Source organism: Mesorhizobium sp. WSM4898 (assembly GCF_029625845.1).
GTDB lineage: Bacteria > Pseudomonadota > Alphaproteobacteria > Rhizobiales > Rhizobiaceae > Mesorhizobium.
In genome coordinates this window covers 1,357,228-1,469,607 of sequence record NZ_JARTVQ010000002.1, presented here as the reverse complement: position 1 = coordinate 1,469,607, position 112,380 = coordinate 1,357,228, and the positions used below count along the sequence as shown (strand labels likewise).

The window sequence follows — 112,380 nt, the reverse complement described above, 5'->3', positions numbered from 1 at the left end:
CTGATGACCTTCGTCGAGGCCTGCCGCGCCTGGAGGCAGGTGCACGGCAATCTGCCCTGCCGCGTCACGATCCTGTTCGAGGGCGAGGAAGAGTCCGGCTCGCCGTCGCTCAAGCCTTTCCTCGAGGCCAACGCCGCCGAGCTGAAAGCGGATTTCGCGCTGGTCTGCGACACCAGCATGTGGAACCGTGAGACGCCGTCGATCTGCGTGTCGTTACGCGGCATGGTCGGCGAGGAAGTCACCGTCAAGGCAGCCAGCCGCGACCTGCATTCAGGCCTCTATGGCGGCCCGGCCGCCAATCCGATCCGGATCCTGACCAAAATTCTCGCCGACATCCATGATCAAGACGGCCGTGTCATCATCCCGGGCTTCTATGACGGCGTCGAGGAGACGCCCTCGCAGGTGCTGAAATCCTGGGAGGGGCTCGGCGAGACCGCCGAGACCTTCCTCGGACCGGTCGGGCTTTCCATTCCCGCCGGCGAAAAGGGCCGCTCCGTGCTCGAACTCACCTGGGCGCGGCCGACGGCCGAGTTCAACGGCATCATCGGCGGCTATACCGGCAAGGGCTTCAAGACGGTGATCGCGGCGGAAGCATCGGCGAAAGTGTCGTTCCGGCTCGTCCACAAGCAGGATCCGAAAAAAATCCGCGCCGCCTTCCAGGCTTTCGTGCGCGATCGGATTCCCGGCGACTGCTCCGTCGAATTCCATCCGCATGGCGGCTCGCCGGCGATCCAGCTTTCCTACGACTCGCCGTTCCTGGCCAAGGCCAAGGATGCGCTCTCCGACGAATGGGAAAAGCAGGCCGTCACCACCGGCGGCGGCGGCTCCATCCCCGTAGTCGGCGATTTTAAGACCTATCTCGGCATGGAATCGCTGCTGGTCGGCTTCGGCCTCGATGACGACCGCATCCATTCGCCCAACGAGAAGTACGAGCTCACCTCCTTCCACAAGGGGCAGCGTTCCTGGGCGCGCATTCTCGATGCTCTGACACGCTGAGGTGAACCCGCGGCGGACCGCGAAAATCAACTTTCTGTTGATTTTTTTCCGGATCGCGGCAAGGACGGGCGTGATAGCGCAATGCGCGGCGCCTTCGCGTCCAAAAACGGGTGCGCCGCTGGCCGCGATCCGGAGAAGAGAATGATCGACATCCGTTTCCACAAGAACGATCTGCCGGACCTTTCCCGCTACAATGTCGGTGCGGTCGCGATCGACACGGAAACGCTGGGCTTGAACCCGCATCGTGACCGGCTCTGCGTGGTTCAGATCTCGCCCGGCGACGGCAGCGCCGACGTCATCCAGATCGCGCCGGGCCAGAAGGAGGCGCCCAACCTTGTCAGCCTTCTCAGGAACGACGCCGTGGTGAAGCTGTTTCACTATGGCCGTTTCGACATTGCCGTCCTTTATCACGCTTTCGGCGTCATGGCCGAACCGGTTTTCTGCACAAAGATCGCCTCGCGGCTGACCCGTACCTACACCGACCGCCACGGGCTGAAGGATATATGCAACGAACTGCTCGGTATCGGCCTCTCCAAGGCGCAGCAATCGTCGGACTGGGCGGCGGAAACACTGTCGCCCGAGCAGCTCGAATATGCCGCCTCCGACGTGCTTTACCTGCACCGGCTGCGCGAGGTGCTGGCCGCGCGGCTTGCGCGCGAGGGTCGCACTAAGGAGGCCGAAGCCTGCTTCCGCTTCCTGCCGACGCGCGCCAAGCTCGATCTGATGGGCTGGGCGGAAGAGGATATCTTCGCGCATAGCTGACGACCCGGCGCGTCGAGCGACGTTCCTGCCGGTCCATTGTCGGCGTGAGATGGGAGGGAATGAATGGCAGAGCGCAAACCGATAGCGAGCGCGCCGAAGGACGGCTCGAAGGTAACGATCCTGTGGAACGACGAGCACGGCGTGGTCAACGAATCCGTCGGGCAATATCGCGACGGCGGCTGGTGGGTCTACACCGACAGCAACACCCAGAAAAAAGTCGAGCCGACCAGTTGGCGGCCTGCATCGGCCGACGATGACAGCGACCAGTGAGCGATCGCCGCAGGGCCTCGAAGCAGGCGCGAGACTCGGCTGCAAGAAGGGGGCGAGATGAGACAGAATATGCTCTACCTCATCATCGGCGCGTTGGCCGTCGTGGTCATCGCGCTTGGCATCTACATCTACCGCGAGCAGACCAGGCCGAAGGGCGTGGAGCTCAAGATCGACGACAAGGGCATTTCGATCCAGCAGAATTGATCTCACCACGTCCGCATCTCGCGAACTTGACCGGTCGGCTCCTGATAGCACCTATTGCATTCGGGTCCGCTCGCTGGGGCGGTGGTGTTTTTTGATATGATTCCCCGGATCGATTTCGTGGCCACCGGTGCCGTGAACGATGCGCTCGCCGCGATCGGGCGGACCGAGGACCTGCGCTTTTCGCCCGACAACCGCTTGCTTGCCGTCGCCGGATATGGACGCAGGCGATGCCTGATGCTGCGCATCGACATAGAGCCGACGGCCGGTGCAGCGAGGATCGTTATCCGCGATTTCGTGGAGCTCAGATCGGAAAGCATGGGCGAGGTGCATGGCCTCGATTTCATCGACAACAGGACTTTTGTGGTCGCCAATCGCGATGGGCTGCTTGCGGTCTTCGCCCTGCCGCAAGGCGATCCGGCCGGACAAGGGCACGAAATCTCGCCACTTCGCGTGATCAAAGGCAGCCGATTTTGCAGATTGAGAACGCCCGGCTCAGTCGCCGTCAGGCGTGAGTCGCATGGCCGGCTCAGCCTGCTGGTCTGTAACAACTACACGCATCGGGTGACCCGCCATGTGGTTCACCGGCGATGGGGATACCGCGCCCTGTGGAATCAGGTTCTCCTGGAGCAGGGCCTCGACATCCCGGACGGCATCGCGCTCAGCCATAACGGGCGGTGGGTCGCCGTCAGCAGCCACGGCACCAACGACGTGAAGATCTACGACATGTCGGCGCCGCTTGGCCCTGAAACCCGACCCGCCGGTGTCCTGGAAAATGCCAACTACCCGCATGGCCTGCGCTTCACGCAGGACGGCAGCCACATTCTTGTTGCCGACGCCGGCAGCCCGATGGTTCACGTCTATGCAAGCGACGAAGGCTGGAAGGGGCGCCGCACGCCGTCGCGTTCGGTCGCCGTGCTCGACGACGAAAGCTTTCTGCGCGGCAGGGCCAGCGTCGAGGAGGGTGGGCCGAAGGGCCTGGACATAGACAAGTCGAACAGCGTCGTGGCGGTGACTTGTCAGGAACAGCCGCTGGCTTTCTACGGCCTGTCGTCGATCGTCGGTCGAAAGGCGGCGGAGCCCGAGTTCCGCGTTCTTGGACGTCCAGGATAAGCCTGTGATTTCGGCTCCATATTCTGGCGACGGCATGAAGAATGACGGGGGCCGCGCGCAGCTCCATCAAATCCTGCCGGCGTGGGCGGCAAACGGATGACGTCCGCGCGGTTCGGCGATATCATGCCGCGTATAGGGAGTTTTGGGGCCGACCAACCTAGCCTCTAGGAGGTTGCCATGAAGCACCAAACACTGGACCAGCTGCACGCCGTTGCCGAGGTCCGCACCGCCAAACCCGTCATGAGCCGAACCCAGCGCCTCGCACGTTGGGCGGAGCTTCTCGAACGTGAGCCAAACCGGCTCCTGACCGCGCTGATCGGCACTGAATATCGTGCCCCGCGGGAACGCAATGTCATGCGGGGCGCCGGCTCGCCCATATCCGTCGCCCTGGAAGACCCCGTTCTGCACGACGAGGGTTTGAAGAACGACACCTACGGCGAAGCAAAACGCTTCTTCGAGCTGACCGACTATCAGCTGCACGAGATCGTCTGCTACTGCCATGTCGGCGATGTCATGCGGGCATCGAGAGCTGCGCTCTCGGTCCGTGCCGTGCTCGACTAGTCCGAGCCGACTCGCCCGCCTATGCAAACGCTGGAGCGCGGCCGGAATCCCACGCCGATCGCGCTCCGTCAGGTGGCCGCTTACCAAACATTTGATTTTCAATCACTTCGATTTTTCCCCACTTAACGCGCCTTTAAACCGCCGCATCTACTCTGCAACCCGAGCGCCATCGGCATCGGGGACAGCAAGCACAGCGCAATGGCGAACCGCAGAGACAGTCGCATCGAACCGAGCTTCGAGGGCTCGCCGCGGGCGAAATCCTCCGACGGCTTTTCGGTCAGCGAGGAGGATCGCGTCGTGCCGGCAAATCGCAAATCCGCAGCGAAACGCAAATCCGCCAAGGCGAAATCGCGCGGCCGGGGGCGCGATCGCAGCCAGCGCGGGCTGTTTTCCGTCTTCGGCCGCCTGCTCTACTGGTGCTTCGTTTTCTGCATCTGGGGCGGCATCGCGGTGGCCGGCGTCGTCGTCTACTACGGCGCCAAGATGCCGGCGGCGACCACATGGTCGATCCCCGACCGCGCGCCCAACATCAAGATCGTCTCGGTCGACGGGCAACTCATCGCAAATCGCGGCATGAGCGGCGGCGAGGCCGTCGGCCTCAATGAAATGTCGCCCTATATTCCCGAGGCTGTCGTCGCCATCGAGGACCGGCGGTTCTATTCGCATTTCGGCATCGACCCGATCGGGCTGACGCGCGCCATGGTCACCAACGTCCTTGGCGGTCATTTCTCGCAGGGCGGCTCGACGCTGACGCAGCAGCTGGCCAAGAACCTGTTCCTGACGCCGGATCGCACGCTGGAGCGCAAGGTGCAGGAAGTGCTGCTGGCGCTGTGGCTGGAGCACAAGCACAGCAAGGACCAGATCCTCGAAATGTATCTCAACCGGGTCTATTTCGGGTCCGGCGCCTATGGCGTGGAGGCCGCCTCGCGGCGGTACTTCGGCAAGAGCGCGCGCGATGTCACGCTTTCCGAGGCAGCGCTTCTGGCCGGTTTGCTCAAGGCGCCGTCGCGGCTTTCGCCGGCGCGCGATCCCAAGGCGGCGGAAGAACGCGCACAGCTCGTGCTCGCCGCCATGCGCGAGGAAGGCAAGATCGGCGACAAGGAATACAAAACGGCGCTGAGCGCGCCGGCGACGCGCTCGCCCTCCTACTGGACCGGCTCGGAGAATTATGTCGCCGACACGGTCATGGAGGAACTTCCCGACCTGATCGGCGACGTGCGCGGCGACATCGTCATCGACACCACCGTGGATCTGACGCTGCAGAAGCTCGCCGAGCAGTCGATCCGCCGGCTGATCGACGAGAGCGGCAGAAAGCTCAACGTCACCCAGGGCGCGTTGGTGTCGATCGATGATTCCGGCGCCGTTCGCGCCATGGTCGGCGGTTACGACTATTCGACCAGCCAGTTCGATCGCGCCTCGGAAGCGCGGCGCCAGCCAGGATCGGCCTTCAAGCCTTTCGTCTACATGGCGGCGCTGGAAGCAGGCCGCACACCGGACAGCGTGCGCAACGACGCCCCGATCAGAATAGGCAAATGGACGCCGGAGAACTATGGCGGCAAATATTATGGCAAGGTGACGCTGGCCACCGCACTGGCGAAGTCGCTGAACTCGGTGGCGGCGCAACTCACCATGGAGGTCGGCCCCGACGCCGTGGTTGAGGCCGCGCACCGCATGGGCATCCAATCCGACCTGCAGTCGAACACCTCGATCGCGCTCGGCACCTCGGAAGTGACGCCGCTGGAACTGACCGCCGCCTATGTGCCTTTCGCCAATGGCGGCTACAAGCCGGATATCCATTTCATCCAGCGCGTCACCACGGCTAGCGGCAAGGTGCTCTACGAAAACAATGGCGGCAGCGCGCCGCGCGTCCTCAAGGCCGACATCGTCGGCATGATGAACTCGATGATGACGGGCACGGTCGAAGTCGGCACCGCCAAGAAGGCGGCCTTCAACTGGCCCTCAGCCGGCAAGACCGGCACCAGCCAGAATTCACGCGACGCCTGGTTCGTCGGCTATACCGCCAACCTCACGACGGGTGTGTGGTTCGGCAATGACGACGGCAGCCCGATGAAGAAGGTGACCGGCGGCGCCTTGCCGGCGCAGGCCTGGCACGAATTCATGGTCGCCGCGCATGAAGGCTTGCCGGTCAGGCCGTTGCCCGGCACCTGGAAATCGACGCCGCCCGATACGGTTGTGCCGGACGAGATACCCTCGGCGGACAACTCGCAGCCGGCGCCGCCCGCGCCCGTCGGCCAGTCGAGCCCTGTCGCCCAGGCGCCCGCACGGCAGGCGCGTCCAGCCCAGACGGTCGATGCCGATGGCTTCGATATGCCGAGCGACGGCGGTACCACCGCCTCGGTCGGGCATCCGGTGCCGCCCGGCGATGTCGGCGGCCCGAAGAAAAGGCGGCAGACGTCGATTCTCGACATCCTCAGCGGCGGTTGAGCGGCAACTCGCCTCTCGCAATGGCTGGCGCCTTCGGCTACATGTCCGGCCGGAGATCAAGCCATGGCCGAAATCGACAGCAGAAAAACCATCGTGCTCACCGGCGCCAGCCGCGGCATCGGCCATGCGACGGTGAAACGCTTTTCACGCGAGGGCTGGCGCGTCATCACCTGCTCGCGACAGGCCTTTGCCGAGGACTGCCCATGGCCGGCCGGTCCCGAGGACCACATCAAGGTCGACCTTGCCGACCAGGAGGATGTCGGCATTGCCGTCTCGGAAATCCGCCACCGGCTGGAGGCGCATGGCGGGCAGTTGCACGCGCTGGTCAACAATGCCGGCATCTCGCCGAAGCTCAAGGACGGCGGCCGGATGAACTCGATCGAGACGCCGATGCATGTCTGGCGCGACGTGTTCCAGGTCAATTTCTTCGCGCCGATCATGCTGGCGAGAGGGCTGTTCAAGGAACTCGCCGCCGCCAAGGGCTCAATCGTCAACGTCACCTCGATCGCCGGCACGCGCGTGCATCCATTTGCCGGCACGGCCTATGCGACGTCGAAGGCGGCGCTGGGTTCTCTGACGCGCGAGATGGCGCATGACTTCGGGCCGCACGGCATCCGCGTCAATGCGATCGCGCCGGGCGAGATCGACACGGCGATCCTGTCGCCCGGCACCGACAAGATCGTCGAGACGATCCCGCTGAGAAGGCTGGGCGCCACGTCGGAAGTGGCCGACATCATCTTTTTCCTGTGTTCGGGCCAGGCGTCCTACGTGACCGGCTCGGAAATCCACATCAATGGCGGCCAGCACGTGTGACTTCCATCTCAGCGACATCGCTTCCGTTATTCGTTTCCTGATCCGCTTGGTTTGTGCAGGCGAGCGTCAGGCAGGCTGCGGCCTGATCTCGGCAGCGGCGTCGTCCAACCGAGCGGGTGACATGCCGGTAACCGCCTCGACGATGCCGCGTGCTATTTCGCGCTCGCCCATGATCACGGTGTCGGCGCCGAGAGCCTTGAGATGCTCGACCTCGGCATCGGAATGGGCGCGCGCAATGACGCTGATGCCGGGATTGGCCGCGCGCGCCCGCAGCACCACCTGTCCCGCCTCGAAGGCGTTGGGGATGGCGAGGATCAGCCGTTTGGCGCCTTCCGGATTGGCGGCCGCGAAGACGTCCGCATTGGCGGCGTTGCCGGCCACCGTTTCGACGCCCTCGGCCCTCAGCTTCGCCAGCGTCTTGTCGGCATCCTCGACAACCAGGAAGGGCAGGGCGGCTTGTTTCAGCGCGGCACCCACGAGGCTGCCGACACGTCCATAGCCGATCAGGATGGAATGGTCGGTGAGTCCCGTTCGCGGCGGCAGACCGTTCTCGCTTTCAGACACTGCCGCCGCCGAGGCCACCTGGCCGGGCTCGGTCGCCGGGCCGATCGGCCTTGATTCCTCGGGCTCTGCCGTGTTGCCGGCGCGCTTTTCCAGCCACGGCTTCATCCTATCGACGATCAGGAACATCAGCGGGTTGAGCAGGATCGACAGGATGGCGCCGGCCAGAATGAGGTCGCGGCCCTGTTCGGGCAGAAGCTTCAGCCCGACGCCGAGCTCGGCCAGTATGAAGGAGAATTCGCCGATCTGGGCAAGGCTGGCCGAGATAATCAGCGCGGTCGCGACCGGATAGCGGAAGGCGATGACGATGACGAAAGCGGCGAGCGATTTGCCGATGAGGATGATGGCTAAGGTCGCCAGGATCGGCAGGCCGTTGCTGACCAGGCTGAACGGATCGAACAGCATGCCGACGGAAACGAAGAACAGCACGGAAAAAGCGTCGCGCAGCGGCAGCGATTCTTCCGCCGCCCGGTGGCTGAGCTCGGACTCGCTCATGACCATGCCGGCGAAGAAGGCGCCGAGCGCCAGCGAGACGCCGAACAGCTTCGCCGCGCCGAAGGCGACGCCGAGCGCGATGGCAAGCACCGAGAGCCGGAACAGCTCGCGTGAGCCGGTATGGGCGACATAGTGCAGGATCCAGGGGATGACCCTGCGGCCTACGACCAGCATGACGACGACGAAGGCGACGACCTTGGCCAGCGTTATGCCGACCACGCCCCATATGCCGTGGCTGGCGGGCAGCGAAAGCAGGCTCGCATGGTCGTCGGCCTGCGGCTGGCCGCCAAGCACGCCGGCGAGCGCCGGCAAAAGCACCAGCGCCAGCACCATGGCCAAATCCTCGACGATCAGCCAGCCGACGGCGATGCGGCCGCGCTCGGTCTCGATCAGCCGCCGCTCCTGCATGGCGCGCAGCAGGACGACGGTCGAGGCGACGGAGAGCGCGAGGCCGAAGACAAGGCCGGCGCCGAGCGACCAGCCAAGCAGCCAGGCGAGGCCGACGCCGAGCAGCGTGGCAAAGCCGATCTGCACGACGGCGCCGGGCACGGCGATTGCGCGGACCGACAAAAGATCCTTCAGCGAGAAATGCAGGCCGACGCCGAACATCAGCAGGATGACGCCGATCTCGGCGAGTTCGTTGGCAAGGCTGGCGTCGGCGACGAAGCCCGGCGTGTTCGGACCGACCAGCACGCCGGCCACCAGATAGCCGACCAGCGGCGGGATGCGGAATCGGTTGGCCAATGCTCCGAAAACGAAGGCAAGCCCCAAACCGGCGACGATGGTGGCGATCAGGGGCGTGTCATGCGGCATTGTCTATGGAGCGCCTTTCGAGAATTCACGATGTCGATAAGCGCCGCCCGAGGGCCGTCGCCCCTTCGCAATATGGTCGGGGGAGGGGCGGTGACGCAACCACCGCTACACGGAAATCGGCGCCGCGATCGGGCGCCGGATGAGAAAATCAGAGCGAGCCGCCATGAGGGGGCCACGGCATCAATCCCCTGCTGTGCGTTCCTGCGTGCCGCTCAGGCCGCTTTGAGCAGATTCTCGATGTCGAAGACGGTATGATTGGTCAGCGTCTTGGGGATTTCGGCCTGCACTTTTTCACTGACTTCCTTGTGCAGCTTCTGACGCATCTCGCCGAGCACCTGCGGCGGCGCGATCAGCACGAGCTGGTCGAACTCACCCCGATGTGCAAGCTTGTAGAGCCGATCGGCAATATCGCTTGCGAAACGTTCCTTGCCGAGGCGATGCCAGTCGGTTTCTTCGATCGCGCTGCGTGGCCCTTCGGCATACCGGCCCGGTTTATCGGTGCCTTGCTCCCTGGTGGCGGGATTTTCCTGCTCCATCTCCTGAACCACCTCGAGGTTCGGAAACTTGCTGTCGCCTTCATTGCGGAGGAAAAGCGCCTTCTCGCCGTCGGCCACGACCACCCAGAGACCGCGTTTAAGCTTGATGTTCATGATTTTCCTCCTTGCCTTGAGCACAAATCGAGCCCCGCGAGAGCGGCTCGACCGACGGGATGGATCGTTAGCGAAACGTGCCGCCGAGCATGATAGTTCCGGATCAACTAACGACTGCAGGATGTGCTGCAAGCGGCAGCGATCTCACCCACCAGCAAGACGCGTCTTAATCTACTTAATTGGTAGAATTTAGAAAAAACCGTTTTGCCGTGTCGGCTGCACGGCGCTAAAAACTCTGCCGGATCAGTAGCTCTCGGAGAGGTGCCCGACCACCTCAAGCTCCGACGTAGAATTTTTTTCTCCTGCCTTTCGCGGCTGCGAAAAAGCGATTGCCTGCCATCAAGGGATGCGCGAGTGCTTGCCTTCTGGTTTTTCCCAGGCCCGCATAAAACTGCCAGACTGTTCTCGTACTGTTTATCGCCATGTCGCCAGCCAATGCCAAGCTCAACGCCTTCCCCGTCTTCCTGCGGGTCGACGGCGAAGCCGTGGCCATCGTCGGCAACGGCGAGGAGGCACTGGCCAAGGCCAGGCTGCTTGCTCAGTCAAACGCGACGCTGCGCATCATTGCGGACAATGCCGATCCCGAGCTTCTGAATTTCATTGCAACCGCCGGCGCTGTCCACGTCGATGTCGCCTACGATGCCGCGCACCTCGAGGACGCGGCCATGGTGTTTGCCGCCAGCGGCGACGAGGCGCTCGACCGCCGCGTGGTCGAAGACGCCCGCCGGCTGGGCATTCCGGTCAACGCCGTCGACCGGCCTGAGCTCTGCGATTTCTTCACACCGGCGCTGGTCAACCGCGCGCCGGTCGCCATCGCCATCGGCACCGAGGGCGCCGGCCCTGTGCTGGCGCAGCTGCTGCGGGTGCGCATCGATCGCATGCTGTCGCCGTCGCTTGGCCGGCTGGCAGCCTTGGCGTCGTCGTTTCGCACTGCTGCCGAGCGGCTGCCGAAGGGCAATCGCCGCCGCCAGTTCTGGAGCGATTTCTTCGCCGGCCTCCCGGCCAAGGCGGTTGAAGCCGGAGAGTTCGCCAGGGCGCATAGTGCTGCGCTCGAACTTCTGACTTCGGACGCGCCGACCGCAGGTCACATCGCTCTGGTCGGCGCCGGCCCGGGCGCGGAGGATCTTTTGACGCTGCGCGCCCACCGCCTGCTGATGGAGGCCGACGCGATCGTCTATGACGCGCTGGTGCCGGAAGCGATCGTCGCCATGGGGCGCCGCGATGCCGAGCGCTTGCCTGTCGGCAAGCGCAAGGGCTGCCATTCCAAGAGCCAGGAAGAAATCAACGCTCTGCTCATCGAGCTTGGCCGCGCCGGCAAGCGCGTGGTGCGGCTGAAATCAGGCGATCCGCTTGTGTTCGGGCGGGCGGGCGAGGAAATGGCAGCACTTCGCGAGGCCGGCATCGCCTATGAGGTGGTTCCGGGCGTGACCGCCGCCTTCGCCGCGGCCGCCGATTTCGAATTGCCGCTGACGCTGCGCGGCGTGACGTCCTCGATGGTGTTCACCACCGGGCATGACCTCAAGGGCAACTCACTGCCCGATTGGGCAAAGCTTGCCATTTCCGGCGCCACCGTCGCCGTCTATATGGGCCGCTCGGTTGCAGCCGAAGTCGCCGGCCGGCTGATCGAAGCCGGGCTGTCGCCCGATACCGCCGTCGCCGTGGTGGAGAATGCCAGCCTTGGCAATCGCCGCCGCTTCCACGGCACGCTCGCCGACCTGCCGTCGCTGGAAGCGCGCGCCGATCTTACCGGTCCGGTCATGACCATCATCGGCGACGCGGTCGCCGGCGCCAATTTCGAACAATCCGAGCCGCTTGCGGCGCACACGCGTGAAGATACGGCCGGCGTAGCGGCCGAAGGAGTTGAGCAATGAAGGTTCTGACCGCGAACAGGCTCTCGGACGGTATCGCCGTCTGGTACGCCGATGGCGGCTGGGCGGAGACCGTCACTCGTGCCGACATCGCCCATGACAAGGCGGCGGAGGATCGGCTCGAGGCCATCGGCGCCGCGGCCGCTGCCAACAACGAAGTCGTCGACGTCAACCTGATCGATGTGACCGTGATCAACGGCGCGGTCGAGCCGGTGCGGCTGCGCGAGAAGATCCGCGCCGCGGGCCCCACCATCCGCACCGACCTCGGCAAGCAGGCGAGCCCGGCTCCGGCACGGGCGGCATAGACACAAGAAAGCGGGCGGACGCGCCCTGAAAGACGAAGCATGTACCGTTACGACGAGTTCGACCAGGATTTCGTAAAGGCCCGCGTCGCCGAGTTCAGCGACCAGGTGCAGCGCCGGCTTGCCGGCGAGATCACCGAGGACCAGTTCCGGCCGCTCCGGCTGATGAACGGCGTCTATTTGCAGCTGCACGCCTATATGCTGCGTATCGCCGTGCCCTACGGCACGCTGAACAGCAGGCAATTGCGCATGCTCGGCCACATCGCCCGCAAATACGACAAGGGCTACGGCCACTTCACCACGCGCCAGAACATCCAGTTCAACTGGCCGGCGCTGTCCGACATCCCGGCGATCCTTGCTGATCTGGCGAGCGTCGAGATGCATGCCATCCAGACCAGCGGTAACTGCATCCGCAACGTCACCGCGGACCATTTCGCCGGCGCGGCCGCCGACGAGGTTGCCGATCCGCGTCCCTATGCGGAGATCCTGCGCCAGTGGTCGTCGGTGCATCCGGAGTTCTCGTACCTGCCGCGCAAGTTCAAGATCGCGGTGACCGGCGCCGAGCGTGATCGCGCCGCCATCCAGACGCACGACATCGGGCTGCATCTGAAGAAGAACGCGGCCGGCGAACTGGGCTTTGCCGTCTATGTCGGTGGCGGCCAGGGCCGCACGCCGATGGTCGCCAAGAAGATCCGCGACTTCCTGCCGGAAGCCGAGCTGTTGTCCTACTGCACGGCGATCCTGCGCGTTTACAACCTCTATGGCCGCCGCGACAACAAGTACAAGGCGCGTATCAAGATCCTCGTCCACGAGACCGGGGTCGAGGAGATAACCCGCCAGATCGAGGCCGAATGGCAGGAGTTGAAGGACGCGGAGCTGAAGCTGCCGGACGCCGACATCCAGGCGATCAATGCTTATTTCGCGCCGCCGGCATTGCCTGACCGGCCGGAAGGCGACGCGCAGGTGAACGAGGCGCGGCTCGATTCCAAGAGTTTTTCGGAGTGGCTCGACCAGAATGTCATAACGCATCGCCACCCCGACTATGCGGCGGTGACGATCTCGCTTAAGGGCATCGGCGAGGTGCCCGGTGACGCCTCCGACAGCCAGATGGAGGCGGTTGCCGACATCGCCGAGAAATACGCCTTCGACGAGCTGCGCGTCAGTCACGAGCAGAACCTGATCCTGCCGCATGTGGCGCGCGCCGACCTCAAGGCCGTCTATGACGCGCTGGTCGAGATCGGCTTGGCGACGGCCAATTCCAACCTGATCAGCGACATCATCTCTTGCCCCGGCCTCGACTATTGCGCGCTTGCCACGGCGCGTTCGATTCCGGTCGCGCAGGAAATCTCGCGCCGCTTCGCCTCGCTGGAGCGGCAGCGCGAGATCGGTGAGCTGAAGCTGAAGATCTCCGGCTGCATCAACGCCTGCGGCCACCACCATGTCGGCCATATCGGCATTCTCGGCGTGGAGAAGAAGGGCTCCGAGCTCTACCAGGTCACGCTCGGCGGCTCGGCCGACGAGAACACGTCGGTCGGCGAGATCATCGGCCGCGGTTTCTCTTCGGAAGAAATCACCGATGCCATCGAGCAGATCGTCGACACCTATCTCGGCCTTCGGCTCAATCCCAGTGAACGTTTTATCGACGCCTACCGCCGTGTCGGTCCCGCGCCGTTCAAGGAGGCGCTCTATGCTGGCGAAACCAAGGCCGCTTGACCGGATCGGCGGCGTCGAGGCCGGCGTTGCCGCGGAAGCGGCGGGGCTCGACGCGCTGCTCGGCCATCTGAAGCCGATCGAGATCATCGAGCGCTCGGCGCGTGAATTTTTCCGCGGCGAGGTTGCCGCCGTGTCGTCCTTCGGCGCCGATTCGGCAGTCCTCCTGCACATGATTGCCGAGATCGACCGCTCGCTGCCGGTGATCTTTCTCGACACCGGCAAGCATTTCGAGGAGACGCTGGGCTACCGCGACGCGCTGGTCGCCGATTTCGGCCTGACCGATGTGAGAGTGATCAAGCCGGACGAAGCGGCGCTCGAACGCGTCGATCCGACCGGCAGGCTGCATGAGACCGATACCGACGCCTGTTGCAACCTGCGCAAGGTCGAGCCGCTGGCGCGTGGCGTCGAGCCGTTCCGCGCCTGGTTCACCGGGCGCAAGCGCTTCCAGGCTTCGACGCGCGCGGCACTCCCGGTCTTCGAGGCCGTCGGCTCGCGCATCCGCATCAATCCGCTCGCGCATTGGACGACATCCGACCAGGCCGACTACATGCGCGCGCATGCGCTGCGCGAAAACCCGCTGGTCGCCTATGGCTATCTGTCGATCGGCTGCTTCCCCTGCACGCAGCCGGTACAGCCAGGCGAGGATGCGCGCAGCGGCCGCTGGGCGGGGCACGCCAAGACCGAGTGCGGCATCCATCTGTCGGGGCTGGAGAAGTCGCTGACCGACGCATCACTTTAAGGACAGCCGCTACTCAGGTGAGGCCGGCCTGCAAATGGCGGGTTCCTGCGCTTTCGGAGCTCGCGTAGTTGAAGTACGCTCCGCTCCCGTTCTCGAAAGCCACCATTTTCGACTCCGGGCCGACCTGAACAGCGACATATCCTTTCATTCTTAGGGCATTAGGATCTTAGGGCATTAGGAATTTTGATGACTGAGCCGACCAAATCGGAAACCCGCCTCTGGACCCCGAACGGTTTCCGCGAGGACGAATGGACCCATGCCGAGAGCGCCGAAGCGCTTGCCAGCAATGGCCGCTTCATCCTCCCGTTGCAGGCCTTTCTCGGGCTCGATGACGATATCCGCAGGTCGGCCAAGGAGCGCCTCGGCGTGCTCCTGCTCCCCGGCGACGAGCTCGACAAGATCGTCGGCCTGCTCGACCAGCTGTCGCTGGTGGCGCTTGCCTTCCCGGCCTTCAACGACGGCCGCTCCTTCTCCAAGGGCGAATTGCTGCGCACCCGGCATAACTTCAAAGGCGCGGTGCGCGCCACGGGCCAGGTCCTGGTCGATCAATTGCCGCATATGCTGCGGCTCGGCTTCGACGAGTTCGAGGTCTCCAATCCGGTGCTGTTGAAGCGGCTGGAGGAAGGGCGCACAGGAGGCTTGCCAGTCTATTACCAGCCGGCGGTAGAGCCGGAAGCCAAGGGCCCGAAATATTCCTGGCGGCGCAAACGCCCGGGCTGAGCCGTCCCCGCGCTGACCGCCGAAGGCAGCCATCCGGTAAACCAAGGGAGCCTGCAGCTTTGGTCTGACCAAGCACCTTGCTTTTGACGTCTTGGCGCGGTCGGTTCAGTTCTACGCGCCTCTTTGCAACAATCTGGTCAGACCACTTCTGCGAATTTCACTTTCTCTTTTGCCGTCTTGCCCTTAGGATACGGTGATTATTTCGCGCTCCGAAATAAACAGCCGGCAAAGGAGGAAACGGCATGGCAGGCAAGAAGATACTGATGCTCGTTGGCGAGTTCAGCGAAGAATACGAGATTTTCGTTTTTGAGCAGGCGATGCATGCGGTCGGCCACACAGTCCATGTCGTCTGCCCGGACAAGAAGGCCGGCGACGTGCTCAAGACCTCGCTGCACGACTTCGAGGGCCATCAGACCTATACGGAAAAGCTCGGCCACGACTATATCCTCAACAAGACATTCGCCGAGGTGAATCCCGCCGATTACGACGCGGTCTACGCTGCGGGCGGACGCGGGCCGGAATATATTCGCATCGACAAGCGCGTGCAGGCGCTGGTCAGGCATTTCCACGAGGCCGGCAAGCCGATCTTCACCATCTGCCACGGTGTGCAAATCCTGATCGCGGTCGACGGCGTGGTGCGCGGCAGGGAGGTGGCGGCGCTGCAGTATTGCGAGCCCGAAGTGACGCTTGCCGGGGGCACCTATATCGACGTGTCGCCGACCGGCGCGCATGTCGACGGCAATCTGGTTTCGGCAAAGGGATGGCCCGGCCTTGCGTCGTTCATGCGGGAGTGCCTCAAGGTGCTTGGCACCGAGATCCGTCATGGCGAGGCTCTGATGCGCGACGAGCGCAGAGCCGCATAGCTCCTCAGCGCCTTACGCTGTGGAACTGGGGAAGGGCGGTCTAGTGCTGCCGCTGGCCGTCCGCCTTGTCCGTCTCGGCGCCGTCCAGGCGGTCAAGCAGATCCGTGAACTGCTTGGGCACTTCTTTTTCCAGGCGAAATGCCGGAAGCGTGCGCAGAAGGCGCTTGGTCGCTTCGGTGCCAACCTGTCGCCTGATATCGTCGGCGAGCTTGGCGCGCCTTTCGCCGATGTTGCCCTTCATGGTCCCAAAATCCTGTGTCGGCTTCGAAACTCTCGCAGCCCGGCAATGGTTCCCGCATAGGCCCCTTAGTGGCAAGCAAAGCCGTCCGGTACGGTAAAATTTGAATTAATTTGGAACGATCGCGGAAGGGCCGTCATCGGTGCTTGCCCCTTGATTTTTGGCCCCTAAACCTCGATATCGGGCGCAAATCCAAACCAATCCGAATGACGGGAAACGGCGATGAGCGACCAGGCAAAAGACGAACGCGCGCCCGAGGAAATCGAAGCCAACCAGGCTTCCGAGGCCCGGGCTTCCGGCGAACGTGCGGAAGGCGGCGTCGACGGCGACTATGAGGCGCTTGTGCGGTTGCTGAAGGAAAACGAGGAACTGAAGGACCGGGCGCTTCGCGTAGCTGCCGAAATGGAGAATCTGCGGCGCCGTACCGCGCGTGATGTACATGACGCACGCACCTACGCTGTGGCCAATTTCGCGCGGGACATGCTGTCGGTGTCGGACAATTTGCGCCGCGCGCTGGAAGCCATTCCGACCGAGGCCAAGGCCTCCGGCGATGCCGGCTTCAAGGCGCTGATCGAGGGCGTCGACCTCACCGAGCGCGCCATGCTGGCGGCGCTGGAGCGGCACGGGGTGAAGAAGCTTGCGCCCGAAGGCGAGAAGTTCGACCCGAACTTCCATCAGGCGATGTTCGAAGTGCCCAACCCCGACGTTCCGGCCGGGACCGTGGTCCAGGTCGTGCAACCCGGCTATTCGATCGGCGAGCGCGTGTTGAGGCCGGCGATGGTCGGCGTCTCCAAGGGCGGCCCAAAGGCCGCCGCCGCCGAAGCGCCAGTCGAGCCGGGTCCGGTGAACGAGCAGGCCGAGAAGGATGCGTGAAGGGAGCCAATAGCGAATAGGGAATAGCGAACAGGGAAGGCGGTTCCAACCGCACCGCTTCGTGATATTCACTGTGCACTGACTATTCGCCAATCACTATTCGCTCGCCCATGAATCCCATCGAGCTGCTCGACTATGCCGGCGTCGCCGTCTTCGCGGCGACCGGCGCGCTTGCCGCGTCACGCAAAGAGCTCGATATCATCGGCTTCCTGTTTCTGGCCAGCATCACCGGCATCGGTGGCGGAACGCTACGCGACTTCATTCTCAACCTGCCGGTGTTCTGGGTCGCCAACAGCGGCTATGTGCTGATCTGCGCCGTGATGGCGGTGCTTGTCTTCTTCAGCGCCCATCGTGTGGAATCCCGCTACAAGCTGCTGCTCTGGCTCGATGCGATCGGGCTTGCCGCCTTTGCGGTGATGGGGGCTGCAAAGGGCCTGGCGATCACCGGCTCGCCGGTCGTGTCGGTCATCACCGGGGTGCTCACCGCGACCTTCGGCGGCATATTGCGCGACCTGATCGCAGGCGAGCCTTCCGTGCTGCTCAGGCCCGAAATCTATGTCACGGCGGCGCTTGCGGGCGCAGCGCTCTTCACGTTTGGCGATCTCGTTGGCATGTCGGCCCTGCCATCCAGCCTGCTCGGCTTTGCGGCGGCCTTCCTGGTGCGGGGCGGGGCGCTCAAGTTCGGCTGGTCGTTCCCGGCCTATAAGAGCCGGCCGGGGCGAAGGCCGGAGGATATTCCGTGATAGCAAACAACGAATAGCGAATAGAGAGTAGCGAATGGGCTGTTGTAATCAGCCTACTATCGCTACTTCCTCCGCTATTCGCTATTCGCTATTCGCTATTCGCCAGACTCACGCCGCGAAACGCTGGCCTTCGCCGCCATAGTAGTTGACGTAGCGGGCGCCGATCTCCTTGACCGGCATGACAACGAAAATGTCGACGGTGGAGAATTCGTGGTCGATGACGCAGCCGTCGCCGATGCGGGCGCCGACACGCAGATAGCCTTTGACGAGCGGCGGCATGGCGGCGATCGCGGCCTTGGCATTGACCGCCTCGATCGGCATCAAGTCCATCGAGCAGTAGCGGCCGGCCACCGCCCGGACATCCCAGGCCTGGTCGGTGCGGCAGTGATGGGCGAGATAGGTAAGCGCCTCCGCATGCGCCGCCGGCACGGTGCCGTGGAAGGAGGCGCAGCCGGTCATCACGCCGATGCCATAGTGGTTGATATAGGCCCAGATGCCTTGCCAGAGCGCCTCGATGGTGCGCTTGGAGCGGTATTCCGGCAGCACGCAGGAGCGCCCGAGTTCCAGGAAGCGTTGGCCCGGATGGCGCGCCACCAGCTTCGTCAGCTCGAACTCGCCCTCGGAGTAGAAGCCGCCCGCCGCGGTGGCGATCTCCTGCCGCAGCAGGCGATAGGTGCCGACGATACGGCGGTGCTCTGGGCCGGGAAGCGAGGTGTCGAAAACCAGGAGATGATCGCAGAGCGGGTCGAAGCGGTCGGCATCGCGCCGATCCTGCGCCTGGAACAAATCCTTCCTCGCGCCGAGCTCGTCATAGAATACCCGATAACGCACTTCCTGGGCGGCGGCGATCTCGGCCCCGTTGCGGGCGAGCCGCACTTCCAGGTTGCCGATGCGGCCCAGCGGTGCGCCGCTTGCGAAAGCGTCGGCGGCACGCGCGCCGAGAAGGGCGCTGGCGTTCGGCCGAGTATCGCATTCAGGCATGACTGTATGCACGAGTGATTCTCCTTCGAGCCATCCCTCTTGGCACGGGGATACGGTGTAGGTGCAACAGGATTGTGACAGTACCGTGATACGGTGATCCCGGCAATACTTCGTCGGCTGGGCAATACCCTCAACCGGCTATCTTATGGCTGCGAAAGCCAAGCAATCCAAGGCGTTCCGGAAAGTCTAAAAAATTCGTTACGCCGCTGCCTGGCTCTCGACGGCCTGGACGAGCGCATCGGGGTCGAGAGGCTTGGTGACGAAGCCGCTGGCGCCGTGGGCCAAAACCGTGTGGCGCGTCTTTTCCTGGCTGTCGGCGGAAAGCACCATGATCGGGATCGGCGGCACGGCAAGCGCTTCCTCATGGCGGCGGATGGCGGCGATCGCGTCCAGCCCGTCCATCACCGGCATGTGGAGATCCATCAGCACGACATCGAAACGATGCTTGAGGCCGGCGTCGGTGACGGCTTCGACCGCGGCCTTGCCGTTGCTGACGATCTTGACGCGATGTCCAGCCTTGAGCAGCGTGGCGCGGGCAAGCATCGCGTTGATGTCATTGTCCTCCGCGATCAGCACGGACAGGCCCTTGTCGCGGCGGCGGACGGACGCGGTGCCGCGCGGTTCCGACCGCGGCTCGGCGGGTGCCGGCACATGGCTGGTCAACAGCACGCGCAGCAGCGTTTCGCCGCGCACCGGCCGGGCGAGGAACGTCGCGTAGCCGTTGGCGCGGAATTCGCCAAGCATGCCGCGATCGGCGGGTGCGATCAGGGTGATGGCCTGGCAGTCGACAAAACCGCTCTGACGCAGCCGCTTGAGCAGGCGGCCGTCGCTGTTCTCGAGCGCGGCGTCGACCAGAAGCACGTTGCAGCCGGCGGCGAAGGCAATGGCCTGGTCCGGCGTGGCCGCGATCTCGACGGCACCGCCATGCGCGTGGATGGTGCGAGCGATGGCATCGGCCTCGACGGCATTCTTGGACACGATCACCGCGCGTCGGCCCGAGAGGATGTCCCGGCGATACTGTGGCGGTTGGGTTGCCGCGGTCGCCGGAATGTCGAAGACGAATTCGGATCCCTCGCCTAGCCGGCTCGAAACCGAGATCGTGCCGCCCATGGCGATCACCAGGCGCTTGGAGATGGCGAGGCCGAGACCGGCGCCGCCGTGCACCCTGGTCGAAGTACCGTCGGATTGCTCGAATTCCTCGAAGATGCGCTCCATATCCTCTTCGCGCAGCCCCGGACCGGTGTCGGCGATGGTGAAGCGGATGCGGTCGGTGCTCTCGGTGCTGGCGCGCGCGACGGTAAGCAGCACGCCGCCTGTGTCGGTGAACTTGACGGCATTGCCGATGAGGTTGAGCAGCACCTGGCGCACGCGACCGGGGTCGGCGGTGATCATCTGCGGCACGTCGGGTTCGACGTGACAGCCGAGGCCGATGGTCTTGAAGAAGGCCTTCGCGGCCAGCAGCTCGATGATGTTGTCGGCGATCTCACGCAGTGATGTCGGCTGCGGCTCGGGATCGAAGCGGCCGGCCTCGATCTTGGAGTAGTCGAGCAGATCCTCGATCAGCGCCAGCAGCGAGCTTGCGGAAGTCGAGACGGCGCCGACATAGGTACGCTGCTCGGGCGACAGGTCGGTGTCGGCAAGCAGCTTCGCCATGCCCATGATGCCATTCATCGGCGTGCGGATCTCGTGGCTGACGGTGGCAAGGAAGCGCGACTTGGCCTGGCTGGCGTATTCGGCCCGCTCGCGGGCGGTGATCAGCGACGATTCGGCGCGCTTGCGGGCGGTGATGTCACGGGCGATCGCCCGGTGCGAAACAGCACCGGTGTCCCTGTCCCGCACCGAGAGCTCGATCCAGGAGAACCAGCGCGGCCCGTTCGGCGTGCGGATGGCGACATCGGTGGAGCTCAGGCATTCATGATCCGAAAAGGCGGCCTCGGGCACGACGCCGACGTCGATGCCGAGCTCGGAAAGCGTCTTGCCTGCGAGGTCGCGCTGATCGATCTCGACGAGCGAGGCGAACACCTTGTTGGCGTAGACGATGTGGCCGTCGCGGTCGCGATGGACAACGAGGTCGCCGAGCGCATCGATCAGACCGCGAAAACGCTCTTCGCTCTCCTGCATCTCCCACATGCGATCGGCGAGGGTCTCGATCTCGGCGCGGCTACGGGCGGCCGTCTCGTCGAGAAGTGCGGCGGTGCGCCGCTCGGCGCGCTGGTTGCGCAGATGCATCATCAGGCCGCCCAGACCCGTCGCCAGGAGGCCTATGGTGATGAAGATCGGCGCTCCGGTGAGATGCGCCAGCCCGGCCAGGACGACTATGGCGACGATCGTCAGGAACGGCAGGCCTTCATGACTGTCCGCTTGCAATGCGGGGACCAGCGGCGGCGCGACAAGCACCTGCCGCTTCGGCGCGTCAGGACCCAGTCCGTCGTCGCCTGCGGCTTTGCTGTCCTGTCTGAAGTCGGAGTCCGCGAGCATGCGGAAAACCTTGCCAGACAGAGATTATGGAAGATTGCGGCGGATCGTTCGAATTTTAGTCGTCCGTGCCGATAACCGGCAGTTTTTGCCTGATTTTGGGCAGTTCGGACGGGAAATCGCCGAACGCTATTCCTGGGATCGCCCTACAGATCGACGACCACGCGGCCTCTGATCCTGCCCTCCACAATATCGCGCGCAGCGCCGATGATGCCGTCGAAGCCGATCGAGCGCGACAGGGTCGACAGTTTCTGGAGGTCGAGGTCGGCGCCGATGCGGCGCCACGCCTCGAGGCGGACCGCTTTCGGCGCCATGACGGAATCGATGCCGAGCAGCGATACGCCGCGCAGGATGAAGGGGGCGACGCTCGTCGGAAGGTCCATGCCGCCGGCCAGGCCGCACGCGGCGATCGCGCCGCCATAGGACGTCATCGACAGCACGTTGGCCAGTGTATGGGTGCCGACCGAGTCGACGCCGCCGGCCCAGCGTTCCTTGGCCAGCGGCTTGGCCGGCTGGCTGAGGTCGTCCCGTGAGATCACCTCAGCCGCGCCGAGGTCGATCAGATAGGGGCTTTCAGCATTGCGCCCGGTCGAGGCGATCACATGGTAGCCGAGGGTGGAAAGGATCGAGATGGCGACCGAGCCGACGCCGCCGGCGGCCCCCGTCACCACCACCGGTCCGCGATCCGGCACGATGCCATGCCGCTCCAGCGCCATGACGGCGAGCATTGCCGTATAGCCGGCGGTGCCGACTGCCATCGCATCATGCGGGCTCATCCCGTCGGGCAGCGGCACCAGCCAGTCGCCCTTGACGCGGGCGCGGGCGGCAAAGGCGCCGTAATGCGTCTCGCCGACGCCCCAGCCATTGAGGATGACCTTGTCGCCCTTGCGCCAGTCGGGGTGCGAAGATTCGATGACAGTGCCGGCGAAATCGATGCCGGGCACCAGCGGCCAGCGGCGCACGACCGGGGCCTTGCCGGTGATGGCCAGCCCATCCTTGTAATTCACCGTCGTCGCCTCGACGGCGACGGTGACATCGCCTTCCATCAGGTCAGCTTCGGTGAGGTCGACGATCTCGACCGACTGCTTCTTCTCGGCGTCGCGCGAAACGAGGATGGCTTTGAAGGTATCGGACACTTTGGTCTCCTCGTTTTGTTTGAAACAAATTTGCGGCGGTGGCCGCGCTTGGTCAATTGCCTGGATCCTGGGACCTGGTTTCCCGCCGCCAGCCGATCAGCTCGTCGAACACGACCAGCGCGGCGCCGACCGAAATGAAGGCGTCGGCAAAGTTGAACACCGCGAAGGACCAGACCGGCGTGTGGAAAAGAATATAGTCGATCACGTGGCCGTAGACCGCGCGGTCGATCAGATTGCCGAGCGCGCCGCCGACGATCAGGGCGAAGCCGATCCGGGCAAGGACGTGGCCGGCGGGCGTGCGCACCGCCAGATACAGCACGAAGGCGACGACAAGCGCGGCGATGGCCACCAGGCCGGTGTCGCCGAAGGACGAGAACATCGAGAAGGCGATGCCGGTGTTGTAGGTGCGAAACAGCGCCAGGAAAGGCAGAAGATCCACCTTTTCCTGGAAGGCGAGGCCGTTTTCCACCAGCTGTTTTATCCACTGGTCGAGTGCGATAGCGAGCACGACCAGCAGGGCGTAAGGGGACCAGGATTTCACGTTTTCGCAGCCCTCATCGCGAGTCGGCAGTGGGGTCGAGCTTCAACGCGCCACGCCGGATTTCGAACAGCATGACGCCGGTGGCAACCGCCAGATTGAGAGAATCGGCGCGTCCGGCCTGCGGGATCCTGAGCAGCCGGTCGCAACTGTCGGCAAGGCTGTCGGGCAGGCCCTGCTGCTCATTGCCCATCAACAGCAGCACCGGGCCTCTCGAAAAGTCGACCGACCGGTAGTCGACCGCGCCCTTCAGATGCGTTCCGGCGACGAGGCCCGGAAAGTCGCGCCGCCAGGCCAGAAAAGCCTGCTCCGTCGCCTTCGCGACCGGCACGGCAAAGATCGAGCCCATGCTGGCGCGCACGGTTTCCAGCGAAAACGGATCGGTGGTGTCGCCGACCAGGATGACGCCCCTCGCGCCGACGGCGTCGACGGTACGGATGACGGTGCCGAGATTGCCGGGATCGCGAACGCGGTCGAGCGCGACCCAGACGTCGCCGTCCGTGGCGCGGATATCCTTCAGCGGCAACGTCTGCTGGACGAAGACGCCTACGACCATTTGCGGATTTTCCCGGCGGGTGATTGCCGCCAGCACCTTTTCCGAGACTTCGAGCACAGTGCCGCCGGCGGCGACAGTGCGCGCCGCGACCTTTTCTATCGCCGCGTTGCCGCGCCCGGCCTTGGCGAAGACGAGCGTCCTGATCGACCAGCCGAGGTCGAGTGCGTCGATGACCAGCTTCAGGCCTTCCGCCATGAAGGCGTTTTGCTGGTCGCGAAACTTCTTCAGCGCCAGCGCCTTGATGTCCTTGACCAGCGGATTGGCGAGGCTGGTGACTTCCTTGACCTGCCCGACGGGCCGGGCGCCATCATGCGGGACCATTCAAGCCACCCAGCGCGAGAACAACGAGGTCGACAGCGCGCGGCCGGCGGATTTCTCGCGGATGATCAGCTCGCCGGATTCGACCGTGCCGCCCATGCCGGCGAAGGCGTCCCGCATCAAGGCATGAATGGCGAAGAAGGAGGCGCGGATCGAATATGAGGTCAGCACCACGGCGATCGGCTTCGGCGTCAGGATCGAGCGGCAGAGATCGGTGAGGCCCGGCAGATCCTCGAACAATTGCCAGACTTCGCCCTTGGGACCGCGGCCATAGGCGGGCGGGTCGAAGAGCACGATGTCGTAGTGGCTGCCACGGCGCTCCTCACGCTCGGCGAACTTAACCGCGTCCTCGACGATCCAGCGGATCGGCTTGTCGGAGAGGCCGGCTCTCTCCTGGTTCTCGCGCGCCCATCCGATCGCCTTTTTCGAGGCGTCGACATGAGTGACCTCTGCGCCGGCGCGCGCCGCCACCAGCGAGGCAAGGCCTGTGTAACCGAAGAGGTTCAGCACCTTGATCGGTCGCTTTGCCGCGGCGATCAGGCCGGCCATGTGGTCCCAATGCGAGGCTTGTTCGGGAAAGACGCCGACATGGCGGAATGAGGTGAAGCGGCCGAGATAGTCGATGCCGTCATGCTTCATCGGCCAGGTCTCGCCGAGCGGCGTTTTTGGAAAACGCCAGCGGCCGATGCCTTCCTCGTCGGTGTCGCCGGTGAAGATGGCGTCGGCGCGCTGCCATTCCTTGGCGGGAAGCGCCCGCTGCCAGATAGCCTGGCCTTCGGGGCGCACGATGCGGTAGGGCCCATACTGCTCCAGTTTTTCGCCGGCGCCGCTGTCCAGCAGAGCATAGTCGGCATTCGGCGCGACCTCGAGGATCAGCGGCAGGCGCTCGGCGGGCAACGGGCCTTCGCGGCGGGCGAGGGGGCGCTGCGCTGGTTCTGCTTCCTGACGACGATGCGGCTCCGGCCTCTCCGGCGAAGCCGCCTCCCGCAGCCGCGACTGGCTGGAGGGATTCGCCGGCTGGCGCGGACGGTTGTCGCGGTTTCGGTCGCGAAAGGACTTCAAGAACAATCTCCGGAACGGCACGCCGCTTTTGGCATAGGCCCTTGACCTTCGCAACCGCATGGTCCGGCGCTGTTCTGTCGCGATGCGATGGACCTCGCCCGAAGAAACGGGCAAGTCTCCGGTCATGTCCCGTTCCGAACGCCTGCTCGACCTGATCCAGATTCTGCGCCGCCACCGCCGGCCGGTCAGCGGCCGCGCGCTTGCGGAGGAAATGGCCGTGTCGATCCGCACGCTCTATCGCGACATCGCGACGCTGCAGGGGCAGGGCGCGCCGATCGAAGGCGAAGCGGGGCTGGGCTATGTGCTGAAGCCCGGCTTCATGCTGCCGCCGCTGATGTTCACCGACGAGGAGATCGAGGCGATCGTGCTCGGCTCGCGCTGGGTGGCGAAACAGCCGGACAAGCGGCTGGCCGCGGCGGCGGCGGATGCATTGTCCAAGATCGCGGCGGTGTTGCCGGACGATCTGCGTGAGGATCTCGACACCACGACGCTGCTGGTCGGGCCAAATTCAGCGAGCGGCGAGGCGATCGATCTCGGCATCGTCAGGCAGGCGATCCGCAGCGAGCGCAAGCTAGGCTTCCTCTATCGCGACGCCGGCGGCGCGTCGTCTGAGCGCATGGTATGGCCGTTCGCGCTCGGCTTCTTCGACAAGGTGCGGGTGATGGTGGCGTGGTGCGAGATGCGCCAGGATTTCCGGCATTTCCGCGCCGACCGCATGGCCAATCTCGCAGCCACCGAGATCCGCTATCCGCGCCGCCGCCAGGCGATGCTCAAGGAATGGCGAGCGACGCACGATGAATCGGCCCGGAAAACGGCGCAGGAGCCTGCTGGCTGATCGCTGCTGCCAGAATCTGACAGTGGGATGATCTAGCTTGGCCAAGGTTCAAACACCTTGGAGATCGACATGACCACGCCCATTTTCGTCATCCTCTATGTCGACAGCCCCGAGAAGAGCGGCGCGTTCTACGCCTCGCTGCTCGGGCGCCAGCCGGTAGAGGCCTCGCCCACCTTCGCCATGTTCGTCCTCGACAACGGCTTCAAGCTCGGCTTGTGGTCGCGCCACACGGTTGAACCGGCGGCCGCCGCCGCGGGCGGGGGCGGCGAGCTCGTGCTTGCGATGGAGAATGCGGCCGCGGTCGACGCCACGCATGCGGACTGGGCGGAACGGGGTTTGAAAATCCCACAGGCGCCGGTCGATCTCGACTTCGGGCGCACCTTCGTCGCGCTCGATCCCGACGGTCATCGGCTGCGTGTCTATTGGCCGAACGAGGCAGCAGGGCAGTAGGAGGGTAGGTGTGAGCTTCTCACTACCCTATCCTCTTACTTGCTTGTGCTGAGCGCCTTGTAGACGGCGATGCCGGCGGCGAGATCTTCAAGCGCTGCGCCGACGGACTTGAACAGCGTGATCTCGCTATCGCTTTGCCGGCCCTGTTTCTCGCCACGCGCCAGTTCGTGCAGGTCGGCGATGACCGCTTCCGGCTTCAGGACACCGGAAGCCAATGGCTGCACGATGTCGCCGGCCTCCTTGGTGGCGCCGGCGCGGGTATCGACATAGACGCGGGCGCGGGAAATGGCATCGTCGTCGCTCTCGCGCATCTGCGGCGTGAAGCCGCCGACCAGGTCGACATGGGCGCCCGGCTTCAGCAGCGCGCCCTTGATCAGCGGCGCGGTCGTGATCGTCGCCGACGAGACGATGTCGGCCTCGCCAAGCTCGGTTTCGAGGTCGCCTGCCACGCTTGCTGGAAAGCCTTCGGCATGCAGCGCTGCCGCGACCTTTTCGGCATTGGCCGGCGTGCGGTTCCAGATGCGGATCGACTTAACGGGCCTCACCGCCGAATGCGCCTTGGCGAGGAAGGGTGACAGCGCGCCGGCGCCGATCACCAAGAGCCGCGAGGCGTCCTCGCGGGCGAGATAGGATGCGGCGAGCGCCGAGGCGCAGGCGGTCCGCCATTGCGTCAGCCGCTGGCCGTCGATCAGAGCCTGGGGTTCGCCGGTCACGCCGTCGAGCAGCAGATAGAGGCCCATCACCGCCGGCTTGCCGATCGCGTTATTGTCCGGCGAGACGGTGACGATCTTGACGCCGATATGGCCGCCGGCCGAGGTGCCGGCGGCGTCGAAGTCGGTCCAGGCCGGCATCAACAAAAGCGTCGAGGCGGCGCCGTCCGGCCGCTCGATCGCGTGATGGTGGCGCACCGGCTGCACGGCGCCTTCGCGGAAGGCGGTGCGCAGTGTCTCGACCAGACCTGAAAAGGTCAGCGCGCGGTCGACCTCGGCGGCCGAAATAGTCAGCATGGAAAGCTCCGTAAGGCGCTGTTTAGTTCGTCGGCTTGGGCAGCGCCGGTCCTTTCGGCGCAGCGGGTGCGCGGCTCACTGCCTGGCGCAAGTTCTCGGACTCCAGCCCGCGCTGGCGCGCGAGCTTGCGGTAGCGGCCCTGCTTCACCCAGGTCGCCATGCTACCGACGATCATGCCGATGGCCAAAGCCAGGAACAGCAAGATGAAGAGCGGCAAATTCAGCGTCAGCGCCGGATTGCCAGGGTGGAACGGGTCGAGCGTGAAGGCGACGAGGCCGCGATTGGCGACGGCAAGCGCGATCAGGATGACGGCCAGCGGCACGAAGACCACGACGAGCATGACGCGATTGAACATCAAATCTCCTGGAGGTGGCTTAAACGCCGAAACGTCGTTTCCGACCTGCCGGCGCGGCGCCTATTTGCCGCCGTTCAGCCTTTCGCGCAACTCCTTGCCGGTCTTGAAGAACGGCACCCACTTCTCCTCGACCTCGACGGATTCGCCGGTGCGGGGGTTGCGGCCGGTGCGGGCAGGACGGTTTTTCACCGAAAAGGCACCGAAACCGCGCAACTCGACCCTGTTGCCTTCGGCGAGCGCGTCGGTGATCTCGTCAAAGATCGCGCCGACGATGTTTTCAACGTCGCGGAGGAAAAGATGGGGGTTGCGCGCGGCAATGATCTGCACAAGCTCGGACTTGATCATGAACGTTCCCCGTAAACCACTGCGGTCAAATATCAGGATGATTTTATTGCTTTATTTGGCTCGTCCCAATGGTTGTCAAGGGTGCCAGACCGAAACGAGACCGTCAAGGAACAAGCGGTCGGCGCCAAGCTCGTGAATGATGTCGCCGCCGGCATCCGGCAGGCCGAGCGCGTTGGCGACGGCTTTGGTCATGCTTCTCGAAAACAGGAGGCCGTGCCCCTCCGTATCCTTCCATTCGACGACCTTGAGCTTGCTGTCGACGCCTTTGGTCGCCAGCCAGTTGATCGCCTCGGGTTCGCCGCCAACGGCATCAACCAAGTGATTGGCGAGCGCCTGGCGGCCGGTGAAGATCGAACCGTCGGCCAGCGCCTGCGCCTGCTCGCGGGTCATCTTGCGCCGTTCGGCGACAATGCCGACGAACCAGTCATAGCTGTCGAGGATGAGCTTGCGCACCATGGTGCGCTCGTCGTCATTGGTCGGCTTGAACGGCGAGGGCGCAGCCTTGAGCGGCGAGGACTTCACTTCCTCGAGCTTGATGCCGAGCTTGTCCATCAGGCCGCTCACGTCGGGATACTGGATCAGCACGCCGATCGATCCGACGATCGAGGTCTTGCGGGCGACGATGTGGTCGGCCGCGCTTGCGATCATATAGCCGGCGGACGCGGCCAGCGTGCCGACCTCGGCCACCACCGGCTTGTCGGCGGCGAGCTTGCGCACTTCCTCATAGATCGACTCGCCGCCAACCGTGGTGCCTCCGGGCGAATCGATCGACAGGATGACGCCCTTCACCGTTGCGGATTTGCGGATCGTCTCCAGTCTTTTGATCAGCTCCTCGTCCTCGGTGATGGTGCCTTCAATCTTGACCTTCGCGATGTGGTCGATCGCCTGACCGGTGAAATCGTCACCATAGATCCATGCCGAAAACGCGATCAGAGCCGCCGCCACAATCACAAACGCGGTCACGCGCCAGAACGTCAGCTTGCGGCGCAAGCGGCGGCGGTCGATCAGGTCGTCGGCTCTCATTGCCATGGTCAGCCTCACATTCGGTGGGAAAGGACGCTTTTAAAGCAACCATCCGCGCGGGGCTACCGTTTCCTGACGCCCTGGCCCTGACAGGTCTTGGCGCAACGCGGCGGTCACGACGACCTCACGAAAAATTAACGCAGCCCGTTCCTATCTGCTATGAAGAGCTGGCAGTGCAGCCGGATTCGTCCTAGTCGTACGGTAGTAGCCGTCACATTTTTGCAGTTTTCCTCCGCTTGTGCTTGCTTGCGGGGACCGGCATACCACCTATAGGCGGTGTTTGGCGGGGCAAGGGCTCATTAGAAAATAGTCATGTTGGCGCGATCTGACGAAACGAGCGATGCCGAAACGGTATCGGCTGCCGCTGGCGAAAGCGGCACGCGCGGCGATGCGTTCGATCGTGCGCAGCGGCATTCGCGCCGCGTGCGCGTGTTGAAATTCGCCGTGCCGCTGCTGGCGGCGGCAATTGCGATCGCCTTTCCGGTCTATTCTTATCTCGCCGCGCCGGTGTCGATCTCGGTGCAGGCCGACGGCACGGCGTTTTCGGACGGCAAGCTGGTGATGGCCAACCCCAAGCTCAACGGCTTCACCAAGCAGAAACTGCCTTATTCGCTGACGGCGACCAGGGCGACACAGGATGTCGGCAAGCAGGGTATCATCGACCTCGAAGGCATCAATGCCAAGCTGCCCGTCGCGAGCGACAATGTGGTGGCGGTCAACGCCGCGCATGGCATCTACGACCGCGACGCCAACACGATGGACCTCACAAGCGATGTCCTGGTGACGACGAGCGACGGCATGGAAGCCAAGTTCAAATCGGTCTTCCTAGACATGGGCAAAGGCTCTATGAAGACCGACAATCCGGTCGATGTCAGCCGCGGCGGATCGCGCATCACCGCCGACTCGATGTCGGTGGAAGAAAACGGCAAGGTCGTGGTCTTCGAGAACCGGGTGCGCGTCAACATCGACGCGGCAAGTCTGAAGGCGGCAGAGGCAAAGGGCGGAGAGCAGAATGCGTCGCAGTAGTTCGGCAAGGCTTGCAGCGGCGGCCTCTCTCTTCATGTTGCTCGGGGCGGCGCCGGCGCTTGCCCAATCCGGCGGCACCAGCCAGATGTCCGGCCTGAAATTGTCAGGCGACCAGCCGATCCAGATCGAAAGCGACAAGCTCGAGGTCCGCCAGGCCGACAGCGCGGCTATCTTCAGCGGCAACGTCACCGTCAATCAGGGGCCGACGCTGCTCAAGGCCGGCAAGATGACGGTCTATTACGTCAAGGATCCAAACGCTCCCAAGGGCGCGGCGGCGGGCGCATCGGCGATGACCGGGGCAGCCAATATCGACCACCTCGTGGTCGAGAACAAAGTCTATATTAAATCGAACGACCAGATCGCCACCGGCGACAAGGGCACGTTCGACATGAAGACCCAGGTGCTCGTTCTTTCCGGCAGCGAAGTCGTGCTCTCGCAGGGCGACAACGTGCTCAAGGGCTGCAAGCTCACCGTTCAGATGAAAAGCGGCCTTGCCAATGTCGACGGCTGCGGCACCGGCGGTCGGGTCATTATGTCGATTACGCCGCAGAAGCAGGGCTCGCCCCAAAAGGGCACGGCCCAGCAGGGAGCGTCGAGCAACTAATGGTCGGCGTATCGTCGCTGCTGGCCCGCCTCCCGGGGCGGACGGCCGCAAAAGCGTCTGCGCCGGCGACGATCGGCGCCGACAAGGCAAAGTTCAAGGGCACCCTGATCGCCAAGGGCCTGACCAAGAGCTATAAGGGCCGCAAGGTGGTGAGCGGCGTGACGCTCGGCGTGCGGGCCGGCGAGGCCGTCGGACTGCTTGGGCCCAACGGCGCCGGCAAGACCACCTGTTTCTACATGGTCACCGGTCTCGTGCCGGTGGACGAAGGCACGATCGAGATCGACGGCTTCGACGTCACCTCGATGCCGATGTACCGGCGCGCCCGCCTCGGCATCGGCTATCTGCCGCAGGAAGCGTCGATCTTCCGGGGCCTCAACGTCGAGCAGAACATTCGCGCCGTTCTGGAAGTGGTGGAAAAGAGCCGCAAGGAACGCGAGCGCACGCTCGACGAGCTGCTCGAGGAATTCCACATCAGCCATCTGCGCAAGGCGCCGTCGATGTCGCTGTCCGGCGGCGAAAGACGCCGCCTCGAGATCGCGCGGGCGCTGGCCACACGGCCGGCCTATATGCTGCTCGACGAGCCCTTCGCCGGTATCGATCCGATCGCGGTCGCCGACATCCAGCAGCTCGTCCGCCATCTGACCGCGCGCGGCATCGGCGTGCTGATCACCGACCACAATGTGCGCGAGACGCTCGGCCTGATCGACCGCGCCTATATCATCCATGCCGGCCAGGTGCTGACGCATGGCCGCGCCGACGAGATCGTCGCCAACGCCGATGTGCGGCGGCTCTATCTCGGCGAGGGTTTTACGCTCTAAACGCGAAATTCCGGTTCCGCGGCAATTTCTCGCTGAATTTTCCGGCTTTACGCCTGCTCTGCCCGCGAATAAAGGCTCCGGTAAGCCGTCTCTGCTAGCGTTTGCCTTGACAAGCAAAAGCCGGGCCAGTTTCTATTCCCGACCGAAAAACGGCAGCTCGATGCGTAGACGAGGCGTTTGAATCCAACCATGGCGCTGGCGGCCAAACTGCAGCTCAGACAGTCCCAGTCGCTGGTGATGACGCCCCAGCTGATGCAGTCGATCCGGCTGCTGCAGCTCACCCATGTCGAGCTCGAGCGCTTCATCGACGAGGAAATCGAGCGCAATCCGCTCTTGGAGCGGGCCGAGCCGCAGGACGATGCGGGCGGCGACCAGCCGCAGAAGAGCGAGACCGCTCCAGAACCCGCCGCCGGGGACGACTGGTTCGAAAGCGAGACGGAATGGAGCGCCGAGGCGATCTCGGAAAAGCTCGACTCTTCGCTGGAGAACCTGTTTCCCGACGATCCCGGCACGAGCGAAAAGCTCGGACCGGATCTCACCGCCCAATGGAAGTCGGCATCCGCGGGCAGCGCCGGCGGCGCTTCGTCGGAAGGCTTCGACGTCGGCGAGATGGCCGCGACCATCGTGACGCTGCGCGAGCATGTCGGCGAACAGATCGCGCTTGCCTTCTCCAAACCCGCCGAGCGCCTGATTGCCGGCGAGCTTGCCGACAGCCTCGACGAAGCGGGCTATCTGCGCGCCGATCTGGAAGAGATTGCCGCGCGGCTGGGGGCGGACATGGGAGCGGTCGCGCGAGCGCTCGCGGTCTGCCAGACCTTCGAGCCGGCCGGACTGTTTGCCCGCGACCTCGCCGAATGCCTGTCGCTGCAGCTTGCCGCACGCGACCGGCTCGATCCGGCGATGAAGGCCCTGGTGGCTAATCTCGAACTCCTGGCGCGGCGGGATTTCCAGACGCTGAAACGCATCTGCGGCGTCGACGAGGAAGACCTTCTCGACATGCTGGCCGAGATACGGGCTCTCGATCCGCGTCCCGGCACCGCGTTTTCGGGCGGCGCGAGCGACGCCATCGTTGCCGACGTCGAGGTGCGGGCCGCTGCCGACGGCAGCTGGGCGGTGGAGCTCAACGCCGACACGCTGCCGCGAGTTTTGGTCGATCATGTCTATTTCGCCCGGGTTTCCGGCCATGCCAAGGACCAGGCGGAAAAGGAGTTTCTGGCCGAATGCCTGCAGAACGCCAACTGGCTGACGCGCAGCCTCGACCAGCGGGCGAAGACGATCCTGAAAGTGGCTTCGGAAATCGTGCGCCAGCAGGACGCGTTCCTCGTCCATGGCGTGCGGCATCTCAAGCCGCTCAACCTGCGCACGGTGGCCGACGCGATCGGCATGCATGAATCGACGGTGAGCCGCGTCACTGCCAACAAATACATGCTGACGCCTCGCGGCGTGTTCGAGCTGCGCTATTTCTTCACCGCTTCGATCGCCTCGGCGGAAGGCGGCGAAGCGCATTCGTCGGAAGCCGTGCGTGACCGCATCAAGCAGCTGATCGACGAGGAAAAGCCCGCCGATGTGCTTTCCGACGACGCTATCGTCGACATGCTGCGGGAAAGCGGCGTCGACATCGCCCGCCGCACGGTCGCCAAATACCGGGAAGGCATGAACATTCCTTCATCGGTGCAGCGGCGCCGGGAGAAGCGGGCGCTGGCCAACGCCGGGCGATAGGGCAGTTGATATTTATCGGGCCTGACCTAGTTTGGTCCGAGCTGAGGAATGGCGATTTTTCACAGTTTTCGTGTTTCATTGACAAGCTGCAATGAAGTGTCTAGAAGCCCGCCCGCATGAGCCGGGCCGTGATGCCCGCCTCGCGAATGGCTCCGTCAAAGCGAAGGCCTCGGACGGCCAGAAGGCGACTTGTGATCAACCGGAAAGTTCGGGTCTAAAATCGGCGCGCGTGCCGCCGCAAAGCTTGTGCGCGCGCACCACGGGTATAAACTTGGGACAGTTTGAAGCCTGAGCAGGGAAGGTCAGTTTTCAGATGAATCTGCGCATTTCGGGAAAACACATGGACATCGGCGATGCGTTCCGTACGCGCATCAACGATCGTGTCAACGAAGCGATTGAAAAATATTTCGATCGGGGTTTTTCAGGACATGTAACGGTCATCAAAGCAGGGTCGCGCTTCTCGGCCGATTGCATGATCCGCCTCGATTCCGGCGCCTCGCTGCAGGCGACCGGGGACGCCCAGGATCCCACGCTTGCCTTCGAGGCGGCCGCCGATCGCCTCGAAACGCGGCTCAGGCGCTACAAGCGCCGGCTGAAGTCGCACAATTCCAGCAACGGCAACGGCGAATCCACCGACATCGCCTACGCCGTGATGGAGCCGCTCGCCGACGACGAAGAGGAAATCCCGGAGAACTTCGCTCCGGCCATCGTCGCCGAATCGACCGTGACGCTTCGCACCATGTCGGTGGCGTCTGCCGTCATCGAACTCGATACCAAGGACAGCCCGGTTTTCGTCTTCCGCAACGCCGGAAACGACCACGTCAATATTGTCTACCGCCGGCCGGATGGAAACATCGGCTGGATCGATCCGTCGACCACCAAAGTCGCGCAGGGATAAGAAAGCCGGCCGCGCGAGGGGGACGACCGGCGCGGTAGGCGAGCAAGGGATTTTTCAGGCATGGATCTTAGCGATCTCATCAGCGTCCCGGCTATCATGCCGGCGTTGAAGGCGAATTCCAAAAAACAGCTTCTGCAATTGCTGTCGGAGAGGGCGGCGGCGATTTCAGGCATTCCGGAGCGGGAAGTGTTCGACACCATCCTGCAGCGTGAGCGGCTGGGCTCCACCGGCGTCGGCAACGGCATCGCCATTCCGCATGGCAAGCTCGCAGGGGTCAAGCGGATCGCAGGCGTGTTTGCCCGGCTGGAGGCGCCGGTCGATTTCGAGGCGCTCGACGACCAGCCGGTCGACCTGGTGTTTCTGCTGCTTGCGCCCGAAGGCGCCGGCGCCGACCATCTTAAGGCGCTGTCGCGTATCGCGCGCGTGCTGCGCGATGGCGATACGGTGGCCAAGATCAGGGGGACGCGCGACGCAGTGGCGATCCACGCGCTGCTGTCGGACACTCAAGCCTCGCACGCGGCCTGAAGTTTGGGTGAAGCTGGTCTTTGGATAAACCCGGTTTTTGGGATATAACCTTGAGGGGCCGCCGGGAGCGGCCCTTTCCAATTCAGGCAACGACCCCAAATTCAAATAGTGGTTGGGGTCAGTGGATGGCGACCGTGGTCAGATCATTCTCCAGCGCACCCGCCAGGGCCCGGTCACGGGCATCGGAAAGCAGGATCGGCTGACCGTTGGCGGCAAACAGCGCCCACAGTTCCAGCCCGGGCGCGATTTCGCCGAGGCCGGGGAAGCGGCCGCGCAAATCGTCGCTCGATATTTTCCTCAGATATGCGACCGAACCTTCGCCGAGATGGGCGAATTCGCCGCTGGTCATGGTCAGGGTTTCGTCAATTCTGGTCATTACAAGCCTCCTTGGCGCAAGGACGCCACTTCTGGCCGTCCCGCATTAGAGCCATCGGCAAAGATCAGTCTTTCACCGATATGTTTATTTTCCGTACCAGCCGCTCGGCCTCCGGACGGTCGAGATCGATCGACAACAGGCCGTTCTTCAATTCCGCGCCGACCACCCGCATGCCGTCGGCCAGCACGAAGCAGCGCTGGAACTGGCGAGCGGCGATGCCGCGGTGGAGGAACTCGCGCTCGGTGTCGTCGGTCTGACGGCCGCGCACGATTAACTGGTTTTCCTCGGTGGTGACATCGAGGTCGTTCTCTGCGAAACCCGCCACGGCAAGTGTGATGCGCAGCCTTTCCGCCTTGCCGTCCGAGGCGCCCAGACGCTCGATGTTATACGGAGGGTAGCTGTCGCCCGACTTCGCCAGACGTTCGAGCGTCTTTTCCATGGCGTCGAAGCCCAGAAGAAGCGGGCTGGAGAAGGGCGTCATTCGACTCATTGTTACACTGTCCTCTTAAGAGCGACACAAACCGGAAAAACCCGGATGGCATTTTTCCCGATGGTCTTGATATGGTCCGCCGCGCGATCAAGTTCAAGCCGTCAAAACCCCGCCCAAAAAGACTCCCCAAAGGAATTGAAATGCCCCAGTCACGAAAGATCATCATCGACACGGATCCCGGCCAGGACGATGCCGTCGCCATATTGCTGGCGCTCGGCAGCGCCGAGCTGGAGGTCGTCGGCATTACCGCCGTTGCCGGCAACGTGCCGCTGAAGCTCACGGAGAAGAATGCGCGCAAGATCTGCGAGCTCGGCGGCCGGCCCGACGTCAAGGTCTATGCCGGCGCCATCCGCCCGCTGGCGCGCGAGCTGGTCACCGCCGAGGACGTGCATGGCAAGACCGGCCTCAATGGACCCCAGCTGTCCGAGCCGACCATGCCGCTGCAGGAGCAATACGCGGTCGATTTCATTGTCGAGACGCTGATGCGCGAGGAAGCGGGCACGATCACGTTGTGCCCACTCGGGCCGCTCACCAACATCGCGCTGGCGCTGATCCGCGAGCCGCGGATCGCGCCGCGTATCAAGGAGATCGTGCTGATGGGCGGCGGCTTTTTCGAGGGCGGCAACGTCACGCCTGCCGCCGAATTCAACATCTACGTCGACCCGCAGGCGGCGGATTTGGTGTTCAAGTCGGGCGTTCCGATCGTGATGATGCCGCTCGACGTCACCCACAAGGCACTTACCTCGGCCAAGCGCATCCAGGCCTTCCGCCAGCTCGGCACCAAGGTCGGCACCGCAACCGCCGAGATGCTGGAGTTCTTCGAGCGCTTCGACGAGGAGAAATACGGCACCGACGGCGGGCCGCTGCACGATCCGTGCGTGATCGCCTATCTCATCAAGCCGGAGCTGTTCAAGGGTCGCCGCTGCAATGTCAGCGTGGAGACCAGCTCCGAGCTGACCATGGGCATGACGGTCATCGACTGGTGGGGCGTCACCAAGCGCGAGAAGAACGCCGTGGTGATGCGCGAGATCGACCACGATGCGTTCTTCGCGCTGCTGGTGGAGCGGCTGGGGCGGCTCAACTGACCGTCAAAGCGGCCAACCAAGCACACGTCGTCATCCGTTGAGCAACCGATAGATGTCGGCGCCGTGCTTGTGGTGCTGTCGCTCGATGGGAAGGACGGAGCCGAGAAGATGGGGTCGCCTCACATCGTCGTCGACAGATATCCGTGTGTTGTCGGCATCAAGGCGCAGATCGTAGGTGTAGTATAGATTGTGGCCGATCGTGCCGTACGGATTGATGGGCTTCACCCTGACGTATTCGACCACGCCCATCACGCGTTGAGTGGCGATGACCGGATTGGCCTGAAGCTCAACGATGGCGATGGATTTCATAGCCGCAAATGCGCAGAGAAAGCGACGCCGATCACGGCGTCGCTGTACTCATATTGCCAAATAAGCAAGCGATTCCGGAAGGAAACGTTTGACTTGTTCATCCTGAAGTGTGCTGCCAAGCACAATAATTCAATACGCGTCAAAAATAATTGCGACCAGAGTATTCGCTCTCATTTCGCCTTGGAGAACGCCAGCCAGAGCCCGCCGCCGACCAGGAAGCTGCCGCTGATCCGCGACATCAGCTTAACGCGGCTGGCCGAGAGCATGCGCCCGGCGCGGCCGGCGGCAAGCGCGTAGGTCGAATCCGACATGGCGGCGAAGACCATCGCGGTCAGGCCCATGACCACGATCTGCAGCGTGTAATTGCCCTGTGGCGCGATGAACTGCGGGAAGAAGGCGCCGAAGAAGACAAGCGTCTTCGGATTGGAAATCGCCACCAGGAAACCCTGCAGGAAGAAGCCGCCGCGCGGTTTCTTGGCCGATCCATCGGGGTTCAGGGCTCCCTTGGCGCGGAGCATCTGCACACCCATCCAGATGAGGTAAGCCGCACCGATCAGCCGCACCCATTCGAACCAGTGACCCATGCCGGCGATCAGCGTGTTGAGGCCGATGCCGACGATGGCGATCATGATGGCGAGCCCGGCCTGGGTGCCGGCGACATTGGCAAGCCCGGCGCGCGAGCCATGGCGGATGCTGTTGGCGATGATCAGCGTGACCGTCGGCCCGGGTACCAGGACGATGACGATGCAGGCGACGACATAGGCGGCGTAGAGTTCCAGCGACATGTTTTCCCCCGAACAGGATCGCGACGACAGGCGCGGAGCGCGATCAATGCACGGAGTTGACGCGGGCGCAAGCGCGCCAGCCGGTTGAGCCCGTCAGGCAGCCCCCGCCGGCCAGGGCAGCGTCGCCTCATAGGCGGCGCCGGCCTGGAGGACCGCCAGGTCGCCGCGCGGCTGGCCGATCAGCTGCATTCCCATCGGCCGGCCCTTGCCGTCGAAGCCGACCGGCACATTGAGCGCCGGACAACCGCCGAGCGTGGCAAAGGCGGAGACCTGCATCCAGCGGTGATAGCTGTCCATCGGCCGCCCGGCGATCTCGCGCGGCCAATGCGTCGAGACCTCGAAGGGGAAGACCTGGGCGGTCGGCAGCACGATAAGGTCGAAGCGCTCGAACAGCGACAGCAGCGTGCGGTGCCATGAGGTGCGCCGGACCGAGGCGGCATGGATCTGGGGCGCGGTAAGGCGCATCGCCTGCTCAACTTCCCAAACGGCCTCCGGCTTCAGCAGCCTGCGCTTTTCCGGATCGTCATAATGCGCCTTCAGTCCGCAGCCGCTGCTCGCCTGGCGCAACGTCACAAAGGCCTGCCAGAGCGCTTCGAAGTCGGCATCCGGCACCAGCGTTTCGCTGTGGAACGCGGCGTCCGCGAAGCGGGCGAGGGCAGTCTCGCACAGGTCGAGAATGCCTGGCTCCATCGGCAGATGGCCGCCGAAATCGCCGAGCCAGGCGATGCGGCCGCCGGTGGCTTTCTCCCGCAGGCCTTCGAGAAACGAGCCCTGCTTGTCATGCGACAATGGCGCCCGCGGATGATAGCCGGCCTGCTCATCGAGCAGCAGCGCGATGTCGCGCACATTCCGGCCCATCGGCCCTTCGACGCCCATCTGGGCGTGGAAGACATCGATGTCGGGGCCGGCCGGCACCAGCCCTTGCGAGGGGCGGAAGCCATAGACGTTGTTGTAGGCCGCCGGATTGCGCAGCGAGCCGCCGAAATCGCTGCCGTCGGCGACCGGCACCATGTCGAGCGCCAGCGCCACCGCAGCGCCGCCGCTCGAGCCGCCGGCGGTGAGCGTCGGATCGAAGGCATTGAGCGTCGGACCGAAGACCGGATTGTAGGTGTTGGAGCCCAGCCCGAATTCCGGAACATTGGTCTTGCCGATGATGATGGCGCCGGCCTTGCGCAGGCGCTCGACGAAGAAATCGTCCTCTTGCGGGACGAAATCGGCGAAGATCGGCGAGCCGAAGGTTGTTCTTAAGCCCTTGGTCAGGGCCAGGTCCTTGATGGCGATCGGCAGGCCGAACAGCGATCCGGCCGCGGCGCCCCGTGCCACATGGGCGTCCGCCCCGTCGGCTTCCGCCAGGATATCGGCGCGCTCGCGCAGCGACACGATGGCGTTGACCAGCGGGTTCACAGCATCGATGCGGTCGAGAAAGGCGCTGACGACCCCGCGCGCCGACAGACGGCGCTGCCTGATCGTGTCGGTAAGTTCTACGGCGGACAAGCGACAGATGTCGCTTGCCGGCGGCACGGCGTGTTTCGTCGACGGGCGCATCGCCGTCACCGCGCGGCCAAGGCCGCGTCGACATCCTTCGCCAGCGGAATCGCCGGCTGCGCACCCGGCTTCAAGCATGCGAGCGAGCCTGCCGCCGCGGCGCGCGTGAGCGCCTGTTCGAGCGAGAGGCCGGACGACAGGCCGGCGCCCAAATAGCCGCAAAAGGTGTCGCCCGCGCCGACCGTGTCGACCGGAGTTATCTTCAGTGCCGGGACGGTGATGAAATGGTCGGGAGTGGCAGCCAGCACGCCGTCGCCGCCGAGCGTCACGACGATGGCGCGGCCTGTCTTTTCGGCATAGTCGCGCATCCGCGCCTCCCGGTCGCGGCCGGTGAGCACCAGCGCCTCGCCATAGAGGTCGAACTCGGTCTCGTTGGCGACGGCGTAGTCGGCCTTGCCGAGAAAGCCGGCCGCCTCGGGGCGGAAAGGCGCGGTGTTGAGCACGCTGACGGCACCCGCCGCGCGGGTTGCATCAAGCGCCGCTTCGACCGTGGGCAGCGGGATCTCGTGCTGCAAAAGCACGACATCGCCCTTCTTCAGATACGCCTTGGCGATGTCGCCGGGCAGTACAGAATCGTTAGCGCCCGGCACGACGGCGATCACATTCTCGCCGTCGGCACCGACCAGGATGAGCGCTGTGCCGGTGGAGGCGAAGCTCTCGCCGACGCCGGAAAGATCGACACCGCCGGCCTTCAGCAGCGCCAGCGCTTCGGCGGCAAAGCTGTCCTTGCCGACGGCGCCGACCATGCGCACCTCAGCGCCTGCGCGGGCCGCGGCCAGCGCCTGGTTGGCGCCTTTGCCGCCGGGAGCGGTGGCAAAGCCGGAGCCGCGGACCGTCTCGCCGGGTTCAGGCAAACGGTCGACATTGGCGATCAGGTCGAGGTTGATCGAGCCGACGATGATGATCAAGAAAGGCCTCCTGCACGAGCGGGCGAGCCTTCGATCGAAGGCCGATGCCGCAAGTCCTTGCATTTACGCAGTTGCTTGCGCGGGAGGCTAGCCGCAAAGACCGTCTATTGCCAGATCAAGCCGGTTGTGCGCCGCACCGGCCCACAGGCATCATTCGCAGCGCACCGTCACCGTGCCCTGGTAGTTGCCGGCCGGGAAGATGCCCGGCGATTTCGTGGCCGTGAGATCGACCTGGATGGTGTGAGTGCCGTTGGTCACCCGCTGCGGCGAACTGCCCGGGATGTCCGAGCCTGAGCCATCGAGGCGGAAGACGGTGGCGAAGGTGACGTCGGTGTCGCCGCCGCTCGGCGCGGACGTGAAGGCAATCGGCGCCGGTGCCGAGACGGAATAGCAGTCGAGCAGGTTGAGGATCGTGCTGATGCTCCAGCCTTCGTTAGCCCATCCAGTCGATGCGGCAGCGGAGGTGGTCGCGGGATTGGGAGCAGCCACGCTTCCCGTCTGGCCGTCGGCGCCGAGACCCATCTTGAGCAGCTTCAATTCAAGCTGCAGGCGCTCGACCTCGAGTTCGTAGAGGCAGCCGCAATCGACGCGCTTCGGCGTCCGCCCGATCGGGACCACCACGCGGCCGTAAGTGGCGAGGTCGCTGTTCGACTGGCTGTTGCTGTTGCCGCGGATGACGCCGACGTCCAGATAGGCGCCGCTGCCGGAAACGGCCGAGCGGCAGGTCGTGCCGTCGGAAGCATGAACCTCGTCCTGGCCCTGGGGCAGGGTGACACCGGGCAAGGTGAGGCCCGTCTGCAAGCGTCAGAACCTGCGATGCCCGAAGAACTTTCCGCATATCTGTGCCCTTAGCAAATGCGGCTCAATACAGAGGTATCATCAGTTTATCGCGGTTAATTTAGCGTTAAACAAGATAACGACTGCAAACAATTCAAAATACAACCGGCGAAACCTGAGGTTGTCTCCGGTTGCATTTCCCTATATTTCGGATGTATTGTTTCGTTATACTTACCTATATTCAGATCCACGGTTTTTCGCAATGGCGCGCGGAAAAAACGAAGTTTCAGGACGCCATTTGTCCCGCCTCCCAGCCGAGGATGGCGCGCTTGCGCGTCAGTCCCCAGTGGTAGCCGGTGAGGGCGCCGGACTTGCCGAGCGCACGATGGCAAGGAACCACGAAGGACATCGGATTGGCGCCCACCGCCGCACCGACCGCCCGGCTGGCGCTCGGCGCGCCGATGCTTGCCGCGATCGAGGAATAGGTGCAGGCCCTGCCCATCGGAATGCGCAGCAGCGCCTCCCAGACGCGCAGCTGGAAATCGGTGCCGATCATCACCACACGCAGCGGCTGGTCGGCGCGCCATCTTGTCGGATCGAAGACGCGCGCGGCATAGGGCTGGGTGGCCGACATGTCCTCGACGTAAGCTGCGTTCGGCCAGCGGCCGGACATATCGGCGAAGGCAGCCCGCTCGCCGCCGGCGTCGCAGAAGGCCAGGCCGGCCAGCCCGCGATCGGTGACCATGATCAACGCAATGCCGAAGGGCGAGATATGATAGCCGTAGCGGATGGTCAGGCCGGCGCCACGGGTCTTGTAGTCGCCGGGTGACATCGCTTCGTGCGTGACGAAGAGGTCGTGCAGCCGGCCGGGGCCCGACATGCCGAGCTCGAACGAGGTTTCGAGCAGCGGCATGCCGGAATCAAGCAGCCTGCGCGCATGGTCGAGCGTCACCGCCTGCAGAAAGGCCTTGGGCGACAGGCCGGCCCAGCGCGTGAACAGTTTCTGCAGGCCCGTCGGCGTCTCGCCGACCGCCTCGGCCAGAACCTCCAGCGAGGGCTGGTCGCGATAGTCGAGGCTGATCTTCTCGATGGCGCGGCGCACGATTTCGTAGTCGCTGCCCACGGGCGTGATGTCGTTCTGCAGGATCGCTGACGGTTCCATCCGGGTATTCATGGTCATCTGGGCGTTCATGGCAATATCTCCCATGGCTGTCTGCTCGGCCGCGAATATCGGTCTTCCCGCGCATTGCCACCACCCGAAACTTGCCTTCCTCCGGCCCCTACCCAGATCGAGCAGGCTTCGAGCCGAAGGGCGATGACAGCCGGCGAAAAGATAGATTTGACCGGGGTAAGGCAGACCTTGCTGATGACGCTCTACGGCGAGGCGCCGGAGCGCCGTGCCAGTTCAACGCGCCCTGGCGGTCGCCAGTGCGCGCGAAAAGGCAGCAGCAAAGCTTTCGCGGGAACCGGGATCCAGGAAAGACCCGATCGAAACGCTTTCGCCTTGCGCCTCGACGGCCATGTTGGTGATGCCGATCTCGGCATGGCGGGCGATCGAAAAGCGGGCCCAGAACGGGTTGAAGCGATGATCCTCGAAGCGGCCCGACGGCGCCGTTTTGCGGATGTCGAGGCTGGTGCGCGAGACCGAGATTTCCTCACGGGCGCGGGCCGCCCGGTAATTGACGCGAAAGGCGATGTAGACGGCGACCACGTCCAGCCCCAAGAAGCCGAAGACCGGCCATGCGCCATGTGCCAGGAAGATCGCGCCGGTGATCGCCCAGCCGAACATCAGCGCGCCCATCAATATGAGAAAGCCGGTCCGACCGAGGGAGCGATGCGGCGTCAGCAGGGCCTGGAAGAATGGCTTGTCGGCTTCGAACGAGGCGTTTGTGTCGCTCATAGGGAAATATTATAGGAAGGGAATGGCGCCGCCCAAGTCCAAAAACTCCTTCCCCGTCAAAAAGCCGTCAGCCTTCGCCTCAGGCGGCAGTGCGAAAGCAAAGACGCCGTCCCGGAAGGGCGGGCTGCGCTCGCTCTACACGCCCGCCGAGGTGCATGAGATCTTCCGGCGTTTTTCCGTGCAGCGGCCCGAGCCGAAGGGCGAGCTCGACTATGTCAATCCCTTCACGCTGCTGATCGCGGTGGTGCTGTCGGCGCAGGCGACCGATGCCGGCGTCAACAAGGCGACGAAGCCGCTGTTTTCGGTCGCCGATACGCCGCAGAAGATGCTGGCGCTCGGTGAGGCCAAGGTCGGCGACTACATCCGCACCATCGGCCTGTGGCGCAACAAGGCCAAGAACGTGATCGCGCTCTCGAAGGCACTGATCGATGACCATGCCGGCAGCGTGCCCGAAGATCGGGACGAGCTGGTCAAGCTTCCGGGCGTGGGACGCAAGACCGCCAATGTCGTGCTCAACGTAGCCTTCGGCCAGCACACGATGGCGGTGGACACGCATATCTTTCGCATCGGCAATCGTATTGGATTGGCGCCCGGCAAAACGCCGGAACAGGTTGAGCAGGGGCTGATCAAAGTCATCCCCGCCGAATACATGCGGCACGCCCATCACTGGCTGATCCTGCATGGCCGCTATGTCTGCAAGGCGCGCAAGCCCGACTGCCCGGTCTGTGTCATCGCCGATATCTGCAAGTCCAAGGAAAAGACCACCGACCTGCCGGCGCCGCTGATCGAGCTCGCGCCGCTCGACGAAACTGAGGACCGAGCGATTGGTGTCAGCTAGTCAGAGTGTAGCGGATAGCGCCAGCCGACGGCGCCTGCGGTCAAAACGCCGAATTCAAAAATCGCAACGAAAATTCAATGACTTAATTTTCCTCCACAAACACCTCTTCACGCTTCTTCTTGACCGCGGGCAGGAAGACGATGACGAGCACGGCGAGCGCGATGAAGAGCAGGCTGGCGCTGATCGGTCTCGTCACGAAGGTGCTCGGGTCGCCGCGCGACAGAATCATGGCGCGACGCAAGTTTTCCTCAAGCAACGGGCCGAGCACGAAGCCGAGCAGCAGTGGCGCGGGTTCGCAGCGCAGCTTGGTCAGGAGGTAGCCGAGCAAGCCAAAGAAGGCGACGGCGTAGAGGTCGTAAACATTGGTGTTGACGCTGTAGACGCCGATCGAGCAGAACGCCATGATGATCGGAAACAGCACGTAATAGGGGATCGTAAGGAGCTTCACCCAAAGCCCTATCAGCGGCAGGTTGAGGATGATCAGCATCAGGTTGCCGATCCACATTGAGGCGATGATGCCCCAAAACAGCTCCGGCTGTTCGGTCGCGACATTGGGGCCGGGCACGATGCCCTGGATGATCATCGCGCCGATCATCAGCGCCATTACCGGATTGGCCGGAATGCCAAGCGTCAGCATGGGGATGAAAGAGGTCTGCGCGCCGGCATTGTTGGCCGATTCCGGCCCGGCGACGCCTTCGATGGCGCCCTTGCCGAATTCCCCCGGTTTTTTCGATACGCGCTTTTCGACCGTGTAGGAGGCGAAGGCTGCAAGGATCGCGCCGCCTCCCGGCAGGATGCCGAGCGCCGAACCAATGATCGTTCCGCGCATGATGGGCGCGGCCATGCGCCGAAAATCCTCGCCGGTGGGCATGAGGCCGGAGACTCTTCGGATCAGCACGGAGCGCTCATGCTCGTTCTCGAGGTTGCGCAGGATCTCGGCGACGCCGAAGACGCCGACCGCTACCGCGACGAAATTCAGCCCGTCGGCATATTGCGTGATGCCGAGCGTGAAGCGCGGCGTGCCGGTATAGATGTCGGTTCCGACGATGCCGAGCAGCAGGCCGAGCACAACCATGGCTAGCGCCTTGACTATCGAGCCGTGGGCGAGCGCGACGGACGAGACGAGGCCGACGACCATCAGCGAAAAGTACTCGGCCGCGCCGAATTCCAGCGCCATCGCCGTCAGCGGCGGAGCAAAGATGGCGACCAGGAAGGTCGACACCGTGCCGGCAAAGAACGAGCCTATCGCCGCGATCGCGAGTGCCGCCCCGGCGCGGCCGTTCTTGGCCATCTGGTAGCCGTCGATTGCGGTTACGGCTGACGAGGATTCGCCGGGCATATTGATGAGAATGGCGGTGGTGGAGCCGCCATATTGCGCGCCGTAATAGATGCCGGCGAGCATGATGAGAGAGGAAACCGGGTCGCCTATCTGGAACGTAATCGGCAAGAGCATGGCGATGGTTGCGGTGGCGCCGATGCCGGGCAGGACGCCGATCAGCGTGCCGAGAAGGACGCCGATCAGACAGAAACCGAGATTTGTCAGCGATGTCGCCGTCGAAAAGCCGAGCACCAAGTTGGCGAGGAGCTCCATGGTCGTCTCCTCACAATGGCAGCCACGGGCCAAAGCGTCGGAACGGCAGGCCGAGTGCGTAGCTGAAGACGAGTGAGGCAAACAGCGTCAGGCCGGCCGATAACACGAGCGCGGTCAGCGGTTTCATGCGGGCGCTGGCAAAGGATGCGATCAGCGCCGTCAGGAAGATCGACGGGATGAAGCCGAGGCCGCGCACCGTCAGGCCGAAGAAGATCGGAGCGGGGAGGATGAGCAGCATGCCGCGCCACGCAATGTGGCCGATCGCCTCGCTCTCGAAGCGCACTGCCTGGACGAGGATGATAACGCCGAGCAGGAGCAGCACAATCGCCAGGACCAGCGGGAAATAGCCCGGTCCCATGCGGAAGGCGGTGCCGATTTCGAGGCCGAGCGACTGCAGCGCGAAAAATGCGCCGAAGGCGATGAACAGCGCGGCGCATATGCCGTTGGTCGTGTCGATTGCGAAGGGCTTCATCACGTTCCTCTCAGGTGCGCACCCCGGGCGCGCCGTTGCAACGCAAAACGGGGCCGAAGCAAAAACGGGGCGCCGATCGCGCCCCGTCCAAAACCTCAGTCGGCGTACTGGCCGGCGGCTTCGATGATCGGCTTCCAGCGCCCGATCTCGCTTTCAAGCTTGGCCTTCAGCGCCGCCGGTGTCGCGTCGGCTTCGGGCGACGGCTTGGTGCCGAGTTCGGCGAAGCGGGCGGCGACGTTCTGATCCATCAGCGCGACCTGCAGCGATTTCGACAGGCGTCCGGTGATCGCGGCCGGCGTACCCTTTGGTGCGTAGAGGCCGTGCCAGATGCTGACCTGCACCTCGGGAAGGCCGCCTTCCGTCGTCGTCGGTACGTCCGGCAGCACATCGAGGCGTTCCGGCGAGGTGACGGCATAGGCCTTGATCGTGCCGCCCTGGATCTGCTTGGTGGTGTTGGTCGTCTGGTCGCACATCATGTCGACCTGGCCGCCAAGAAGATCGGTCATGGCCGGGCCGGTGCCCTTGTAGGGCACGGTGACCAGCGGCGTACCGATAGCGCTCATGAACAGCATGCCGCACAAATGCGAGGCCGCACCGATCCCGGCATTGGCGACGGTGACAGTATCCTTGTTGGCCTTGGCGTACTCGACCAGTCCCTTCAGATCGGTCGGCTCAAGGTCCTTGCGGCCGACGACGGTCATTGGCACCTCGGTGACGAGGCCGACATATTCGAAGGCGTTGAGCGTGTCGTATGCGAGCTTTCTGTACAGCGTCGCGCTGGTCGCCATGCCGATGTGGTGGAGGAGCAGCGTATAACCGTCCGGGTCAGCCTTCGCGACGCGCCCCGCGCCCAGCGTGCCGCCGGCACCGCCGACATTTTCGACGATGACCTGCTGGCCGAGATCCTTCGACATGGCTTCGGCGATGAGGCGTGTGACCGTGTCGGTCGGGCCGCCGGCCGCAAACGGCACCACAACGGTGATGGTGCGTTCCGGATAGGTCTGCGCGCCCGCGGCGAACGGATAAAGCGTGACGGCCGCTGCGGCAGCCAGAGCGGCAACAAATTTTCTCATTGTGACTTCCTCCCAGAGTATGAACCTCCAGCCACCGCGCGAAATTCCTCTCGGCGACGGCTGTGGATGCAATAGCAACTAGTGCAGGCTAGCAGATTGCAATCGGACTCAAACGGCAAACCGCGATTATCTACAAATCACCCGCAAGATGGATGGAAAAGATCTGGGTCGGATGATGGATCGCGGGATGTCGACATCTGACGACGGTACGTTGGCGGATGCCGGTTGCTGCCCGATCCCTGCTCTTCCTCGGTTCTATTCTAATAACCGTAGCCGCGCGCCATCGCCGCCGCAAAGACCGGGATGAGCAGGAAGATGAAGCCCTCGGCGCGGACATAGTTCTTCACCGAGGCGAGCTCCGCCGCCGGAACCGAGAAGGATGGATTGCCGCTCGCCTGCCTGCTCCAGGAGATGAAGCGCACGGTCGGGATGATCGACAGCAGGCCGACGATGATGAAGGCCATCATCTTTGCCCAGAACACCCAGTTGAAGACGTAGAACTCCCAGCCTTTCAGGCCGAAGAACACCCGGCAGATGCCGATGATGACGATCAGCGCGGCGATGATGCCGTAGTGGCGGTCGATGCCGACAACGCGCTTGAGCGTCGTCGCCCCCAACTCGCCGCGCACCAGCACGAACTCGGCGCCAATGATGCCGGCCAGCGAGAACACCAGAAGATGATGGGCGATCGCCAGCAGAAGGTCGGTGGTGTCCATTATCTTTCCTCGTTTTCAGACGGCGCCGCGATATCGCTGAATCAGCTTCGTCCCAAGACTAGCATCGCCTGTCGAGAATCCCACACGCCGAAATGTCAGCCGGTCAATGACCGCGCTCATCTACTTGCGTCGCTGGAGGATGCCCCGGGCGATCCTGGCCCTTGTTCGAACGTGCAGGTTTGCTAAGCGCTGCCGCTCAAAGGAGAGGACTGCGATGAGCGTTGCAAGGGAAGCCGGGGTGCCGATCCTCGAGACGGCGCGGACCGTCCTGCGGCCGCACCGGCTCGACGATTTCGAGACCTATGTCGCGATGTGGGCGGACCCGGGGGTCACCCGCTTCATCGGCGGCAAGCCGCGCACCCGCGAGGAAAGCTGGATGCGTTTCCTGCGCCATGCCGGGCTGTGGTCGCTGCTTGGCTATGGGTTCTGGGCGATCGAGGACAAGGCGACTGGCCGCTTCCTCGGCGAGGCCGGCTTCCATGATCTGAAGCGCGAGATCGAGCCCTCGATCGAAGGCGTGCCGGAAGCCGGCTGGGCTTTAGCTTCGGGTGCGCATGGCCAGGGGCTTGCAAGCGAAGTCGTCGGGCGCATCGTCGCCTGGGGTGACGAGGCGTTCGGGCGAGCCAGAACCGTCTGCATCATCGATCCCGAAAATGGCGCCTCGCTCAAGGTCGCAGATAAGAACGGCTATCGCGAAATCCTGCGGACCACCTATCACGACAAGCCGACGATCCTGCTGGAGCGGTGGGCCGGAGAGGCAACAGCCTAGAGGGCAATGCCGGGTTCGTCCGCCTCCGGTGCTGACGCGCTTCTGGGATCAGCGTTTGGCCTTGGACCTGTTCAGGGCCACCGCTGCTCGCACGAGAGCCTTGAACGCTTCCTGGTCGATCTCCTCGCCTTCGCGAAAATCGATGGCGCGCCTTGTGTTGCCTTCGAGGCTGGAGTTGAAGAGACGTGAGGGATCCGGCAGCGCCGCGCCCTTGGCGAAGGTCAGCTTGACGACGGCCTTGTAGGTCTCGCCGGTGCAGATCATTCCGGCGTCCTCCCAGACCGGCACGCCGCGCCACTTCCATTCCTCGGTGACGTCCGGATCGGCATCCTTAATCAGGGCGCGCAGCCGGCCGAGCATCTCGCCCCGCCAATCGCCCAATTCCGCGATACGGCCATCGATCAGCTCGGAAGGAGACTTGCTTTCCTGCACGCCGATTTTCTCCATATGTGTCCTCCTTCAACACCCGCTAGACGGATCGCCATGATGCCTCGTCGGGCGGACGTGAGTGACCGATAATGCGCTTACATTCGTTCGCCAGGCAATTGACTTGCCTGTTTCACCCAGGAGACGAATTGCGCTTCGTCGAGCTGGTCGTCCTCATGGATGTGAAAATAGCGCGTGTCCTTGCTCTTGGATTCGCCGGGCGGCACCGGCTTCAGCGACATGCCGCGAAAGAAGGCCACTTTGACGTATCTGGTGAAACAGTGAATGCCGAGAAACCAGCCTTCGCCGTCCATGCCGTAAAACGGCGAGTTCCATTTGACGGCCTTCTGCACGTCGGGGACGGCATGCATGATAAGTTGGTCGAGCCGGCGGCCTACCTCGCTCTTCCAGCCCGGCATCGCCGCGATATAGGCCTGCACGGGAGCGTCACCATACCCCTTGGCGATCTGCGGGTTGCCGCCCGAAAGCAGGACGGGTTTTTCCCCCGACGGCCTGGCTGCAACCTTTGCCGATTTCGCTTTTGCCATCAGGCCGGTCCGGCGCGCTCGCGCGCCGGCCCACCGCGCCACCTTGCGGCATAGGGCAGCACGAACATGTAGAGGCCGCTGAACAACAGCAGGAAAAGCGGCAGGAGCGGCGAATAGACCACCCAGGCCGGCGCCTCGCCCAATGCCATGGCGACGAAGTTGGCGATGACGGTCACGGTAAAGATGATCGACAGCCAGCGATGCAACTGCCTGATCCACTTGCTCCAGTCCAATGCTTCCTCCTCTGAAAGATCCAATGAACGCTGGGCTTACCAGCGCGCCAGGCTGCGTCATCTGGATGAGATTGCCGCCCTCACTCGATCCGCGAAAGCACCTGCTCCAAGGCCGAAAAGAACCTCGGCCAGCCAACAGTGGCACCTCGGAAATACGGCTCCTGGTCAGTCCGGAAGCCCGTCTGCTCCATGCGCAGGCGAGTGCCGGCGCCGGTCGGGGTGAGCGTCCATGTGACGACGCTCTCTAGATCCTTGGTGTCCCATGTGTAGGAAAGCGTTTTGTTTGGCTCGACTGTCTGGACCTGGCACTCGACACCGCCCCAGTCCGCGCTCAGTTCGAAACGGTGGTCTACGACCGGCTTGAAGTTGTTCTTCATCAGCCACTCCTCGATGAGATGCGGCTGGGTCAGTGCCCGCCAGATCTTTTCCGGCGGATAGGGAATCTCGCGCTCGACGACAACGGAGCGCGTTCCGGCCGGCATATCGTTCATTGATCCATCCTCTGCAGCAGATCCTCGAGATCGTCGAACCGGCTCTCCCAGAACCCGGCCATATCGCGAGTCCAATCCATTAGCGGCGCCAGCGCGCCAAGCTGTGCGCTGTAATGGGTCTGGCGACCCTCGTGGCGGTCGCGCACCAGTCCGGCTTGCTTGAGCAGGCCGAGATGTTTCGACACCGCCGGCTGCGAGACACCGGCCTCAGCCGTCAGCGCGCCGACCGTCTGCTCGCCTTGCCGGCACAGACGCTCGAAGATGGCGCGCCTTGTCGGATCGGCAAGCGTCCGGAACAGCATATCGTGTGCGTTCGTCATCTGGATCGATAACTCAATGGCTATTGATTGACGTATAACCAGTGAGATATGTGTGAGTCAAGCAGAGCCTAGAGGGCGGAAGCTTAGGGCGGACTGGGTCACCCTATCCTTGCGGACCCGTCCCCAACATCCGCTTCCGCGTCAGCGCTTCCAGAACTCGCGGTGTGGTGCGAGTAGCTCGTCCGCGACTTCGGGAAAGGGGCCAAACACCTTGATCTTTTTCTGCCCGGAGTCGAGGACGGCGCGCGAAGAAAGGCTCATAGTCGGATTCGCCGCGTGATCGCCGGTGAGCGCGAGAAGCTTGGTCTCCTCGAAGCCGTAAACCAGCCGGCCGATATTGGCCCAGTAGACCGTTCCGGTGCACATCGCGCAGGGCTCGCCGGTTGAGACCAGGGTGCAGGTCCAGAGAAACTCCGGCGAATAGGCAGCCGCCGCGCGTCGCGCAAGTTCGGTTTCGGCGTGATGGACGGTGTCGATATTGCCTTGGCGCATGAGGATGGCGTCGTCGGGGCCGACCAGCACCGCACCGAATGGATGATGACCGTGCGCCGCCGCCTCGCGCGCCACGGCGTCGGCGGATCGGAGGTGGGCGAGCATCTGATCGCGGGTCATGGCAAAAACCCTATCGCGCCGCCATCCACCCGATGGGCGGCCCTTTGAGCCGAGATTGGTGCCAAGGGACGCGATTGGCAAGTGCTAACCGTCGCGTGAGCGTCCACCTGCCCGAAGCTCGGCGACATTGGCCTGTTGCGTGCCGGAAACTCGAATTTGATGCTCGCCAAAACCCGGATCCGTTGTGCGCTCCGGCGGCGTGTCGAGGCTTGCCGCATCCAGCATGGATGCATCTTCGCCAAAAGCGCGGGTGGCGCGGGCGGCAGCTTCGAGGAGCGGCCGCTTCATACGGGTGAGGAAGGCCGCGTCGACCCGCGTGTTCGGACCGGCGAGCGTGAGCACGCCGAGCAGTGTCCGTCCCGGCCCGAAGACAGGGGCGGAGATGCCGGCAGTCTGCGGGTCGCGGTCACCGATTGAAATGTAGCTATAGGTTTTCCGGATCGTCTCGTAAGGCTCGCCCTGCTCTCCCGAGAACGCGGCCAGCACCCGGCCGCCGGAACCAACCAGCAAGGGCAGCACGTCACCTTCCCGTATCGTGTAGCGGATCGGGTGCTTCGACTCGACCCGGTAGAGACAGGTGCGCACGTCGCCCGAGCGGACATAGAAGGCGACGCTTTCCCAACTCCGCTCGGAGAGATCGCGCATGATCGGCAAAAGGATATCCATCGCCACGAGCGAGCGCTGGTAAAGCGCGCCAAGCCTGAAGGTCGCCGGTCCGATGCGATAGCGTCCGTCCTCCAGGCGCTCCAGCAATTGCCCGCGCATCAGCGAGGTGGCCAATCTGAGGATCGTGCTCTTGTAGAGACCGGTTCGGGCCGCGATTTCGGCGAGGCCGAGCGACCGGTCGGCAATGGTGAACGCGTCGAGGATGGCGATTGCCCGGTCGAGCGCGGCAACGCCGTCGGCCGGAGCCTGGCTTGGACGGAGCTCTGTCATTGCGGTGACGATTTCATCGTGGTCGCCCATCCGGGAATGACCCTGGACATGCGGATTTAGTCCGATCCTATGCGTTCTGTCCAGCAGAATGGCATTCCCGTTGACAGAACGCGGTAACAAATGCTTGAACTCGAATGCGGGTCTTAATTCAGGCCACGTCTTGGCAGGCACCGGAGGAGGTGTCGTGATTTGGAGGAATCCCATGCTGAACAGACGCAGATTCTTGTCGACCACCGCCGCCGGCTTCGCGGCTTTGCATTTCGGACCCGCCTTTGCGCAGGACGCCCCGCAAATCCAAATTTTCGTGCCGGCGGCCCCCGGCGGCGGCTGGGACCAGACCGCGCGCACGATCGATCAGGTGCTGCGCTCCGAAAAGCTGATCTCCGGCTCGCAGATCACCAATGTCGGCGGCGCCGGCGGCACGGTCGGCCTGCCGCAATTCGTCAACCAGTGGAAGGGCAAGGGCAACGCGCTGATGGTTGCCGGCATGGTCATGGTTGGCGCCATCATCGCCAACAAGGCCGCCAACAATCTCACCGAAGTGACGCCGATCGCGCGCCTCACCGGCGAGTTCGAGGCGCTGGTGGTGCCGGCAGCCTCGCCGTTCAAGACGGCTAATGATTTCGTCGCGGCGCTGAAGGCGGATCCGACGAAGGTTCCGGTGGCCGGCGGTTCGGCCGGCGGTTCCGACCACATCCTTTTCGGCCTGATCGCCAAGACGGCCGGCGTGCCTGCCGCCAACCTGTCCTATGTGCCGTTCGCCGGCGGCGGCGAGGCGCTGTCGGCGCTGCTCGGCAACCAGGTCGCGGCCGGCATTTCCGGCTATGGCGAATTCTCCGAGCAGGTCAAGGCGGGCGCGCTCCGGCTGCTGGCGATCTCGTCGGACAAGCGCCAGGAAGGCATCGACGCGCCGACATTGAAAGAGGCCGGCATCGACGTCGAATTGTTCAACTGGCGCGGCGTCTTTGCACCCCCCGGCGTTTCCGACGAAGACAAGGCGGCGATGATCAAGATGGTCGAGACCATGGCGAAGAGCGAGGCCTGGGCGACCGAGTGCAAGAACCGCAACTGGACGCCGATTCTGCTGACCGGCGACGATTATGCCAAGTTCGTCGCCGAGGACACGACACGCATCGGCGCGATCCTCAAGGATCTCGGCCTCGCCTGATCGCCTCCTGCCTGATCTCGAAGGAGGCTGCATCGCCTTGTTCGAGACAGCGGACATGCGACGGTTCAATGAAACTGCGGCGAAGCCGGCAGTGGGAGGCCGGCTTCCGGGGAGGAGATCATGAGCACCAGCGACCAGCAGGCGTCACCGCCGCGCCTTGCCATACCCGAATTGCTGATCGGCGTCGGGCTTCTTGCCTGCGCCGGGGCCGTTGCCTGGCAGACCCTGGCGATCCCGGTTTCGCCGCTCTATTCCAAGGTCGGCCCGAAGGTCTTCCCCTACATGACCATGGCCGGCATGGTGATCCTGTCGCTGCTGCTCATCGTTGCCGCCCTGCGTGGCGGCTGGCAGCCGGACGAGGAAAAGGAGACGCCGACCGATTGGAAGGCGATGGGTTTCGTGGTCGCGGGGCTCGTTGCCAATCTCGTGCTGATCCAGCCGCTCGGCTTCACAGCCGCTTCGGTGATCATGTTCGTGCTGGTCTGCTTCGGCTTCGGCAGCCGGCATCCGCTGCGCGATGCGCTGCTCGGCCTGATCTTGGCGCTGGCTGCCTATTTCGGATTCGCCAGAGCGCTCGGCGTCAACATCGGGGCCGGCCTGATCGAGAACCAGCTCAACGCGTTGATCAGCGCCCTCGTCGGCATGGGAAGGGGCTGAGGACGATGGACACGCTCGGTTATCTCGCGCACGGATTTGCGGTCGCCTTCACGCCGACCAATCTCTTGTGGTGCCTGCTCGGCACGACGCTCGGAACCGCGATCGGCGTGCTGCCCGGCCTCGGGCCGGCGCTGACCATCGCGCTGCTTTTGCCGATCACCTACCAGGTGGCGCCGGAAGCTTCCTTCATCCTGTTTGCCGGCATCTATTACGGCGCCATGTATGGCGGCTCGACGACGTCGATCCTGCTCAATACACCGGGCGAAAGCGCCACCATCGTCACCGCGCTCGAGGGCAACCGGATGGCGCGTTCGGGCCGCGGCGGCGCGGCGCTTGCGACTTCCGCGATCGGCTCGTTCGTCGCCGGGACCCTCGGCACGCTGGGCGTCGCCTTCCTGGCGCCGATCGTGGTCAAGTTGGCGCTGGCTTTCGGGCCGGCGGAATATTTCTCGCTGATGGTGCTCGCCTTCATCACCGTTTCGGCGGTGCTCGGCTCGTCCTCTGTGCGGGGGCTTACCAGCCTGTTCGTCGGCTTCGTCATCGGCATGATCGGCGTCGACCTGCAGACCGGGCAGCCGCGCTTCACCTTCGGCATGGGCGAGTTGCTCGACGGCGTCGACGTCATCATCGTCGCGGTCGGCCTCTTTGCGGTCGGCGAGACGCTCTACGTGGCTTCGCGCCGCTATGCCGGGAAGGACGAGATCGTGCCGCTGAGGGGCTCGCTCTACATGACTGCTTCCGAATGGGCGCGCTCGTGGAAGCCGTGGCTCAGGGGCGCGGCAATCGGCTTCCCGATCGGCGCCCTGCCCGCCGGCGGGGCCGAGATCCCGACCTTCCTCTCCTATGCCATCGAAAAGAAGCTTTCCAAGCACAAGGAGGAGTTCGGCACGGTCGGCGCCATCGAAGGCGTCGCCGGGCCGGAGGCTGCCAACAATGCGTCGGCTGCCGGCGTGCTGGTGCCGATGCTGACGCTTGGCCTGCCGACCTCGGCAACGGCGGCGATCATGCTGTCGGCCTTCCAGAGCTACGGCATCAATCCCGGACCGCTGCTGTTGACGACGCAGGCCAATCTCGTCTGGGGCCTCATCGCCAGCCTGTTCATCGCCAACGTCATCCTCGTCATCCTCAACCTGCCGTTGATCGGCCTTTGGGTACGATTGCTCAAGATCCCGGCGCCGCAGCTCTATGCCGGCATTCTGGTGTTCGCCACCGTCGGCACCTACGGCATCTCGCAGTCGCCGATCGATCTCATGATCCTCTATCTGCTGGGCGCGGCGGGTTTCCTTATGCGCCGCTTCGATTTTCCGACGGCGCCGGTCATCATCGGCATGATCCTCGGGCCGCTCGCCGAGACGCAGTTCCGCCGGGCGATGACGATCGCCAATGGCGACTGGACGGTGTTCTACCGGCACCCGCTCTCGCTGACGCTATTAACGCTCGCCTTCATCGGTCTGGTCGGCCCGCATATCTGGGCCTGGATCGAACGCCGGCGCACGCGCGGACCAGAGCATGTGCCGGGCGATGCCTGACCGATCTGGAGCATCATGACAGACCTGCTTTCCGGCATACGCGTCCTCGACCTCACCAATGTGCTGGCAGGTCCTTACTGCGCCTACCAGCTGGCGCTGCTCGGCGCCGACGTCATCAAGGTCGAGGCGCCGCCGAGCGGCGATCTCGCGCGCCAGCTTGGCGCCTCGCCGGAGCTCAACAAAGCCGGCATGGGTGCATCCTTCCTGGCGCAGAACGCCGGCAAACGATCGGTGGTGCTCGACCTGAAGCAGGAGGCCGACCGCGAGCGGTTCCTCGACCTGGTCGCCACGGCGGACGCACTGGTCGAGAATTTCCGGCCGGGCGTGATGGATCGGCTCGGCCTCGGCCACGAGAAGCTGAAGGAGGTTAGGCCAAGCCTCGTCTATTGCGCGATATCGGGTTTCGGCCAGACCGGCCCGATGCGCGGCAACCCGGCCTATGATCAGATCATCCAGGGGCTGTCCGGGATCATGAGCATCACCGGCACGCCGGAAACGGCGCCGCTGCGCGTCGGCTATCCGGTCGCCGACACGCTGGGCGGGCTGGTGGGGGCCTTCGCTATCGCTGCGGCGCTGGTGCGGCAGAAGACCAGCGGCGAAGGCGCCTTCCTCGACGTGTCGATGCTCGAATGCACGCTATCGGCCTTGGGATGGCCGGTGTCGAACTATCTGACGGCGGGCGTTGAGCCTCAAGCCATGGGCAACGAGAACATGACGGCCGCGCCCTCCGGCGCGTTCCGCACCGGCGAGGGCCTGCTCAACATCGCCGCCAACAAGCAGGAGCAGTTCGTGACCCTTTGCGGCTTGATCGGCCGCCCAGAGTTGGCTTCGGATCCGCGCTTTGCAGAACGCGAGACGCGCAAAGAGAACCGGGCAGCGCTGAAGCCGCTTATCGAAGACGCGCTTGCCGGCGCTCCTGCGGCGGTCTGGGAAGAAAAGCTCAACCGCGCCGGCGTGCCGGCCGGGCGGGTGCTGACGATCCCGCAAGTGCTGCAGGAACGCCAGGTCACCGAGCGCCGCATGACGACCCGCTTCCAGGAGATACCCGGAATGGAGAAGCCGCTCACGGTGGTGCGCGGCGGCTTTATGGTCGACGGTGCGGCTCCCGTGCCAGCCGGCCCTCCGCCACGTCTTGGCGCGCATATGGACGACGTGTTCGCCAGCTTGCCGGCGCGCGGCAAAGGGAGGGCGCGGGCATGAGCGCGGACAAAAGGACCGGCCGCGAGCGCGGCGAAGAGTGGTGGCAGACCGGCATCATCGAGATGCGGCCCGGCGTGATCCGGCTGCGCGGCTACGAGATCCAGGATCTGATCGGCCGCGTCAGCTTTCCGGCGATGATCTGGCTGATGCTGCGCGGCGATTTGCCGGGCGAAGATGAGGCGGCGCTGCTCGGCATCGCGCTCGGGGCCGCCGTCGACCATGGCCCGCAGGCGCCGTCGATCGCGATCGCGCGCATGGCGGCGACCTGCGGCGTCGGCATCAACAACGCCATGGCCTCCGCCATTAATGTGCTGGGCGACGTGCATGGTGGGGCCGGCGAGCAGGCGCTTTCCTTCTATGGCGACATCGCCGCCGCAATGGATGGTGGCGCGAGCCTCGCCGAAGCGGTGAGTGCGCGGCTCGACCGGTTCTTCGCCGAGGAAAAGGACTACGTGCCTGGCCTCGGGCATCGCTTCCACCCGATCGATCCGCGGGCGCCGCGCCTCATCGAACTGACGCGCGACTTCGCCTGGCGCGGGGTCGTCAGCGGGCGCTTTGCCGACATTGCCGAGGCGATCGAGGCGGAGGTGGCGACACGCAAGGGCAAGACGATCCCGCTCAACATCGATGGCGCCACAGCCGTCATCTATGGCGAGCTTGGCTTCCCGCCGCCGCTGACGCGCGGCCTCTTCGTGCTGTCGCGTTCGGTAGGCATACTGGCGCATGCCTGGGAGCAATCACAGGAGAGCGACCGCAACAAGGGACCTCTGCCCAAAGAATGGCTGTGGGCCTATAGCGGCACACCGGCACGGCCGTTTCCTGGCGACTCCGATTAGAGCGTTTCACCGTTCGACGGGAACGGCGAACCAATCCGTCCCTTTGTTTTGACGGAATTCCTGACGGATGCCGTATCACACTTTCGTGGAATTGCGCCAGGCCATCGTCTTACGCTGTATCGGTCGCCAAGGCCGTCAAATCCCTTAGAAGGGTCGAAAGCTCGGGCTCGTCGATCAGCAGGGCCGCATCGGCCGCCGGCAGCCAAGCCCGCTGACGGTTCACGGCCTCCCGCCAGTCGGCCATCTCCTCGCTGACCTCGAGCAGATAGACGACCACGTCGACACGGACGAAACGGCTGGCCATGCGCTTCCAATAGGAGTAGCCGCCGGCAGGCTGCTTCAGCGCCTTGCCCAGCACGCCCGCCTCTTCCTGGGCCTCGATCGCGGCCGCCTTGCGCCCGCTCTTGCCTTTCATCGGCCAGCCCTTGGGCACAATGAAACGTTTGGTCGTGCGCGAGGTGACCAGCAAGACTTCAAGCTGGCCGTCGCCGCGTAGGCGAAAGGGGATGGCCGCCACCTGGCGGATCCGCTCTCCCTTCCTTGCCCTGCGTACTGCTTTCTTCTTGGCTGCTGCCATCCCAAAATCCGATCAAAGCGGCATTCCTGCCGTACGCTATCCGCACGGCAAAACCTCGCTCCTGCAAATCCCAAAACCGCCGCTCATTCAAGCCGGACGCCGCCGACAGTAAGTCGGCTAAGTAAACCGAAAAAAGAAAAATGTCAGCGGCAGACGCGCGAAATCGTGGTGCCGATCACCTGAGACTGGCAATTCTGCTTGACGATCGGCACTTCAGGGCGAGCCTTCGGAACGATCTGCCGGTCCTGCTCGCGGTAAAGCTGCTGCTGTTGCTGGAACTGTCGTCGCTGCAGCTGGTTCCGGAGCGCCTGCAGCTCGTTATGTTGGATCAGGGCGTTGCGGTCTGTGGGGATGACGACCTGCGCGGAGGCATATGAAGCCGCGCCCAAAAGGGCGGCAGTCGACAAAGCCGCGGCAATCAAAGCCGCCGATAGCCGAGGATGCGACATCGCTTCCTTCCCGCACGAAAAACAGAAACCTTGCCGTAATATAGGATGTTTGTGCGGATCTACCATGGTTCAAGCGACCGATCTCGGCACAGCCTCGATCGGTTTGATGATGCCCGCCGGTTCCTTCAATCGACCTCGCGCAAACGGTAGCCGACGCCGGTCTCGGTGATGATGTAGCGCGGCTGGTCCGGTGTCTTCTCGATCTTCTGCCTCAATTGGCGGACATAGACCCTGAGATATTGCACGTCCGTCGACTCGTTCCAGATCTGCTTCAGCAGGAACTGATGGGTCAGAACCTTGCCGGCATACTGCACGAGCATGCGCAGGATATCGTATTCCTTCGGCGACAGTTTTACTTCCTTACCCTCTACCTTGACGATGCGCTTCACCAGGTCGACTGAAAGGTCTCCGGCCTGGAACACCGGCTTCTCGCCCTGCTGCTGGAACTTGTGGCGCAGCGCCACGCGGATGCGGGCGACGAGCTCGTTCATGCCGAAGGGTTTCGTCACATAGTCGTCGGCGCCCATCTCGAGCGCCTGGACGATGCCGGCCTCGTCGGTGCGGCTCGATAGGATGACGACCGGAATGTCGAGGCCGTCGTCACGCCATTTGCCGAGCAGTTCGAGGCCCGTCATCCCCGGGAGGCCGAGATCGAGCAGGATCAGGTCGGGCCGCTGCGCCTGCATGAGCTCGATCGCTGCCTTGGCGTTCGGTGCCTCCGATACGGCATAGCCCTGGCTGCCGAGGCCGACCCGAAGCAGCCTGCGGATCGGCGGTTCGTCGTCGACGACCAGGATGCTGACGTTCTGACCGGTCATGCGGCGTCATCCGTTTTGGCCACGGCAAGGTCCGGAATTTCCTGCGGCACCGGCATGCGGATGGTGAAGATCGCGCCGGGCCGGTCGGTACGGTTCGTCGCCGAGATCCTGCCGCCCATGGCCTCGACGAAACCGCGACTGATCGACAGGCCGAGACCCGTGCCGGCGCGGACCTGGTCGCGCTTGCGCACCCGATAGAAGGTGTCGAAGATCCGTTCGAGGTCGTTGGGCGGGATGCCTGGTCCCTCGTCCATGGCCTGCAGGATGACGGAGCCGTTGTCGACCCAGCCTTGCAGGCGGATGGTCGAGCCGGGCGCGGAATACTTGGCGGCATTGTCGAGGAGGTTGAACAGCGCCTGCTCGAACAGCACCGGGTCGAGGCGCAGCATCGGCAGGTCCGGCGGAATGTCGGTGTTAATGCGGTGCTCGCCGGTGATCTTGCGAGCGCGATCGAGCGCCGAGCCGACGATATCGCCGACATAATGGAGGGCGTAGTTCGGCTCCATGGCGCCGGACTCGATCTTGGTCATGTCGAGCAGATTGGCGATGAAGCGGTTGAGCCGCTCCGATTCGTCGACCACCGTCGACAGGAGTTCCGCGCGGTCCTCTTCGGGAAGGGCGGCCGCGTATTCCCGCAGCGTGCCGGCGGCACCCATGATGGCGGCCAGCGGCGTCTTCAGGTCATGCGAGATCGAGGTAAGCAGCGCCGTGCGCAGCCGGTCCGCTTCCGCCGCCAGCCTGGCGCGGTCGACATCGGCGACAAGCTGGATGCGTTCGATGGCGACTGCCGCCTGATCGGCAAGCGCGTCGAGAAGGCGCTGCTGCTCGGGCGTCAGCAACGGGCCCTGCTTGTCGTTGTCGAGGCCGACGACGCCGACCGCTGTCCGGCCTGTTCGCAAGGGCAGATAGAGGCGCTTGGCGCCGGGCAGCGTATCGGCGCCGCGGCCGGCGGGGCGATCATGTTCCCAGGCCCAGCGGGCCGCCGCGATGTCGGCCTCGGCGAGCGTATCGTCCGGCGGATAGCCGGCCTTGACGGTGATCGTTCCATTCTCGGGCAGAAGCAGCACCACGCGCACTTTCAGCATCGAGGCGATCTGGAAGGCGGTGGCCCACAGCACGTCGTCAAGCGTGCCGGCGCCAGCGAGCTTCTTCGAGAACGAGTAGATGTCCTGCGTGGCTCGCGCGCGTGAGCGGGCAGCGACCGCCTGGCGCTGGACGCGCGCCGTCAGATTGCTGGCGATGACTGCGACAACGAGAAAGACCACGAAGGCAACGATGCTCTCCGGATCCCTGATCGTGAACGTATAGCGCGGCTCGAGAAAGAAATAGTTGAAGGCAAGCGCGCTCAGGAAACAAGCGTAGAGCGCCGGCCAGAGTCCGAACGTCACCGCAGAAGTCAGCACCGCCAGCAGCAGGACGCTGGCCAGATTGCGGACATCGAGGAACTGATCGAGAATCGAGCTGACGGCCACCGCGCCGGCGACATAGGCCGTCGAGAACAGATAGGGCCAGATCTGGAAGGGCTTCTGCTCGGACGCGGCCTTCACCCGTGCCGACGGCATGTCGGCATCGCGCTCCTTGCCCGAAATGACATGGACGCTGATGTCGCCGGCATTGCGGATCAGGTCATAGGTGAGCGAGCCCTCGATCAGTTCCCGCCAGCGCGAGCGGGTCGGCCTGCCGATGACGATATGGGTGAAGTTGTTCGCCGTCGCATGGCGCACGATATCCTGGGCGACGTTCTGGCCCGGGATGGTCACCACCTCGGCGCCGAGCTGTTCGGCAAGGCGCAGATTTGTTGCCAGCCGGTCCTTGTCCTCTTCGGACATGCCGGCCAGGCGAGGCGTGTCGACATGCAGCGCCGTCCATGGCGCCCGCAGGCGATCGGCGAGCCGGCGCGCGTAGCGGATACGAGCGCTCCCGTCCGGACGCGAGTCGACGCAGACAAGGACCCGCTCGCCGGCCGCCCACGGTCCCGGAATGGCGTGGGACTGCATATGGCTGAGGAGCTGTTCATCGACGCGCTGCGCGGTGCGTCGCAGCGCCAACTCGCGAAGCGCCGTCAGATTGCCAGGCGAAAAATAGTTCTCGATCGCGCGCTGAGCGGTTTGCGGGAAATAGACCTTGCCTTCATGCAGCCGCTTGATCAGGTCGTCCGGGGTGAGGTCGATGACCTCGATGTCGTCGGCCTCGTCGATGATGGAATCCGGAACGGTTTCACGCACCCTGACGCGGGTGATCTGCGCCACGACGTCATTCAGGCTTTCGACATGCTGGATGTTGAGCGTGGTGTAGACGTCGATGCCCTGCGACAGGATTTCCTGAACATCGAGATAGCGCTTGGGATGACGGCTGCCGGGCCCGTTGGTGTGCGCGAGCTCGTCGATCAGAACCAGCTCCGGCCGCCGTTTCAGGATGGCGTCGATGTCCATCTCGTCAAGGACCCGGCCCCTGTATTCGACCTCGCGGCGCGGGATCACCTCATAGCCTTCGACCAGCGCCTGGGTTTCCTTGCGGCCATGCGTTTCAACGACGCCGATCGCGACGTCGATGCCGTCGGCGCGCCGGGCGCGGCCTGCCAACAGCATCTCGTAGGTCTTGCCGACGCCGGGCGCCGCGCCAAGGAAGATGCGCAGACGGCCGCGGCCCTCCCGCTCCGCGTGCTCGAGCAGCGCGTCGGGAGAAGGTCTGTTCTCGAAGTTGGTCCTGTCGTCCGGCATCAAGTCCAATCATGGATTGCACCGGGGATCGTGTCGATCCCCGCTGCGAGTGCTGATTATTTGAGATCGTCGAGCCCCATGTTGAGGGCCAGCACATTGACCACCGGCTCACCCATGAAGCCCAGCTCGCGATCCTCGACATGGCCGTCGACAAGCGATTTCACCTTGGCTTCATCGATGCCCCTGGCCTTGGCAATCCGCGGCACCTGGAAATGGGCCGCCTCCGGGCTGATGTCGGGATCGAGGCCGCTGCCAGACGTGGTGACGAGATCCATCGGAACCGGTGCGTTCGGGTTCTCAGCCTTCAGCCTGTCGGCGTCGGCCTTGATACGTTCGATCAGCTTCGCATTGGTCGGCCCGAGATTCGAGCCGCCGGAGGAGGCGGCGTTGTAGCCGTCGCCGGCTGCCGAGGGCCGCCCGTGGAAATAGCGGTCGCTGGCGAAGGCCTGGCCGATCAGTTCGGAGCCGATAACCTTACCATCCTTTTCGATCAGGCTGCCATTGGCCTGCCTGGGAAACAGCGTCTGCGCGATGCCGGTCATGCCGATCGGATAGATAAGGCCGGTCAGCACCGTGAAGAACACGATCATGACGATCGCGGGTCTGAGTTGCTTGAACATCGGAATGGGTCCCTATGCCAGGCCAAGAGCCGTGACGATCAGGTCGATCGCCTTGATGCCGGCGAACGGCACGATGATGCCGCCAAGGCCGTAGACGAGAAGATTGCGGGTGAGCAGCGCGCCGGCGCCGATGGCGCGGTATTTCACCCCCTTCAGCGACAGCGGGATCAGCGCGACGATGATCAGCGCGTTGAAGATGATCGCCGACAGAATGGCGCTCTGCGGCTTCGCCAGATGCATAATGTTGAGCGCCTGCAGCGGGCCTGCCGACTGGCCGGGCGCGACGTAGAACACGGCGAACATGGCCGGGATGATGGCGAAATACTTGGCGACGTCGTTGGCGATCGAGAAGGTGGTCAGCGAACCGCGCGTCATCAGCAGCGCCTTGCCGATCTCGACGATCTCGATCAGCTTGGTCGGATCGCTGTCGAGGTCGACCATGTTGCCGGCCTCGCGCGCGGCGACCGTGCCGGTGTTCATGGCGACGCCGACATCGGCCTGGGCGAGCGCCGGCGCATCGTTGGTGCCGTCGCCGCACATCGCGACAAGCTTGCCCTTGGCCTGTTCCTCGCGGATCAGCGACAGCTTGTTTTCAGGCGTCGCCTGGGCGAGGAAGTCGTCGACGCCGGCTTCGGCCGCGATGGCCGCTGCGGTCAGCGGATTGTCGCCGGTGATCATCACCGTGCGGATGCCCATCTTGCGCAGCTCGGCGAAACGCTCGCGAATGCCGCCCTTGACGATGTCCTTGAGGTGGACGACGCCGAGCAGGCGCCCGTCGCGCTCGACCGCCAGCGGCGTGCCGCCGGCCTTGGCGATCTCGTCGGCCCTGGCCTGCAGGTCGCGCATGGTGTCGCTTGTCGGACGCGTGCCATGGCTTGCCACCGTTGCTTGATTGACATGGGCTAGCACGGCATCGACCGCGCCTTTGCGCACCGACGAGCCGTCGATGTCGACGCCGCTCATCCGGGTCTGCGCGGTGAAGGGCACGAAAGTGGCATGCAAGGTCGCCATATCACGGGCGCGGATGCCGTATTTTTCCTTCGCCAGCACCACGATCGAGCGGCCTTCCGGCGTCTCGTCAGCCAGCGAGGCCAATTGAGCAGCATCGGCCAGCTCCTGTTCGGTCACCCCCTTCACCGGATGGAACTCGGTCGCCTGGCGATTGCCGAGCGTAATGGTGCCGGTCTTGTCGAGGAGCAAGGTGTCCACGTCGCCGGCAGCCTCGACGGCGCGCCCGGACATGGCAAGCACGTTGAAACGCACCAGGCGATCCATGCCGGCAATGCCGATGGCCGAAAGCAGCGCGCCGATCGTGGTCGGGATCAGCGTCACGAACAAAGCGACGAGGATCGTCACCGGGATATAGCCGCCGGAATAAGAGGCGAAGCTCGGGATGGTCGCGGTGGCCAGGACAAAGATCAGCGTCATGCCTACAAGCAAGATGTTAAGCGCGATCTCGTTCGGGGTCTTCTGGCGCTCCGCACCTTCGACCAGCGAGATCATGCGGTCGAGGAAGGTCTGGCCGGAGGCGGCGGAAATGCGCACGCGGATCCAATCGGACAGCACCTGCGTGCCGCCGGTGACGGCCGAGCGGTCGCCGCCGGATTCGCGGATGACAGGCGCGGATTCGCCGGTGATTGCCGCCTCGTTGACGGAAGCCACGCCTTCGATCACCTCGCCGTCGGAAGGGATGATGTCGCCCGCTTCGACCAGCACGATGTCGCCGACCTTCAGGCTGGTGCCAGGCACCAACTTGAACTTGCCGCGATCCTCGCCGTTGACGAGCAGCTTGGCCTGGGTCTCGGTGCGCGCCTTGCGCAGCGAGTCGGCCTGCGCCTTGCCGCGACCCTCGGCCACGGCCTCGGCAAAGTTGGCGAACAGCACGGTGAACCACAGCCAGATGATGATCTGCAAGGTGAAGCCGAGATCGCCGCCGCCGGTGATGACATCCTTGACGAACAGCACGGTGGTGAGTGCTGAGACCATGGCAACGACGAACATCACCGGGTTCTTGATCAGCGTGCGCGGATCGAGCTTGCGGAAAGCGCCGCCAATGGCGGGCATCAGGATGCTGGCATCCAGAATGCTCGCGGATTTGGACTGGCTCATTTCAGGACTCCGGTATCGGTGATGTTGGATGGCGCCGGGTGTTCGGTCTTCGGCAACAGATGCGGAAGGCCCGAGGCCAGCAGCCACAGCACGAACAGCACGGCCGCCATGCCGAGGAAGGTGGAGAGCGTCGGGAAAGGACGAGGCTTCTCGTCCCCTCCGTCATCGGGCGTTCCGTCACCGGATTGGTGACGATCGTGCCGACGTATGTTGTTGAACCAGGGCATGGTCATCTCAGAAAGTCTGTCCGAGGATCATCGCCAGATGCTCGACGATCGGACCGACGGCGAGCGACGGGAAGAAGGTGAGGCCGCCGACGATGACGATCACGCCGAACAGGAGGCCGACGAACAGCATGCCGTCGGTCGGGAAGGTGCCGGCGGAAGCAGGCACGGTCTTCTTCGTGGCCAGCGAGCCGGCGATGGCCAAAGCCGGGATGATGACCAGGAAGCGGCCCATCAGCATGCCGATCGCGATGGTGATGTTGTACCAGGGCGTGTTGCCGGTCAGTCCGCCGTAGGCCGAACCGTTGTTCGCGGCCGCCGATGTGTAGGCATAGAGCACCTCGGTGAAGCCGTGCGGACCGCCATTGGCCATCGATGCCACCGCGCTAGGCAGGACCACGGCGATAGCCGTGAAGATCAGCATCGCCAGCGGCAGGCAGAGGATGGCAAGCATCGCCATCTTGACCTCCTTGGCCTCGATCTTCTTGCCGAGATATTCCGGTGTGCGGCCGACCATCAGGCCGGCGACGAAGACGGCGATGACGACAAACATCAGGATGCCGTAGAAGCCGGCGCCGACGCCGCCGACGATGACCTCGCCAAGCTGCATGTTGATCAGCGGGATCATGCCGCCAAGCGCGGTGAACGAATCGTGCATGGCATTCACGGCGCCGCACGAGGCGGCCGAGGTGATGACCGCGAACAGCGCCGACAACGCAATTCCGAAGCGCGTCTCCTTGCCTTCCATGTTGCCGCCGTCGATGCCGAGCGCATGCACCAGCGGACTGCCGGCGGCCTCGGCCCAGTAGCAGACGATGACGCCGACGAGAAACAGCACGCCCATCGAGGCAAGGATGGCCCAACCCTGGCGCTCACTGCCGACCATCCGCCCGAAGACGTTGGTGAGACCGGCGCCGAGCGCGAAGATCGACAGCATCTGGATCAGGTTCGAGATGGCGTCCGGATTCTCAAAAGGATGCGCGGCATTGGCGTTGAAGAAGCCGCCGCCATTGGTGCCAAGCATCTTGATGGCGACCTGAGAGGCGACTGGGCCGAGCGCGATCGTCTGCTTGGCGCCTTCCAGCGTGGTGGCGTCGACATAGGGTCCAAGCGTCTGCGGGATGCCGAGCCACACATAGACGAGCGTCAGCACGATGCAGGCCGGCAGGAGCACGTAAAGCGTGCAGCGGGTCAGGTCGACCCAGAAACTGCCGATCGACTTGCCCGAGGCGCGGGCAAAGCCGCGGATCAGCGCGATCGCAATGGCAATGCCGGTGGCGGCCGAAACAAAGTTCTGGACGGTGAGGCCGGCCATCTGCACGAGGTAGGACATCGTGCTTTCGCCGCCGTAGTTCTGCCAGTTGGTATTGGTGACGAAGCTCGCCGCGGTGTTAAAGGCGAGCTCCGGTTCGACCGCAGCCATCCCGGCGGGATTGTAGGGCAGCGCGCCCTGCAGCCGCTGCAAGGCATAAAGCACGAGGAAACCGGCGAGGTTGAAAAGCAGCATGCCGGTGGCGTAGGCGGCCCAGTGCTGTTCTTCCTTCTCGCTTGTCCCGGCGAGGCGATAGAGGCCGCGCTCGATCGGGACAAGCACGGGCGACAGCAACGTACGATCGCCTTTGAAGACGCGGTGCATGTAGCCGCCGAGCGGCTTCACGAGCAAAAGCAGGATCCCGCAATAGACGAGGATCTGTATCCAGCCGTTGAGTGTCATGAACTGACTTTCCGTATGCCGATCAGAAGCGCTCTGGGCGGATGAGGGCGTAGGTGAGGTAGGCAAGCAAGAACAAGGTCACCGCGCCGCCGAGGACGTAGTCGAAAAGCATTGTAAGACCCTTCGATCAGATTCTGTCGCAGGCTTTGACGTAAGCTAAGGACAGGACGAAGAACAAAATCCCCATCCCGAGAACAACGAGGTCCATTGCAGGCATTCCTTGTTTCGGCTTGTTTTTGCACCCCGACACGGTCGAGTTCAAAATTGCACAGGACCGCCCGTCACCTTGGCGGCGATGGCGATGAAAGTGTTTTTCGAGGGGAATATGGACCCGACCGCCATAAAGGTTCGAGACGAGGCGGGGAGCAAAGAAATAGGAATCTTATAGGAAATTGACGCCACGCGATGAAGGCGGCGGCAACGTGCTGTTCCAAAGATCCGGAAGCTGGTTGGCCGGCCGCCGGTCCCTGCACGGCATCTCCTCTTCCAACTGCGTGGAGAGCGCTACATAGCGGCCCGACTGGCTGCATGCCGATCGGCACGCCGCCGGCGGACTGCCCAGCCGCGAAGCGGCTAGATGTGGGGTTGCGCGGCAGGCTGACCGGAAGCTTCAGGTCAGCTCGACGGTCCGCTTCTCCGCGATGCTCTGCTCGGCGGCTAAAACGATGCGCAGGCTGTTGACGGCGGCATCCATTTGCTCGGTCAGATCGAGGTCCTCACGGATGGCGCGCAGGAAGAAGGCCTGCTCGCGGTCGCAAAGCTCCTGATGGCCGGGCTCGTCCTCCATGCTGACGATCTCGTCGGGCTTCGAGAAGTTCTTGTCGCCATCGACCTGCGCGTAGTGGATCTTCAGCGCGTCGGTCTTGGTGTGGCGGTCGATGTCGGCGGAATCCGATACCTCCTCGGCTTCCTTGACGCTGCTTGCGGACTGGCCGGCGACGATCGAAACGGCGCCTTTCGGGCCGACCACATCCTTCACGAAATAGGCGGTCTCGCTCATCATCGGGCCCCAGCCGGCTTCATACCAGCCGACCGAGCCATCATCGAAAGTGACGTGCAGATGGCCATAGTTCTGCTTGTCGGCCTCGGCCCAGAGTTTGGCGCCGATGCCGTGCACGCGCACCGGCTTGGCGCCGGTCAGCTGGCACATCACGTCGACATAGTGCACGCCACAGTCGACGATCGGGATCAGCGAGTCGATCAGGTTCTTGTGCCAGTGCCAGGCGCTGCCGCTGCTCTGCTGGTTGAGGTTGAGGCGCATCACCAGGGGCTTGCCGAGCGTCTTGCCGACCTCGATGAATTTAATCCAGGACGGGTGGACGCGCAGGATGTAGCCCAGAACCAGCTTCCGGTTCTTGGCCCGCGCGGCGGCCACCACCTTCTCGGCGTCGGCGATGTTGGTGGCGAGGGGCTTTTCCATGAACACATGGCAGTTGGCGGCGATCGCCTTCAGCGCGTATTCGGCATGCGTGTTCGGCCAACTGTTGATCGAGACCGCGTCCGGCTTGGTCTCCTTCAGCGCCAATTCGAAATCCTCATAGAGCGGATAGCCGGCGAGCTCCTTCGGGATCTTCTTGTTGCTCTTGATGGTGCGGCTCATGATGCCGACGATCTCGAAGCCGTCGGAGCGGTGATAGGCGCTCGCATGCGAAGCGCCCATATTGCCCAGACCAACCACCAGGATTTTTACTTTGTCGGCCATGTCAGCCTCCCCAATGCTCTTTGAACAGTAGCTCGGGCGGCATCAGGCGCCGCCCGATGGTCAATGCGCCCGCCTTACTTGACGGCGGAATCGAACAGGTGCGCCTTGATCTTCTCGACGTCGAGCGCGGCAAAGCCTTCCGACAGTTTCACGCCGTCGGCATCGGCCTTGACCTTCGCCTTGTCGAAGTCGTTGGCGGTCGGAATCAGGTCGTTGGTGCAGACGTCTTCGGCCTTCACCGGCGCGGTGATCTGGCCGATCTTCAGGATCTCGTCGAAAAAGCCCTGCCAGCTCGCCATGTCGTGCGAGCCCCAGCCACTGCGCTTGTCCATGTCACCGCGGAAGACGTTGATCTGCTGCAGGATCGAGGTGGTGCCGAGCTCAGGGCCAAGGTTCTTGGCCAAGGTCGGGAATTGCTCGAACACGGCTTCGACGGCCGCGCGCGGGTTCTGGTAGCCGAATTCGAGGCCCATCGCCCAGCCGCGCAGATATTTTTCGAGGAAGGCCTTCTTGTCGGGATCCTCGAGATCGGCGGCGCGCACGACGAAGGTGTTGGCCGGAAGCTTGGAATTCTGGACGCCGAGCCAATATTCGAAGTCGAGGTCCTTGGCGATCCATTCGGCGCGCAGACCTTCCCAGGAGAGTGCGGCATCGCCTTGGCCGCCGGCGAGCGCGGTGCCCCAGGTCGGCCACCCGGCCTCGACATATTTCACCTTCTTGATGTCGACACCCTGCGCGGCAAGCAGCGGATCGACGATCGCCTGCCAAGCGGCGGAGCCGAGCAGGATCGTCTTGCCTTCGAGGTCCTTCAGGTTCTTGGTGCCCTGGCCCTTGCGGAAGGCGATGCTGAAGGTGTCGCGCGCGCCCATGTGGAACACCGACTTCAGCTTCATGCCGTTCTGGATGGCGAAGGAGAAGACGCCGGGCGAGGGGAAGCCCATGTCGGCCTGGCCGACATCGACGAACTTGACCGTCGCGGTGCCGTCAGACGGACCCGGCTGCATGTCGGTGGCGAGGTCGCCGAAATAGCCGGCCTTCTTGGCCGACCAGTAGGGATAGTCGTCCAGCACTTCGAGCGTGCCGCGCGGCGAAATCCAGGTGAATTTTTCATAAGCCGCCGCGCTGGCTTTCAGACCCGATGCGCCGAGCGCGGTGGCGGTCACGACGCCGGCGGCCGTCACTTGCAGGAAGTAGCGGCGGCTGATGCCCGCTCTTGTCGCCGTACTGAATAAGCTTTCGTTGGTCATGGCATTCCCCTTTTGTTGATTGCCCTTATCGATCGCTTGCCCTTGCCTTCGCCCGTCTCCCGGGCGATCTCACCCGTCCGCGCTCATGCCTCCCAGCTCGCCCATTTCTTGCCGATCAGGAAGAAGAGCACGTAGATCAGGATGCCGAGCGTCGACAGGATCAGCACCACCGCGAAGAATTGCGGCATCTGGATCATCGACGAATACGAGGTAAGCCGGTTGCCGAGGCCGAAGCCGCCGCCGACCATCTCGGCACCTACCGCAGTGAGGAGCCCGAAGATCGCGCCGATCATCAGCCCGACCAGGATCATCGGCAGCGCCATCGGCGCGCGGATCTTCCAAAAGATCTGCAAGGTGCTCGCGCCATAGGAGCGAGCGAGCGCGATCTTGGCGCTGTCCACGCGCCGGAACCCGGTCGCGGCATTGATCATCACCATCGGTCCGGCGGCTAAAGCTACCGCGATAATGCGCGGCGTGTAGCCGAAGCCGAAGCGCAGGATGAGAAGCGGCACCAGCGCCAGCATCGGCGTGGTGACGAGGATCAAGATGTAAGGCGCGACGATCTTCTCGGCGAAGGGAAACTGCGTGATCACCGCCGCCATCACCAGCCCGACGACGGCGCCGATGGCAAAGCCGGAGAAGAGCTCGACCAGCGTGTAGCCGAGATGCGGCGCGATCAGCGGGAACTCGTCGAATAAAGCGTAAACGATCGCACTCGGCGGCGGCATGATGTATTGCGGCACGTGGAAGATGCGCAGCGCCAGCTCGATGCCGCCGATGATCACCACCGCGACGACGAGAATCGCGGCCACCTCGGCGCCGGACTTGATGCCTGGGCCGCCGGCGAAGGCGGAGAGGTTGGTGAGGCTGACATCCTGGCCGTCACCGGACTTGGCTTTGGAGAATTCCGGAATGGCGTCGCCCCCGCTCACGGTCTGATCCTCACGATTTCAGCGCTCTTGTGTTGCAGCTGCTCCTGCGCCTTCGGCCGGCGCTCGCCGACGATGTCCATCTTGATGCGGTTGGTGAGGTCGAAGACCTCCTTTGTGGCCATGATCTCCAGCGAGCGCGGGCGCGGGAACGGCACGTCGTAGACCTTGGCGACGCGTCCCGGCCGCGCGGTCAGCACCACGACCCGGTCGGAGAGGAAGATCGCTTCCTCGATGCTGTGGGTGATGAAAACGATGGTCGTCTTGGTATCGAGCCAGATCTCCTCGACGAGGCGGTTCATCTCCTCGCGGGTGAAGCTGTCCAACGCACCGAAAGGCTCATCCATCAAGAGCACGGAAGGCTTCAGCGCCAGCGCGCGGACGATCGCCGCGCGCTGCTGCATGCCGCCGGAAAGCTCGCGCGGGAACTTGCCGCCGAAGCCGTCGAGCCCGACGCGATGAAGCAGATGCGCGATCCAGGCGCGATCGGGCTTCTCGCCCTTGATCTCGAACGGGAAGTTTATGTTGGCGTCGAGATTGCGCCAGGGCAGAAGGTTCGCTTCCTGGAAGACGATACCGATCTCGGGACGCGGGCCGGTGACCTCCTTGCCGTCAAGCAGTATCGCGCCGCTGGTCAGACGATGCAGACCCGACATCGACCACAACAGCGTGGTCTTGCCGCAGCCGGAGGGGCCGACGATGGAGACGATCTCGTTGGCGTGCACGTCGAGGCTGCAGCGGTCTAGGGCGAGAAGATCGCCGGAGGCCGTGGTATAAACCTTGCTCGCTGCCTGCACGCCGAGCTTCGGCGTTCTTGCGCTGCCGGTATTCATGCTCCCCTCGGAGACTGCGTGATTGGGTTGCCGGAGCCCCCTCTGTCCGCGAAATCAGTCTGTAACTATCCTACTTTACTGTCAAGCGGTGGCAAAGATCTGGCGCCATCAGATTCAACTAAAGCTTATCTAAGCGTCTGATTTCGCCTGTGTTTAGACGCGCTTGCAGTGTGTGTTACTTTCCTACATACTCACTTCGGCTGATTGCCCATGGCCAGCCGGCGGATAATCGCAAATATGGTGGTCCAGAAACGGCAGAGAAGGACGGCCAATGACCGAAGCTGACAGCCAGGCGCTGCGGATTTCCGACGGGGATGACGGCCGGCATGATCATGTCAGGCGCTTCCCCGACATCATTTCGCAGGTGAAGGACAGCTACACGGACTTGCGGCCGGCGGAGCGTCGCGTCGCCGACGTCGTGCTCGACGACGTCAAATATGCCGTCGATGCATCGAATGCCGCGCTGGCGCAGCGCGCCCAGGTCAGCGAGCCGACGGTCACCCGTTTCTGCCGCGCCATCGGATGCGACGGCGTGCGCGACTTCAAGCTGAAGCTGGCGCAGAGCCTCGTCGTCGGCGCGCTCTATCTTAGCACCAAGCCGCAACCCACGAACGGCGACAGCGGCATGCCGTTCTGGAACGCCGTCTTCGGCGAAGCGCGCCGCGCGCTGCAGGAGGCCGAACGGCAGATCGATCCAGGGCAGTTGCAGAAAGCGGCGGAGCTGATCGCCAAGGCCAGGCAAGTGACGGTATTCGGACTTGGCGGCAGCTCATCGGCGCTGGCGCAAGAGACGCAGTATCGCCTGTTTCGCTATGGCATCACCATCAGCGCGCAATGCGATCCGTATCTGATGCGCATGACGGCTTCGACGCTGAAGCCGGGCGATGTGGTGATCGCGATATCGGCGACCGGCCGTACCCGAGAGGTGATCGAGGCGGTGGAGCTTGCCAAGCACTATCGCGCCGACGCGATCTGCGTGACCGCGCCGGACACGGAGCTGACACGCGTCTGCGATGTCCAGCTGACGATGGCGGTTCCCGAATATCCCGACACGCTGAAGCCGACAGCTTCGCGCTACGCCTTCCTTGCGGCCATCGACCTGCTCGCGGTCGCGTCCGCCTACAAGCTCGACGGCCCGGCGCGCGAGACGGTGCGCCGCATCAAATATAACGCCCAGATCCATCGGACGGGGAAGGAGATGGAGCCGCTCGGCGACTGAGAACAGCCGCAACGCGGCTATGATCTGCGTATTCAGGGGAACGAACATCAATGCTCGACATCGCACCATCGCAACAGGCGGCAACCTGGCTCGGCACATTCGGCCGCGCGCTCGAGGCGGGTGACATCGAGGCGGCGACGCACCTTTTCGTGGACGATTGCTACTGGCGCGATCTGCTGACCTTCACATGGAACATCAAGACCGTGGACGGCCAACCGGCGGTCCGCGAGATGCTCAAGGCGACGCTTTCCTCGACGCAACCATCGCACTGGCGCCTGTCCGGGGAGTCAAGCGTCGCCGACGGCGTCATCGAGGCCTGGTTCAGCTTCGAGACGGCCGTGGCGCGAGGCGAGGGCATCCTGCGGCTCAAGGATGGCCGCTGCCGGACGCTGTTCACGGCGATGAGCGAGCTCAAGGGTTTCGAGGAGCAGAAGGGGCCTGCCCGGCCGCTCGGCATCCGCCACAAGGCCGATCCCGAACGCGAGACCTGGGCGGAAGCAAGAGCGCGCGAGGCGCGTGAGCTCGGCGTGCACGAGCAGCCCTATTGCCTGGTGATCGGCGGCGGCCAGGGCGGCATCATGCTCGGCGCCCGTCTGCGGCAGCTCGGTGTTCCCACCCTCATCGTCGAGAAGAACGCGCGCGCCGGCGATTCCTGGCGCAACCGCTACCGCTCGCTCGTGCTGCACGACCCGGTCTGGTACGACCATCTGCCCTACATTCCGTTCCCGGAAAACTGGCCGGTGTTCACGCCCAAGGACAAGATGGGCGATTGGCTCGAAATGTATGCCCGCGTCATGGAGCTGAACTACTGGGTCGCCACCAAATGCATCAGTGCGGCCTATGACGAGCCCGAAAAGCTCTGGACGGTGGTGGTCGATCGCGCCGGCGAGCGCATCACGCTGAAGCCGAAGCACATCGTGTTCGCCACCGGCGCCTACGGGCCGCCGCGGCAGATCGATCTGCCTGGCGCGGACAGCTTCAAAGGCGAGCTTTTGCATTCCAGCCAGTACTCGACCGGCGAGAAATTCCGCGGCAAGCACGTCGCGGTGATCGGCGCGGCGAGCTCCGGCCACGATGTCAGCGTCGACCTCTGGGAAGCCGGCGCCAAGGTCACCATGGTGCAGCGCTCGCCGACGACGGTGGTGAAGTCGGACACGCTGATGGAGGTCGGCTTCGAGATCTTTTCGGAAAAGGCGCTGGCGCGGGGCATCACCACCGACAAGGCCGACATGATCGTGGCTTCGACACCCTTCGCGCTGGTCCCAAAAGGCCAGCGGGCGCTCTATGACGTCATCCGCGAGCGCGACGCGGATTTCTACAAGCGCCTCAGCGACAGCGGCTTTGCCATCGACTTCGGCGAGGACGAGACCGGACTGCTTATGAAAGCCTATCGCACCGGCTCCGGCTACTACATCGATGTCGGCGCCTGCGAGCTGATCCTGAACGGCGAGATCGCGGTGAAGAGCGGCGTCGGCATCAAATCGCTGACGCCGACCGGCATCCTGTTTGAGGACGGCAGCGAGCTGGCGGTCGACGCGATCGTCTCCTGCACCGGCTACCAGTCGATGAACGAGACCGTGGCAGGGATCGTTTCCCGGGAGGTCGCCGACAAGGTCGGGCCGTGCTGGGGCCTCGGCTCCGGCGTCAAGGGCGATCCCGGCCCGTGGCAGGGCGAGTTGCGCAACATGTGGAAGCCGACCGCCCAGGAGGCGCTATGGTTCCACGGCGGCAATCTCGCGCTGTCGCGCTTCTATTCGAAGTTCGTGGCGCTGCAGCTCAAGGCGCGGATGGAGGGGATTGCGACGCCGGTCTATGGCGAGCCGAGCAATTCGCGACGGTGAGCCAATCAGCGCCCGAAGTGCCTGGCCGCAACCTCGACATGCGTGTGGTGCGCATGGGCCTCGAAGCGCTCGGTCTCATTGTGGTCGGGCGCCTCGTTCCGCCACCATTTGCCGCCTATCACGATGCCATTCGAGACCAGCCGCTGGTCCGCGATGAGTGACGCACCGACCGCGTCGACAAAGGTGAAGCGGCCGGGCTGCAGCCTCAGCACCGCGACATCGCCGATGCCGCCGACTTTAAGCGCCCCGAGCTCGGGCCTGGCGATCGCATCGGCCGGGCGCTGCGTTGCCGCGCGCACGACCTCGACCAGCGGCATGCCGAGCGCCATGAGCTTCGACATGCAGACGAGAATATCGAAGGCAGGGCCGTCGACGCAGTAGAGATGCACATCGCTCGAGATGACGTCCGGCGCCAGCCCCTCCGCCAGCATCGCCTTCGCCACCTCGAAGTCGAAGGAGCCCATGCCGTGGCCGATGTCGAAGATGACGCCGCGCTGGCGCGCCTGCCGCATATCCGGCCGCACCGCGCCCGAAGCGAAGACCGGCGCGTTGGGGAACGGCCGGAAGCAGTGAGTGAGGATGTCGCCGCGGCGCAGCCTGGGCAGCACTTCCGAGCGGCCGGGCGGCGGCTCGTCGATGTGCGCCATCAGCGGCAGGCCGGCTCGGTCTGCGGCTTCGAGCGCGAGGTCGACCGGCGCGATGCCGCTGGTGCCGCCGGCGTGCTTCCCGGAACGGACTTTTACGCCGACGACGACGGCGGCGTGCTCGCGCACCGCGGCCACCGTCTCGCGCGGCTCGCAAAGCCTGAGATCGCTGCATTCGCCGACGGATACCGTCTCGGCGAAGCCGAATATGCCGGCAAACGAGATGTTGACGTAGGCAAGGATGCGGACCTTCGAACGCTCGATGACATGGCGGCGAAACCCCAGGAAATTGCCGGCGCCGGCGCTGCCGGCATCGATGAAGGTGGTGGTGCCGCTCTTGGCGGCGAGACGGTCAGCGTCAACGCCGAGCGAGGTGCCGCCCCAGTAGACGTGGCTGTGCAGATCGACGAGGCCCGGAGTGACGATGCAGCCGCTGGCGTCGACGACATCACCGGCGGTCTCGCTATCGATGGCCGCTTCGATCGCGGCGATTCGACCATCGGCGACGGCGATGTCGCGCGGCGCATCCAACCCGGAAGCCGGGTCGATCACACGGCCGCCCTTGATCAACAGATCGAACTGCATTCCGCGCCTCCGTTGTTGTCTGGCCCCGATCAGACCGGCCGGTAGGCGACGGCCTCGATCTCGATCTTGATGTCGATCATCAGGCGCGACTCGACGGTGGTACGCGCCGGCGGGTCGTTCGGGAAGTGCCTGGCATAGACCGTATTGAAGGCGCCGAAATCGCGGGCGTCCTCGAGCCAGACGGTGGTCTTCACCACGTCGTCCATGGTGCATCCGGCCAGCGCCAGCGCAGCCTTGACGTTTTGCAGCACCTGCTCGGCTTGGTCAGTTATGCCGCCCTTGACTACCAGGCCGTCGCTGCCCACCGGCACCTGGCCGGAGACATAGACGAAATCGCCGGCGCGGACGGCAGGCGAGAGCGGGACATGCGACTTTCCGAAGCACTGCTTGGGCAAATGAATCTCCTGTTGTCGAGCGTAAGGACCGTTCTTGCAGCCGTCTACGCTTGTGGAGGTGATCCTCCAAGAGGCAATGTCGGAAAGCAACATTTTTTCCGAAAATCATGTTGCTTTATTACAAATCGTGAGCATCCTGCACTCCGAATCCTGAGATGCGACCGGTGGGTTGCTGATCGAACGCAAGGGGAAGAACCAACATGACCTTTGACAAGAATCCGTTTCCGGAAGGCGATGCCGATCGCCATGCGCTGTGGGAAATGCTGGTGCGGCGCGACATCGACGCCTTCCTCGGCCAGCATTGGTCGATGGTCGAGGACGACTTCATCGCCGAGAGCTTTTTCGGCATGCATGCGCATTTCCTGCCCAATGCCGATGCCTGGCGGCTGCAGTTTCCCAGGCTGGAAGTCTATCGCGACGAATGGCTGCGGCAGGCCAAGGAGACAGCCGCGACGGAATTCGCCGAGCCGCTGCGCGAGGCGATTTTCCGCGTCACCAATCTGCGCGACATCGACGTCGATGGCGATCGTGCTGTGCTGCACAAGAAGTTCGACGGCTCGGTCGCCAAGGCCGACGGCAGCGTCGACCGCCTGAAATGGCAAACGCTCTACTTCTGCCGCAAGGTCGGCGGGCGCTGGAAGATCGCCGGTTTCGTCGGCTATATGCCGCATCCGCTCGGAAGCTAATGCATGTCGCCCGGATGTGTGCGCGTTTGGGACACCGACATCCGCCAAACAAGGATTTGCAGCGCCTCGCCTAATCCTTTTCAGTGCAACGAGGTTTAGGACAGGCGCGGCAACCGCTCGTCGGGCGAGCGGTGATCGAAGACGACGCCCATGGTCTTACCAACGGCGGCCATGACGATCAGTTCGACCAGATGGTCGTCGCTGTCCCCGCAGGCGGGGTCCGATTGGCGGATGGCGTCGAGCATTGCCCGGGTCGAAACGGTGTCGCCGGCGCGAAATTTCGAAAGAGCAGAAGAAACAATGTCTTGCAACGTCAGGTCTATGACGGGCACTTCCGCAGCGACGTTCATAAGCCTCCTCCTGCCATGAACCCCTCCCTCAAGGGATGATACGCCGATCAGGGGATTGCGCCAGCGAAATGGTGGTCGGACCAGTTCAGCTGGCGATGGCCTGCCGTTAAGTGTGGAACATCGCGCCGAGCCCTTGGCCCCATGCTCGACGCACCGCGCGCCGGTTGCTAAGTCCCTCCCGCGCAGGGAGACTATCCGAGTCGAGAATATGACGGTTGCGATCGAGATGGGGCAGACGTCGGCAGGCGCGCCCGCGGCCCTCGACCTTGAGGAGCTGCTGGCGACCCGCCTGCTGGTGCAGGGCAATTCGGGCTCGGGCAAGTCGCATCTGCTGCGCCGGCTGCTGGAGCAGAGCGCGCCCTGGGTGCAGCAGACCATCATCGATCCCGAAGGCGACTTCGTCTCGCTCGGTGAGCGCTACGGCCATCTGGTGATCGACGCCGAGGATCATACCGAGCGCGGCCTGCAGGCGGCCGGCGAGCGAGCGCGCATCCACCGCGTGTCGACGGTGCTAAACCTCGAAGGGCTCGATGCCGAGAACCAAATGCGGCGCGCCGCAGCCTTCCTTGGCGGGCTGTTCGAGGTCGCGCGCGACCATTGGTATCCGATGCTGGTGGTGGTGGACGAGGCGCAGCTCTTCGCGCCGGCTGCTGCAGGCGAGGTCTCGGATGAGGCGCGCAAGCTCTCGCTCGGCGCCATGACCAATCTGATGTGCCGCGGCCGCAAACGCGGGCTCGCCGGCATCATCGCCACGCAACGGCTGGCGAAGCTCGCCAAGAACGTCGCGGCGGAGGCCTCCAACTTCCTGATGGGCCGCACCTTTCTGGACATCGACATGGCGCGCGCCGCCGACCTGCTCGGCATGGAGCGGCGGCAGGCGGAAGCCTTCCGCGATCTCGAGCGCGGGCATTTCATGGCGCTCGGTCCGGCGCTGTCGCGCCGCCCGCTCAGCGTGCGGATCGGATCGACCGAGACGAGCCCGCGCAACGGCACGCCGCGGCTGATGCCGCTGCCCGAAGCGACGCTCGAAGATGCGCGCGCCATCATCCTCGCGGCACCGCCGCCGGAGACGGTCCGGCCGCAGCGCCGGCCTTCGCCCGACCTGCTCGATCAATTGATGGCGGCCAAGGCCGCGCCGCTCGACATCCGCCCCGAGCCGGCCGAGCCGCAGCCGAGCGCCGAGGACCTCGCCGAGCGGCGCGAGCGGATGGACCGTATCCTGCGCGCCATCTTGGCTGAGCCCGATGCCGGATTCCGCGTCATCGGCGTGCTCTATCAGGAGTTCGTGGTTCGCTGCCGAATCGAAGGACTCGCTTCGGTGGTGCCCGACCTTTCGGAATTCCGACGCATGCTGACGCGCGCCCGCGCCGGCGTCGGCTCGGACATCGCCGAGGACGACGCGTGGCGCGACGTCTCCGTGCGCGCATCGCTTCTGCCGGAGGACATGCAGGGCGTGTTCATGATGATCGCGAGGGCGGCGAAGGAAGGCTGGCCCTGCCCGAGCGACGCGGCGATCGCCCGCGCTTATGGCTCGCATTCGCTGCGTCGCGCCCGGCGCCTGCTCGATTACATCGAGGAGCAGGGGCTGATCGTCTGCCAGATCGACGGTGCTGGCCGCCGCACGGTGACGCTGGTCGAGCTCGCCTGGGCAACGGCCCCGGGCGATCCGAATGCCGGAGAAGAAGAGCCGGGCAGTTCGGCTGCATAAGAATCCGGCCTGAGCGTCTCTACGGCAAGCTTCGCCACATCTGATTAACCACCTGTTCAAACAGGCACGGAACCAAACAGGCCGCGATGCGTTTTGGCCCTCGGCTTAATATAGCTGTCGGGGCAGGCGCGGAGGGGAGTGTGGGCGTTTCTCGTTCGTCAAAGGAACAATTCGATTCCCGTCAGATTCTCAACGCCCTCAAAGCCTTTCGAAACGGTGACTTCTCCGTCCGCATCGAGAATTCTTATGAAGGGTTGAACGGCGAGATCGCCGACACATTCAACCAGATCGTCGAGTTGAACGACCAGATGGCGCGAGAATTTGCGCGGCTGAGTAGGGTCGTCGGCAAGGACGGCCGCATCGGCGAACGCGGCCATGTGAGGAACGCCAAAGGCAGCTGGGAATCGAGCGTCCGTTCGGTCAACGACCTGATCGAGGACATGGTGCAGCCCACCGCGGAAGTTGCCCGCGTCATCGGCGCCGTCGCCAAGGGCGATCTGTCCCAATCCATGATGGTGGAAATTGACGGCAGGCCGCTTCGTGGCGAATTCCTGCGCATCGGTAAAATCGTCAACACCATGGTTGAGCAGCTCGCCTCCTTCACGTCGGAGGTGACGCGTGTGGCGCGCGAGGTCGGCACCGAAGGCAAGCTGGGCGGTCAGGCACGCGTCAGGGGGGCGGCGGGCACGTGGAAGGACCTGACCGACAATGTCAACGCGATGGCGACCAACCTGACCAGCCAGGTGCGCAACATTGCGGAGGTGACCACGGCTGTCGCATCTGGCGACTTGTCGAAGAAGATCACCGTCGACGTGAAGGGCGAGATCCTCGAACTGAAGAACACCATCAACACGATGGTGGACCAGCTCAACTCCTTCGCCTCGGAGGTGACCCGCGTCGCGCGTGAGGTCGGCACCGAGGGCAAACTCGGAGGCCAGGCCCGTGTCGAGGGCGTTGGCGGTACTTGGAAGGACCTAACCGACAGCGTCAACCTGATGGCCGCCAACTTGACCGGCCAGGTGCGCAACATCGCCGATGTGACGACGGCGGTGGCTTTGGGCGACCTTTCCAAGAAGATTACGGTCGACGTGAAAGGCGAAATCCTGGAACTGAAATCGACCATCAACACCATGGTCGATCAGCTCAACTCATTTGCCGGCGAGGTGACTCGCGTGGCGCGCGAGGTCGGCACGGAAGGCAAGCTCGGCGGCCAAGCACAGGTGCGCGGTGTCGCCGGCACCTGGAAGGACCTGACCGACAACGTCAATTCCATGGCGGCGAATCTTACCGGTCAAGTGCGCAACATCGCCGAAGTGACTACCGCGGTGGCACTGGGTGACCTCTCGAAGAAGATCACGGTCGATGTGAAAGGCGAGATCCTGGAGCTGAAGAACACCATCAACACGATGGTGGACCAGCTGAACTCCTTCGCCTCGGAAGTCACACGCGTGGCACGCGAAGTCGGCACCGAGGGCAAGCTGGGCGGCCAAGCTGAAGTCCGCGGAGTCGGCGGCACGTGGAAGGACCTGACGGACAACGTCAACCTGATGGCCGCCAATCTGACCGGGCAGGTGCGCAATATCGCCGATGTTACCACGGCCGTTGCCAGGGGCGACCTTTCGAAAAAGATCACCGTCGATGTGAAGGGCGAAATCCTCGAACTGAAGAACACCGTCAACACCATGGTGGACCAGCTCAATTCCTTCGCGTCGGAGGTCACCCGCGTGGCGCGCGAAGTGGGCTCGGAAGGCAAATTGGGAGGTCAGGCGCACGTCGAGGGCGTCGGCGGCACCTGGAAGGATCTGACCGACAATGTCAACGCGATGGCCGGCAATTTGACCGTGCAATTGCGCGACGTCTCCAAAGTCGCGACCGCAATCGCCACCGGCGACCTGACCCAGAAGATCACCGTCGACGCCTTGGGCGAAATCCTGCAGATCAAGGACGTCATCAATACGATGGTGGACCAGTTGAACTCCTTCGCCTCGGAGGTGACGCGCGTCGCCCGCGAAGTGGGTTCCGACGGCAAGCTCGGCGGACAGGCGCAGGTACGCGGCGTCGCAGGCACCTGGAAGGACCTCACCGACAACGTCAACGCCATGGCCGCCAATCTCACTGGCCAAGTGCGCAACATTGCGGAGGTGACGACGGCCGTCGCACTCGGCGATCTTTCGAAAAAGATCACGGTCGATGTGCGCGGTGAAATCCTGGAGCTCAAGGACACCATCAACACGATGGTGGACCAATTGAACTCCTTTGCCTCGGAAGTGACGCGCGTGGCTCGCGAGGTCGGCACCGAAGGCAAGCTCGGCGGTCAGGCACAGGTGCGCGGCGTCGCCGGCACCTGGAAGGACCTGACCGACAACGTCAACTCGATGGCCGAGAACCTCACCGGTCAGGTTCGCAACATCGCCGAAGTTACTACAGCGGTGGCGCGAGGCGACTTGTCGAAGAAGATCACTGTCGACGTGAAGGGCGAGATCCTGGAGCTGAAGTCGACCATCAACACCATGGTCGACCAGCTCAACTCGTTCGCCGGCGAGGTGACGCGCGTGGCGCGCGAGGTCGGCACCGAAGGCAAGCTCGGCGGTCAGGCTCGGGTGGAGGGTGTGGCCGGTACCTGGAAGGACTTGACCGACAACGTCAATCTGATGGCGACCAATCTGACCAACCAGGTGCGCGGCATTGCAGACGTCGTCACCGCGGTTGCCCAGGGCAATTTGAAGCGCAAGCTTGCGGTCGATGCCAAGGGCGAGATTGCTTCGTTGGCGGACACGATCAACGGCATGATCGAGACGCTGGCGATCTTCGCGGATCAGGTGACCAACGTGGCTCGCGAGGTCGGCATCGAGGGCAAGCTCGGCGGCCAGGCCAGGGTGCCGGGCGCCGCCGGCCTGTGGCGCGACCTGACCGACAACGTCAATCAGTTGGCGGCGAACCTGACGACCCAGGTCCGGGCCATCGCCGAAGTGTCGACCGCGGTCACCAAGGGCGACCTCACCCGCTCGATCAGCGTGCAGGCCTCCGGCGAGGTCGCGGCGCTGAAGGACAACATCAACGAGATGATCCGCAACCTCAAGGACCAGACCTTGAAGAATGCCGAGCAGGATTGGCTGAAGACCAATCTCGCCCGTTTCTCGCGCATGCTGCAGGGCGAGCGGGACCTTGCCACGGTTTCGCGGATGATCATTTCCGAGCTCGCGCCGCTGGTGAACGCGCAATACGGCCTGTTCTACGTCACCAATCGCGACGAGGAGGAATCCTATCTGGAATTGGCCGCGTCCTACGCCGCCGAAGGCAAGGCCACCGTCCGCCAACGGGTCGACTTCCGCGAAGGCCTGATCGGGCAGTGCGCCGCCGACAAACGGGCAATCATGCTCGATGACGTCCCATCGAGCTTCCTGCGCATCACCTCCGGCCTGGGCGAGGCCCCGCCGGCGAGCGCCATCGTCCTGCCGGCATTGTTCGAGGACGAGGTCAAGGCGGTTATCGAACTGGCTTCGTTCAGCCGGTTCAGCGATACGCACCGCCTTTTCCTGGAGCAGCTCATGGAATCGGTCGGTATCGTGCTCAACACGATCGCCGCGACCATGCGCACGGAAGGGCTTCTCAAGCAATCGCAGCTTTTGACGTCCGAACTGCAGTCGCGTCAGACCGAGCTCACCAAGAAGCAGGAAGAGCTTCACGCCACCAATGAGGAGCTGCAGGAAAAGGCGCAACTGCTCGAGAATGAAAAGAAGCAGGTGGAAAACAAGAACCTCGAGATCGAGATGGCCAGGCGGGCTCTGGAGGAGAAGGCCGAGCAACTGGCGCTGACCTCCAAATACAAATCCGAATTCCTGGCGAACATGAGTCACGAGCTGAGGACGCCGCTGAATTCGCTGTTGATCCTGTCCAATCTGCTTGCGACCAACCAGCAGGGGAATCTGAACGACAAGCAGATCGATTTCGCGCGTACGATCAACTCGGCAGGTACCGACCTGCTCAGCCTCATCAACGACATACTGGATCTTTCCAAGATCGAGTCCGGCACGGTGTCGATCGAAATCAACGACATGCCGCTCGCACACCTGCGCCAGCATATGGAGCGGACTTTCAGACAGCTTGCGGCTGACAAGGGGCTCGGCTTCACCATCAAGATCGAGCAAGCCCTGCCTGAGACGATCCGCACGGACGAAAAGCGGCTGCAGCAGATCGTGCTCAATCTGCTGTCCAATGCCTTCAAATTCACGTCCAATGGCGAGGTGATGCTGAACATCCATGCCGAGAGAACCGGCCGCAAAAACGGTGCGGCGCCGCCCCGGGCACTGGCGATCGCCGTTACCGATACCGGGATCGGCATTCCGGAAGACAAGCAAAAGCTCATCTTCGAGGCGTTTCAGCAGGCCGACGGCACGACCAGCCGCAAATACGGCGGCACTGGCCTCGGCCTTTCCATCAGCCGGGAAATCGCCCGGTTGCTCGGCGGTGAGCTGCGCGTCGAAAGCGAGCCAGGCAAGGGATCGACCTTCACCCTGGTCATCCCCTTCGATGGCCCGCGCAGCAGCAGCCTGGCGGCGCCGATCGAGCTTTCGCCTGCCGACGTCATCGCGGCGGGCGTCCAGCCAGCAGACACTTCGGGTACCCCAGAACTTGCGGACGATCGTGACACGATCAACCCCTCGGACAGGGTGGTGCTTATTGTCGAGGACGACCCGACTTTTGGAGGGCTGCTGCTCGGTCTTGCTCGATCCGCCGGACTGAAGGGGGTGCTTTCAACGGCCGGTTCCGGCACGCTGGCACTGACCCGCAAGCTGATGCCCGATGCGATCACGCTCGATCTCGGCCTTTCAGACATCGACGGCTGGGTGCTTTTCGACCTTCTGCGGCATGACCAGAAGACCAGGAACATTCCGATCCATGTCATCTCCGGCGCCGAGGATCTCGAAGTGCTGACGCGCAGGGGCGCTGCAAGCGTTTCGAGCAAGCCGGTTTCGGCTGGTGAGCTCGCCCGCGTTTTCGAGGAAATCCATTCGCGAAACCTGAGGGTGCAGCGCAACGTGCTGATCGCCGATCCCGATCCCGAGCGCCGCCTGGCCCTGGTGGAAGCCATTCGAGATGGCATCACCTCGGTCACCGCGGTCGGTCGTGTCGCCGCCAACGCGGACGAGCCGGGCGCCGCCGCTTATGATGCGTTTGTTTTCGGGTTTGGGCGTTCGGCCAAGGACAACGCCCAGATGCTCGACGAAATCGTGTCTCAGTTCAGCGACGCTCTACCGCGCCTGCTGTTCTTCACGCCGCACCCGGACGCGTTTCTGCAGCAGGTCGCGCTGCATCCGGCACTAGGCGATGTCCCACGTGCCGACAACTTCGGCCAACTCGGGCTCCTGATCTCGGCGGCACTGCCAAGCGACACGCAGAGCGAACAGATCTTGGCCACCGAGCAGGTCGACAATGCCGATCTCGCCGGCGCCAAGGTTCTGATCGTCGACGACGACATTCGCAACATCTACTCGTTGACCAGCGTGCTGGAGACTTACGACATTGATGTGCAGCATGCCGAACGGGGCCGGGACGGCATCGCGTTGCTCGAAGAAACACCCGACGTCGATGTCGCCTTGATCGACATCATGATGCCGGAAATGGACGGCTACGAGACCATGCGTCGGATTCGGGCCATGCCGGCGATAGCCCACATCCCATTGATCGCGGTTACCGCCAAGGCGATGAAAGGCGACCGTCAGAAATGCCTGGACGCCGGCGCATCCGACTACATCGCCAAACCGGTCGACCTCGATCTGCTGCTTGCGTTGCTGCGGGTTTGGATCGGTCGCGCGCGAGCGCGGGCTGAGCCCTTCGCGCCGGCATTGATGACCGCCATCTGAAAGCGCTCCGGCAGGTAAAAGGAATGGCCGCGATCGAGGCAGAAAGAAGCGAACCGGTCGAAGGATTGCGGGCACGCGTTCTCGCGGTCGATGATGACGAACGCAATCTGCTTGCCATCGCGGAGGTGCTTGGCGAAGTCGGCGAGGTCGTCTGCGCCCAGTCGGGTGAGGAAGCGCTGCGCTTCCTGCTCAAGGAAGATTTCGCCGTCATCCTGCTCGACGTGCTCATGCCGAACCTCGACGGCTACGAGACGGCCACGCTGATCCGCCGGCGTGAACGATCGAAAAACACGCCGATCATCTTCCTTACTGCGATCAGCAAGGAAGAGGCGCATATGCTGCGCGGCTATGACGTCGGCGCTGTCGACTACCTGTTCAAGCCGTTCGACCCGGTGATGCTTCGCTCCAAGGTTATGGTCTTCGTCGATCTTCATGAGAAGACGCGCGAGATCGAGCGAAACGCGGCGCGGGAGCAGCGGCTGCTCGAACAGGCGCTGAAGGCCAAGTCGGACAAACTCGATGCCGAGCGGTCGCTGCGGCATTCGGAAGCAAGGCAGGAGGCTATTCTTGCCTCGCTTCCAATTTGTTTTCATGCCCGCTCGGCTGAGGCGCCTTTCGCCCCAAGCTACGTCTCGAAAGGCGTCGAGCGGCTGACAGGGTTCCTGCCGAGCCGTTTCCTGTCGCATCCGGATTTCGGGCTCAGCCGGGTTCACCCCGACGATCGCGAGGAGGTAACCAGGTCGCTTTCGGCGGCATGCGAGACGGGGTCCTATGGCTGCGAATTTCGCTGGCGGTGCGCCAATGATGAATATCGCATCTTCTTCGATCGGGGCGTGGTTTCCAAAGATGACGCTGGGCTCGAGTTGCTTGGCACCATGCAAGACATAACAGAGCAACGCCGCCTGGAGAGCCAGCTGCTGCAGTCGCAGCGGCTCGATGCGATCGGCAAACTGACCGGCGGACTCGCCCATGACTTCAACAACCTCCTCGCGGCGATCCTTTCCGGCCTAAGCCTGCTCGAGCGACAGCTGACGCTGGACGGCAACGCTACCAAGATCCTCGACATGACACGCCGCTCCGCCGGGCAAGGCAGGGATCTCGTCCAGCGCATGCTCGCTTTTTCGCGACGCCAGGACCTGAAGCCCGTGGCAGTACCCTTGTCGAGCCTTGGGGATACGATGAACGGGTTGGTTGCCCCGGTCCTTGGAGGCCTCGTGCGCTTCAAGTGGCTGGTGAGTGACGACACATGGCCCGTATATGTGGATGCGGCGCAGCTCGAGCTCGCCTTGATGAACCTCATCTTCAATGCGCGAGACGCAATGCCTTCGGGAGGCACGGTTCTCGTCCGAACGAGCAACCGCAGCGTCGGCCACGCGGGCGACGAACTGCCGGCCGGCGACTATGTGGTGGTCGCTGTCGAGGACACCGGGACCGGAATTGCCGGCGACATGATAAGCAAGGTGGTCGAGCCGTTCTTTACAACCAAGCCGATCGGGAAGGGCACGGGGCTGGGCCTCAGCACCGTCTATGGTTTCGCCAAGCAGTCGGGCGGCACGCTCAGGATAGAGAGCGAGGTGGACCGCGGCACCATCATAGAACTGTGGCTGCCCCGATCCAATCAGCCGCAGGATGTCACCGAGGCTATCGCTGTTGCCGGGGCAGAGGCTGTCGAGGCTGCCGACGCGGAGCGCGCCACGGCGGTTGGCGAACGATCACTGACCGTTCTGCTCATCGATGACAGCCACTCCTTGAGAGAAATGACGGCCATGTCGCTCAGGCAGTCCGGCTTCGAGGTCGTAGGGGCCTCCGGCGGAGCCGAAGCGCTTGCCGCCATTGAGAGAGAGCCGGATCGATTCGACGTGATCGTCACCGATTTTGCCATGCCCCTTATCTCGGGCATAGACGTGATCCGGTTTGCCCGCAATCTGCGTGCCGGCTGGCCCGCGGTTATGATCACCGGCTATGCGGATGCGGAGAAAATCGTGGAGCGCCCCCTCGATGTCGCGCTCGTCGGCAAGCCGTTCGACGAAAAAGACCTTGTTGTAGCCATACATGCCGCAGCGCGCGGCAAGCTAATCAACGCCTCGGCATAGCTTCCCCTGTTACCTGTCCTCGATGATCCTCAAATAGGCCGCGGTCACGAACAGGACGATGAAGCCGAAGAGGATGCGGCGGCCGCCTTCGGGCATATGCAGGATGGTGAGCAGCGTCGTCAGCACGGTCAGGATCAGCGCGCCGACAATGGTTCCCATATAGCCGCCGCGGCCGCCGAAGATCGAGGTGCCGCCGATGACGGCGGCAGCCACCGAAGGTAGCACCAGCGGCTCGGCGAGCGACAGCGAGGGCGCCTTGATCAGGCCGATATAGAGCAGGCCGGTGATGCCGGCGAGCAGGCTGGAGATGACATAGAGCGCCGTGATCACCTGCCAGTAGCGGACGCCCGAAAGCCGTGCAGCGCGCTCATTGTCGCCGACGGCGTAGAGCAGGCGGCCGAAGCCTGTACGGTTCAAGGTGAAGACGATCAGCACCGCCACCGGCATGAACAAGAAGAGCGCGTTGGGGAAGCCGTAGGTGAGACCGGTGCCGAGCCAGTTGAGGAAATCCGGAATCTTGGCGCCGGAGGCGATCACGGTGCGCTGGTAGACCTGCAAGAAGCCGGTGCCGATCAGGCTGGTGCCGAGCGTCATGATCAGCGGATGGACGCGGAAGACGCCGACGCCGACGCCGTTGACGAGGCCGATCAGCACCGCCGGCAGCATGGCGAGGATGAAAGCCACCGTCGGATCCTGGTTGACGATTTGCGTCGCCATGATGAAGGCGCTCATCGTCGCCACCGTGCCGACCGAGAGGTCGATGCCGCCGGTGAGCATGGTCATGGTCTGACAACCGGCGAGGATTGCCAGCGGAATGGCGAACTTGGCGGTGTTGGCGATCCAGCGCTCGTTGACGATCCCGGGGCGAAGAACCTGCAGGATCAGCACCAGTATGACGAGCAGGATGATCAGGGGAATGAGCGGCCGGTCCGCCATGAAGCGCTTCAGGCGGCGGCCGAGCGAGACCGGCTGGGGCATGGTCGCGCTGTTCGTCATGGTGTTGCTCCTGCCGGGCGGCCCCGGATGGTGATGAAGGCGCCGAACATCACCACGGCGACCATGATCGCGCCCTCGATGATGGCCGTGACGTTGGGATCGATGGCCAGAAGCGTCAGGTCGGTGCGCACCAGCCTGAGCACGAAGACGGCGATGATCGGCCCGAGCAGCCCACCCTTGCCGCCACCGAGCGCGACGCCGCCCAGCACCACCGCCGCGACGCTGGCCAGCAGATAGGGACCGGGGATCGGCGCGCCGATGCCGGTGCTGATGGTGAGCGACAGCCCGCCAAGTGCTGCGAACAGGCCGGAGAGCGCGTAAGCGACGATCCTGGTGCGGGCCACCGGCACGCCGCTGCGGAAGGCGGCGAGCTCGTTGCTGCCGATGGCGTAGATGGAGAGGCCAAGCCGCGAGCGCCTGAGCGGGATCCAGATGACGAAGAGGCAGACAAGCAGCAGCACCAGCGCCTTCGGGACCCAGGCATCGGCCCAATCCGGCAGGCCGGGGATCGGCATGGTGCCGACGACGGTGGCCTTCAGCCACTCGGCTGCTGCGCCGCCGGGCGCGTCAAGCACCAGAAGCGCCGCGCCTTGCAGAACGAAGAGCGTGGCTAAAGTAACCACGATATCCGGCACTCGGGTCACGACGATCAGGAGGCCGTTCAGCGCGCCGAGCACAAGGCCCATGGCCAGCACGAAGGGCACGACGAAATACGCATATTCCTCGCTGGCGCCGTTCATCATCGAGGCGGCGGTGACGCTGGTCAGCGCCATCATGGCGGCAACCGAGAGGTCGATGCCGCCGGCGATGACCACCACAGTCTGCGCCGCGACGGCGAAGGCGTAGGGCAGAACCGCCCGCGCCAGCGAGCCGAAGTCGCCGCTGCCGTAGCCCGGCTGGATCAGCTTGGTGACGACGAACAGGAATACGAGCAGGGCGAGCAGGCCGGCGACCCAGCCCTGGCGGCGCAGAAAGCGCATCATGGCGTGGTCTCCGCGTCGGACGTTGGCCTGACATCGGCAAGGATGCCGACATCCGCCCTGGCGCCGCGCGGCAGGCCGTAGGCGGCCCGCATCAGAGCCGGCTCGTCGGCGAGCTCGACCGGGAAGGTGTCGACGACACGGCCGCCGAAGATGACGATGACGCGGTCGCAGACACGCTGCACTTCCTCCAGCTCGGATGTGTAGAAGAGGACCGATTTGCCGAGGCCGGCGAGCTCGCGCAGCAATTTGTAGATTTCCTGCTTGGTGCCGACATCGATGCCGCGCGTCGGGTCGAAGCAGAGGATAGTGCGGGCATCTGCCGCGATCCAGCGGGCAATCGTCACCTTCTGCTGGTTGCCGCCGGAAAGGCGCTGGACCTCGCCCTGCGCGCGGGTGTCGATCTGCAGCCGGGCGATAGCGCTTGAAACCACCATATGCTCCCGGCGCACCTTGATCGGTCCCCATTTGCGCAGCGCAGCGCTGAAAGGCAGCGCGATGTTCTCGCGCACGGAACGCTGCATGGCTAAAGCCTCCGTGCGGTCACCCGGCACGTAGGCGAGGCCGGCCTGGATGGCATCGCTCGGATGGAAGAACTTCACCGGCGCGCCATCGACGGCGATCGTGCCGCCGGCCGGGCGGATCGAGCCGGCAAGGGCGGCGAAGAGTTCGTCCTGGCCCTGACCCTCGAGCGCGACGACGCCGGCCACCTCGCCATTGGCGAGATCGAAAGAGACGTCATGCAGCTTGGTGCCGAGCTGCAGGTTGCGGACCGAAAGCCGAGGGTGGCTGTCCTTCACCACCGGCGCTTCGCTTGCCGTGCGCGCCGCCGCGACGCTGGTCTTCTCGATACGGGCGCCAAGCATCATCTCGACGATCTTTTCCTCGACGCCGGGCTCGATGTCGACCACGCCGACGGTTGCGCCGTCGCGCAGCACTGTGGCGCGGTCGCACAGCGCCGAGATCTCGACGAAACGGTGCGAGATGAAGATGACCGAGCGGCCGCTGTCGCCCTGGCGGCGCACGACTTCCAGCACTTTTTCGGCAAGGTTGGCGGGCAGCGCGGCCGTCATCTCGTCAAGCAGCAGAACGTCGGGCTCGGCGGCGAGCGCGCGCGCCAGGTCGAGCACACGCAGGACGGCCAGCGGAATGTCGCGCGCGGTCTCGCGTATGTCGAGGTTCGGAATGCCGAGCTCGCGCACCCAGGCGCGGAACGGCTCGACCGGCGTGCCGGTGAGCCTGAGATTGGAAAGCACATCGAGGTCGGGGATCAGCGCCGGTTCCTGGTAGACCGGCAGCAGGCCGGCGCGACGCGCGGCGGCCGGAGAGCGGACATCGCGCGCCTCGCCGCGGATCAGGATGCGGCCGGCATCCGCCGGGATCGCACCGGTCAGGATCTTAACAAGGGTCGACTTGCCGGCGCCGTTGGCGCCCATCAGCGCATGGACTTCGCCCGGCAGCACCGACAACGATGCGTCACGCAGCGCCGACACCGCGCCGTAATTCTTCGCCACGCCGGTGGCGTCCAGCAATGTATTGTTCGGCAATTCGTTCGTCGTCAAAACCAGCGTTCTCGCATCAAGCGCCAAGGACGGCAGGTTCGCACCTGCCGTCCCGGCGACCTTATCTGCCGCAGTTCCTTATCGCAAAAACCGTAGGATGCTTTTTGCGAAATCTGCGGAGTTGAAGTCGCTCAGGCGACTATTCGCCCGGACCCTTGCAGGCGACGATCTGCTCCTTGGTGTAGGTGGTCCAGTCCGGGATAGAGATCGAGACCGGCCATTCGGGGCTGAGCGACGGATCGGCGGCCGCCTTCAGCTTGGCCTTGCCTTCCTCCGTGACATTTTCCCAGAGCTGCGGCTCGACCAGAACGGTTTGCTGCGCCGGCTTCTTGCCGTCGAGGATCTGCAGTGCGAGCGTGACGCCGGCGCCGCCGATCGAGCCGGGATTGGTGACGGCAGCGCCGACCAGACCCTTGACCGTGTTCAACTGGCCGACGAAGCCGGCATTGTCGGCGCCGACAACCGGCACCATCGGCGCCTGCTGCTCGACCAGAGCGTCGACGATGACGTTGTCGATGCCGGAGGTCCAAATGCCGTTGATTGGCGTTCCGGTGGCGAGGAAGGACAGGATCTGCTGCTTGGCCTGGTCCTGCTGCCAGCCGGTGAAGACTTCCTGCGCGACCTTCACGTCGGGGAATTCGGCCAGCGCCTTCTTGAAGCCCTTGTCGCGGTCGCTGTCGGCGGAAGCACCGGCGGCGCCGCGCATGTACAGCACCTCGCCCTTGCCGCCCATCTGCTGGAACAGCCACTTGGCGCCGAGATAGGCATACTGTTCCTGGTTGTTGGAGATGATGTATGCGGACGGCTCGGTCACCGCCTGGTCGACAGCGACGACGACGATACCCGCCTTGGTGGCTTCCTCCAGACCGGCCTTGATGCCGGCCGGATCGGCCGGGTTGACGACGATGGCGTTTACCTTGGCGCTGATCAGATTGCGGATGTCCTCGAGCTGGCCGGCGGCGTCGGTGTTGCGGTGGGCGATGTTGAGCTTCGCCACTTCGCCGGAGGCGAGCGCCTGGGCCTTCATGGCGCAGATCATTTCCTCACGCCAGCCATTGCCCTGCACGGTGTTGGAGATGCCGATCGTGTATTTGCCTTCGGCGGACGACACGCCCACCGAAGCAAGCAAGGCAGCGCCGGCAAGCAGCGGGGCCATGGTCAGGTATTTCTTCATTTCAGTACTCCTCCACATTGATTTCAGTTCCTGGGCTCCGAAGCGATCGAAGCCTAGCCGTTTGTCCCTCATTTGACGAAGGGGCGCAGCACGTCGCGAGCCAGCAGAAAACCGCGCTTGACCTTCTCGTCGCTTCCCTCGAACCGGCGGTCCTCATGCTCGATGACCACCGGCCCGTCATATCCGGCCCGGTAAAGGCCCGAAAAGATGCTGCTCCAGTTGATGTCGCCAAGCCCCGGCATGCGTGGCACCTGCCAGCCTATGCCTGCGGAAAGGATCCCGCGCTCATACAAACCATCATGATCGATCATCAGGTCCTTGGCATGCACATGCAGCATGTGCGGGCCGAACTCGCGGATGAAGCGTTCCTTGTCGATCATCTGCCAGACGAGATGCGAGGGGTCGAAATTCATGCCGACGTCGCCGCCCCAGGCCTCGAGAATCCGGCGCCAGACATAGGGCGAATAGGCGATGTTGTGTCCGCCCGGCCATTCGTCATAGCTGAAGATCATCGGGCAGTTCTCGAAGGCGAGCTTGACGCCGTGCTCGCGCGCGTGGGCGATGATCGCGGGCCAGATTTTCTGCGCGGCCTGCCAGTTGTCGTCGACAGTCTTCGAGGCGTCGCCGCCGCAGAAGGTGTTGACGAGCGAGACACCCATTCGGCTTGCCAGCACGATCACCTTCTTCAGGTGATCGATCACCGCATCGCGATGCGCCTGATCGGGATGCAACGGATTGGGATAGAAACCGAGACCGGAGATCGTCAGGCCCTTGCCGGCGAGCTCGGCGGCAATGTCCTTGGCTTGCGCGGGGGAGGTGCCGGCGGCGTCGATATGGCTGGTGCCGGCATAGCGGCGGCTGGCACCCGAAGTCTTCGGCCAGCAGGCGATCTCGAGCGCTTCGAAGCCGGCCGAGTTCGCCCAGTCGGCGACATCGCCGAGGGCAGTATCCGGAAATGGTGCCGTGAGCAGTCCAAGCTTCATGATGCCTCCCGCTTCGTACTATGCAGATCGTGCTGGTCGCTTCAACCGTCCGTCTGTTGGGTCAGCGCACACATGTCTGACAAAGGCCATCGGATCATCTGACAGCAAACCATCGAGGCTGGTGACGACATTTGCATGGAACATGTCGCTGGCGGCAAGTGACGGATGGAAGATGGCTTCGACGGCAAGGATTGCATCGGCAAGGGCCCTGCTGTCCGAACCAACGCGATCGGCGATGGCCGCAATCTTTTCGGCAAAAGGATCGGACACCTGCCAGGCGCGGCCGAAGCGCGACGATGCCTTGATCAGATAGGCCATCCAGCCCGCGACCGGAACCGACAGCAGCGCGATGCTTCGGCCCTTAGCCAGGCGATCACTGACCGGGTTGAGCAGGCGCTGGACGATCTTCTGCGAGCCGTCGGTAGCAATCTGGTGATTGCGGTGGCGGATCGCCGTGTTGGCGAGGCGCGAAAGGCTTTGCTCGACATAGGCCGACGGCGAGATGCCGGGCACGGGCATCAGCGTCGGCAGCGTCTCTTCCGTCAGCATGCGGCGGACGAAGGTGGCAAGCAACGGGTCGGCCATGGCGTCCGATGTGTGCTCGAAGCCGCCCAAAACGCCAAGATAGCTGAGCGTCGTCTGGGCGCCGTTCAGCACCCGCATCTTGAGATGCTCGAACGGCGTGACGTCGTCTACGAAAGCGGCGCCGATGCGGTCCCAGCGCGGCACGCGGCCGGCGAAGCGGTTCTCGATCACCCATTGCCGAAAGCGCTCGCCGACGACGACGGCGCTGTCGCGATAGCCGAAGCGCTGCTCGACCGTCTCGATATCGGCCTCGGTCGTTGCCGGCGCGATACGGTCGACCATGGCCGAGGGGAAGGCGACATTGGCGGCGATCCAGTCCGCCAAGCCGTTGCCGCGCCGCTCGGCGAATGTCTGCACGACATTGCCGAGGATAGTGCCGTTGGCCGGGATGTTGTCGCAGGAAAGCAGCGTCACCGGGCGGCCATGCGAGCCCATGCGCAGCTCAAGCGCTCGTGCCAGGATGCCGGGCACGCTGCGCGGGGCCTCGGGGTTGGCGAGGTCGTGGACAATGTCGGGATGGTCTAGGTCGAGCGCGCCGCTCGACGGGATGTGGCAATAGCCCTTTTCGGTCACCGTCATCGTGACCATCTCGATATCGGGCGAGGCGAGCACCTCGAGTGCGGGCGCGGCGCTGTGCTGGCTGTCGACCACACGGACGATGCTGCCGATGACGCGGGCCTCGATCTCGTTGTTCTGACGGATGAGCCGCGTATAGAGGCCGTCCTGCCGGCCGAGCGTCGCGGCGAGCACGGGAGGCCGGATGTTGATGCCGACGAGCCCCCAGCGATCGAAATCATCCGCCAGGAGGTCATCGGTGTATTCGGCCTGGTGGCAGCGGTGAAAGGCGCCGACGCCGATATGGGCAATGCCCCGCTGCAGCGCCGAGCGAGCGTAAGCCGGTTTGCGGACTTCAGGCGGCAGGCCGCCGAGCAGGGCGGGGCCGAGATTGGCGGAGGGTGAGATGCTCACCGGTTCGCTCCGATCACCCATTGCTCCTGGTCGATCAGCGCGCCGGTCATCGGCCCGGCCGCGTCGGAAAGCAGGAAGACGGCGAGGTTCGCTACGTCGGTAACGGAGAGTAGCCGGCCGAAGGGCTGCGCGGCATTGGCCGCGTCTAGCCAGCCCGGGCCGTGGCCGAGCGTTTCGGCCTGCATGACGCGTTCGGCGGGCGTGTCGGTCCAGCCGACATTGATGCCGTTGACGCGGATGCGATCGAAGCGGTGCGCGTTGGCGGCATTCTTGGTCAGCGTCGCCAGGGCGCCCTTGGTGGCGGAATAGACGGCGAGATCCGGCGCGCCGCAATGCGCATTGATCGACAGGATGTTGACGACGGCGCCGCCTTGTCCGCGCTTTTTCATGTCGGCGATCGCCGCCTGCATCAGGAAGAAAGGCGCACGCGCATTGACGGCGAACAATGATGTCCAGTCGTCGAGGCCGGCATCGACGAAGGAGGCCCGGTCGGTCAGAGCCCCTGCATTGACCAGCCCGTCGATGCGGCCGAAGCGCTCGGTGCATGCAGCGGCGAGCAGGGCCGGAGTCTCCGGGTCGCCGAGGTCGGCTGCCAGGAAAGCGGACGGCGCCCCGATCGCCGACAGTTCCGCCGCGACCGCGTCGCCGCGCTGCCGGTTGCGGCCGGTGATCAGCAAACCTTCGGCGCCGGAACGGGCGGCCGTCCAGGCAATCGCGCGGCCGATGCCTTGGGTCGAACCGGTGATCAACAAGACCTTGCCGTCGAGCCGAACCTCCATTCCTCCTCCCGGAACAAAGTTTCTATTTTCTCGAATATGGAACGACAGTTCCTTGCAGTCAACTGCGCCGATCAACCTGTCCGCCGCGCGACGACGCCGTGGACCAAAGCCATGCCGACGGCGAGCGAAGCGGCGAGCGAGCGGAAGCCTGCGAAGTCCTGCTCCACCACTTCCAGCCAGGTGTCGGAGAGTTTCACCAGCGGTGAGAAGGTGCTGTCGGTGATGGCGACGATGCGTGCTCCGCGATCATGGGCGAGGGCGACCAGGTCTGGCGTGATCGAGTTGTAAGGGCTGAAGGAAACGGCGAGCACCGCGTCGCACTGGCTTATGCAGCCGACCTGATCGAGCGCGGTCGAGCCGACATTGTCGACCAAGACGTTGCGCACGCCCTGCTGCGACAGCGTCAGCGACAGATAGGTGGTGACCGGGAAAGCGCGCTTGCTGCCGATCACGTAGATCAGCTCGGCTCCCGCCAGCAGGTCGGCCATCTTCTCGAAGCTGTCGGTGTCGAAACCATTGCCGATGCGGTTGAGAGAAGCCTGCGAGGCGCCGACCATGCCGTTGAGGAAATGCAAGTCGGCGTGGGGTTCGGCTGCTGCCGGTTCCTTGTTGTCGCGCGTGCGTCCTTCCGGCCAGGAGCCTTTCAAATGGTCCTTGAACAGGCCCTGGAAGTCGGAAAAGCCGGCATAGCCGAAGATCTGCGCGAAGCGTACCAGCGTCGAGGGCTGCACGCCTGCCTGCGCCGCCACCTGGGCGATGGTGCCGAGCGCAACGTCGCTCGGATGCTGCCATAGGAAGATGGCGACCTGGCGCATCCTTTTCGGGAAATGCACGGTGCCGGAGGAGAGCACCGCGCGCAGCTCCTCATAGGTTTGTGGTTTCGTGTGGCCAAGTGCCGCCAGCGAACGGCCGCGTTTCCGGGTAACGCTCTCGCCGGGTGAGGTTCGTGCGCCGCTCATCAGATGCACCGGATTCGAGCTGTTGTACCTGAGGCGCCCCGAACTTGCGGTGAAGATCGCCAGTCGCCGACGGTTGGAAAAAGGGGAGAATTCAAAACTTGAAGCGATTGTCTTGGTTCCATCGCCTCGACAAGCCGGCGGGTAGCCATGCGACGCTTCACCATTCGAACCCTCCTCCACCGGTCTCGCATAAGGCTAGTGCGGCACGATCATTTTACAAAACAAAATTTGGAAAAGCTGTTCGAAATTGGCGAGGCTCCTATAGTCCCTGCGCTGGAGGCATCCGGGAGGACTCGAGCCATGGTCTACGCAACCGCTGACGGAACCCTACGCAAACGCCTGACGGTCGGCATGGTCGGCGGCGGTCGCAACGCCTTCATCGGCGCGGTTCATCGGTTGGCCATGCGGCTCGACGACCAGATCGCGCTGGTGGCGGGTGCGCTGTCCTCGGATGCCGAAAACGCCGCGGCATCGGCCGCCGAGATCGGCATCGCGCCGGAGCGCAGCTATGCCGACTACCATGCGATGGCAAAGGCCGAAGCGGCGCGGACGGACGGCATCGAGGCGGTAGTCATCGTCACGCCCAACCATCTGCATGCGCCGATCGCCACTGCTTTCCTGGAAGCCGGCATCGACGTCATCTGCGACAAGCCGCTGTCGACGACGCTTGCCGAAGCTGAGGCGTTGGTGGCGCTCACCAAGGCGAAGAAGCGCCGCTTCCTCGTCACATTGAACAACACCGGTTACGCCATGGCGCGGCAGGCGCGCGAAATGGTGGCAGCGGGCGAACTCGGCCGCATCGTGTCGGTGCACGGCGCTTACATCCAGGACTGGCTGACGCAGCCGATCGACGCGAAAGGCCAGAAGCAGGCCGAATGGCGCACCGACCCTGCGCGCGCCGGGCAATCGGCGGTGCTTGCCGACACCGGCGTGCACGCCTTCAACCTGGCGAGCTTCATCTCCGGCTTCGAGGCTGACGCCGTATCGGCGGACCTTTTCACCGCCGTGCCAGGTCGTCGCCTCGACGACAACGCGCATGTCCTGGTGCGCTGGACCGGCGGGGCGCGCGGCACCATCCTCGCCAGCCAGACTTCGCCCGGCCACTACAACGATCTCTCGGTGCGCATCTATGGCGACCGGGCCGGGCTCGAATGGTCGGGCACGCGGCCGGAGGAACTGCGCTTCGCGCCGTATGGCGAGGAGGCCCGCACGCTGGTGCGCGGCGGCCACGGCTCGACGGCGGAAGCCCGGCGCGTCTCGCGCATGCCTGCAGCGCATCCCGAGGGCTATATCGAGGCCTTCGCCAATTTCTACCGTGATGCCGCCGACATCATCCGCGCGCATCGAGCGGGCACTGCGGTCGATGTTGCGCGCGCGGCGCAGGTGCCGGACGTCGTCGACGGCGCTCGTGGTGTGAAGTTCGTGGCGGCGGCAGTGGAGTCGAACGCGGCTGGAGGAGCCTGGACGCCGGCGCGGTTTGAATAGACGCCGGCTTGGTGCTTTAGATCGTTCCGCTTTACAATGCGAGGCGGCGCGACCGGCCGACGTGTCGCGAATCAGTCGAGCGCCCGATGGCGGCCTCATCGATCCTGCACCGATATGGCTTCGTAGCCCCTGCACCGAGCGCACCCGAGTGCTTGGGAGGCACGTCATTCTCATCCGGATTGGGAACGGGTTCCTCGTCCGGCAGCCTCTCCGGATCCGGTTCGCGCATCGGCTTTGGGTCGGGAAACGGCGGCGGCGTGGGGACCGGCGTTGGCGTCGGGTCGGGAGTGGGGAGAATAGCCATAAGGTGGTTCCCTCGTTGCGCTGGCGGAGCAGTCCGCGAGATGCGGTTTGGGCAACCGGTATCTGCCCGACTTGAACATGATGGGTAGAGCCGCCTCATCCGACGCTTCATCGACACCTGATCACCGGCGGCTGACGCATGGCAGAACGGCCTCGACCGGGGATGGTTCCACAGCGATCCCGCCGCGTTTCGGCGGGGGCGAACACGAATGACGATCAAATGATTTCCCGTCGCCCATTTCGCCCTTGCCGGCGCCATGCAGCGCCTTAGTTCCGTTTGCGGGGCGGGTGATCATCTGCCGACATAGGAGGCGGCCTTGAAGTACCAAACCGTAGACCAACTCAATGCCGTTGCCGACGTTCATGCTGAAGCAGCGGTTCTCATCGCCAGTCGTGGCCAACGCCTCGAGCGCTGGGCGCAACTTCTCGAGCAGGATCCCGGCCGGCGCCTTATGGCGCTTGCGGGCACCGAATACGCCACACCCGACGTGCGCGAAAAGATGCGTTCCACCGGATCGCCGATTACCGTCGCCTTCGAAGACCCGATCTTTCGTGCTCAGGGCCTGAAGGACGACACCTACGGCGAAGCAAAGCGCTTCTTCGAACTCAGCGACTGGCAACTGCACGAGGTCGTCTGCCATTGCCATGTCGGCGCCAATCTGCCGGCACGCTGGGCGGCGTCCCGCGTTCGCGCGGCCATCTCTCCAGGCTCGGGCATTCTTGCCTGGCTGAGATCGGTGTTCATGCACTAAGACGACTGCCGCGGTTCGAAGAACCGCGGCAAGTTCAATCCTTATCGGAGACGGAGGGGAGTTGTCCCCAGCCGTCGGTGGCTAGAGCGATTCACCGTTTTGCGAGAACGTCGAACCGCTCTATCTTTTTGCTTTCGCTCATTCTGCTGTTGATGCAATTCCCCGCGCGAAGTTTGGGACTGTGTCTGGAATTTGCTCTTAGGGCTGCCCGCGCCGCACCTCCACTCAGCGATCGATCTCTCCGAACACGATATCCAGCGATCCGATGATGGCCGCGACATCGGCGATCATGTGCCCGCGCGACAGGAAGTCCATCGCCTGAAGGTGGGCGAAAGACGGCGCACGTATCTTGCAGCGGTACGGAACATTGCTGCCGTCAGAGACAAGATAGACGCCGAATTCGCCTTTGGGCGCCTCCACCGCGGCGTAGACCTCGCCCTGCGGCACATGATGGCCTTCGGTGTAGAGCTTGAAATGGTGGATCGTCGCCTCCATGGAACGCTTCATGGTGGCGCGCGGCGGCGGCGTGATCTTCTGGTTCGGTACGGCGACCGGGCCGTGCCCGTCGGGCAAGCGCAGCTTCTCCAGACATTGCCTCATGATCCTAACCGACTGCCGCATCTCCTCCATGCGCACGAGATAGCGGTCGTAGCAGTCGCCGTGCTTGCCGACCGGAATGTCGAAATCCATTTCGGGATAGCATTCATAGGGTTGCGCCTTGCGCAAATCCCAGGCCGCGCCCGAGCCGCGCACCATCGGGCCGGAGAAACCCCATGCCCAAGCATCGTCCTGTCCGATCACGCCGACGTCGACATTGCGCTGCTTGAAGATACGGTTTTCGGTCAGGAGTTCATCGAGATTGCTCAAAGTTCCCAGGAACGGATCACAGAAATTCCAGATGTCGTCGAGCAACTCTCCCGGCAGATCCTGATGCACGCCGCCGACCCTGAAATAGTTGGCATGCATGCGCGCGCCCGACGCGCGCTCATAAAAGACCATCAGCTTCTCCCGCTCGGCGAAGCCCCAGAGCGGCGGCGTCAGCGCGCCAATATCCATCGCCTGCGTGGTGACGTTGAGCAGGTGCGACAACAGCCGGCCGATCTCGCAAAACAGGACGCGGATAAGCTGTCCGCGCCGGGGAACCGATATTTCGAGCAGCTTCTCGGCGGCGAGGCAGAAGGCATGCTCCTGGTTCATCGGCGCCACATAGTCGAGCCGGTCGAAATAGGGCAGGGCCTGCAGATAGTTCTTGTATTCGATCAGCTTCTCGGTGCCGCGGTGGAGCAGGCCGATATGCGGATCGGCGCGGTCGACGATCTCGCCGTCGAGTTCCAGCACCAGCCTGAGCACACCATGCGCCGACGGGTGCTGCGGTCCGAAGTTGAGCGTGAAGTTGCGAATTGCGGTTTCGGCCATGGCGGCCTCTTCGCGGACTCTCATTTTGTTTGGCCGCTGCAGTCGGGTCAACCGCCCGCGGCGCCGCTGATCATGTCGTGGTCTGGATGATCAGCGTCAGCGTGCCGTCGCCATCGATGTTGGCGGCGACGACCTGCGAGGAATTCAGCCCGTTCGCATGCAGCACCGATACCGCCTCGGGCGAGGCATCGATCGATTTCTGCAGCCTGGCCAGGTCCGTGGCGGTTGTCCTGGTGACCACGGCTTCGGCCTTAACCTTGATCTCCGCGGGCAGGTCCTCCATCGCCACCACCACGACGTTGGTAACGGTTTGGCCGGAACTTCCCGGATCGGGTTGCACCTGGTCGAGCCGACGTTGTTCAGCCGGGGGCGGAACCTGGGGCGGTTGCGGATCGGCGCGTTGAGCCGAGACCGGCTGCGCCGGGGCAAGGGTCGAAAGAGCGAGCATCATCGTCAATGTCCGCATCGTCGTTCCTTCCATGTATCGAAGTCTGACGACACAACCCCTCCGCCCGGCGATGGTTCCGGCCAAGAGGGCAAGTGACGGTAAACGTCGGCGGGCGACGGCCGGACATCTCACACAGCCAACACTGACAGCGCAGCAGCCTGCAGGCGTTCGAACGCGGCAAAGCGCCCGTCGTGGCAGGCAGCGAGCGCGGCGTTCGGCGAATAGACCTCGCCCACCTCCGACATCGCCGCCATGGCCGCGCGAAGGTCGGAGTAGCGCCCGGCGGCGACCGCGCCGAGCATCGCTGAGCCGAGCAGCACCGGCTCGGGGGACGTTGGCGCGTAGACCACCTTGCCGGTGGAGTCGGCGATGAGCTGCCGCACGAGCGGGCTCTGCCCTGCGCCGCCGCTGATGGCGATCGTATCGATGTTGATGCCGCGGCCATGCATGGCCGCCAGGATCTGGCGGGCGCCATAGCCGAGGCCGCAGAGGCCGGCGACATAGAGCGCGACGAGACTGTCGGCCCCGGTCGCCATGTCCAAGCCGGCGACCAGTCCGCGCGCGTCGGGATTGGCCAAGGGGGCACGATTGCCTAGAAATTCGGGAACGACATGCAGGCCGCCGACCAGTCTGTCCGCCTTCGCCGCACCGCCATGCCGCTCCGCCTCCTGCGCCAGCCACTGGCTGAGGTTCTGGCCGCCTCGCGCCGCGATCCCGGCCAGCTCGACGGCGGCGGGGTGCATGCCGACCAGGCGATCGATGGCGGCGCCCGCGGCCGACTGGCCGCCTTCGTTCAGCCACAGCCCCGGCACCATCGCGGAGAAATAGGGCCCCCACACGCCCGGCACGAAAGCCGCCTGCTCGGTCGTCGTCATGGTGCAGGCCGAAGTGCCGAAGACATAGGCCATGCGCGTGGTCACATCGCCGGCGCCGCCGCGCGCGCCGACCGAGCCGATGCCGCCGGCATGCGCATCGATCATGCCGGCGGCGACCGGCGTTCCGGGCAAAAGGCCAAGCTCGGCCGCCGCCTTGCTCCTCAAGCCGTCGGGCAGCGCGCTCCCCGGCGCCACGACCTCGGTGCCGATCCGGGCAAATTCCTCATCCGCGAGCGCGCCGAGCCCGACCTTGCGAAAATAGCCATCATCCCAGCGTGCCTCATGCGCGAGATAGGTCCATTTGCAAGTCACCGTGCAGGTCGAGCGCGCCAGGCTGCCGGTGGCGCGCCAGGTGAGGAAATCGGCGAGATCCATGAACTGCCATGCCGCGGCGAAGGTCCGCGGCATGTTCTCGGCGAGCCATAAGAGCTTCGGGGTTTCCATCTCGGGCGAGATTGTGCCGCCGACATAGCGCAGCACGTCCTCGCCGGTGCCGTTGATCCTGCGCGCCTGCTCGGTGGCGCGGTGGTCCATCCAGACGATGATGTTGCGCTCGGGATCCCCTGACGGGCTGACCGTCAGCGGCTCGCCACCCGGCCCCAGAACGACAAGCGAGCAGGTGGCGTCGAAGCCGATGCCATGCACCGACTGCGCCGGGATGCCGGCAAGCGACACCGCCTCGCGGACGGTCGTAGCAACGGCGCGCCAGATGTCATTGCTCGATTGCTCGACGATATGGCCTTCGGCATGCCAGGTGGCGATGTCGGCCTTGGCGGACGCAAGCATGGCGCCCGCTTCGTCGAAGACGCCCGCGCGGGCACTGCCGGTGCCGATGTCGATGCCGATGAAATGACTGCTCATGACTTCAGATCCTTCGCCCGATCCGTTCGGTTGCTATAGGTCATTGCTTTGCGGCAGGATGACAAGGTCGCGGACGGTGATGTCACCTTCGTTCCCTATCGGTGTTGCCGTTCCGGCCAGCGGCGCAGGCAAAGCTTTGCCTTGCCGCGCACGTTTGCCCATGCCAATTCGACGCCGCTGCTTGTCGTGCCGGCTGGCTAGGCCGCTTTCGCCAGGTTGATGTTGTGCAGTGTCAGCCGCCGGAAATGCGAGGGCGTCATGCCCTTTTCGGCGAGAAACTGCCGGTTGAAGTTGGAAAGGGTGTTGTAGCCGACCTCGAAGCAGATGCTGGTGATCGAAGCCTGCTCGTCGCTCATCAGCATCTGGCAGGCCAGGTTGATGGGCAGCCGCTTCACATACTGAACCAGCGTCATACCGGTGTGCTGGCGGAAGGAGCGGGACAATACACTGGGCGACTGGCCGGCGATGGCGGCCAGGTCCGTCTCGCTGAAGGGCTGGGTCAGGTTCTCGCGCAGATAGGCAAGCGCCTTGTTGATGCCGGCCGACATATAGCCCGACGGATCGGGCAGGTAGCTCGCGCTGGCCAGCATGCGCGCGCCTTCGGCGCGGCTGAGCAGACCCATTATCATCAGGAACAGTTCGATGCGGCGCACGCCTTGCGAATTCATGATCTCTTCCATCAGCGGGCCAAGCTGCTTGCTGGTCTGGCGGCTGAACAGCACGCCGCGGCGCGAGGCTTCGAGCACCGGCGTCAGCGCCGCGAGCTCGGGCAAGGTGTTGATGGCGCCGTCGATAAAGCCTTCATTGAACTGGATGATGCGGCAGCGCAGCGGCACCGTCGCGTCCTTCGGCACATCGCTCACCCAGTTGTGCGGCAGGTTGGGGCCGGTCAGCACCAGATTGCCCGGCTCGAACTCGCCGATGAAGTCGCCGACGAAATAGCGGCCGCGGGTGGCGACGATGAGATGCAGTTCGTATTCCGGATGGAAATGCCAGCGCACCGTGCGGAACGGGTAACCGTGCGACCAGGCAGTGAAAGACTCGCCCGGCCTGATCTGCACAACTTCAAGATCGGGTTTCATCGCTGCTCCTCCCGTATTGAAGCCAAGGCGCGTCCCCTCTACGACGCGCCGTCCGGTTTCGGCCTCATGTCAGCCAAGCTACCGAGCCGACAAGATCTTCGCCACCATGTTCGCGTCACTCCATTGGTACTTTTTTGACTATTCTGAGCCTCCACGCCGCTGAGCGGCGCCTCAAACGACGCCGCGTTCCTCGCTCCTTATGCGGAAGGCATCGACGGCGATCGCAAGCAGGATCATCGCGCCGCCGATCATCTGAATGTAATAGGCCGAGACGTTGATGAGCTGCAGGCCGGTCTGGATGACGGTGATGAGCAGCGTGCCGCCGAGCATGCCGATGACGCGGCCGCGGCCGCCGAACAGCGAAACGCCGCCGATGACGGGTGCTGCCACGGCATAGAGCAGCGTCGTGCTGCCGACGGTCACGCTGACGCCGCCGAGATAGGAGGTGTAGAGGAAGCCGGCCACTCCAGCGAGGAAGCCGGAAGCGCTGAAGGCGCCAAGCCTCGCGCGCTTGACGTTGATGCCTGCGGCATTCGCCGCCCGGCGGTTGCCGCCGGTGGCATAGAGGTTGCGACCCCAGGCCGAATAAGCAAGCACGACATGCGCCAGGAGATAGGCGACGAAGAGGGCGATCGGCATTACCGGCCAGCTGCCGATGGTGGCGCTGCCAATGTAGCTGTAGCCTTCATCGGTCACCACCATGGTGCGGGCGTGGGTGGCGCCGAGCACCGCGCCTTGCAGAAAAAGCCCCATGGCCAGCGTCGCGATCAGCGAATTCATGCGCAAATAGGCGACGAAGTAGCCGTTGAGCAGACCGACGAGCACCCCGGCAACGATGGTGATGAGCACGACCAGCGTCCAGTGGACGCCGAACTGCTGCATGGCATAGGCGCCGACCATGCTCGAGAAGACCAGATTGCCGACCACCGAGAGATCGATCTCGCCGATCAGAAGCGTGAAGGAGACCGCCCCCACTAGCACGCCCAGCGTGGTGGCCTGCACCAGCACGTTCTGCAGATTGCCTTCCGAAAGGAAGAAGGGATTGAGGAAGCCGGCGAGGATGCTGAACACGATGATCAGGATCCAGACCACATTGTCGAGAAGGAATTTCTTGCTGGTCATGTCTGATACTGCCCCTGTCATCGCGCCGCTCTCGCTTCGGCGATCGCATCGATGGTGATCTCGGCGCCGCGCAGCATTCGCGCGATTCGACCCTTGGAGAAGATCACCACGCGGTCGACGAGGCGCTGCATCTCTTCCGGGTCCTGCGCGAGCAGAAGCACGCTAACGCCCGCCTTCGTCGCATCGTCGATCAGGCGGTGGATCTGCTCCTTGGCGGCGACATCGACGCCGACGGTCGGTTCGTCGAGCAGAAGCAATCTCGGCTTGCGTTCCAGCAGCCGGCCAAGCAGCACCTTCTGCTGGTTGCCGCCAGACAACTCGCCGATCTCCTGGGCGCTGCTGCCCATGACGATCTCCATGGCGCCGCGCGCCTCGCGCATGCGGCGGTTCATGCCGGCGCCGCTCACCAGCCAGCCGAGCGATAGCGGCCAATTGCCGAGGCTGAGGTTCTCGGTCACCGACATCGAGCCGACCAGGCCTTCGCCGATGCGGTCATGGGTGAGGTAGGCAATGCCCGAGCCGAGGCTCTGCCCCGGCGAGCCGAGACGCGCTTCCCGGCCATCGATCAGGACGGCACCGGCCTCGATGGGCAGCAGGCCGCCCAGCGCCCGCATCAATTCCTGCGGCCCTTCGCCGAGCAGGCCGACGAGGCCGACGATCTCGCCGTGGCCGATCGCAAGATCGACCGGGCCGCCGCCGGAAAAGGATAGCCCGCTGAGCTCGATGGCCGCGCCATGATCCTTGCGGGCGCGGTGGAATTCGGCGACGTCGGCGCCGGTGATGACGCGCGCCATGGCCTCGGCCGAAAGCTCCGCCGCTTTGCCGCTGGCGGTCACCTTGCCGTCGCGCAGCACCGTGTATTCCGAACAGAGCTGGCGCACCTCGTCGTTGTGGTGCGAGATGTAGATGAAAGACGTGCCGCGTTGGGTGAGGCTCTCGACCCATTCCAGCAGATGCAGCCGCTCGGCCGCCGCAAGGCCTGCGGTCGGCTCGTCGAGGATGATCAGCGAGGCTTCGGCCGCGACCGCCTTGATGATGGCGAGCCTGCGCCTGTCGCTGGCGCCGAGGTCGCCGGCGCGCCGCCTCGGATCGACCGGCATGCCGTGGCTTTCGAGCTGGCGCACCGCCAGGCGGCGGAGCGCGGACCAGTCGGTCAAGCCGTAGCGTCTCGGCAGATCCGGCAGCAGAAGATTTTCGCCGATCGAGAGGTCTTCGAAGATCTCCGAATGCTGCGACAGAAGGTGGAGCCCGCGCTTCTTGCGCGCCGTCAACGGCAGAGCCGACACGTCCTCCCCATTCAACAGGATGGTGCCACTGTCGAGACGCAACAGCCCGGCGATGATGTTGGACAGCGTCGATTTGCCAGCGCCGTTCTTGCCGAGCAGGCCATGGATCGCGCCCCGCGACACGCTCAGCGAGACGCCGTCCAACACCGCAAGCGGGCCGAAGCGCTTGAAGACATTGTCGACGGTCAGAACAGCGTTGGCACCGCCCTGCGCAAGGCTATCGGGCACGATTGTGCCGTCGGCGTTGACCATTGGGATAACCGGCAATCTCGAAATGAGGTGAGAACGCGATGGGCGCGTTCTCACCCGCCTCGTCGGCTGCGATCTCAGCCGGCGTTCTGCTGCATCTTCCACACCTGGGTCACGACATTGGCCCAGTGGCGCGGGTCGTCGGCATTTTCCTTGGTGAGGAAGTAGGGCGGGATGGTGAGCAGCGGGCCGGACGGGCTGTCGGCGATCGTGCCCTTCTCCCAAAAATACTTCTTGTTTTCGTAAGGTCCGGTCGGAACCGGCTTGCCCTTCAGCGTGTACTCTTCCAACAGGTCGACGACGATCTCGACATAGGCGATCGGGTCCTGTGCGATGTCGGCGTCGATCTCGCCGGCCTTCACCCATTCCAGCGCATTCGGCGAGGCATCGATGCTGGTCAGGATGATGTGCTTCTCATGGCCGACCGGAAACAGCCGTTTCTGCGCTTCGAGTGCCTTGCGGGCATCAACGACGAAGATGTCGGTCGGCATGTGGATGGCGTCGAGGTCCGGCCGCTCGCGCAGCGTCGCCGAGACCACGGCGAGCGCCTGCTCATGCTGGTTGTTCTGCGGCCGCGAGATGATCTCGATGTCGGGATATTTGCTCTTAAGCGTGTCCTCGAAACCGTCTTTGCGATCGCGCAGCGCCACGGCGGTCAGCGAGCCGTAATTGTTGAGCACGCTGCCCTTCGGCGAGCCGTGCTTCTTGGTGAGCAGCTCGGCGGTCTTCTCCGCCGCCATGACGCCCGACTGCTTGTTGTCGAAGGTCACCGAAGCGGCTACTTCTCCGCCGGTAAGCACGGTGTCGACCATGCCGAGCGGCACGCCGAGCGACTTCGCCTTCTTGCTCAGTGGGATGAGCAGCTCCGAATCCAGCGCGTCGGAAATGAGGTAGCGCGGCTTCTGCAAGAGCAGGCTGTTCCAGTCGTTGACCTGCGCGTTGGCATCGCCATTGGCGTCCTTGCCGACGAATTCCAGGCCGAGGCCTTCGACCTTGCGCTTCAGCGCCTCCTGCAGCACGACGAAGAAGAAGAAGCCGAGATAGCCGGTCTCCCAAGCCACAACCTTGGAGGTCGTGCCTTGCGCCGCGGCGCGCTCGCCGCCCGCCAGCAACAGGCCGCCGGCAGTGGCTGCCGCGCCCTGCAAAAGCGCGCGGCGGTTCAATGTTAAGCTCTTGGTCTCGCAACCCATGTCTCGCTCCCTGAAATGGTTGGAATCTTTGCCGGTAGAGCTTTCCACCAAGCCCGCCCGGCGGGGCACTCAGCCCCAAACATCCCCCGGAACGTTTCCTCCCCCGGACGATCTGATCAGGCTAGGCGCGCGCTATCCGGCCAGCCACCACGTTCCGGGGCGGGTGTTAGTACTTTTTTGATTCCGCTAGTGAAAGCCGAGGCCGCGATTACGACTGCGCTACAACATGCTCGACCTCCGGCGCGTTGCATTCGGAGTCAAAAATCTATGTGTCGCGGAAAGCGCAACCGGTAGCTCGCGCCGCAAGCCGCGACTATCTGTCTGGCGGAGGGCCGCGCGTCGAAACCGAAGGGATGGAGAGAATGAAGCACTGGATCGGAACCTGGAGCGCAAGCCCGATGAACGTCTGGCCGGGAGACGCCGTGCTCTATGGCTTCCACCAGCAGACGGTACGCCAAGTCGTGCGCGTCAGCACCGGCGGTGAGAGGTTGCGATTGAGGCTGTCCAATGAATATGGCGGCTCGCCGATTCGGATCGGCGCCGCGACCGTCGCGCTTGCCGCGAAAGACGGCGAGGTCGACGCCGGCAGCATCCGGCAGGTGACGTTCGGCGGCGAACGGCAGACCGATCTAGCGCCCGGCGCGCCGCTGCTCGGCGATGTTGTGGACCTATCGGTTGCCGATCTCGGGCAGATCGCGATCAGCCTCTATTTCCCCGATTTCGCGCCGATCGAGACCTATCACTACGAGGCGCAGCAGACCGCCTACATCTCCGAAATCGGCGACTTCGCCGACGCAGCCGAACTGCCGGTGCAGCAGACCTCGACCAGCCGCTATTTCCTCAGCGCCGTGCTGGTCGAGAGCGGGCCGGACAGTGGCTCTCTGGTTTGTCTCGGCGATTCCATCACCGACGGCTTCGGCTCGACCGTCGATAGCAATGCGCGCTGGCCGGACCGGCTGGCGGAGCGGTTTGCGAAAAGCGGCCGGCTGTCAGGCATCGGCGTCCTCAACCAGGGGATCGGCGGCAACCGCGTGCTTGCCAGCCGCGCCCGCGGCGCCAACGCGCTCGCCCGCTTCGACCGCGACGTTCTGGGCTTTCCCAACGTCCGATGGGTCTCGGTGCTGGAAGGCATCAACGACATCGGCTGGCCGGAAACCATGCTTGCCGGTCGCCAGGAGGCCGTCGCCGTCGAAAGCCTGATCGCGGCTTACCGGCAATTGATCGCACGCGCCCGCCTCAACGGCATCAAGGTGCTGCTTGGCACGCTGCCGCCCTTCGGTGGCGCCTTCGAAGGCCAGCCGCTCAGAACCTTCTACTCTGCGACCAAGGAGCGCGACCGTGAGGCGGTGAACGCCTGGATCAGGACATCGGGCGAAGCCGATGCCGTCGTCGATTTCGAGCGTGCGCTGGCCGATCCCGCCAACCCGTCGAGGCTGCTCGCCGCCTTCGATTGCGGCGACGGCCTGCATCCGTCCGACGGCGGCTATGCCGAGATGGCTAGGCTGTTCGAGGAAGCTTTCGAGAGCTTGCTTCGCGGCCAATAGGATTACCTGGTTCTGCGAGTGGCGGCTGCTGCCCGCGCCGGCGCCTTCTGGATGTTGGCGGCGCCGCCCATGTCACCATTCTTGGTGCGACCCGCCCCGGTCGTGCTCCAATATCGGCGCCCGTCGTCGGGTGCAATTCGGCGAAAACACGGATGGCCAACCTCGGAACAGGACGACGAGCACTTAGCATAATGGAGCTGGCAGAACAGCTCAGCTGTCCAGGAACAAACTGCAAGTCTTTCCGGTTTGGTGACCGAACCGATTGCGGTCACGAAAATGGTTGGACATAGAAGACATAATAATGAGCAGGTTGCGCAGCTACTGAGGCGCCAGTTTTCCAGTGAGATAATGAGGCGCCATCTGCGTGCACTTCCGCTGTTTCGGACCGAGAGGTGGCTCCCTGACCGGCTTGCCGGGTTGATGGAGGTTTTAAAGCGAAGTGAGGGTCGAGGACGACGGCGTTGATTCTTGCCTCTGGCCTGAAGCGTCGACGTCAGGCTGGACGCAAAGGTCGTCTTTCGATCCCAATGGAGAAGAGATGGTGAGCAATGCGGCCGCTCGATAAGGCGTTGCTTGGGGCTGTGGCAGGCGTCGCGGCGACCATGGCGATGACAGCAACGATGAGGCGCCTGCACGCAGTCCTGCCCGACGACGAGCGCTATCCGCTTCCGCCCCGCGAGATCGTCGACCGCACTTTTCCAGCTGTTGACGAGCGCGAAGCACGTTCAAGAACACTGCTTGCGCATTTCGGGTTTGGCGGTCTCACCGGTGCTTTGTTTGCCCTGCTGCCCACCACTCGAGGGAGCGGGATCGCCTACGGCTTATGCATCTGGGCGCTGAGCTATCTCGGTTGGATTCCCGCCGCCCGCATTCTGACCCCGGCGCACCGTCACCCCATCAGGAGAAACATGCTGATGATTGCAGCTCATGTCGTTTGGGGCCTGACGCTTTCGAGATCACTGAGAGAGATGGAACGCGCCGCCATCGAGGCGTTCGACCAGCAAGCCGAGAGGAGAAGCCGGTGACCGGGCGGCGCGTTCTGCGGAACGATCCGACCCTTCGGCCCGCCGCGCTGTCTTGTCCGGCGGGACATCGGCAATGAAGGTTCTCGTAACGGGATCGAACGGTCTCATCGGCACAGCGGTGTGCGCGCGTTTGGTCGCGTCAGGGCACGAGGTCGTGCGGGCCTCACGACGCCGATCAAGCCGGGCGGGGGAGGCGGGAACGGTCGCCATCGATATGGCGAAGGCGCTCGCCCCCGAGAACTGGGGCAGTGCTCTTCAAGGCGTTGACCTGGTGGTGAATTGTGCCGGTGTTCTGCAGGACAGCGCCAGCGAAAATACGACAGGGGTTCATGCATTGGGCGCAGCGGCGCTGTTTCGTGCCTGCCAGCAAGCCGGGGTGCGCCGGGTCATCCACTTTTCCGCTATCGGCGTCGATCGTGAGCAACCCTCGGCCTTCTCCGCCAGCAAATATGCCGGCGAGGAGGCCTTGATGACGCTCGACTTGGATTGGGTCGTGCTGAGACCCTCCGTCGTTCTGGGCCGCCCCGTTTTTGGAGCGAGCGCCCTGTTTCGCGGCCTTGCCGCGCTTCCTCTGCTGCCCTCCATGCCCGGCTCCGGCCGTCTGCAGGTGGTTCAACTTGAGGACGTGGTCGAAACGGTGGCGTTTTTCCTCAGCCCTGACAGCCCGTCACGGATCGCTCTCGACCTTGCTGGTCCGGACGCCTTCGCCATGGAGGAGGTAGTCGCGCATCACCGCAGGTGGCTTGGATGGGACGAGGCTCGCGTCCTGGCTCTCCCGAGATGGGCGGCGCGTCTACTTTATCGGCTGGGTGACGCCGTCAGTGTGCTGGGATGGCGCCCTCCCATGCGCACCAACGCCGCCCTTGAGATCAGCCGGGGAGCAACCGGTGATCCCGGACCCTGGAAGGCGATAACCGGGATCGAGCCGCGAGGTCTCCCGACAGCACTCGCCGCAAACCCAGCCACGGTGCAGGACAGGTGGTTTGCCGGCCTCTACTTCATCAAACCCGCGATCTTCACGGTGCTGCCGTTCTTCTGGATCATGACCGGAATCATATCCTTGACAACCGGATGGCAGAGCGGCGTCCAACTCCTGATCGGTACCGCGGTGAGCGCGCTGGCGGCGCCGTTGGTCATCGCCGGCGCGCTGGCCGACCTGGTCATCGGCCTTCTCATCGCGCTTCGCAAAACCGCGCGCGTTGGGCTCTGGGGAGCGATCGGCGTATGCGTTTTTTATGCATTGGCCGGCACGCTCCTGCGGCCCGATCTGTGGAATGAACCGCTCGGCCCGCTGATGAAGATCCTGCCGATCGTTCTTCTGCACTTCGTCGCATTGGCGATCCTGGAGGAGCGCTGATGCTCTACTTCGGTCTCAAATATCTCCATATCGTGGGCGCGGCGGTCCTGCTGGGGACGGGCGCTGGCATCGCCTTCTTCATGCTGCTTGCACACCGGACCGGCAACCCGGCTACCGTGGCCGCTGTCGCGCGCATTGTCGTGATCGCCGATTTCCTGTTCACGGCAACGGCAGTTGTGGCGCAACCGATCACCGGCGTCGCGCTTGCCTGGCTCGTCGGCTATTCGCTCTGGGACGGCTGGATCGCGCTGTCGATCCTTCTCTACGTCGTGACCGGTGTTTTTTGGCTTCCCGTGGTTTGGATGCAGATGGAGATGCGCGATCTTGCCCTGGCGGCGGCGAAAGCCGGCCAGTTGCTTCCGCCGCGCTATCACCGGCTTTTCCGGCTCTGGTTCGTCTTCGGCTTTCCGGCCTTCGGCGCGGTCGCCGCTATCCTATGGCTGATGATCACCCGCCCGGCCATCGAATGGTTCGGGACCGGCTGATGCCGGCGGGCCGAGCGAACTCATCTGAGCTACGCCGGGAGGAGAGGCGCCGGCTCTGATTTCCCGTGCATGGACAAGAACGACTATACCAGCGCGATCGGCATGTAGCGGATAACCACCTTCTCCTGTCGAAACCACCGCTCGAGTGCGATCCGGCGTTCACGCCAGTCGATGAGATCGACCTCGTTGGCCATGACTTCGAAGATCACAATCTTGTCGGCGTTGGACTCGGCACCCTTTTTCCACAAACCGTCGGCAGGCGCCTGAAGGTAAGCAGTAACGCCTTCGAAGCGACTCGCCAGTTCTTCCTTCACGCGGTCGAAATCTTCTTGAGCGAAAGGCTGGCCGTTATTGTCCGAGCAGGGAAGCAGGATCTGAACAAGATGCATCGCAATTCACCGGTGAAAACTAGCACTTGGTATCGTCAAGATAGTTATGCATGTCGGTGGCTGCGATCGAGGCGTGGCCGAATGCGACAGCAATCTGATTGATTTCGTTGACCACATCGCCAGCGGCATACAGGCCTGGCACGACCGTGCGCTGATGCGCATCCACGACAAGATTTCCAAGCTCGTCGCATGTCGCCCCGAGATCTAGGCCAAGTTGCGACCTTATCGTGCATCCCATGGCTGGATAGACGGTATCGAATGAGGATGCTGTTCCGTTGGAGAGTTGAATGGTGGCCTGCTCTCCCGAGGGTCGGAGTGAATGAGGGATGCAGGGCTCGAGCTGGATTCCAGCTTCGTGGATCAGTCGGCCGGCATCTGCAATTTCACTCGAAGCATCGGTCGTCAGTAGAGTGACGTCGCGAGTATAGGTCCGCATGAACAATGCCTTCTTCGCGGCTTCTTCCGCCGGGCCTATCACTGCGACGCGCTTATCGATCACCTCATAGCCGTCACAGATCGGACAGAGGCGCAAGGTGCCGGCTCTGATCATATCGTCTGCCGAAGGCGTCTCGGGAAGCTTATCGACAATGCCAGTAGCCAGGAGCGCCGCGCGGGAACGAATGGCTGTCGAACCGATCGCAATAAAATCCGTTCCGTCGCGGCCAATCTCGTGGATTACATCGTGCCTAAGATCGGCTCCGCTCTGCAAAGCCTGCTGCCGCAGCCGGTTCAGCAGGTCGGCGCCGGCTATGCCGCCGGGGAAGCCGGGACAGTTGCGGGTAATCGGAATGAGCTTCGCGCGGCTTTGACCGGAATCGACAACGACGACCCGGCGGCGAAAGCGCCCGAGATACGTCGCTGCTGCCAAGCCGGCCGGGCCGCCACCGATAACCAAGCAGTCAATTCGTTCCCCCTGACAGACGCTCTCGTCTTTGATCACCAAAGAACTCCCGGGAGGTGATGCAGAGCTATTGCAAGCGGCTCGTGCCCGGCAAACGAACTTTTCTGTTGGTGACTAAGACCAAGGTGCGCGACTGCTTCCCGGTTCTCATAAGAATGAGGCCGACACAGGTGCCGCTCGTGAGGATGGCCGCGTTTCCTTCCGAACGGACAGAAACGAGGGCGCAAAATTCGGCCTCGACCGCGCGCACCGGTAAGCGCGGGATCAGTTGTTTCGTTATAGGCGAACATCTGTCC

At 64.0% G+C, this 112,380-nt stretch carries 110 protein-coding genes (1 of these 110 only partly in view); 44 read left to right on the top strand and 66 right to left on the bottom strand.

The annotated features are described in order from the left end of the window. The 8 genes from P9228_RS14480 to P9228_RS14445 form a co-directional block, all read left to right on the top strand. On the top strand, positions 1-996 hold the 3' portion of the coding sequence (locus P9228_RS14480; RefSeq protein WP_278054006.1) for a M20/M25/M40 family metallo-hydrolase. It extends 390 nt beyond the left edge of the window; only the last 996 of its 1,386 coding nucleotides appear in the window; the start codon falls outside the window, past its left edge; it ends in the stop codon at positions 994-996. A gap of 144 nt (positions 997-1,140) precedes the next feature. After that, positions 1,141-1,758, top strand: coding sequence for a ribonuclease D (locus tag P9228_RS14475; RefSeq protein ID WP_176477633.1), 618 nt, complete (start codon positions 1,141-1,143; stop codon positions 1,756-1,758). A 63-nt stretch (positions 1,759-1,821) separates the two neighbouring features. Further along, entirely contained in the window at positions 1,822-2,028 is a 207-nt protein-coding gene (locus P9228_RS14470) for a hypothetical protein (RefSeq protein WP_278054004.1), read from the top strand. Positions 2,029-2,085: 57 nt separating this feature from the next. After that, positions 2,086-2,232, top strand: a complete 147-nt coding sequence (locus P9228_RS14465) for a hypothetical protein (protein ID WP_082953626.1) — start codon at positions 2,086-2,088, stop codon at positions 2,230-2,232. Positions 2,233-2,349: 117 nt separating this feature from the next. Next, positions 2,350-3,342: a hypothetical protein gene (locus P9228_RS14460; RefSeq protein WP_278054002.1), complete on the top strand. Its 993-nt coding sequence runs from the start codon at positions 2,350-2,352 to the stop codon at positions 3,340-3,342. Between the two features lie 177 nt (positions 3,343-3,519). After that, positions 3,520-3,903 carry a hypothetical protein gene (locus P9228_RS14455; protein WP_067004095.1) on the top strand — a complete coding sequence of 128 codons (384 nt, stop codon included), beginning with the start codon at positions 3,520-3,522 and terminating at the stop codon, positions 3,901-3,903. Positions 3,904-4,101: 198 nt separating this feature from the next. Then, positions 4,102-6,348 (top strand): transglycosylase domain-containing protein, encoded by a 2,247-nt coding sequence (locus P9228_RS14450; protein ID WP_278054001.1) that lies wholly within the window; start codon positions 4,102-4,104, stop codon positions 6,346-6,348. Between the two features lie 63 nt (positions 6,349-6,411). After that, on the top strand, positions 6,412-7,161 hold the full coding sequence (locus P9228_RS14445; protein ID WP_067004093.1) for an SDR family oxidoreductase: 750 nt from the start codon (positions 6,412-6,414) through the stop codon (positions 7,159-7,161). 66 nt (positions 7,162-7,227) lie between these two features. On the opposite strand, the gene ybaL is transcribed toward P9228_RS14445, so the two are convergent. Together ybaL and P9228_RS14435 are read right to left on the bottom strand one after the other, a co-directional pair. Then, a complete protein-coding gene (gene ybaL, locus P9228_RS14440) occupies positions 7,228-9,030 on the bottom strand; it encodes a YbaL family putative K(+) efflux transporter (protein WP_278054000.1) in 1,803 nt (600 codons plus the stop codon). Positions 9,031-9,242: 212 nt separating this feature from the next. Further along, positions 9,243-9,683, bottom strand: a complete 441-nt coding sequence (locus P9228_RS14435) for a host attachment family protein (protein ID WP_164747059.1) — start codon at positions 9,681-9,683, stop codon at positions 9,243-9,245. Positions 9,684-10,102: 419 nt separating this feature from the next. Between P9228_RS14435 and cysG the strand changes: the two genes are divergently transcribed. The 6 genes from cysG to P9228_RS14405 all read left to right on the top strand — a co-directional run bounded on the left by cysG (position 10,103) and on the right by P9228_RS14405 (position 15,885). Next, the gene (gene cysG / locus P9228_RS14430) at positions 10,103-11,551 is read left to right on the top strand and encodes a siroheme synthase CysG (RefSeq protein ID WP_095800581.1); all 1,449 of its coding nucleotides are present in this window, start codon (positions 10,103-10,105) and stop codon (positions 11,549-11,551) included. Next, positions 11,548-11,853: a DUF2849 domain-containing protein gene (locus P9228_RS14425; protein ID WP_095800580.1), complete on the top strand. Its 306-nt coding sequence runs from the start codon at positions 11,548-11,550 to the stop codon at positions 11,851-11,853. Before cysG ends, P9228_RS14425 begins: the two co-directional genes overlap by 4 nt. A gap of 39 nt (positions 11,854-11,892) precedes the next feature. After that, positions 11,893-13,563, top strand: coding sequence for a nitrite/sulfite reductase (locus P9228_RS14420; protein WP_127216388.1), 1,671 nt, complete (start codon positions 11,893-11,895; stop codon positions 13,561-13,563). Next, positions 13,538-14,302, top strand: a complete 765-nt coding sequence (locus P9228_RS14415) for a phosphoadenylyl-sulfate reductase (RefSeq protein ID WP_127403390.1) — start codon at positions 13,538-13,540, stop codon at positions 14,300-14,302. The genes P9228_RS14420 and P9228_RS14415 overlap by 26 nt, the downstream gene beginning before the upstream one ends. A gap of 186 nt (positions 14,303-14,488) precedes the next feature. Then, on the top strand, positions 14,489-15,022 hold the full coding sequence (locus tag P9228_RS14410) for a DUF934 domain-containing protein (protein WP_278053998.1): 534 nt from the start codon (positions 14,489-14,491) through the stop codon (positions 15,020-15,022). Positions 15,023-15,264: 242 nt separating this feature from the next. Continuing rightward, positions 15,265-15,885 (top strand): DJ-1/PfpI family protein, encoded by a 621-nt coding sequence (locus P9228_RS14405; RefSeq protein ID WP_278053997.1) that lies wholly within the window; start codon positions 15,265-15,267, stop codon positions 15,883-15,885. Between the two features lie 40 nt (positions 15,886-15,925). Here the strand turns inward: P9228_RS14405 and P9228_RS14400 are convergent, their stop codons facing one another. Then, a complete protein-coding gene (locus P9228_RS14400; protein ID WP_067318902.1) occupies positions 15,926-16,126 on the bottom strand; it encodes a hypothetical protein in 201 nt (66 codons plus the stop codon). A 219-nt stretch (positions 16,127-16,345) separates the two neighbouring features. Between P9228_RS14400 and grpE the strand changes: the two genes are divergently transcribed. Both grpE and P9228_RS14390 read left to right on the top strand, forming a co-directional pair. Beyond that, the gene (gene grpE / locus P9228_RS14395; protein ID WP_278053995.1) at positions 16,346-16,996 is read left to right on the top strand and encodes a nucleotide exchange factor GrpE; all 651 of its coding nucleotides are present in this window, start codon (positions 16,346-16,348) and stop codon (positions 16,994-16,996) included. A 110-nt stretch (positions 16,997-17,106) separates the two neighbouring features. Then, complete coding sequence (locus P9228_RS14390) at positions 17,107-17,739, top strand: trimeric intracellular cation channel family protein (protein ID WP_278053994.1); 633 nt, start codon at positions 17,107-17,109, stop codon at positions 17,737-17,739. Between the two features lie 108 nt (positions 17,740-17,847). Here P9228_RS14390 and P9228_RS14385 read toward each other — a convergent pair whose 3' ends face one another. The 6 genes from P9228_RS14385 to P9228_RS14360 all read right to left on the bottom strand — a co-directional run bounded on the left by P9228_RS14385 (position 17,848) and on the right by P9228_RS14360 (position 24,805). Next, entirely contained in the window at positions 17,848-18,732 is an 885-nt protein-coding gene (locus P9228_RS14385; protein ID WP_082953625.1) for a GNAT family N-acetyltransferase, read from the bottom strand. 186 nt (positions 18,733-18,918) lie between these two features. After that, on the bottom strand, positions 18,919-21,198 hold the full coding sequence (locus P9228_RS14380) for a PAS domain-containing hybrid sensor histidine kinase/response regulator (protein ID WP_278053992.1): 2,280 nt from the start codon (positions 21,196-21,198) through the stop codon (positions 18,919-18,921). 143 nt (positions 21,199-21,341) lie between these two features. Next, positions 21,342-22,331: an MDR family oxidoreductase gene (locus P9228_RS14375; protein WP_095823598.1), complete on the bottom strand. Its 990-nt coding sequence runs from the start codon at positions 22,329-22,331 to the stop codon at positions 21,342-21,344. Between the two features lie 52 nt (positions 22,332-22,383). Then, on the bottom strand, positions 22,384-22,872 hold the full coding sequence (gene lspA, locus P9228_RS14370; protein WP_067318893.1) for a signal peptidase II: 489 nt from the start codon (positions 22,870-22,872) through the stop codon (positions 22,384-22,386). Positions 22,873-22,885: 13 nt separating this feature from the next. After that, a complete protein-coding gene (locus P9228_RS14365; protein WP_127216572.1) occupies positions 22,886-23,746 on the bottom strand; it encodes an RNA methyltransferase in 861 nt (286 codons plus the stop codon). Then, complete coding sequence (locus P9228_RS14360) at positions 23,747-24,805, bottom strand: class I SAM-dependent rRNA methyltransferase (protein WP_278053989.1); 1,059 nt, start codon at positions 24,803-24,805, stop codon at positions 23,747-23,749. It lies immediately after the preceding gene. Positions 24,806-24,929: 124 nt separating this feature from the next. Here P9228_RS14360 and P9228_RS14355 point away from each other — a divergent pair, with 124 nt between their 5' ends. Together P9228_RS14355 and P9228_RS14350 are read left to right on the top strand one after the other, a co-directional pair. Continuing rightward, entirely contained in the window at positions 24,930-25,640 is a 711-nt protein-coding gene (locus tag P9228_RS14355) for a YafY family protein (protein WP_127216574.1), read from the top strand. Between the two features lie 69 nt (positions 25,641-25,709). Then, on the top strand, positions 25,710-26,090 hold the full coding sequence (locus tag P9228_RS14350; RefSeq protein ID WP_127216575.1) for a VOC family protein: 381 nt from the start codon (positions 25,710-25,712) through the stop codon (positions 26,088-26,090). Positions 26,091-26,125: 35 nt separating this feature from the next. Here P9228_RS14350 and P9228_RS14345 read toward each other — a convergent pair whose 3' ends face one another. From P9228_RS14345 to sppA, 4 genes are all read right to left on the bottom strand, one after another. After that, positions 26,126-27,097, bottom strand: coding sequence for an ornithine cyclodeaminase family protein (locus P9228_RS14345; RefSeq protein ID WP_278053985.1), 972 nt, complete (start codon positions 27,095-27,097; stop codon positions 26,126-26,128). Between the two features lie 22 nt (positions 27,098-27,119). Beyond that, on the bottom strand, positions 27,120-27,452 hold the full coding sequence (locus tag P9228_RS14340) for a DUF1049 domain-containing protein (RefSeq protein ID WP_278053983.1): 333 nt from the start codon (positions 27,450-27,452) through the stop codon (positions 27,120-27,122). A 60-nt stretch (positions 27,453-27,512) separates the two neighbouring features. Then, entirely contained in the window at positions 27,513-27,797 is a 285-nt protein-coding gene (locus tag P9228_RS14335; protein WP_027165368.1) for an integration host factor subunit beta, read from the bottom strand. A gap of 75 nt (positions 27,798-27,872) precedes the next feature. Continuing rightward, on the bottom strand, positions 27,873-28,826 hold the full coding sequence (gene sppA, locus P9228_RS14330) for a signal peptide peptidase SppA (RefSeq protein WP_278053982.1): 954 nt from the start codon (positions 28,824-28,826) through the stop codon (positions 27,873-27,875). 306 nt (positions 28,827-29,132) lie between these two features. Between sppA and lptC the strand changes: the two genes are divergently transcribed. The 6 genes from lptC (at position 29,133) to ptsN (ending at position 34,410) form a co-directional block, all read left to right on the top strand. Next, on the top strand, positions 29,133-29,846 hold the full coding sequence (gene lptC, locus P9228_RS14325; RefSeq protein ID WP_067004053.1) for an LPS export ABC transporter periplasmic protein LptC: 714 nt from the start codon (positions 29,133-29,135) through the stop codon (positions 29,844-29,846). Then, positions 29,833-30,450, top strand: coding sequence for an LptA/OstA family protein (locus P9228_RS14320; RefSeq protein ID WP_067318882.1), 618 nt, complete (start codon positions 29,833-29,835; stop codon positions 30,448-30,450). Before lptC ends, P9228_RS14320 begins: the two co-directional genes overlap by 14 nt. Then, positions 30,450-31,268 (top strand): LPS export ABC transporter ATP-binding protein, encoded by an 819-nt coding sequence (gene lptB / locus P9228_RS14315; protein ID WP_067318880.1) that lies wholly within the window; start codon positions 30,450-30,452, stop codon positions 31,266-31,268. Before P9228_RS14320 ends, lptB begins: the two co-directional genes overlap by 1 nt. A gap of 189 nt (positions 31,269-31,457) precedes the next feature. Further along, complete coding sequence (rpoN, locus tag P9228_RS14310) at positions 31,458-32,987, top strand: RNA polymerase factor sigma-54 (protein ID WP_278053160.1); 1,530 nt, start codon at positions 31,458-31,460, stop codon at positions 32,985-32,987. A gap of 313 nt (positions 32,988-33,300) precedes the next feature. Beyond that, positions 33,301-33,885 carry a ribosome-associated translation inhibitor RaiA gene (gene raiA, locus P9228_RS14305; protein WP_067004045.1) on the top strand — a complete coding sequence of 195 codons (585 nt, stop codon included), beginning with the start codon at positions 33,301-33,303 and terminating at the stop codon, positions 33,883-33,885. A 60-nt stretch (positions 33,886-33,945) separates the two neighbouring features. Then, positions 33,946-34,410 (top strand): PTS IIA-like nitrogen regulatory protein PtsN, encoded by a 465-nt coding sequence (gene ptsN, locus P9228_RS14300; protein WP_067004043.1) that lies wholly within the window; start codon positions 33,946-33,948, stop codon positions 34,408-34,410. Between the two features lie 118 nt (positions 34,411-34,528). On the opposite strand, the gene P9228_RS14295 is transcribed toward ptsN, so the two are convergent. Continuing rightward, positions 34,529-34,786, bottom strand: coding sequence for a DUF1150 family protein (locus P9228_RS14295; RefSeq protein WP_067318876.1), 258 nt, complete (start codon positions 34,784-34,786; stop codon positions 34,529-34,531). A 64-nt stretch (positions 34,787-34,850) separates the two neighbouring features. Then, positions 34,851-35,276, bottom strand: a complete 426-nt coding sequence (locus tag P9228_RS14290) for an Hsp20 family protein (protein WP_067004038.1) — start codon at positions 35,274-35,276, stop codon at positions 34,851-34,853. A gap of 140 nt (positions 35,277-35,416) precedes the next feature. Between P9228_RS14290 and P9228_RS14285 the strand changes: the two genes are divergently transcribed. Further along, a complete protein-coding gene (locus P9228_RS14285) occupies positions 35,417-36,361 on the top strand; it encodes a nucleoside hydrolase (RefSeq protein ID WP_278053978.1) in 945 nt (314 codons plus the stop codon). A 30-nt stretch (positions 36,362-36,391) separates the two neighbouring features. Here P9228_RS14285 and P9228_RS14280 read toward each other — a convergent pair whose 3' ends face one another. The 7 genes from P9228_RS14280 to P9228_RS14250 form a co-directional block, all read right to left on the bottom strand. Beyond that, positions 36,392-36,670: a hypothetical protein gene (locus tag P9228_RS14280; RefSeq protein ID WP_278053977.1), complete on the bottom strand. Its 279-nt coding sequence runs from the start codon at positions 36,668-36,670 to the stop codon at positions 36,392-36,394. 170 nt (positions 36,671-36,840) lie between these two features. After that, positions 36,841-37,455 carry a LysE family translocator gene (locus P9228_RS14275; RefSeq protein ID WP_095778737.1) on the bottom strand — a complete coding sequence of 205 codons (615 nt, stop codon included), beginning with the start codon at positions 37,453-37,455 and terminating at the stop codon, positions 36,841-36,843. Between the two features lie 93 nt (positions 37,456-37,548). Further along, positions 37,549-39,000 carry an amidase gene (locus P9228_RS14270; protein ID WP_278053975.1) on the bottom strand — a complete coding sequence of 484 codons (1,452 nt, stop codon included), beginning with the start codon at positions 38,998-39,000 and terminating at the stop codon, positions 37,549-37,551. 5 nt (positions 39,001-39,005) lie between these two features. Next, on the bottom strand, positions 39,006-39,908 hold the full coding sequence (locus P9228_RS14265; RefSeq protein ID WP_127247043.1) for a ribokinase: 903 nt from the start codon (positions 39,906-39,908) through the stop codon (positions 39,006-39,008). Positions 39,909-40,058: 150 nt separating this feature from the next. Then, positions 40,059-40,709 carry a hypothetical protein gene (locus P9228_RS14260; RefSeq protein WP_278053973.1) on the bottom strand — a complete coding sequence of 217 codons (651 nt, stop codon included), beginning with the start codon at positions 40,707-40,709 and terminating at the stop codon, positions 40,059-40,061. A 262-nt stretch (positions 40,710-40,971) separates the two neighbouring features. Further along, a complete protein-coding gene (locus P9228_RS14255) occupies positions 40,972-41,877 on the bottom strand; it encodes a methylated-DNA--[protein]-cysteine S-methyltransferase (protein ID WP_067004018.1) in 906 nt (301 codons plus the stop codon). Positions 41,878-42,090: 213 nt separating this feature from the next. Next, positions 42,091-42,585: a DUF2244 domain-containing protein gene (locus P9228_RS14250; protein ID WP_278053971.1), complete on the bottom strand. Its 495-nt coding sequence runs from the start codon at positions 42,583-42,585 to the stop codon at positions 42,091-42,093. A gap of 22 nt (positions 42,586-42,607) precedes the next feature. Between P9228_RS14250 and nth the strand changes: the two genes are divergently transcribed. Then, positions 42,608-43,423 carry an endonuclease III gene (nth, locus tag P9228_RS14245; protein ID WP_278053969.1) on the top strand — a complete coding sequence of 272 codons (816 nt, stop codon included), beginning with the start codon at positions 42,608-42,610 and terminating at the stop codon, positions 43,421-43,423. A gap of 82 nt (positions 43,424-43,505) precedes the next feature. Here nth and P9228_RS14240 read toward each other — a convergent pair whose 3' ends face one another. The 4 genes from P9228_RS14240 to P9228_RS14225 form a co-directional block, all read right to left on the bottom strand. Continuing rightward, entirely contained in the window at positions 43,506-45,014 is a 1,509-nt protein-coding gene (locus P9228_RS14240; protein ID WP_067318861.1) for a tripartite tricarboxylate transporter permease, read from the bottom strand. Between the two features lie 10 nt (positions 45,015-45,024). Then, a complete protein-coding gene (locus P9228_RS14235; RefSeq protein WP_067004012.1) occupies positions 45,025-45,486 on the bottom strand; it encodes a tripartite tricarboxylate transporter TctB family protein in 462 nt (153 codons plus the stop codon). A gap of 95 nt (positions 45,487-45,581) precedes the next feature. Beyond that, complete coding sequence (locus tag P9228_RS14230) at positions 45,582-46,559, bottom strand: tripartite tricarboxylate transporter substrate-binding protein (protein WP_278053967.1); 978 nt, start codon at positions 46,557-46,559, stop codon at positions 45,582-45,584. Positions 46,560-46,819: 260 nt separating this feature from the next. Continuing rightward, positions 46,820-47,275 carry a DUF2214 family protein gene (locus P9228_RS14225; RefSeq protein WP_067318854.1) on the bottom strand — a complete coding sequence of 152 codons (456 nt, stop codon included), beginning with the start codon at positions 47,273-47,275 and terminating at the stop codon, positions 46,820-46,822. A gap of 214 nt (positions 47,276-47,489) precedes the next feature. Between P9228_RS14225 and P9228_RS14220 the strand changes: the two genes are divergently transcribed. Further along, complete coding sequence (locus P9228_RS14220; RefSeq protein WP_095800557.1) at positions 47,490-48,044, top strand: GNAT family N-acetyltransferase; 555 nt, start codon at positions 47,490-47,492, stop codon at positions 48,042-48,044. Between the two features lie 48 nt (positions 48,045-48,092). Here the strand turns inward: P9228_RS14220 and P9228_RS14215 are convergent, their stop codons facing one another. The 7 genes from P9228_RS14215 to P9228_RS14185 all read right to left on the bottom strand — a co-directional run bounded on the left by P9228_RS14215 (position 48,093) and on the right by P9228_RS14185 (position 51,610). After that, positions 48,093-48,491: a DUF1801 domain-containing protein gene (locus P9228_RS14215; RefSeq protein WP_067318850.1), complete on the bottom strand. Its 399-nt coding sequence runs from the start codon at positions 48,489-48,491 to the stop codon at positions 48,093-48,095. Positions 48,492-48,568: 77 nt separating this feature from the next. Further along, positions 48,569-49,018 carry a DUF1801 domain-containing protein gene (locus tag P9228_RS14210; RefSeq protein WP_095800656.1) on the bottom strand — a complete coding sequence of 150 codons (450 nt, stop codon included), beginning with the start codon at positions 49,016-49,018 and terminating at the stop codon, positions 48,569-48,571. Further along, a complete protein-coding gene (locus tag P9228_RS14205) occupies positions 49,018-49,251 on the bottom strand; it encodes a hypothetical protein (protein ID WP_095800556.1) in 234 nt (77 codons plus the stop codon). Before P9228_RS14205 ends, P9228_RS14210 begins: the two co-directional genes overlap by 1 nt. Positions 49,252-49,331: 80 nt before the next feature. Beyond that, entirely contained in the window at positions 49,332-49,742 is a 411-nt protein-coding gene (locus P9228_RS14200) for an SRPBCC domain-containing protein (RefSeq protein ID WP_095800555.1), read from the bottom strand. Beyond that, positions 49,739-50,062: a metalloregulator ArsR/SmtB family transcription factor gene (locus P9228_RS14195; RefSeq protein WP_067003998.1), complete on the bottom strand. Its 324-nt coding sequence runs from the start codon at positions 50,060-50,062 to the stop codon at positions 49,739-49,741. The genes P9228_RS14200 and P9228_RS14195 overlap by 4 nt, the downstream gene beginning before the upstream one ends. A gap of 141 nt (positions 50,063-50,203) precedes the next feature. Continuing rightward, positions 50,204-50,674, bottom strand: coding sequence for a nucleoside deaminase (locus P9228_RS14190; protein WP_278053963.1), 471 nt, complete (start codon positions 50,672-50,674; stop codon positions 50,204-50,206). An 84-nt stretch (positions 50,675-50,758) separates the two neighbouring features. Then, on the bottom strand, positions 50,759-51,610 hold the full coding sequence (locus tag P9228_RS14185) for an IclR family transcriptional regulator (RefSeq protein ID WP_278054083.1): 852 nt from the start codon (positions 51,608-51,610) through the stop codon (positions 50,759-50,761). A 202-nt stretch (positions 51,611-51,812) separates the two neighbouring features. Between P9228_RS14185 and P9228_RS14180 the strand changes: the two genes are divergently transcribed. From P9228_RS14180 to P9228_RS14160, 5 genes are all read left to right on the top strand, one after another. Continuing rightward, on the top strand, positions 51,813-52,778 hold the full coding sequence (locus P9228_RS14180; RefSeq protein WP_067318842.1) for a tripartite tricarboxylate transporter substrate-binding protein: 966 nt from the start codon (positions 51,813-51,815) through the stop codon (positions 52,776-52,778). 120 nt (positions 52,779-52,898) lie between these two features. Then, a complete protein-coding gene (locus tag P9228_RS14175; RefSeq protein WP_067318841.1) occupies positions 52,899-53,435 on the top strand; it encodes a tripartite tricarboxylate transporter TctB family protein in 537 nt (178 codons plus the stop codon). Positions 53,436-53,440: 5 nt separating this feature from the next. Next, positions 53,441-54,964 (top strand): tripartite tricarboxylate transporter permease, encoded by a 1,524-nt coding sequence (locus tag P9228_RS14170; protein WP_278053959.1) that lies wholly within the window; start codon positions 53,441-53,443, stop codon positions 54,962-54,964. A gap of 15 nt (positions 54,965-54,979) precedes the next feature. Beyond that, the gene (locus P9228_RS14165; protein ID WP_278053958.1) at positions 54,980-56,164 is read left to right on the top strand and encodes a CoA transferase; all 1,185 of its coding nucleotides are present in this window, start codon (positions 54,980-54,982) and stop codon (positions 56,162-56,164) included. Further along, entirely contained in the window at positions 56,161-57,000 is an 840-nt protein-coding gene (locus P9228_RS14160; RefSeq protein ID WP_278053956.1) for a citryl-CoA lyase, read from the top strand. The genes P9228_RS14165 and P9228_RS14160 overlap by 4 nt, the downstream gene beginning before the upstream one ends. A 109-nt stretch (positions 57,001-57,109) precedes the next feature. Here the strand turns inward: P9228_RS14160 and P9228_RS14155 are convergent, their stop codons facing one another. The 13 genes from P9228_RS14155 to P9228_RS14095 all read right to left on the bottom strand — a co-directional run bounded on the left by P9228_RS14155 (position 57,110) and on the right by P9228_RS14095 (position 70,942). After that, positions 57,110-57,577 (bottom strand): NUDIX hydrolase, encoded by a 468-nt coding sequence (locus P9228_RS14155; protein WP_278053955.1) that lies wholly within the window; start codon positions 57,575-57,577, stop codon positions 57,110-57,112. Positions 57,578-57,720: 143 nt separating this feature from the next. Next, positions 57,721-57,999, bottom strand: a complete 279-nt coding sequence (locus tag P9228_RS14150) for a hypothetical protein (protein WP_347404285.1) — start codon at positions 57,997-57,999, stop codon at positions 57,721-57,723. Positions 58,000-58,151: 152 nt separating this feature from the next. After that, positions 58,152-58,844 carry a response regulator transcription factor gene (locus tag P9228_RS14145; RefSeq protein WP_095826776.1) on the bottom strand — a complete coding sequence of 231 codons (693 nt, stop codon included), beginning with the start codon at positions 58,842-58,844 and terminating at the stop codon, positions 58,152-58,154. Further along, positions 58,841-61,564, bottom strand: coding sequence for a sensor histidine kinase KdpD (locus P9228_RS14140; protein WP_278053954.1), 2,724 nt, complete (start codon positions 61,562-61,564; stop codon positions 58,841-58,843). Before P9228_RS14140 ends, P9228_RS14145 begins: the two co-directional genes overlap by 4 nt. Positions 61,565-61,620: 56 nt before the next feature. Then, a complete protein-coding gene (gene kdpC / locus P9228_RS14135) occupies positions 61,621-62,184 on the bottom strand; it encodes a potassium-transporting ATPase subunit KdpC (protein WP_278053952.1) in 564 nt (187 codons plus the stop codon). 12 nt (positions 62,185-62,196) lie between these two features. After that, the gene (gene kdpB, locus P9228_RS14130) at positions 62,197-64,293 is read right to left on the bottom strand and encodes a potassium-transporting ATPase subunit KdpB (RefSeq protein ID WP_278053950.1); all 2,097 of its coding nucleotides are present in this window, start codon (positions 64,291-64,293) and stop codon (positions 62,197-62,199) included. After that, entirely contained in the window at positions 64,290-64,526 is a 237-nt protein-coding gene (locus tag P9228_RS14125; RefSeq protein ID WP_245322272.1) for a hypothetical protein, read from the bottom strand. The genes kdpB and P9228_RS14125 overlap by 4 nt, the downstream gene beginning before the upstream one ends. A 1-nt stretch (position 64,527) precedes the next feature. Continuing rightward, the gene (gene kdpA / locus P9228_RS14120; RefSeq protein WP_278053949.1) at positions 64,528-66,231 is read right to left on the bottom strand and encodes a potassium-transporting ATPase subunit KdpA; all 1,704 of its coding nucleotides are present in this window, start codon (positions 66,229-66,231) and stop codon (positions 64,528-64,530) included. Between the two features lie 22 nt (positions 66,232-66,253). Continuing rightward, positions 66,254-66,343 (bottom strand): K(+)-transporting ATPase subunit F, encoded by a 90-nt coding sequence (locus P9228_RS14115; RefSeq protein WP_067003971.1) that lies wholly within the window; start codon positions 66,341-66,343, stop codon positions 66,254-66,256. A 498-nt stretch (positions 66,344-66,841) separates the two neighbouring features. Beyond that, positions 66,842-67,933, bottom strand: coding sequence for a Gfo/Idh/MocA family oxidoreductase (locus tag P9228_RS14110; RefSeq protein ID WP_278053948.1), 1,092 nt, complete (start codon positions 67,931-67,933; stop codon positions 66,842-66,844). 74 nt (positions 67,934-68,007) lie between these two features. Then, positions 68,008-69,180: an ABC transporter substrate-binding protein gene (locus P9228_RS14105; RefSeq protein ID WP_067318823.1), complete on the bottom strand. Its 1,173-nt coding sequence runs from the start codon at positions 69,178-69,180 to the stop codon at positions 68,008-68,010. 83 nt (positions 69,181-69,263) lie between these two features. Beyond that, positions 69,264-70,112, bottom strand: a complete 849-nt coding sequence (locus tag P9228_RS14100) for an ABC transporter permease (protein ID WP_067318822.1) — start codon at positions 70,110-70,112, stop codon at positions 69,264-69,266. Next, a complete protein-coding gene (locus P9228_RS14095) occupies positions 70,109-70,942 on the bottom strand; it encodes an ABC transporter ATP-binding protein (RefSeq protein WP_067318820.1) in 834 nt (277 codons plus the stop codon). Before P9228_RS14095 ends, P9228_RS14100 begins: the two co-directional genes overlap by 4 nt. Positions 70,943-71,213: 271 nt before the next feature. Here P9228_RS14095 and P9228_RS14090 point away from each other — a divergent pair, with 271 nt between their 5' ends. Together P9228_RS14090 and P9228_RS14085 are read left to right on the top strand one after the other, a co-directional pair. Then, on the top strand, positions 71,214-72,161 hold the full coding sequence (locus P9228_RS14090; protein ID WP_067318818.1) for a MurR/RpiR family transcriptional regulator: 948 nt from the start codon (positions 71,214-71,216) through the stop codon (positions 72,159-72,161). A gap of 50 nt (positions 72,162-72,211) precedes the next feature. Continuing rightward, positions 72,212-74,002 carry an NAD(P)/FAD-dependent oxidoreductase gene (locus tag P9228_RS14085; RefSeq protein ID WP_127214024.1) on the top strand — a complete coding sequence of 597 codons (1,791 nt, stop codon included), beginning with the start codon at positions 72,212-72,214 and terminating at the stop codon, positions 74,000-74,002. A gap of 5 nt (positions 74,003-74,007) precedes the next feature. Here P9228_RS14085 and P9228_RS14080 read toward each other — a convergent pair whose 3' ends face one another. Both P9228_RS14080 and P9228_RS14075 read right to left on the bottom strand, forming a co-directional pair. Continuing rightward, positions 74,008-75,231: an amidohydrolase/deacetylase family metallohydrolase gene (locus P9228_RS14080; protein WP_278053947.1), complete on the bottom strand. Its 1,224-nt coding sequence runs from the start codon at positions 75,229-75,231 to the stop codon at positions 74,008-74,010. Positions 75,232-75,260: 29 nt separating this feature from the next. Then, complete coding sequence (locus P9228_RS14075) at positions 75,261-75,626, bottom strand: RidA family protein (protein ID WP_067318812.1); 366 nt, start codon at positions 75,624-75,626, stop codon at positions 75,261-75,263. A 200-nt stretch (positions 75,627-75,826) separates the two neighbouring features. Between P9228_RS14075 and P9228_RS14070 the strand changes: the two genes are divergently transcribed. Beyond that, positions 75,827-76,312 (top strand): hypothetical protein, encoded by a 486-nt coding sequence (locus tag P9228_RS14070; RefSeq protein ID WP_095800541.1) that lies wholly within the window; start codon positions 75,827-75,829, stop codon positions 76,310-76,312. Between the two features lie 95 nt (positions 76,313-76,407). Here the strand turns inward: P9228_RS14070 and P9228_RS14065 are convergent, their stop codons facing one another. Then, complete coding sequence (locus P9228_RS14065; protein ID WP_278053946.1) at positions 76,408-76,662, bottom strand: hypothetical protein; 255 nt, start codon at positions 76,660-76,662, stop codon at positions 76,408-76,410. A 208-nt stretch (positions 76,663-76,870) separates the two neighbouring features. Here P9228_RS14065 and P9228_RS14060 point away from each other — a divergent pair, with 208 nt between their 5' ends. The 3 genes from P9228_RS14060 (at position 76,871) to P9228_RS14050 (ending at position 86,327) form a co-directional block, all read left to right on the top strand. Then, on the top strand, positions 76,871-78,370 hold the full coding sequence (locus tag P9228_RS14060) for an ATP-binding protein (protein ID WP_278053945.1): 1,500 nt from the start codon (positions 76,871-76,873) through the stop codon (positions 78,368-78,370). A 140-nt stretch (positions 78,371-78,510) separates the two neighbouring features. Beyond that, a complete protein-coding gene (locus tag P9228_RS14055) occupies positions 78,511-84,234 on the top strand; it encodes a HAMP domain-containing protein (RefSeq protein WP_278053944.1) in 5,724 nt (1,907 codons plus the stop codon). 23 nt (positions 84,235-84,257) lie between these two features. Next, positions 84,258-86,327, top strand: a complete 2,070-nt coding sequence (locus P9228_RS14050; protein WP_278053943.1) for a response regulator — start codon at positions 84,258-84,260, stop codon at positions 86,325-86,327. A gap of 9 nt (positions 86,328-86,336) precedes the next feature. Here P9228_RS14050 and P9228_RS14045 read toward each other — a convergent pair whose 3' ends face one another. The 8 genes from P9228_RS14045 to P9228_RS14010 form a co-directional block, all read right to left on the bottom strand. After that, the gene (locus P9228_RS14045; RefSeq protein ID WP_278053942.1) at positions 86,337-87,323 is read right to left on the bottom strand and encodes an ABC transporter permease; all 987 of its coding nucleotides are present in this window, start codon (positions 87,321-87,323) and stop codon (positions 86,337-86,339) included. Then, positions 87,320-88,306 (bottom strand): ABC transporter permease, encoded by a 987-nt coding sequence (locus P9228_RS14040; RefSeq protein WP_067003944.1) that lies wholly within the window; start codon positions 88,304-88,306, stop codon positions 87,320-87,322. Before P9228_RS14040 ends, P9228_RS14045 begins: the two co-directional genes overlap by 4 nt. After that, a complete protein-coding gene (locus P9228_RS14035; RefSeq protein WP_278054080.1) occupies positions 88,303-89,850 on the bottom strand; it encodes a sugar ABC transporter ATP-binding protein in 1,548 nt (515 codons plus the stop codon). Before P9228_RS14035 ends, P9228_RS14040 begins: the two co-directional genes overlap by 4 nt. A gap of 154 nt (positions 89,851-90,004) precedes the next feature. Next, positions 90,005-91,039 (bottom strand): ABC transporter substrate-binding protein, encoded by a 1,035-nt coding sequence (locus P9228_RS14030; RefSeq protein ID WP_067003942.1) that lies wholly within the window; start codon positions 91,037-91,039, stop codon positions 90,005-90,007. 68 nt (positions 91,040-91,107) lie between these two features. Further along, the gene (locus tag P9228_RS14025) at positions 91,108-92,022 is read right to left on the bottom strand and encodes a sugar phosphate isomerase/epimerase (RefSeq protein ID WP_278053940.1); all 915 of its coding nucleotides are present in this window, start codon (positions 92,020-92,022) and stop codon (positions 91,108-91,110) included. A gap of 18 nt (positions 92,023-92,040) precedes the next feature. Then, positions 92,041-93,576 (bottom strand): mannitol dehydrogenase family protein, encoded by a 1,536-nt coding sequence (locus tag P9228_RS14020; RefSeq protein ID WP_278053938.1) that lies wholly within the window; start codon positions 93,574-93,576, stop codon positions 92,041-92,043. After that, the gene (locus tag P9228_RS14015) at positions 93,573-94,355 is read right to left on the bottom strand and encodes an SDR family oxidoreductase (protein ID WP_278053109.1); all 783 of its coding nucleotides are present in this window, start codon (positions 94,353-94,355) and stop codon (positions 93,573-93,575) included. Before P9228_RS14015 ends, P9228_RS14020 begins: the two co-directional genes overlap by 4 nt. A 71-nt stretch (positions 94,356-94,426) precedes the next feature. Next, positions 94,427-95,314, bottom strand: a complete 888-nt coding sequence (locus P9228_RS14010) for a MurR/RpiR family transcriptional regulator (RefSeq protein WP_278053108.1) — start codon at positions 95,312-95,314, stop codon at positions 94,427-94,429. 300 nt (positions 95,315-95,614) lie between these two features. Here P9228_RS14010 and P9228_RS14005 point away from each other — a divergent pair, with 300 nt between their 5' ends. Continuing rightward, entirely contained in the window at positions 95,615-96,799 is a 1,185-nt protein-coding gene (locus P9228_RS14005) for a Gfo/Idh/MocA family oxidoreductase (RefSeq protein ID WP_278053107.1), read from the top strand. Positions 96,800-97,419: 620 nt separating this feature from the next. Continuing rightward, positions 97,420-97,854 (top strand): hypothetical protein, encoded by a 435-nt coding sequence (locus tag P9228_RS14000; RefSeq protein ID WP_278053936.1) that lies wholly within the window; start codon positions 97,420-97,422, stop codon positions 97,852-97,854. A gap of 225 nt (positions 97,855-98,079) precedes the next feature. Here the strand turns inward: P9228_RS14000 and P9228_RS13995 are convergent, their stop codons facing one another. From P9228_RS13995 to P9228_RS13965, 7 genes are all read right to left on the bottom strand, one after another. Beyond that, positions 98,080-99,270: an NADH-quinone oxidoreductase subunit D gene (locus P9228_RS13995; protein WP_067004196.1), complete on the bottom strand. Its 1,191-nt coding sequence runs from the start codon at positions 99,268-99,270 to the stop codon at positions 98,080-98,082. A 70-nt stretch (positions 99,271-99,340) separates the two neighbouring features. After that, on the bottom strand, positions 99,341-99,721 hold the full coding sequence (locus P9228_RS13990; RefSeq protein ID WP_278053933.1) for a hypothetical protein: 381 nt from the start codon (positions 99,719-99,721) through the stop codon (positions 99,341-99,343). Between the two features lie 125 nt (positions 99,722-99,846). Further along, the gene (locus P9228_RS13985; RefSeq protein WP_278053932.1) at positions 99,847-101,454 is read right to left on the bottom strand and encodes an FGGY-family carbohydrate kinase; all 1,608 of its coding nucleotides are present in this window, start codon (positions 101,452-101,454) and stop codon (positions 99,847-99,849) included. Between the two features lie 197 nt (positions 101,455-101,651). Beyond that, positions 101,652-102,536 carry an AraC family transcriptional regulator gene (locus tag P9228_RS13980; protein ID WP_278053930.1) on the bottom strand — a complete coding sequence of 295 codons (885 nt, stop codon included), beginning with the start codon at positions 102,534-102,536 and terminating at the stop codon, positions 101,652-101,654. Positions 102,537-102,707: 171 nt separating this feature from the next. Continuing rightward, complete coding sequence (locus tag P9228_RS13975; protein ID WP_278053928.1) at positions 102,708-103,658, bottom strand: ABC transporter permease; 951 nt, start codon at positions 103,656-103,658, stop codon at positions 102,708-102,710. 17 nt (positions 103,659-103,675) lie between these two features. Then, positions 103,676-105,196: a sugar ABC transporter ATP-binding protein gene (locus P9228_RS13970; RefSeq protein WP_278053927.1), complete on the bottom strand. Its 1,521-nt coding sequence runs from the start codon at positions 105,194-105,196 to the stop codon at positions 103,676-103,678. A 74-nt stretch (positions 105,197-105,270) separates the two neighbouring features. Then, entirely contained in the window at positions 105,271-106,383 is a 1,113-nt protein-coding gene (locus tag P9228_RS13965) for a substrate-binding domain-containing protein (protein WP_278053925.1), read from the bottom strand. A gap of 362 nt (positions 106,384-106,745) precedes the next feature. Here P9228_RS13965 and P9228_RS13960 point away from each other — a divergent pair, with 362 nt between their 5' ends. The 4 genes from P9228_RS13960 to P9228_RS13945 all read left to right on the top strand — a co-directional run bounded on the left by P9228_RS13960 (position 106,746) and on the right by P9228_RS13945 (position 110,794). Beyond that, entirely contained in the window at positions 106,746-107,927 is a 1,182-nt protein-coding gene (locus tag P9228_RS13960; RefSeq protein WP_278053924.1) for an SGNH/GDSL hydrolase family protein, read from the top strand. A 548-nt stretch (positions 107,928-108,475) separates the two neighbouring features. Beyond that, positions 108,476-108,952 (top strand): hypothetical protein, encoded by a 477-nt coding sequence (locus P9228_RS13955; protein WP_067318776.1) that lies wholly within the window; start codon positions 108,476-108,478, stop codon positions 108,950-108,952. A gap of 73 nt (positions 108,953-109,025) precedes the next feature. Next, positions 109,026-110,309, top strand: a complete 1,284-nt coding sequence (locus P9228_RS13950; protein ID WP_127241190.1) for an SDR family oxidoreductase — start codon at positions 109,026-109,028, stop codon at positions 110,307-110,309. After that, the gene (locus P9228_RS13945; protein ID WP_095783489.1) at positions 110,309-110,794 is read left to right on the top strand and encodes a DUF2269 family protein; all 486 of its coding nucleotides are present in this window, start codon (positions 110,309-110,311) and stop codon (positions 110,792-110,794) included. Before P9228_RS13950 ends, P9228_RS13945 begins: the two co-directional genes overlap by 1 nt. A gap of 83 nt (positions 110,795-110,877) precedes the next feature. Here the strand turns inward: P9228_RS13945 and P9228_RS13940 are convergent, their stop codons facing one another. Then, positions 110,878-111,183 carry a hypothetical protein gene (locus P9228_RS13940; RefSeq protein WP_067318770.1) on the bottom strand — a complete coding sequence of 102 codons (306 nt, stop codon included), beginning with the start codon at positions 111,181-111,183 and terminating at the stop codon, positions 110,878-110,880. A 19-nt stretch (positions 111,184-111,202) separates the two neighbouring features. Beyond that, a complete protein-coding gene (locus P9228_RS13935; RefSeq protein ID WP_278053921.1) occupies positions 111,203-112,123 on the bottom strand; it encodes an NAD(P)/FAD-dependent oxidoreductase in 921 nt (306 codons plus the stop codon). Positions 112,124-112,380: the final 257 nt, after the last annotated feature.

What these genes read in the sequence shown, in the direction of transcription:
- P9228_RS14470 (WP_278054004.1), top strand. Translation starts at nt 1,822, where the DNA reads ATGGCAGAGCGCAAACCGATAGCGAGCGCGCCGAAGGACGGCTCGAAG.
- P9228_RS14465 (WP_082953626.1), top strand. Translation starts at nt 2,086, where the DNA reads ATGAGACAGAATATGCTCTACCTCATCATCGGCGCGTTGGCCGTCGTG.
- P9228_RS14455 (WP_067004095.1), top strand. Translation starts at nt 3,520, where the DNA reads ATGAAGCACCAAACACTGGACCAGCTGCACGCCGTTGCCGAGGTCCGC.
- P9228_RS14450 (WP_278054001.1), top strand. Translation starts at nt 4,102, where the DNA reads ATGGCGAACCGCAGAGACAGTCGCATCGAACCGAGCTTCGAGGGCTCG.
- P9228_RS14445 (WP_067004093.1), top strand. Translation starts at nt 6,412, where the DNA reads ATGGCCGAAATCGACAGCAGAAAAACCATCGTGCTCACCGGCGCCAGC.
- ybaL (WP_278054000.1), bottom strand. Translation starts at nt 9,030, where the DNA reads ATGCCGCATGACACGCCCCTGATCGCCACCATCGTCGCCGGTTTGGGG.
- cysG (WP_095800581.1), top strand. Translation starts at nt 10,103, where the DNA reads ATGTCGCCAGCCAATGCCAAGCTCAACGCCTTCCCCGTCTTCCTGCGG.
- P9228_RS14425 (WP_095800580.1), top strand. Translation starts at nt 11,548, where the DNA reads ATGAAGGTTCTGACCGCGAACAGGCTCTCGGACGGTATCGCCGTCTGG.
- P9228_RS14420 (WP_127216388.1), top strand. Translation starts at nt 11,893, where the DNA reads ATGTACCGTTACGACGAGTTCGACCAGGATTTCGTAAAGGCCCGCGTC.
- P9228_RS14415 (WP_127403390.1), top strand. Translation starts at nt 13,538, where the DNA reads ATGCTGGCGAAACCAAGGCCGCTTGACCGGATCGGCGGCGTCGAGGCC.
- P9228_RS14410 (WP_278053998.1), top strand. Translation starts at nt 14,489, where the DNA reads ATGACTGAGCCGACCAAATCGGAAACCCGCCTCTGGACCCCGAACGGT.
- P9228_RS14405 (WP_278053997.1), top strand. Translation starts at nt 15,265, where the DNA reads ATGGCAGGCAAGAAGATACTGATGCTCGTTGGCGAGTTCAGCGAAGAA.
- P9228_RS14400 (WP_067318902.1), bottom strand. Translation starts at nt 16,126, where the DNA reads ATGAAGGGCAACATCGGCGAAAGGCGCGCCAAGCTCGCCGACGATATC.
- grpE (WP_278053995.1), top strand. Translation starts at nt 16,346, where the DNA reads ATGAGCGACCAGGCAAAAGACGAACGCGCGCCCGAGGAAATCGAAGCC.
- P9228_RS14390 (WP_278053994.1), top strand. Translation starts at nt 17,107, where the DNA reads ATGAATCCCATCGAGCTGCTCGACTATGCCGGCGTCGCCGTCTTCGCG.
- P9228_RS14380 (WP_278053992.1), bottom strand. Translation starts at nt 21,198, where the DNA reads ATGCTCGCGGACTCCGACTTCAGACAGGACAGCAAAGCCGCAGGCGAC.
- P9228_RS14365 (WP_127216572.1), bottom strand. Translation starts at nt 23,746, where the DNA reads ATGGTCCCGCATGATGGCGCCCGGCCCGTCGGGCAGGTCAAGGAAGTC.
- P9228_RS14355 (WP_127216574.1), top strand. Translation starts at nt 24,930, where the DNA reads ATGTCCCGTTCCGAACGCCTGCTCGACCTGATCCAGATTCTGCGCCGC.
- P9228_RS14350 (WP_127216575.1), top strand. Translation starts at nt 25,710, where the DNA reads ATGACCACGCCCATTTTCGTCATCCTCTATGTCGACAGCCCCGAGAAG.
- P9228_RS14345 (WP_278053985.1), bottom strand. Translation starts at nt 27,097, where the DNA reads ATGCTGACTATTTCGGCCGCCGAGGTCGACCGCGCGCTGACCTTTTCA.
- P9228_RS14340 (WP_278053983.1), bottom strand. Translation starts at nt 27,452, where the DNA reads ATGTTCAATCGCGTCATGCTCGTCGTGGTCTTCGTGCCGCTGGCCGTC.
- P9228_RS14335 (WP_027165368.1), bottom strand. Translation starts at nt 27,797, where the DNA reads ATGATCAAGTCCGAGCTTGTGCAGATCATTGCCGCGCGCAACCCCCAT.
- sppA (WP_278053982.1), bottom strand. Translation starts at nt 28,826, where the DNA reads ATGGCAATGAGAGCCGACGACCTGATCGACCGCCGCCGCTTGCGCCGC.
- lptC (WP_067004053.1), top strand. Translation starts at nt 29,133, where the DNA reads ATGTTGGCGCGATCTGACGAAACGAGCGATGCCGAAACGGTATCGGCT.
- P9228_RS14320 (WP_067318882.1), top strand. Translation starts at nt 29,833, where the DNA reads ATGCGTCGCAGTAGTTCGGCAAGGCTTGCAGCGGCGGCCTCTCTCTTC.
- lptB (WP_067318880.1), top strand. Translation starts at nt 30,450, where the DNA reads ATGGTCGGCGTATCGTCGCTGCTGGCCCGCCTCCCGGGGCGGACGGCC.
- rpoN (WP_278053160.1), top strand. Translation starts at nt 31,458, where the DNA reads ATGGCGCTGGCGGCCAAACTGCAGCTCAGACAGTCCCAGTCGCTGGTG.
- raiA (WP_067004045.1), top strand. Translation starts at nt 33,301, where the DNA reads ATGAATCTGCGCATTTCGGGAAAACACATGGACATCGGCGATGCGTTC.
- ptsN (WP_067004043.1), top strand. Translation starts at nt 33,946, where the DNA reads ATGGATCTTAGCGATCTCATCAGCGTCCCGGCTATCATGCCGGCGTTG.
- P9228_RS14295 (WP_067318876.1), bottom strand. Translation starts at nt 34,786, where the DNA reads ATGACCAGAATTGACGAAACCCTGACCATGACCAGCGGCGAATTCGCC.
- P9228_RS14290 (WP_067004038.1), bottom strand. Translation starts at nt 35,276, where the DNA reads ATGAGTCGAATGACGCCCTTCTCCAGCCCGCTTCTTCTGGGCTTCGAC.
- P9228_RS14285 (WP_278053978.1), top strand. Translation starts at nt 35,417, where the DNA reads ATGCCCCAGTCACGAAAGATCATCATCGACACGGATCCCGGCCAGGAC.
- P9228_RS14280 (WP_278053977.1), bottom strand. Translation starts at nt 36,670, where the DNA reads ATGAAATCCATCGCCATCGTTGAGCTTCAGGCCAATCCGGTCATCGCC.
- P9228_RS14275 (WP_095778737.1), bottom strand. Translation starts at nt 37,455, where the DNA reads ATGTCGCTGGAACTCTACGCCGCCTATGTCGTCGCCTGCATCGTCATC.
- P9228_RS14270 (WP_278053975.1), bottom strand. Translation starts at nt 39,000, where the DNA reads ATGCGCCCGTCGACGAAACACGCCGTGCCGCCGGCAAGCGACATCTGT.
- P9228_RS14255 (WP_067004018.1), bottom strand. Translation starts at nt 41,877, where the DNA reads ATGAACGCCCAGATGACCATGAATACCCGGATGGAACCGTCAGCGATC.
- P9228_RS14250 (WP_278053971.1), bottom strand. Translation starts at nt 42,585, where the DNA reads ATGAGCGACACAAACGCCTCGTTCGAAGCCGACAAGCCATTCTTCCAG.
- nth (WP_278053969.1), top strand. Translation starts at nt 42,608, where the DNA reads ATGGCGCCGCCCAAGTCCAAAAACTCCTTCCCCGTCAAAAAGCCGTCA.
- P9228_RS14240 (WP_067318861.1), bottom strand. Translation starts at nt 45,014, where the DNA reads ATGGAGCTCCTCGCCAACTTGGTGCTCGGCTTTTCGACGGCGACATCG.
- P9228_RS14235 (WP_067004012.1), bottom strand. Translation starts at nt 45,486, where the DNA reads ATGAAGCCCTTCGCAATCGACACGACCAACGGCATATGCGCCGCGCTG.
- P9228_RS14230 (WP_278053967.1), bottom strand. Translation starts at nt 46,559, where the DNA reads ATGAGAAAATTTGTTGCCGCTCTGGCTGCCGCAGCGGCCGTCACGCTT.
- P9228_RS14225 (WP_067318854.1), bottom strand. Translation starts at nt 47,275, where the DNA reads ATGGACACCACCGACCTTCTGCTGGCGATCGCCCATCATCTTCTGGTG.
- P9228_RS14220 (WP_095800557.1), top strand. Translation starts at nt 47,490, where the DNA reads ATGAGCGTTGCAAGGGAAGCCGGGGTGCCGATCCTCGAGACGGCGCGG.
- P9228_RS14215 (WP_067318850.1), bottom strand. Translation starts at nt 48,491, where the DNA reads ATGGAGAAAATCGGCGTGCAGGAAAGCAAGTCTCCTTCCGAGCTGATC.
- P9228_RS14210 (WP_095800656.1), bottom strand. Translation starts at nt 49,018, where the DNA reads ATGGCAAAAGCGAAATCGGCAAAGGTTGCAGCCAGGCCGTCGGGGGAA.
- P9228_RS14200 (WP_095800555.1), bottom strand. Translation starts at nt 49,742, where the DNA reads ATGAACGATATGCCGGCCGGAACGCGCTCCGTTGTCGTCGAGCGCGAG.
- P9228_RS14195 (WP_067003998.1), bottom strand. Translation starts at nt 50,062, where the DNA reads ATGACGAACGCACACGATATGCTGTTCCGGACGCTTGCCGATCCGACA.
- P9228_RS14190 (WP_278053963.1), bottom strand. Translation starts at nt 50,674, where the DNA reads ATGACCCGCGATCAGATGCTCGCCCACCTCCGATCCGCCGACGCCGTG.
- P9228_RS14185 (WP_278054083.1), bottom strand. Translation starts at nt 51,610, where the DNA reads ATGACAGAGCTCCGTCCAAGCCAGGCTCCGGCCGACGGCGTTGCCGCG.
- P9228_RS14180 (WP_067318842.1), top strand. Translation starts at nt 51,813, where the DNA reads ATGCTGAACAGACGCAGATTCTTGTCGACCACCGCCGCCGGCTTCGCG.
- P9228_RS14175 (WP_067318841.1), top strand. Translation starts at nt 52,899, where the DNA reads ATGAGCACCAGCGACCAGCAGGCGTCACCGCCGCGCCTTGCCATACCC.
- P9228_RS14170 (WP_278053959.1), top strand. Translation starts at nt 53,441, where the DNA reads ATGGACACGCTCGGTTATCTCGCGCACGGATTTGCGGTCGCCTTCACG.
- P9228_RS14165 (WP_278053958.1), top strand. Translation starts at nt 54,980, where the DNA reads ATGACAGACCTGCTTTCCGGCATACGCGTCCTCGACCTCACCAATGTG.
- P9228_RS14160 (WP_278053956.1), top strand. Translation starts at nt 56,161, where the DNA reads ATGAGCGCGGACAAAAGGACCGGCCGCGAGCGCGGCGAAGAGTGGTGG.
- P9228_RS14155 (WP_278053955.1), bottom strand. Translation starts at nt 57,577, where the DNA reads ATGGCAGCAGCCAAGAAGAAAGCAGTACGCAGGGCAAGGAAGGGAGAG.
- P9228_RS14145 (WP_095826776.1), bottom strand. Translation starts at nt 58,844, where the DNA reads ATGACCGGTCAGAACGTCAGCATCCTGGTCGTCGACGACGAACCGCCG.
- P9228_RS14140 (WP_278053954.1), bottom strand. Translation starts at nt 61,564, where the DNA reads ATGCCGGACGACAGGACCAACTTCGAGAACAGACCTTCTCCCGACGCG.
- kdpC (WP_278053952.1), bottom strand. Translation starts at nt 62,184, where the DNA reads ATGTTCAAGCAACTCAGACCCGCGATCGTCATGATCGTGTTCTTCACG.
- kdpB (WP_278053950.1), bottom strand. Translation starts at nt 64,293, where the DNA reads ATGAGCCAGTCCAAATCCGCGAGCATTCTGGATGCCAGCATCCTGATG.
- P9228_RS14125 (WP_245322272.1), bottom strand. Translation starts at nt 64,526, where the DNA reads ATGACCATGCCCTGGTTCAACAACATACGTCGGCACGATCGTCACCAA.
- kdpA (WP_278053949.1), bottom strand. Translation starts at nt 66,231, where the DNA reads ATGACACTCAACGGCTGGATACAGATCCTCGTCTATTGCGGGATCCTG.
- P9228_RS14115 (WP_067003971.1), bottom strand. Translation starts at nt 66,343, where the DNA reads ATGCTTTTCGACTACGTCCTCGGCGGCGCGGTGACCTTGTTCTTGCTT.
- P9228_RS14110 (WP_278053948.1), bottom strand. Translation starts at nt 67,933, where the DNA reads ATGGCCGACAAAGTAAAAATCCTGGTGGTTGGTCTGGGCAATATGGGC.
- P9228_RS14105 (WP_067318823.1), bottom strand. Translation starts at nt 69,180, where the DNA reads ATGACCAACGAAAGCTTATTCAGTACGGCGACAAGAGCGGGCATCAGC.
- P9228_RS14095 (WP_067318820.1), bottom strand. Translation starts at nt 70,942, where the DNA reads ATGAATACCGGCAGCGCAAGAACGCCGAAGCTCGGCGTGCAGGCAGCG.
- P9228_RS14090 (WP_067318818.1), top strand. Translation starts at nt 71,214, where the DNA reads ATGACCGAAGCTGACAGCCAGGCGCTGCGGATTTCCGACGGGGATGAC.
- P9228_RS14085 (WP_127214024.1), top strand. Translation starts at nt 72,212, where the DNA reads ATGCTCGACATCGCACCATCGCAACAGGCGGCAACCTGGCTCGGCACA.
- P9228_RS14080 (WP_278053947.1), bottom strand. Translation starts at nt 75,231, where the DNA reads ATGCAGTTCGATCTGTTGATCAAGGGCGGCCGTGTGATCGACCCGGCT.
- P9228_RS14070 (WP_095800541.1), top strand. Translation starts at nt 75,827, where the DNA reads ATGACCTTTGACAAGAATCCGTTTCCGGAAGGCGATGCCGATCGCCAT.
- P9228_RS14065 (WP_278053946.1), bottom strand. Translation starts at nt 76,662, where the DNA reads ATGAACGTCGCTGCGGAAGTGCCCGTCATAGACCTGACGTTGCAAGAC.
- P9228_RS14060 (WP_278053945.1), top strand. Translation starts at nt 76,871, where the DNA reads ATGACGGTTGCGATCGAGATGGGGCAGACGTCGGCAGGCGCGCCCGCG.
- P9228_RS14050 (WP_278053943.1), top strand. Translation starts at nt 84,258, where the DNA reads ATGGCCGCGATCGAGGCAGAAAGAAGCGAACCGGTCGAAGGATTGCGG.
- P9228_RS14045 (WP_278053942.1), bottom strand. Translation starts at nt 87,323, where the DNA reads ATGACGAACAGCGCGACCATGCCCCAGCCGGTCTCGCTCGGCCGCCGC.
- P9228_RS14040 (WP_067003944.1), bottom strand. Translation starts at nt 88,306, where the DNA reads ATGATGCGCTTTCTGCGCCGCCAGGGCTGGGTCGCCGGCCTGCTCGCC.
- P9228_RS14030 (WP_067003942.1), bottom strand. Translation starts at nt 91,039, where the DNA reads ATGAAGAAATACCTGACCATGGCCCCGCTGCTTGCCGGCGCTGCCTTG.
- P9228_RS14025 (WP_278053940.1), bottom strand. Translation starts at nt 92,022, where the DNA reads ATGAAGCTTGGACTGCTCACGGCACCATTTCCGGATACTGCCCTCGGC.
- P9228_RS14015 (WP_278053109.1), bottom strand. Translation starts at nt 94,355, where the DNA reads ATGGAGGTTCGGCTCGACGGCAAGGTCTTGTTGATCACCGGTTCGACC.
- P9228_RS14010 (WP_278053108.1), bottom strand. Translation starts at nt 95,314, where the DNA reads ATGAGCGGCGCACGAACCTCACCCGGCGAGAGCGTTACCCGGAAACGC.
- P9228_RS14005 (WP_278053107.1), top strand. Translation starts at nt 95,615, where the DNA reads ATGGTCTACGCAACCGCTGACGGAACCCTACGCAAACGCCTGACGGTC.
- P9228_RS13995 (WP_067004196.1), bottom strand. Translation starts at nt 99,270, where the DNA reads ATGGCCGAAACCGCAATTCGCAACTTCACGCTCAACTTCGGACCGCAG.
- P9228_RS13990 (WP_278053933.1), bottom strand. Translation starts at nt 99,721, where the DNA reads ATGATGCTCGCTCTTTCGACCCTTGCCCCGGCGCAGCCGGTCTCGGCT.
- P9228_RS13985 (WP_278053932.1), bottom strand. Translation starts at nt 101,454, where the DNA reads ATGAGCAGTCATTTCATCGGCATCGACATCGGCACCGGCAGTGCCCGC.
- P9228_RS13980 (WP_278053930.1), bottom strand. Translation starts at nt 102,536, where the DNA reads ATGAAACCCGATCTTGAAGTTGTGCAGATCAGGCCGGGCGAGTCTTTC.
- P9228_RS13975 (WP_278053928.1), bottom strand. Translation starts at nt 103,658, where the DNA reads ATGACCAGCAAGAAATTCCTTCTCGACAATGTGGTCTGGATCCTGATC.
- P9228_RS13970 (WP_278053927.1), bottom strand. Translation starts at nt 105,196, where the DNA reads ATGGTCAACGCCGACGGCACAATCGTGCCCGATAGCCTTGCGCAGGGC.
- P9228_RS13965 (WP_278053925.1), bottom strand. Translation starts at nt 106,383, where the DNA reads ATGGGTTGCGAGACCAAGAGCTTAACATTGAACCGCCGCGCGCTTTTG.
- P9228_RS13960 (WP_278053924.1), top strand. Translation starts at nt 106,746, where the DNA reads ATGAAGCACTGGATCGGAACCTGGAGCGCAAGCCCGATGAACGTCTGG.
- P9228_RS13955 (WP_067318776.1), top strand. Translation starts at nt 108,476, where the DNA reads ATGCGGCCGCTCGATAAGGCGTTGCTTGGGGCTGTGGCAGGCGTCGCG.
- P9228_RS13950 (WP_127241190.1), top strand. Translation starts at nt 109,026, where the DNA reads ATGAAGGTTCTCGTAACGGGATCGAACGGTCTCATCGGCACAGCGGTG.
- P9228_RS13945 (WP_095783489.1), top strand. Translation starts at nt 110,309, where the DNA reads ATGCTCTACTTCGGTCTCAAATATCTCCATATCGTGGGCGCGGCGGTC.
- P9228_RS13940 (WP_067318770.1), bottom strand. Translation starts at nt 111,183, where the DNA reads ATGCATCTTGTTCAGATCCTGCTTCCCTGCTCGGACAATAACGGCCAG.